Origin of the sequence: Nocardia halotolerans (genome assembly GCF_042650145.1) — a bacterium.
In the GTDB taxonomy this organism is placed as follows: Bacteria; Actinomycetota; Actinomycetes; order Mycobacteriales; family Mycobacteriaceae; genus Nocardia; species Nocardia halotolerans.
Genome location: NZ_JBHSDL010000013.1, coordinates 1 through 89,810, shown reverse-complemented (window position 1 = coordinate 89,810; position 89,810 = coordinate 1). Strand labels below are relative to the sequence as shown.

The following is an 89,810-nucleotide window of genomic DNA, read 5'->3' as shown; positions in this document are numbered from 1 at the left end:
TGGTGTCGCGACTCGTTACGACAAGCTGGCCTGCACCTACCGAGCCGGGATCGTCATGGCCCTTACGGTCGAATGGTTGAAGCTATTGGGAGACATGACCTAGGACATGAGGTACCTCGAGGCTACGTGGTATCACAAGTTCGCCGACGAGCCGATTCTCTGCTTTCACGAAGTCGGCGAGAACAATTGGGAGACACGCCGCGTACAACTCTATCGGGACGGTCATCGTGAGCGGGCCGATGAGAACCACGAGACTGCCCGTCAAGTGCATCCCTGTTCACGCGGTGCGGGTCTCATCGCCAAGATCGCGCGCCTCATTCTTCCTGGCAGCGACGCTTCTGCACATGATGATGGCCGAGCAACGGCAAGGCAGGCCGCAGACAGCGCATGCACCAGCTCGACGGCGGTCTGCTTGGCTTGTTTGCCTGCACGGACCAGTCCGATCGCGGGGGCACGGAACTCGGCAGGGTAGGGACGGGGCACGGTGTTCAGCCTTTCGTACAGGCTGTCAGTTAGCCACCGGAAGTGGAACCGAAGTCATGCTGTCGCTGATGCGTGCCAGCCTCGTGACGCCGTTGAACACCATCGCGTTCGGCCTGTACTTGCGGATGTGGCACCGAGCAGGACTGCCCGACCTGGATGGGCCAATCGAGGCTCTTGAGGGGCTGGCCGTAAGTGCGAATTCTGGCACCGTTTATCGGTGAATTTCGACATCACTCGGGCAGTTCCAGGGTGGGTGTATCCGTGAATTTTGACGCCACCCTTGTCGGGGTGTCCTGTCGCTGGGCGTGTCGGCCCTGGAGTCTTGGAGGTGCCAGGCAGTGCAAAAATCAGTCCTTCCCGATGCGGCGCACGACTCCCGAGTCAGTCGAGTTCGGCCATCAGCAGCGCGTATTCGGCGCCGGAGATAAGAGCCACGATCAAGCGAGTGCAACTCGGGGGTTGCGCATTAACGCACTCTGTGCAACCCTAAAGTTGCACATTAAACGGAGGCGAAGGAGAACGCCATGAATGTTGACCGGATCGAGCGGGAGATCGTGATTGCGGCCGCGCCGGAACGGGTCTGGCCGCTGGTGGCCGAGCCGGGGTTCTGGGCGACCGATGACGAGAGTGTGCGTGGCACGGTGGCCACGGAAGGCGAGTCCCTTGTGTCGCACCACTCCGAGCACGGTGCTTTCCCGATGCGGGTGGAGAAGGTCGACCCGCCGAAGTATCTGGCGTGCCGGTGGATGAGCGCGTTCCCCGGCGAGGAACTGCGTGAGGACAATTCCACTCTGGTGGAATTCACCCTCACGCCGGAAGGCGACGGTACCCGGCTGCGTGTGGTGGAAACCGGATTCGCCGCCCTGCCGACGTCGGAGGATAACCGCCGCAACGTAATCCGTGATCACACCGGTGGATGGGAGCAGTGCCTCGCCGCTCTCGCCGCCCGCGCCGAGTGATTGACAATGACGAACCAACGTCGCACCGACGCCGACACTGTCGACGACGTTCTGGCCGCCCTGGCCGATCCGACCCGCCGCACACTGCTGGACCTGCTGTCGGCGCGCGGCCAGGCCACCGCGACGACACTGGCTGGCGGGCTCCCGATCTCGCGGCAGGCGGTGGTCAAGCACCTGACGGTCTTGGAGGCAGCCGGGCTGGTCGGCAATGTGAAGGTCGGCCGCGAGGTCCGGTATTCGGTGCGCCCTGAGGCCCTGGACACCACGGCTCGCTGGATGGCCGCGCTCGCCGTCGATTGGGATCGCCGCCTAGCCAAGATCAAGCGCTTCGCGGAGGCCGCGGAGCGACTGGCCGCCTCGGACCCACAGTAACTATTTCCGCCCTGCCCAGACCAAGACCGAGGACCCGATCATGAACGCTCACAAAGACTCCTAGTAGGTGCTGGACGGGGTGAGTGGTGGGTGAACCGCAGGTCTGTTCCGCCGGTGGTGGGTGTGAGCTCGCACCCCATCGACAGTCGAGACTCGATCTCCCACCGATGCGGAGATCCTGACCCATCGAGATCTCTTCCGCGCACACCCGAGACTCCGACCGAAGAAGGAAACGACATGCTCGACACCACCCCACTCCGAGCCGCCTACCGCGCGCTGCTCGACGCGGCCGCCACCGTCACCAGCTCGGGTGACCGAGCGGCTGTCCCGCCACCCGGCGAATGGACCGCCGACCAGATCCTGGCGCACGTCGCACTCGTCAACGCTGCCACGATCACCGCTGTCTCCTCGGCCGCGTCGGGAGCAATCACCTCCTATGACAACCGCACTGCACTCGACACCTGGACCATCGACCGCGTCATCGCACTCGCCGGGGGCAACACCGGACTCCGCAACCGCATCCGCATCCAAGCGGAAGCCCTCTGCGAACTCGGCGGAGCGATGCTCAGCACCACCGAGCTCGACACACCGATACCAACCCTCCTCCTGTCGAACGGCATCGTCCTGGTAGACCAATCCATGCCGCTCAGGGATCTCATCACCGGCCTCGCCGAGGTGGAGATACCCGGCCACACCCAACAACTCCTCGCCCACTTACCCTGAACCGTCACGGGTTGAAGACCGCTTTGGGCTGTCCCGGCTTGATATCCGCCGGGTTGCGAGAGTCGGGACACCGATTGTAGGTATCGATTGGTCTTCTCGAATTCGGTCGGGGTGAGCCAGCCGAGGCTGGAGTGGCGGCGTTGCCGGTTGTGGAAGATCTCGATGTAGTCGAAGATCGCGTTGGCGAGTTCGGTGCGGGTCTTCCATTTCTTGCGGTCCAGCAGCTCGATCTGCATTCTGCCCCAAAAGGGTTCGATCATCGCATTGCCGTAGCCGTCGCCGATGGTGCCCATCGACCCGACCAGGCCCGCCTCGGTGATGCGTCGACTGAAGGCCCATGAGGTGAACTGAGCGCCGTGGTCGCTGTGGATGATCGTCGCATCGGGCGATCGCCCCGCGATGGCCATATCGAGCGCGCTGAGCACCAGAGACCCGGTTTGCCGAGAATCGATGGCCCAGTGCCGGGCGCCGCGCAGGGCAATGGCGAAGTCGCTGACTCGATAGCAGGAGCCGTTGTCGGTGACGATCCGTTCGAGGAACACAATGCCGTGAGCATTGGAGAACGCTCGGGCTCGTCCCATGAATTCAATTGCGGCGACCGTTTTTTCGTGGCTCTACGCTTCGGTGCAGGCAAGGCAGGAGTAGCCGTCGACCGCGGAGTGCAGGTAGACGTATCAGGCTTTCACACCGCGCTCCTTGGCAGCTCCGACCATCTTCGCTTGGGCGGAGTCGCGGCAGTGAGCGCGCCGGCCGGCGCCGTCGGAGATCCGTCCGACCTTCTTCACGTCGACATGGATCATGTGACCAGGCCGGCAAGCAACGATAGGTCGTGGGGTCCTGTTGTCTGCAAGGATCTTCCGCGTCCGATGCCGCGGGTGATCGCGTCTTTCAGTTGGCGGACTGCAGTGATGGTGGCGGTGCCGTCGACGTGTGGGGCTGCGTGGCGGATTGGGCTGGTGTTGCGGTCCTTTCGCTCTTCGATGCGGTCGAGCGCCGGGCACTCACCCGTGTCTCGTCAAGGTAGGAGTTTGTAGAGCCGCACCAGCTCGGTGCCGATCTGGGTCGCGAGGTCGCACCCGCCGTGCTCGAGGCTGACCCGGATCAACTCGATCATGCGAGCCGAGGAATCGTGTTCGCCGCGCCTTTTCTCGGGATCGGGGCGGACGGCATCGACACCGATCCAGAGCTGGCAGACGCCGGGATACCGGCGTGTGGTGCTGGGGATGACCCTAGCCGGGAATCCCCCGACCTCCGTGGCAATCTCACCTCTGGATATCGGGGCGATAAGGGTGTCCTCGCCGTGCAGGAACGAGACAGCGACCAGGCTGCCGGATTGGTAGTAGTCAGCCATCCACCCACAACCCCACGGCACACGAGTGAGGACCGCAGCCTTGTGAGCTTGCTCAGGCGCGACAAACGCTGCGATCGCCGCGCATCCGTCGAGCCGAGCCAACTTCGTGTCTACGTTCTTTGCGGTCGACCCGACACGCAACGGTCGGGTTTTCAATAGCGGGATCGACGCGGTCGCGATCTCGATCGTCTCAGAGCACAGGTCGACCGGCTCGCCGAGAACAGCCGAAAAGACGGACCAGCTGATCAGCTGACGTTCATCGAATCTCGTGGATGCCGTGCAGAATTCGCCACCGGCATCGTTGTAGGCCACGCTGGTACCAGCAATGTCGATCGTAGTTCCCCACCCCGGCGAGGGTGCGGCCCCGATCGACACTTCCACCTTCGAGATCCCCTGGCGGGCCGCATCGTTCGGGTAGCGTGCGATGCACGATTGGTACTCGCCGTCAGCGCCGACGTAGGAGACAGGGCCGAACGTCGCCAGGACCGCGCCGTCGAGGTAGCCACAGATGTCCAGCGCACGCAAGGTGTCGAGGTAGGCAAGGGTTTGGCGGGCTTCGTCGGGTAGGTACCCGGGGTAGTCCGGTGCTGGTACAGGCTGCGGCTGCCCCCGAGTGGCTGACGAACATCCCATCAGTGCCAGCAACACCGCTACCAGCAACACAGGAACAAAACGCTTACGCATGCCAGGCATCCCCCTGCTTCGAACATCACTGCGTGCCCGAACCCTACTGCAGGTCAACGCCGCGCCAGTGATGGCACCGACACCGCACCACAAAGCCAGGACAAGACATCAGTGCGAGATGGTCTAACCCGGGTCTCCTGGAATTTTGCAGCGCCGGTAGATCGCCAGGAGCGCCGGGCGGCGTCAAGTCATCACGATTTCGATACCCTCTGACCTCAAGGAACATGCATGCCCCCGCAGCAGGCCCAGATCGCTCGGGAACTCGCCGGTCGCATCCCAGGCAATCGATACTTTCTGCACCGCCAGAGCAAGGATTTCGGACTGCCGCCAAAGGTCTCTGGGGACTGCTGCACGATCCCGTGACAGCTTGACCTGCCCCACCAGTTAGGTTTCAGTCGCGGTGGCCAACTGACCGCGCGGATGGTGTCGTCGTGTGGCGGATGCTGCCGCCCTCGTTCGGGGTCACGGTCCCGACCTCCATCGCCGGTTCACGAACGGACCGAGTCGAGTTCATGGCGGCGACTGCAGTGCGCCGTGCTCGACGAACTCGGTCGCCAAGAGTTGCTCGGCGGTCGTGACCACCTCCGGATTAGCGGGGGGACCTCATCGGACCGGACCCGTCGCTGCTGGACCTGCGCATCGAACGGACGATGTGGGAACCCGGCTCGACCTGGTCGCCGGGTACGCTCGACGCCGGCGTGCACCTCGCGACGAACCCGCTGCCCCCGATCGGGCAGGCAGCCAAGACCAGCTCGATCGCCAAGCACCGCTGCGCCACCGCCGGCGGTGGTGGCGCGGTCACCTCCCGCCGCACCCGATAGGCCCCGCACTCACCGACCGCGGTCCAGGCCCCTCCCGATACCTCGTCCAGGGCTCTCCCGAGACCTGGACTTCCCCTGCTCAGGAGTACGTTCGCGCTCCAACTCCCGCTGCCGCTGCACCGCTTCCTGCTTGCGCTCGAGCTCCTCCCGCGACAACGCCGCGCCAGCAGGTGCGACTCGCGTCCGCGCGATCATCTGGTCCACATGCGTCTCACCCAGGTCCCTGCCGCGCTCGACTGACCGGATCTGACTGGCAAGGACCGCTTCCCGGCTGTCTCGGTCCACGTAGCAGGTGCGGTCTCCGACCTCGACGACAAGCGCCCGCCCCGACTCATCCCTGCGGACAGGAGAGTGTGCGAGAGCTTCCACCACTTGAGCGTCGATGCCCTTCTCAACGAGGCGGTCCGGGTCCAACCGCAGGGCTTGCGCCAATTCCTGTGATGCCCGTTCTCGGTGGAGGTCCTCCATGCGGTCGACACCACGGGCCTTACCTTGTTCCAACGCGAGGCGCTCCAGCTGTTTGTTGTGCGCCGCGGTCAGTCGGGCCATCCACTCCCGGTTCTCCCGCTCCCGAGCCTCTCGCGCTTCCACCTCACGCGCCTGCTGCTGCTCGCGTTCCTCTCGCGCCCGCACCGCACTCTCAGCCTCGACCACACGCTCAACCGTCACCGCCTTGTCCGGGTGATCGAGCTGTCGCGCCAACACCACCTCGGCCACAGCCCGATGCACCTCAGACGGCAATGCCAACCGGGCCAACGCGTCCCGCTGCCGGACCTCGACCTCCTTCCGAACTATCACCCGCGCCGACTCGGTCATAGACCGGTGGATCGCTGCCGCCGTCGGATCGAGGCCGGGCGGATCAGGTTGGCGCCCCGGTATTTTCACGGGCACCATGTCACGCGCTGTCGACACCGCCGCCACCACAATCTCGCGATCCACCGTCGCGAGCCTGTCCAGCAGTGCTCGCTGCCGGTCCTCGCGCTGCTGGGCTTGGACCCGCTCAACGATCTGCGACTCCCGCAGACGTAGCTGGGCGCCTTCGCGGGCGATCTTGTCGCGCTCTCGAGTGACTTGCTTGTCGACCTCCACCAGGTTCGCTAGCTCGAGCCGCGACCCGACGAGCACCTCCAACCCGATCGGGGCGCCACGCTCTTTCGCCTGCACGATCTCCTCAGCGAAACGCTCCAAAGCGCGCGGCGCGACCCGTAGCTCCGGTGCGCTCCGGATCTTCTCGATCAGGTGCCCCAGCCGCTCCACCGTCTTCGCTTCGACAATCGGGCGACCGGCCGCCACCGCCCGCTCGAAATCCCGCTCATTGAGCTCGACAACGACGAACCTGCCAGGGAAGTCCTTCTCGAGCTGCTTGGCTTCCTTCATCACCTCCGGGTGCGGTGGCCGGGCCGCCCGGATGACGTACTCGCTGCGGTCCTTCGTGCGCCCGCCTTTCAACAACAGGCGTTCTTTGTACAGCTGCTTCAGGCCGTCTTTCTGGCTGACCGAACCCGCTTTGAACTCGACGGTCGTACGAACGACCTTCTGGCCACCACGGTCACTGATCAGCGCAGCATCGTGTCGACGCAACCCCAACATGGTCTGCCGCTCGTGCTCGTGCCGCCACCCAGCAGCCTCAGTGCGGCCCTGTAGGTGCTGGTACCCGTAGGCGAGCATGTCGTGCAGGATCTTCTGGTCGCCGAATGCCTCGACCTGCCGCTGCCAATTCTGAGGTGCACGGATCTTGCTGATCTCGGTGGCGGCCTCGGCTAGCTTGGCCTGCACATACGCCCGGTGCCCAGCATCGCCGGCCTCGGTCAGGCCGCGGTCGGTGCGTGGGACAACATCACGTGCAGGATCGTCGCCACCTGCTGGGGTGCTCATCGTGCGGTCCCGTCATCGGAAGCGCACGGCGTGAAGTCACCCGATCTGGGATTGCTGGCGGGACAAGTCGATAAGGTGCCGCAGTTGCTCGGCGAGCCAGCCGCGTCGGCGGTCGAAGATGATGTCCCGGATCGACTCGCCCGGGTCGGTGTAGAACATGTCGCCAGGGACTTCGAGGGCGGGACCGATCGGGTTCTCCCGGTAAATCTGGACCCACACCCACTTGCCCACACCCAGGGCCCGCAGGTAGGTGTGGCCGATGCCGCGGGCGCACAGCGCCATGTACTGCATTTCCTCGTCCGTGGCGGATGGGCCAGGGTCGGGGAACCGGTCCATCGCGGCGTCCTCGATCGCGGTGAGACCAGGCACCGTCCACGGGTCGTCCAGCTCAGCCAGGGCGGGGACCAGGGTGATGAGCCGGGCAAGGTCCTCGGGCTCGCGTGCCAACCAGCTTTGGAATTCCGGCGACCGCTGCTGACGGGCGATGCGGCGCAGCTCGAGCTCGGTATACGGTCGGTCTTCGCCCACGATGAATACCCTTCGCGTGTAGTGGCGAGCGTGGTTCGTGCGTCATCGATCATCGTATCCACCAGGCCAGGTCAGGCGGAAGCGCTGGGCCACTGCTCGAGAGCGGCAAGCAGCCGCCGAAGAACTTCGGGACGACGTTCGACCCGCGGTGTGTGGCGCATCGGGAAGCACGCCGCAGCGATCGCTTGCAACCGCGGTGTCGTCCTGGTCGGCACGATCCCGCCGACATCGGACCATGACAGTGCCGGCACGTCGTTGGTGTAGAAGACCACCGACGGTTGGAAGGGGTTGCCGCCCAGTTCGGCGCGAACCATCTGCGCGCGAAGCCGCTTCGGTGTTCGTCGCGGCAAGGCGGGCAGCGGCGCGGGTAAACGAGCGTCGCTGACAGTCAACGGCCGGTCGGGCGCTTCGTGCGGCGGATTCAGCGGGTACACCGAGCGACTGAGCAGGCCGCCCTCGGCGGCGATGTGCGCCGCGACTTCTGGTGATGCGGACATAGGTCCCCCGGCAGACGGTAGCGGAGTTGATTCCCGCTGACGCCAGCGATTCGGGGTTCAGCTGGCGCCAGCGGGTCAGCTAAGACTCTGCTGCCGAGGTGTCCTGTGTCACTGCTGGTTTCGGTTTGTGTCGACCCGAACTAGTACTTTCGCTGCTACACCTCGAGTCGCACCATGTCGGCGAGCTCCCGCATGTCGTCGGTGAGGGTGCGCCGCCGCTCGACGATCCCGCCCATGATGTCGCGCGCATAGCGCTGCTGCACAACCCACTCGGGCGCACGGTCGGCGAGCTTGCGCAATTCGACCATCGAGTCGCCCCAGTTGCCCAGCTGTGCATGGGCGTTCGCCATGTCGAGCCGGTGCCGCAGACGACCCGCCGCTGTTGGCAGCAGCACCGGGGGCGGAGTGCGCTCGGCAAGGGCCAGCGCGAGGCCCGGCTGCTCGGACAGCGCCGCAGTTTCTACGGCGACGTGTTCGACCGTGGTCGGTCCGAACGTGCGCGTCGTCGCGGCCTCGGCGAGCACCTCGCCCCCGATGCGGGCAGCTGCCGCTCGGGCAAGGCCCAAGGCGTCCTCGTGCTCGTGTGGGCGGTTGTCCCGCACCGCGATCGTGGATACGTACATCCACAGTCGGCCCCAGGCGGCCAAGTTCGCGACGGTCGCACGGGAGAACTTTGGTTCGATCCGGTCGGCCCATTCGAGCGCGAGTAGGCGGGCATCAGCGAGGTTTCCTTGCCGGATCTCGCTCCACACCCGCGTGTTGATCGCACCAGCGGCGAGCACCTCGTCGTCGGCGGCATCGACTGCCTGCTCGAGCACGAGCTTGGCATCGTCCCACTGGCGATTCTGAACGAGCAACCACCCGACCATCCCCAACGCCGATGAGCGCAGCGACCGGTCACCGACGGCTGCCGAGTCCCGCAGTAGGGCGGGCACGGCCGCAGCCATCTCGGCGTATCGGTGCTCGGCCATCTCGCCCTGTAGCCGATGCAACTCCGCGCGCACCTCGGCGGCCGTGGGCGCGTCGTCCCCATCGAGTGCCGGCGGCGCGGCGAGCGCATGCCGCACCGGCTCCCACAGGTCCAGCGTCGCCTCGTCGGCCCCTTCGGCATCGCCCATGCCCGCGCCCTGCAGCACGCTCGTAGTCACGCCGAGAGCCTCGCCGATCTTGCGTAACGTCGGCACACGAGGCGTGAGGATCCCGCGCTCGATCTTGCTGATGCACGACAGCGACAGGCCGGTCGCCGTGGCGAGTTCGGGCTGTGAAAGGCTGCGGCGCTTGCGGATCGAGCGTAGTCGATCACCGAGGTCGCGGTCAGTATGATCGGTCATTGATTCCTCCATCTCAGGAGTCAGAGCCCCGGGCGGCTGGCACCGTGCCGGGGTCATTTCTGCTCAGGGTACGCGGCAGTTGCGTTGGGGGCTGTGGGCCTGATCTACGACAGGGGTGCCGCGGACCGAAGGGATGGACCGGGGCGCCACCGATCAGATTTTCAGGTCCGCTTGTAGGGTCTCAAAATTCGTGGCGTCTTCCGACTGACTGACCTGGGGTTTTCGGGTTTGTCTCACGCGGTGGCCAGCGGGTCTTGTCTCACGCGGTGGCATTTCTTCAGTGTTCAGGTGCAGAGATATCGGCGAAGCCCACCAGGCGTGGCCGGCACCCAGCCGCGCACATCCCCACCTGCCGCGCACGACACCACCACCCGGTCACGTGCCACCCGGTGTGTCTGTGCGCGGGAGGTGGATTCGTGCGCGAGGCGTGGTTGTGTACTCGGATTGGGGATACGGTGGCGGCGTGTACTGGGATCCCATGCCGACCGTCGCGGACTCCGCAACCCTGCCTGTTGCCAGCTTGGAAAACCTCAGAGTGCTGGGCCCGCCGGACGAATACTTCCGTGGTGAGTGGGAGCAACGGGATTGGCGAAATGTCCCGGGCCCGTTCTACGGCGCGAACACCGATTCCTGTTGGTGCGGACCGCTTATCGCACCGGATCACATCATCGTCGAGGACCGCTATGGCAGCGAAGTCGTCTTCCGTCAACCCAGCAATGCCCGCGAAACTCACCTGATTCTCTCGGCCGCCTGGAGTGATCCGTTCGGCGCTTACGCCTGCGATGGCAATGAGCGCTGGACCCCGGACCTCGTCCGAGCCTGGTGGGCCGACCGCGCCCGCCTAGTGGAGTGGATCGACACCACCGAGCGCGCCTGGTCGGCCAGTGACAGGGAAGGCGATCGGGTGAACGCCGAAGGGCTCCGCGCGTACCGCGGCTATCTCGGCAACGGCCTCGAAACCTACCTGCAGGAGTACATCTTCTGGCTCGAGAACAGGTAGAAAATACAGGGTCTCAAAATTCGTGGCATTCACCGGCTGATTGAACTGGGGTTTTCGGGTTTGTCGCACGAGGTGGCCAGAGGGCCCTGTCTCAGACCGATGGCATTTCTTCAGTGTTCAGGTGCGAGGTGTCGGCGAGGCCGACCAGGGTTCGGTTGCGCCAGTAGTCGTCGAACCGAAGGTGGGTGATCGCGCCTGGCGTTGTGGCAAAGGAGGCGAATCCCGTTGAACTGACGGGGATCTGCCTCCATGTGGTGACGACGAAGGACAACGCGTATCCGTGAGTGACTACGACATGGTCGTGACCGGTGTCGGCCATCAGCTCGCGAATGCATGCTCCGACCCGGGTTGCGACCTCGCGACGGGTCTCCGCGCCGCGGATGGGGCCGCGGTGGTCGAGCCTGTCTCTGTCGGGTGCGGGAACTTGCCGTTGCGCGAGCCAATCATTCGGCCGCCCTTCGGCTTCGCCGAAGCTGATCTCGCGAAGGCGAGAGTCGGCGGTGACACCGGCGCAGAGTGTGGCGGCCAGAATCGCGGCGGTCTCGGCGCATCGGGCCAGATCGGATGTCGTGATGCGGACCGGTCGCGCTGGGTTGCGCCGGCGCTTCAACTCCTCGGCAATCAGTTGGGTGTCGCGTTGGCCGCGCTCCGTCGGATGCGAATCATGCCATCCACCAACAAGGTTGCGCTGGGTGTGTTCTGCATGTGGGTGGCTCACCACGTAGATATCCTGCATGAACTAGTCCTGGTCAGATTGTTCGTCGCTGGGACAGATTTCGAGCGCCATCAGAACGTCATCGACATAGCGGTCGTCGAGTAGAAACTGACCGACCAATCGGCCTTCGATGCGGAAGCCGTGTGCGAGATAGATTGCCTGGGCGCGAGTATTGGTTCCGAGGACTCGGAGAGTGATGCGGCGGGCCCGGCGATTGATTGCTTCGTTCAAAGCGGCGTCGAGAAGCAGGTGCCCGATGCCGCGACCTTGGTGGTTCGGGCTGCGAAGCCGTTGATCTCTTGGACGTGTCCGGTGGATGCAGGCATGGGAGAAGGTCGGAGTTTCACGTATCCGAGGACGTGGTCGTCCTGGTAGGCGAGCAGCACGTTGTCTGGTGAGGTCCCCTCGTTGAAGTAGGGCGTCTCCGACGGCCATAGCGGAACGGGCGCCACCTGTGTTGACCAGGTGGTGTGGTCGATGGCGGCGAGTACTCGTTCGTCATGCTCCGTTGCGGTCCGGATGCTGATTGCAGGAAGGCCTTGCATTGGTGGAATCTTTGTTGGGTGCTGGACTGGCTGGCAAAAGATTTCGAGTGTCAGCGCCGTTGGTGGGCAGCGATTTCGATAGCGGAGAGAACCTTTTCGCCGAGGGAGGTGAGGTTCATCGAGCAGCCTACTTCGGCGCGGTCGAGGAGGGGCCCGCCTAGGCCGTGTTTAAGAAGTAGTTGATGTCGGCGCCCCCGACCCGTAGTCGATTGTACGCGTAGGGTTTTCGCGTGTCGTTGCCTGTAGATGGGCGAGGTCTCCGGTAGATGGTTTGTTTACCAAGACGAACCGAATACCGGAGACCTCGTGACCAGCGTAGCGGCATCGAGGCGTGCGGATCTCACTGATGAGCAGTGGGCGGCGATCGAGCCGCTGCTGCCCCGGAACACGAAACCGATTGCGTGACTGCTTTCTCGTCAGGCAAGGCTTCGGTGTAGGCCAGCCTCTAGTAGCCATCGAGGGCGGTGTGAAGGAACACATAACCAGGCCGGCAACGTTTGTTCGCCGCGCGTGCGGCTTTGTCCTGGGCCGATCCTCTGCCATGGACACGCCACCCACCGCCGTCGGGGATCCTTCCGACCTTCTTGATGTCGATATGGACCATGTATCCTGGTCGGCGGGCGATGATCCGGCGCGGGGTGCGGTTGGGTTCACCGTTGGGGTCCAGGAACCGGTGCCGGTTCAGCCCGAGCCGGACCAGGTGTCGGCCCGCTGTCCGCGCCGAGATCTGGGTGCCTTCGGCTGCCAGCTCGAGTGAAATCCGGCGAGCAGACCACTTCTTGGTCCGGCGCCATAGTTCGATGCGGGTGATGACCTGTACTGGCGTGGCTGACGGTGACTGATGCGGGCGCTGGACCGGTCGAGAAGCCCGAGCTCGCCGTGTTGTCGGAATCGGTTGACCCACTTCGAGGCACATTGGCGGGAGATACCCATCTCGGCGGCGACGTGAGCGATCGGGCGGGTCCGGCAGCGGGCAACGAGCCGGTGACGGCCCTCGAGGGTCAAAGGGGCATTACGGTGAGGCACGGCGGTTCTTTCGGTCGCGTGGCGGATGTGTGAGTTGGCGCTTCACATCCTGCCGCCGAAAGAACCGCCCCCTTCAGCTCACCCCATGCCCGGCGTCACCAACGTCATGACCCACAACAACTAGCATCCGAAAATGCTAGGTACGAGGGTCGTCGGTGAGCATCGGCACCACCTCGTCCAGTGGTGGCATCGTCGACCCGCACGCGCAGGTGTCGACGAGCACGGTGACCGACGGGGTGCCGCCGTGGATTCCGCCGGACGGCCGCGTGGCTGCCACGACCCGACGACGACGGCGCCGAGCCCGGCGCACATCACCGCCCGGTGCATCGCCGCGGCGTCGTCGAGTGCGTCGCGGGCCGGGCTGTCGAGGATGTCGGGTTCGGGCATCGAGTTGTCCTCGGTCGAGTAGTAGCAGCGGTCGACCCCCAGCTCGGTCGTCGCGGCGAGCTGCACCTGGGGCCCGGGTTGCACGGGGGCGGCCAGGATCTGGGGGAACACCGTGGGCGGGGCGATCATCAGGACCCTGGTCCAGGCGATGCCCTCGGACTCGTCGCACCCGCACCCGTAGGCGGGTGTCATGTTGCCGGGGTGGACCATCGCCGCGCACACCGCGCCGGCGCGGGTGTCGGCAACCTAGCTGTCAGCGGAGGCCTGCCGTTCGGCCCTGAGCGACGTTCCGCCGGAGCCTGATTCACTCGAGGCCAAGTCGCTTCTCACCGTGCCGATCTTCTGTATCAACCACACAGCGGCGGCACCCGGCCACTCGATCTCGCGTTGCCCATGATCGGCAGCCTCAGCCCCGGAATTGAACAAACCCACCGGCGACACATAGACCTCCGCCGCCTCGAACGCCTCAGGCCTGATCCGCGCGCGCACAAGCGCCAACCTCAACGCCAACAACTCACGACCACCATGACAACCCACCCACCCCGCACACATCCGACGAGCCGGCGAATCACCACCTGCCTGATGACACTGGAACACACCCGGCGGCTGCTCCCCCATCTCACCGTCATAGCCACGCAGCTTCTCGTACTCCGCGAAGTCCCACACACCACTGGCAACATCACGCGGATACGGGCAACTCACACACGGGTGCGGCGCAGGCGGCCCCATCTCGTCCAACACCCAACCATCATCCCGATAGATCAACTGTCGGACACACGAATCCGAACGGGGTGCCGCAGGGCTGGTGACAGCGGTTGAGCAGCCTGCCGGGCTGCTGGGGGCATGCTGGTTTCGAATTCGATCGGGGCCGAACTGCGTTCAACGCTGCGGTGCGATCCCGACATGGCAAGTGCCCCTCGGGTGCTCGCCGGCACACTCGCGAAGTTGACGGCGAAGTCCGGACACTGACGTCCCGCCCATCTACCTCGTATCAGCGAGCGGCATGGGTACCCGGCGACGGCCATGTCCCGTTCCAAGGACCGAGCACATGCCACGCTGGGCAGCAGCTCAGATGCGAGATTTCGGCCGGGGGCCGGCAGCTGGTCAAGGCCTGGTGATGCGGGCGAACAAAGCCCGCACCGAGGCACGGGTCGAACGGTACCTGTACAACATCAGCCGTCTGATGCATCGGCGCGCCAGATCGCTCCTACGGAGCACGAGGCGGGCGCCACGACGCTGAACGCGACCGGTCACACACACCAATAGCTGAGTGTGGATCTCACCAGGGATAGCTCAACATGCAAACTCAAGTGATTTGCATCACTCGCATCTCACATAGTGGACAAAGAGGGTCCCGCAAGCCGCGAACAGCCGGTCGGAACGCCCCAGAGGCACTCGACGGAGCAATTTATGTGCAATAAGTGTGTATATCGGGCCGAAAAACGTCAAATCTCCGACAATGCGAAACCCCCTCCGACCCAGGTCAGAGGGGGTTTTCACTGTCGGGCTGACAGGATTTGAACCTGCGACCACTTGACCCCCAGTCAAGTGCGCTACCAAGCTGCGCCACAGCCCGTTCCTTGCCCCCGTTGCCGGGTGCTCGAAAAGATTACCTCACCAGTCCGTGATGGTACTAATCGGCTGGTAGATGACTGTTTTGGCGCAACTGTCCGACACTCACGGCAGGTCGGAGAAGCGGACGTTGTGGGCGACCGAGGTGGTGTGGAGGCCGTTGTCGGTTGGTTGGATGGCTGTGAGTTGGGCGCCGAACGGGAGGCGTTGCAGGGGGACGACAAAGGTGAGGGTTCGGCGTAGGACGGACAGGGAGATGGTCGGGCCGCCGTTCGCGGGTTGTGCGGCTATCGGGGTGACCTCGATGCCGTCGGCGGTGGGGGCCACGGTGACGGTGATTGTCGCGGGGACGTCGAGGCCGGCTATCGGGAATGTTCCGGTGACGCGTAGGCCTTCGGGGCTGTTGGCGATCGTTTCCACACCTTCGGGGGCGAAGTCGCGCACGACGTCGTAGGGGACGAGTGCGGTTGCTGTCGCGGTGGCCGCGACCAGGTTGGCGGTGCGGTTGTCGATCAGGTCGGCCAGTGGTGCGGAGACGTCGGTCAGGGTGACGTCGAGGTCGGCGACGGTGATGGTGTCGTTGCTCCAGTCGCCGACGCCGATGTCGATGGTTCGGTAGGTGCCCGCGGCGGCCTGGGTGAGGAAGGGGAAGCCGGCGATCTCGACGCTGGGGCGCTGCGCCAAGTTGTACTCGGCGGCGATTTGGCGGCCGATCTGGTTCTGGGCGATCACGACCGCGACCCGGTCGCCCGCGATCAGCGCTATGGCCACTACGACCACCAGTATCAGGAGTGTGCGCATGCGATCACCTGTTCTGCCATCTCTCCATCATGCGGTGCGTCCGGTCGTGGCGGGCGGACGCGACACCGCGCGAGTTCAGCCGATCCCCGACCCGACCCGCACGCAGTACTGTTAATCGTTCACCTGTGGGAACGGATGTCGGCTGGACGAGGGAACTGACTGCGCATGAGCGACGAGCAACGAATCCTCATTCCCGGCGAGACGTGCTGGCAGATCGCGCGGGCTGATCGGCTGGCCTGCATCGTGGACGCAGCGGATTATTTTCGCCATGCCAAGTCGGCGATGTTGCGGGCACGCAAGCGCATCGTGCTGATCGGCTGGGACTTCGACACCCGGATCAAATTCGAACCGCACGGCAAGACGCTGGAGGGGCCCGACCGGCTGGGGAAGTTCCTGGCCTGGCTGCCGAAAGAACGACCCGATCTCGACATCTACCTGCTGAAATGGAATATCGGCGCGTTCACCGCGATCAGTCGGGGGATGACGCCGATCTTCGTGGTCAACTGGTTGACCGATCGGCGGTTGCGCTTCGAGATGGACGGTGCGCATCCGGTGGGGGCAGCGCATCATCAGAAGATCGTCGTGATCGACGACGCGCTCGCGTTCTGCGGCGGCATCGACATGACCGTGGATCGCTGGGACACCGGTGCGCACAGCGACGACAACCAGTTCCGGATCAAACCGAACGGCAACCCGTACGGGCCGTGGCACGATGCGACCACCGCGGTCGACGGTGCGGCGGCGCGGGCGATCGGTGAGCTGGCCCGGAGCAGGTGGGAGGCGGCCACGGGGCAGAAATTGGCGCCGGTCGACGATGCCGGGGAGACGCCGTGGCCGTCGGGGTTGGCGCCGACGATGCGGTCGGTCGACGTGGGTATCGCCCGCACCTCCCCCGAGCTCGCCGGGCGGGCCGAAGTCCGCGAGGTCGAGGCGCTGTATCTGGCGGCGATCGCGGGCGCCACCCGGTGGCTCTACATCGAAAGTCAATACCTCGCCTCACGCAAGCTCGCCGAGGCGATCGCGGCGCGGCTGCGGGAGCCGAACGGGCCGGAGATCGTGTTGGTGCTGCCGCGCCACGCCGACGGCTGGCTGGAGCAGCAGGCGATGGACGGGGCGCGGCGGCGCCTGCTGCACATGTTGTGGCAGGCCGACACCGAGCATCGGCTCGGCGTGTACTACCCGGTCACCGAGGCCGGGATCCCGATCTACGTGCATGCCAAGGTGCTGGTGATGGACGACAGGTTGCTGCGGGTGGGGTCGTCGAATCTGAACAATCGGTCGATGGGTTTCGACACCGAATGCGATCTGGCGGTGGAGGTGACCCCGGATACCGTGGACGCGGAGTCGCTGCGAGAGGCCGTCACCGGTATCCGGCGGCAGCTGCTCTGTGAGCACCTCGGCGTCGAATCGGCGAAGTTCGATGCCACGCTCGCCGAGACGTCGTCGCTGTTGCGCACGGTCGAGGCGTTGCGGGGCGAGGGGCGGAGTCTGGTGCGATTCGAACCGGAGACGGTGGCGGACGAGGACAGTCCGCTGGCCGAGAGCGACCTGATGGATCCCGAACGCACTCCCCCGAGTCTGTGGGGAAATCTCTCGCTGAACTGGAGCAGACGGACCCGTCGAACTCGTTGACGCCCAGCTTGCTTCCCCCTTTCACTTTATACACGATTCCGTGGCCTCATGAGGCGCCGATTCGTGGTTCATACTCGCTCGAAATCACCAGGTGAGGAGTAGCGGGATGGTGGATGTACTGGGCTTCGGGGAAATCGATCGGACGCAGGTGGCCCTGGTCGGCGGCAAGGGGGCGAACCTCGGTGAACTGTCGCGTATCGACGGCGTGGAGGTGCCCGCGGGATTCTGTGTGACGACGGAAGCGTTCGCGCGGACGATGGCGGCGGCGCCGTCGATAACCGACCTGGTGGCTGGGCTTTCGGAACTACCGGCGCACGACCGGGACGGGATCCGCGTGCTGAGCGCGCGGATTCGGCGTGCCATCGAGGAACTCGTCGTTCCCGAGGACGTGGCGGACGCGATCCGCGACGCGCATGCGCGGCTGGGGACCGAAGGCGCGTACGCGGTGCGGTCCAGCGCCACGGCCGAGGATCTGCCGACCGCGTCCTTCGCCGGCCAGCAGGACACCTACCTGAACGTGGTGGGGTCTGCGGCGATCCTCGAGCATGTCAGCCGGTGCTGGGCGTCGCTGTTCACCGAACGCGCCGTGACCTACCGGCTGCGAAACGGGTTCGGGCAGCAGCGGATCCGGATGGCGGTGGTCGTGCAGCGGATGGTGTTCCCGCGCGCGGCGGGTGTGCTGGTCACGGCCGATCCCGTGACCTCTGATCGAACGGTGGTGTCCATCGACGCCGGGTTCGGGCTCGGTGAGGCTTTGGTCTCCGGGATCGTGAACGCCGATGTCTACCGGGTGCGTGGAGACGACGTCATCAACACAACGATCGCCACCAAGAAGCTCGCGGTGGAGCCGGTAGCCGACGGTGGGACGCAGGTGGGTGCGATCGACCCGGAACGACAGAACCAACGGGTGCTCTCCGAGGCCGAGGTGCTGCGGCTCGCGCGGCTGGGACGGCGTATCGAGACGCACTTCGGCAGCCCGCAGGACATCGAATGGTGCCTGGACGGTGATGCGGTGCGTATCGTGCAGAGTCGGCCGATCACGACACTGTTTCCTGTTCCGCGGGCCGACGACTCGCGCAACCGCGTGTATGTGTCGGTCGGGCATCAGCAAATGATGACCGACGCGATGAAGCCGCTGGGAATCTCGTTCTGGCAGTTGACCAGTCCGGCGCCGATGCGCGACGCGGGCGGACGTTTGTTCGTCGACGCGACCGGCGCGTTGTCGGCAGCGGCGACTCGCGCCGGGATGGTGGAGGCACTCGGTAAGTCCGATCCGCTGATCGGTGATGCGTTGCGAACCGTACTCGATCGCGATGATTTCCTTGCGTTGGAACAGGGTTCGGCTCCCGCGCCAACGGGCGCCACTGCCCCGCTGCTCGAGGCCGATCCCGACCTCGTCACCGAACTGATCGCCGACAGCGAGGCCTCACTCGCCGTCCTGAAACGTGACATCGGAACCCGGTCGGGATCAGCGCTGCTCGATTTCATCCGGGCCGACATCGAAGAGTTGCGGCGGGTGCTGTTCGATCCGCGGAGCATGCAGGTGATCACGGCGGCGATGGCGGCGACCGAATGGCTCAACGATCGGCTGCGAGAGTGGTTGGGCGAGAAGAACGCCGCTGATGCGCTCCTGCAATCGGTGCCCCGGAACGTGACCTCGGAAATGGGATTGGCACTGCTCGACGTCGCCGATGCGATCCGGCCGTATCCGGCGGTGGTGGCTTGGTTGCGGCAGGTCGAGGAAACAGGACCGGCCGGTGGCGCGTTCCTCGACGAACTGGTCGAACACCCTGGCGGCCGGGCGGCGCGCGCCGCGATCGAGGAGTTTCTCGACAGGTACGGGATGCGTTGTGTGGGCGAAATCGACATCACCAGACCGCGCTGGAGTGAGAATCCCGCCACCCTGGTGCCGACGATCCTCGGCAATATCAAGAACTTCGAGCCCGGCGCCGGGCGGCGGCGATTCGAGGACGGACTGCGCGACGCCGAGCAGACCGAACAGCGGCTGCTGCGACGGTTGCGCGCGCTGCCGGACGGGCAGCGCAAGGCTGACGAGGCCGCCCGGATGATCGACCGGGTGCGCACCTTCTCCGGGTACCGCGAGTACCCGAAGTACGCGATGGTCAGTCGCTATCAGGTCTACAAGCAGGGTTTGTTGCGTGCGGCCGGACACCTTGTCGCGGCCGGGGTGCTCGACGAATCCGACGACATCTTCTACCTCAGTTTCGACGAACTCCGGCAGGTGATGCGGACGCGTTCGGCGAGCGCGGAGCTCATCGACGAGCGAAAGGACGCGTTCCGCGCCTATCAGTCGCTCACCGCGCCTCGGGTGCTCACCTCCGACGGCGAGGCGCTCACCGGGGCCTATCGACGCGAGGACCTGCCGACGGGAGCGCTACCGGGGATGGCGGTGTCCACCGGGACGGTCGAAGGTCGCGCCCGGGTGATTTCCGATATCGCCCAGGCCGATCTGGAGGCGGGCGACATTCTGGTCACCGCCTACACCGACCCCAGTTGGACTCCACTGTTCGTGGCCATCGCGGGCCTGGTGACCGAGGTCGGCGGACTCATGACCCACGGCGCGGTGATCGCCCGGGAGTACGGCCTCCCCGCCGTTGTCGGCGTGGAACATGCCACCGAACTGATCCGCGACGGGCAGCGCATCCGGGTGAACGGTACGGACGGATACGTCGAAATCCTCGCCTAGGGGCGGCCCGAGGTGGGCTCCGCTTCGTAGCGCGATCCCGGATGCGCCGGCGTTCTACGGTTGTGCGGGATCCAGGGTGGCGGTCAGGAAGTCGCGGGCCAGGCGGGTGAACTCGGCGGGCTGGTCGTAGGTGACGATGTGGCCGGCGTCGGGGATGGTCGCGAGGCGACTGTTCGGGGTGGCGGTGGCTGCGGCGGCGAGTTCGGGGTGGCCGACGAGGGGGTCTCGATCGCCGCGCAGCCACAGGGTGGGGACGGTCAGGGTGGGGAGGTCGGGAATGAGGTTCAGGCGCATGGCGCGGGGGCCGTAGGCGTGGACCATCCAGTCGTCGATCACTGGTTCGCCGTGCTCGGATTTCGCCTTCGCCTCCGCGGTGACCGTGTCGACGATGGTGTCGAAGTCGTGGGTGTGTTCGCCGGCTGTGAGGTTGGTGCGCACTGACTTTCGGATCATGGCCGGTCGGCGGGCCAGGTATCGGCTGGTCCAGGTCAGGAGCCCGGGTGTGCGCAGCAGCAGCCAGGTGAGCGACTGCGCCTTGCGAGTGGCGCCGAGACCGCCGGGGGCGGTGGCGATCAGCGCGGTGACCCGGTCGGGGTGGTCGAGGGCGTAGCCGGTGGCGATGCCGGCTCCCAGCGACAGCCCGATCAGGGCCACGCGGGGCAGGTCGAGGGTGTCGAGCAGGTCGTCGAGGAAGCGGCGGAAGAACTTGTCGTCGAGGACGCCGTGCCAGGGGCGGCTGCCGCCGTGGCGGGGTAGGTCGATGAGGTGGACGCGGTAGTCGGTGGCCAGGTCCGCGGCGACGTGGCGCCACACGCCCTGGGCGGTGTCGAGCATGCCGCCGTGCAGCAGGAGCAGCGGTGGGCCCGAGTCGCCCGCGCGGTAGAGGCGCACCGGGCCGCCGGAGACCGTCAGATCGGTGTGGGTGGCGAATGCGTCGGTCATGTCGGGTCCCTGAGTGACTCGAGGTGCGTGGACAGGCTTTGGAGCAGGACCAGTTGGGCCGATCGCGCCGCGTGCGGGTCGACGGGGAGGTCGGTCGCCAATCCCCGGCCGACGAGATCGGCGAACAGGGCCACCGTGGCCGACAAGGTTTCCGATGTGGTCGCGCCGAACGTGGCGGGCGCGTGGACCAGGCCGAGGGTGAAGACGCTGAGGACTCGGACGACGGTGTCGGGGTCGACCGCCGGGTCGATGACGCCGGCGTCGCGGAGTCGGTCGATGTAGTCGGCGAGCCAGCCGAGCCGCTGCCGGTAGCGGTCGTCGGTGACGGCGCGGACGTGGTCGCCCAGGACCGCCTGATCACCCAGATACAGCGCGCACATCAACGGATCGGCCAGCATCGCCTCGACGCCGAAGCGGTAGACGGTGGGCAGGTCGACCAGGTCCGGTGCGGTGAGGACTCGGCGGTGGACCTGCGCGGTCATCTCGCGCATCCGGTCGTCGAGGACGGCGGCGAGGACGGCGTTCTTGTTCGGAAACTCCAGGTACACCGCGCCTTTCCCGATGTGGGCGCGGGCGGCGATGTCGGTGACCGTGGTGCCGGGCCACCCCTTGTCGAGCATCAGCGCGTGTGCCGCGGCGAGGATGCGACCTCGGCGATCCGGCACGGTCGGACGCGGCATTCCACTCCCTCGCCGTAGTGACCGGAACTCGATTTCTGGTCATCAGCCTACAGCACGCCGTCGGCGAATGTGCGAGACTGAGAGGGTGAGCGATGCCGATGCGGGTGCGGGCAGCTACGTCGAACCGGGCGAGTTCCGCCGCGACACCAACTACATCACCACGCGGATCACCGCCGACGGCCGTGACGGTTACCCCGTCGAGCCCGGTCGTTACCGGTTGGTCGCGGCCAGAGCCTGCCCCTGGGCCAACCGCACGTTGATCGTGCGCAGGCTGCTCGGGCTCGAACCGGTGCTGTCACTGGGCCTGTGCGGGCCCACCCACGACAAACTCAGCTGGACCTTCGACCTGGACCCGGGCGAGGTCGATCCCGTGCTGGGCATCCACTACCTGCGTGACGCCTACCTGGCCCGTTTCCCGGACTACCCGCGCGGCATCACCGTGCCCGCGATGGTCGACATCGCGACCGGTGAGGTCGTCACCAACGACTACGCGCAGATGACCCTCGACTTCTCCACCGAATGGGTCCCCTACCACCGATCCGGCGCGCCGGAGCTGTACCCGGAAGCGCTGCGCGAGCAGATCGACGAGATCAACCGGGACGTCTTCCGCGACATCAACAACGGCGTGTACCGCTGCGGTTTCGCCGGCGACCAGGACGCCTACGACGCCGCCTACGAACGGCTCTTCGCCGCACTGGATCGGGTCAGCGATCGGCTGCGCACCCAGCGTTACCTCGTCGGCGACACCATCACCGAGGCCGATGTGCGGCTGTTCACCACCCTGGCCCGCTTCGATCCGGTGTATCACGGGCATTTCAAGTGCAACCGGAGCAAGCTCAGCGAGATGCCGGTGCTGTGGGCCTACGCCCGAGACCTGTTCCAGACGCCCGGTTTCGGCGACACCATCGACTTCGGCCAGATCAAAGAGCACTACTACGCGGTGCACCGCGACATCAACCCCACCGGGATCGTGCCGGTGGGGCCGGACCTGTCGAACTGGCTCACTCCGCACCACCGGGAGGAACTGGGCGGACAACCGTTCGGCGACGGCACCCCACCGCCCCCGCCGGTCGCCGCCGAGCAGGTGCCCGGGATCAGCTGAGACCGATCAGTTTCCGGCGGGTTGCAGCACCGACAGGATCGGGTCGTAGGCCCAGTCGAGCATGCGTGCCGCGTCGTCCTTGGCTGCGGCGCTGCTGTGGTCGGAGCTGTGGAGGACCACCCCAATCACGGGGATGCCCGCCCGGACCGTCTCGAACAGCAAGCAGTGTCCGGCGGCGTTGGTGTTGCCCGTCTTGATGCCGATGGCGCCGGGGTACTCCTGCAGCAGCCGGTTCGTGGTGCGCCAGTGGTGTTCCTGGTTGGCCGGGCCCGTCGGCACGTGGAAATTGTGGGCGCCGACGATCTCACGGAACACCGGCAGGGCCATCGCGCGCACCGCCAACGCGACCAGGGCGGCCGGGGTGGAGTGGGTGGAGTGGTCGGTGGGAGTAGGCAAGCCGCTGGGGTCGGCGAAATGGGTACCGCCCATGCCCATCACGCGCGCGGTGTCGTTCATGCGGGCCAGGAATCCGCCCTGGCCGGGGCCGAAGGATTCGGCCAGGGCGTAGGCGGCGTCGCAGCCAGAGGGCAGCAGCAGCCCGTAGAGGAGCTGACGTGCGGTGAGCACCTCCCCGGGCGCCAGGCCGGCGGTGCTGCCGTTGTGCTGGGCGCAATAGCCGATCGCCTCCTGGGGCACGGTGACCGGGCGTTCGAGGTCGCCGCTCGCGATGACGACCACCGCGGTCATCACCTTCGCGATGCTGGCGATCGGGACCGGGGTGTGGGCTTCGCGCGACCACAGGACCGTTCCGGTGAACCCGTCGGCCAGGGCGGCGCCCGCGGCCTGCAAACCGTCCGGGCCGTGCGCGGCCCATGGCAGGAGCGGATGGTCGGCGCTGCCCGTGGGCGCGGCAGCCGCAACGCCGTGACCAGCGGTGACGATCACAACCCCGGCGACAATGGCGTGCAACATCCTGGGAAATGTGCGCATCGCCACATTCTGTCCCACAACCACGGGAACCTGTGGGATTTGCGACCGTGCTGCTGCGTGGACGAACCGGTTCCAGCAAATACTTGACTGATTCAAGAAAGCGGGGAAGACTACGACCGTGCCCACCGACGCGGAGTTCCAGCAGATGCTGCGGGGAGTTTCGCTGCGCGTGACCGCACCGCGTGTGGCGGTGCTGAGCGCAGTCGAGGATCACCCGCACGCCGACACGGATTCGATCATCCGGGCCGTGCGCGCGCACCTGCCTGCGGTGTCGCACCAGGCGGTCTACGACTCCTTGCGCACCCTCACCGCGGCCGGTCTGCTGCGGTGCATCCAGCCGCGCGGCCTGGTGGCCCGCTACGAATCGCGGGTGGGCGACAACCATCATCACGTCATCTGCCGCGAATGCGGGTCGATCGGCGATGTCGACTGCCACGTCGGCGAAGCGCCCTGCCTGACCGCCTCCGACGACCTAGGCTTCGCAATCGACGAGGCCGAGATCATCTACTGGGGCCTGTGCCCCGACTGCGCGACCCCACCGTCCACCTGACACGACTCTGCTCGCACTTTTGCACCACCCCGTCCAGGAAGGAATATCGTGACCTCCGATAGCCGCCCACCCAATCCTGACACCGAGACCCAGAGCACCAGCGAGAGCGAGAACCCGGCGATCCCCTCGCCGCAGCCGCAGCCGCACCGCCCGTTGTCCAACCAGGACTGGTGGCCCGAGCAGATCGACGTGTCGGTACTGCACGCGCACTCGTCCAAATCCAACCCGCTCGGCGAGAACTTCGACTACGCCGCGGAATTCGCCCAGCTCGACGTCGAAGCGCTCAAGGCCGACGTCGCCGCGGTCCTGACCGATTCGCAGGACTGGTGGCCCGCCGACTACGGCAACTACGGCGGCCTGTTCATCCGGATGAGCTGGCACTCCGCGGGCACCTACCGGATCGCCGACGGACGCGGCGGCGGCGGGCAGGGCGCACAGCGTTTCGCCCCGCTCAACAGCTGGCCCGACAACGCCAATCTCGACAAGGCCCGTCGTCTGCTGTGGCCGGTGAAGCAGAAGTACGGCAACAAGATCTCCTGGGCCGACCTGCTGGTGTTCACCGGCAACGTGGCCCTCGAGTCGATGGGGTTCAAGACCTTCGGCTTCGGCTTCGGCCGCCCCGATGTCTGGGAGCCCGAGGAAGTCTTCTGGGGCCCGGAGGACACCTGGCTCGGCGACGAGCGCTACGGCGACAACCGCCAGCTGTCGGGTCCGCTGGGCGCGGTCCAGATGGGCCTGATCTATGTGAATCCCGAAGGCCCCAACGGCAGGCCCGATCCGGTGGCCGCCGCGCACGACATCCGCGAGACGTTCGGGCGCATGGCGATGAACGACGAGGAGACCGCGGCGCTGATCGTCGGCGGCCACAGCTTCGGCAAGACCCACGGTGCGGGCGACCCCAACCTGGTGGGCCCCGAACCCGAAGCCGCGCCGCTCGAGCAGCAGGGCCTGGGCTGGAAGAGCTCCCACGGCACCGGTAAGGGCAGGGACGCCATCACCAGCGGGCTCGAGGTGGTCTGGACGTCCACACCGACCCAGTGGAGCAACGGTTTCCTGAAGAACCTGTACGGGTTCGAGTGGGAACTCACCAAGAGCCCGGCCGGCGCCTGGCAGTGGAAGCCGAAAGACGGTGCGGGCGAAGGACTTGTCCCCGACCCGTTCGACGGCCCCGCCCGGACGCCGACGATGCTCACCACCGACCTGGCGCTGCGCGAGGACCCCGCCTACGGCAAGATCACCCGCCGCTGGCTCGATCACCCCGAGGAGCTGGCCGAGGCGTTCGCGAAGGCCTGGTACAAGCTGCTGCACCGCGACATGGGCCCGCTCAGCCGCTACCTGGGCCCGTGGGTGGCCGAGCCGCAGCTGTGGCAGGACCCGGTGCCCGAGGTCGATCACCCGCTGGTCGACGAGCAGGACATCGCCACGCTGAAGAGCACCGTGCTCGATTCGGGGCTGACGGTCGCGCAGCTGGTGAAGACCGCGTGGGCTTCGGCGGCGAGCTTCCGCAGCACCGACAAGCGCGGCGGCGCCAACGGTGCCCGGATCCGGCTCGAACCCCAGCGCAACTGGGAGGTCAACGAGCCGGGCGAACTGGCGAAGGTGCTCGAGGTGCTCGAGCGGATCCAGCAGGACTTCAACACCTCCGCCACCGGTGGCAAGCAGGTGTCGCTGGCCGACCTGATCATCCTCGCCGGCTCCGCGGCGGTCGAGAAGGCGGCCAAGGACGCCGGCCACGCCGTCACCGTGCCGTTCCACCCGGGCCGCACCGACGCTTCCCAGGACAGCACCGACGTCGACACCTTCGACGTGCTCGAGCCGCGCGCCGACGGGTTCCGCAACTACGTGCGCCCCGGGGAGAAGGCTCCGCTCGAGCGGCTGCTGCTCGACCGCGCGTACATGCTCGACGTGACCGCCCCGCAGATGACGGTGCTGATCGGCGGCATGCGCGCGCTCGGCGCCAACTACGGGGGCAGTGCGCACGGTGTGTTCACCGACCGGCCGGGCGTGCTGAGCAACGACTTCTTCGTCAACCTGCTCGACCAGAACACGCAGTGGCAGGCCGCGGAGTCGGCGGAGAACGTCTACGAGGGCCTCGACCGGAGCACCGGTGCGAAGCGGTGGACGGCCACCGCCAACGACCTGGTGTTCGGTTCGCACTCGGTGCTGCGTGCGGTGTCGGAGGTGTACGCCCAGAGCGACGCGGGCGAGAAGTTCGTGCGTGACTTCGTCGACGCCTGGGTCAAGGTGGTCGACAACGACCGGTTCGACCTGCGCTGATCCACCCGGAGCCCCGGCCGGCGCGACGCGTCGGCCGGGGCTCTTTCGTGTGGTTTCACGATGCGCTGATTGACGGTGTGGCGCCGGGGTATGTCGCTGTCGAGCGAGCGCCCGCGTGGGGTGCTCGCCTGCACCTGTGGATGATAGGAGAAGCCATGCTCGGTCTCGGTATCCTCGGCTGGATCATCATCGGCGGCATCGCCGGGTGGCTCGCCAGCAAGATCATGAAGACCGACGCCCAGCAAGGAATCCTGCTCAATGTCGTCGTCGGTGTGATCGGCGGTCTGCTGGGCGGATTCCTGCTCAAACTCCTGGGCGTCGACGTCGAAGGCGGTGGGCTGTGGTTCAGCTTCTTCACCTGCATCGTCGGCGCGGTGGTTCTGCTGTTCCTCGTCGGTCTGGTCACCGGCAAGCGCGGCGCTTCGCGATGATCTCGCGGTAACAGGTCCCGACTGCAACGGAGGATTCATGGTCTCGCACGACATCATCGCGCAACTGCGACAAGACATCACCACGGCCGGTGACGCCGGGGACGAGGAAACGGTTCAGCGGCTCCGTGCCGAACTGGCGAAGGCGCTGGAACAGAACGACGAGGACCGGAGCAAGGGCGAGTAGTAGGGCTCCGGACCCGAGACGACGGCGGCGACCGGGAATGTATCCCGGTCGCCGCCGTCGTTGTCACCGAGGCGTCCGGGCCGCACGTCGGGGCGGGCGATGTCGCCGTGGAACTCGATGAACTCCGCTGTGGCACACAGGTGCTCAGTCGCGCAGGGTCTGGCCCGGTGTGCGGCCGTAGTGGCGGCGGTAGGCGGTGGCGAAGCGGCCGGGGTGGGGGAAGCCCCAGCGCCGGGCGACGGCGGCGACGGTCTGGCCGTCGCCGGGCGCGGCGGCCCTGAGCTGTTCGTGGGCCGCGGCCAGGCGCAGACGCTGCAGGTACTCGAGCGGCGTGGTGTCGAGGTGCCGGCGGAACGCGAGTTGCAGGGCGCGGGGCGTGACGAAGGCGGCGGCCGCCACGTCGGTGATGGCGACCTTCTCGCTCAGGTGCGACTCCAGATAGGTGATGGCGCGGCGCACGGTCTCCGGATGCGCGTCGCGGCGGTCGGTGCCGGTGGGTTCGCTCGCGGCCGTGGTCGGGAGGGTGGCCAGGACCGTCGCGGCGAGGTAGTCCGCGGCCGAGGCGGCGGTGAGCGGACTGGTCGCGGTTTCGGGGTCGGCGGCGATCTGTTGCAGGTGGGTGAGCACCCGGCGCAGTCGCCGCCCGGCCGCGGGGCTGATGGGCCGGTGCCCGTTCACCCGCACCCGGCCGCCGCCCTCGGCGATGGTCAACCGGTCCAGGATCACCGGGTCGAACAGGGTGATGTCGTAGCGGCTGGTCCGGACGACACCGGAGAACGGGAGGTCGTGGGTGGTGAGTACGCCGGTCTGTCCCGGCGCGAAAGTGTCGGAGCCACCGGCGGACCGGTGCTGCTCGACCCGGCCGGAGTGCACGGTGACCAGGCACACCCGACCCAGCGGTTCGGCGTCGTAGGTCATGTCGAATCCCAGATCGAGCTGGTCGAAGTTCACCGTGCCCAGTGCCGCGCGGCGGATACGGGCACGCACCCGGCGCGCGCCGTGGTTGCCGATCCGCACTCGCGTGTAGGCGTCGTTGAGGAACGCTTCGGTCGCGGCCAGGTCGTCGCTGTCGAAAGGCGGGTTGCGCATGGCTGCTCCCTCCGCAGACTCGTAGTGAGAGCACGCCTCGGCGTCGGGCACTGCCGCGCCCGTGTGCTTGCTCGCTTCAGATTACCGGCTCACCGAAGCGCGACTCACCCGCCGCCATACCTCGGTCTCACGGCGTGTCGATTCCGTCCCCGGCGGGCGCGGGTCGTGCGGCAGTACGAAAAGCGAAACCACGACTGCCGCGGGGCGGGTCGGAAAGCGAACACCTCGGCGTCGGGCCGGTGACGATGCGGGCCAGTCGCCGGGCTCGTGCTGGAATGAGGCATCAGCCGATCTTGAGCGCACAGGACGGCTGGGCGGCGCCCTTGTCGTGCCGGTGGGCGAAGAATTGAGTTCGTGTGAACAGCCGTCCCGAGGAAACCCGCCGCTCCCCCGCGACGGCCGACACGCCAGAGGCGTGCCGTCGGCTGGGAGCTGTCATCGAATCCGCCGGATCGGTCGTGGTCCTCCACGCCAGCGGCGAGGTCGATGCCTACACACTGCCGCGCTGGCAGAACCTGCTCGGTACCGCCGCCGCGGACGTCGAGCCCGCCGGGCACCTTGTGCTCGACCTGGGTGAACTGGTGTTCCTGTCGATCCGCGCGATCCTGGATCTCGCCGAGTGCGCGCGCCGCCTGCGCGCACGCCGGGTCACCGTGCATCTGGCCGACCCCTACGCGCCGGCCACCGTCGCGCGCGTGCTCGCCGCGGCGCAGATGACCGAGTGGCTCCGCATCCACCGTGACCTGCCCACCGCGCTCGCGGCGACCGTCGGCGACAGCGAACCGGACGACACCGTGGCGCCCACCGGAACGGAGTTCCCCGATGTGCGATAGCCCCACGTCGTTCTACGGGCCCAGATGACCCCGATATCCGCGGACTCGGCGTTCGGCCACCCAGCGCTGTTCTACCGCGGCCCCCAGGACTACACCGCGCAGACCGTGGCGTTCCTGCGCGAGGGGCTGGCGGCCGGTGAGCCGATAGCCGTGGCGGTGCCGGGGCCCAACCTCGCACTCATCGAGGGCGGGCTGGGCGCCGCGGCCCGTGACATCCTGTTCCTCGACATGACCGAGGTCGGCCGCAATCCCGGGCGGATCATCCCGAAGGTGTTGCGCGGCTTCGCCGATGCCCATCCGCGCGGACGGGTGCGCATCATCGGCGAGCCGATCTGGGCCGAGCGCACCAGTGTGGAGTACCCGGCGTGTGCGCAGCACGAGGCGCTGATCAACGCCGCTTTCGCGGGCCGGGCGGTGACCATCCTGTGTCCCTATGACCAATCCCGCCTGGGCGCGACCGCCCTGGCCGACGCCCGGCTCACCCACCCCACCGTCATCAGCGGCGGACGCGAGCAGACCAGCGACGACTACGACTGGCAGGCCGTCGTGGCCCGCTACAACGAGCCGCTGCCGCCCGCGCCGAGCGCCGCGCGATTCGCTTTCGGCTCGAGCGAATTGCGTGCGGTGCGGCAGTTCGCCCGCGACCGGGCCACCGCGTGGGGCATCGAGGGGGCGCGACTCGCGGACGTCGAATTGGCCGTCGCCGAGTTGACGACCAACAGCGTGGTGCACGGTGGCGGCCGGGGCACCTTCGCGACCTGGACCGAGCCGGGGCAGGTCGTGTTCGAAGTCCGCGACAACGGGCGGCTGACCGACCCCCTGGCGGGGCGCCGACCCCCGGATCCGGGTCAGCTGGGCGGCCGGGGCCTGCTGCTGGTGCACTATCTGGCCGATCTCGTGCGCACCCACACCAGCCGGGACGGCACGACGATCCGCTGCTACCTCGACCGCTGAGTCAGGCCTCGTGCCCCGGCGGCAGATCGGCCACCGCGTGCAGACGCAGCACAGCGCCGGAATCGGCGCGCGGCGGCTCGCCCGCGGCCACCGGGTCGAGCAGTATCCCGAGGTGGTCGCCGAGATCGAGACGTTCGATGATGCGGGCGGCGAACCATCCGGTGGCAGCGCGCAGAATCGGCAACCCGTGCGGGCCGGTGTCCCAGTCGCAGTGGGCGAACTTGTCGGTCCGGTCACCGGTGGTGGTGGCGAACAGTCGCGCTACCGCGAAGTGCTGCTCGGTGAGCAGGTGCACCGCGAGATACTCTGCGGCATCGGCGATCTCGCGAGTGTTGTTGTTCTTCGACAGGCCGACCAGGAAACGGCGGGGGCCGATGCTCACCTGGGTGGCGAAGCCGATCAGGCACCCGGCGCGCTGCCCGCCGGCGACGGTGGTGACGACCCAGACCGGACCGTCGGCCGTGGCGATCACCGCGTCGAAGGACTCCTCGAGGTTGTCCGCGCCCATGTCAGCCGAGCGTCTCGGGTGAAGGTGCCGACGTGACGCCGGGTCGCGGCGCCTGCCGAGCCCGGGCATTCGGCTTCGCTGTCATGGGACCTCGATCCTGGCTTGGGTCTGGGCCGTCACATGGGCGTCATCAGGGGGTCGAACCTACCGCACCGGCATCGTTTGGCACCTGCGATGCCGGGTAAGCGGCCCACGATCGGGAGGAGTACCGGATGTCGGACAGTGTCGTGCAGCGTCGGCCCCTCACCCCGGATTGGTCACACGGGCCCTCGGTGCTGCGGGCGCGGTCGTGGTGGGGTGTGTTGCGCCGCACCGTCACCGAGTTCCGCGCCGACCACCTCACCGACTGGGCCGCCGCGCTCACCTATTACAGCGTGCTGTCGCTGTTTCCCGGCATCATCGTGCTCACCGCGCTGCTGGGGTTGCAGGGTACGGCGGCGACCGATTCGCTGATCCGCACCATCGAGCAGCTGGGCGCGGGAGCCGGGCCCGACCTGCTCGTCAACGCCATTCGCGAGTTACAGGGTTCGCGCTCGTTGGCCGGTCCGCTGGCGATCCTGGGTCTGGTGACCGCGCTGTGGACCGCGTCCAGTTATCTCGGGGCCTTCATCAGGGCGGCCAACGCCATCTACGACACCGATGAGGGCCGCCCGCTGTGGAAGACCCTGCCGCTGCGCGTCGCGCTGACCGCCACCATGGTGGTGCTGATCGCCGTGTGCGTGATCGGGGTGCTGTTCACCGGCCGGTTCGCCCACGGCGCGGGTCAATGGCTCGGGGTCGGCTCGACCGGTGTGCTGATCTGGGACATCGCCAAGTGGCCGGTGCTGGCCGTACTGATCAGCCTCGCGTTCGCCCTGCTGTACTGGGCCGCGCCCAACGCCCAGCAGCCGGGTTTCCGCTGGCTCACGCCGGGCAGTGCGCTGGCGGTACTGCTGTGGATCGCCGCCTCGGCCGGCTTCGCGGTGTACGCCGCCAATTTCGGTTCCTTCAACAAGGTGTACGGCTCGCTGGCCGGCGCCGTCATCTTCCTGGTGTGGTTGTGGTTCAGCAATATCGCGGTCCTGCTCGGCGCGGAGTTCGATGCCGAGCTGGCCCGCGGGCGCCGGATCGAACAGGGGCAGCCGCCCGAGCACGAGCCCGTCCTGCCGCACCGAGACACACCCGAATAAGGAGGTAATGCCATGGCGCACATGCGCAGTGCCGGACCCGAGCACACCCGGTCGGTGACCGAACTGGTCGATGACGCGACCCAGCAGATCAGCCGGCTGGTGCGCGACGAGATCGGTTTGGCCCGGGCCGAGATGCAGGGCCGCACGAAGGGAATCGCTCGCGGCGCCGGAATCGCCGGTGCCGGTGGGCTGCTCGCCTTCTACGGCGGCATCGCCCTGACCGCCGCCGCGGTTTTGGCGCTCGCGCTGGTGCTGCCGCACTGGGCGGCCGCGCTGATCGTGGGCGCGGCGCTGGTGGTGGTCGGTGGCGGGCTGGGGTTGCTCGGCAAGAAGAACGTCACCGAGTCCGCGCCGCCGGTGCCGCGTGAGGCGGCCCAGGGCGTCAAGGAAGACATCGACACGATCAAGGACGGGAGACAGCGATGAACGAGTCCAACGATCCGGAGGCGCTGCGCCGCGACCGTGACCAGGCCCGGCGCGAACTCGGTGAGACGGTCGCCGAACTCACCGACAAGCTGGACGTGCCCGCGCGCACGAAGGACAAGGTCACCGACGCGAAGTTCCAGGCGCTGGCCACCGCGGACCAGGCCCGGGAGAAGGCCGAACAGGCGCAGCTGGCAGCCAAGGAGAAGACCAGGCACGCGGCCGAGAAGGTCGAGTCCTCGGTGCCTCAGCCGGTGGCCGAAGGCGGTAGGCAGGTCGCCGAGGTTGCCCGCAGGCAGCCGGTGCCGGTCGCGGCCGTGGCGGCGGTGGCGGCCGGGGCGCTGGTCTGGCTGATCGCGCGACGGCGGCGGTCGTGACAACGCCGCACCAGCCCGGCGGCCGCTGCCCGGTGCGCTAGCCGGATTGAGCCCCGGCACGGCGGGTAAGGCCGGGTTACACCGGATCCGGGAGGAGAGATCGAATGACATATTCGGATGGAGAGCACGGTGCCGTGCGGCGCGACGCGTTCGGCGAGGGGCAGTCCTTCCCGCCCGACCCGGCTCGGACCACGCGCACTCACGCCGGCGAGGGTATCGAGGACGGCTACAACTTCCCCGGGATCATCCTGTGCGCGCTGGGCGTCATCGCGCTGGGACTGTGTCTGACGGCCACCGGGTACGGCTTCGCCGGCTGGGCGACGATCAGCGGTATCGCGGCCGTGGTGCTGGCCGGGGCTGGGGTGATCTGGCTGCTGCTCGAGCACCGGCGGGTCAAGGCCAAGGAAGGACTGGAGCTGACCGATCAGCGCGGACACTGATCCGCTGGTGGGGCGGCCGCCACCGCTTGCACTCTCCTGTGGAGAGTGCTAAAAATAATTTGTGCCTGCTGGCATAGATAACCTGACATCGCTACGAAGAAATGGAGTGTGTTGGAGGTGGCGACCATGCTGATGCGTACCGATCCTTTCCGCGATCTGGACCGTTTCACGCAGCAGGTGCTCGGCACTGCGGCCCGTCCGACGGTGATGCCGATGGACGCCTGGCGCGACGGTGATCAGTTCCTGGTCGAGCTGGATCTACCGGGCATCGACCCGAACTCGCTCGATCTCGATATCGAACGCAATGTGGTGACCGTGCGGGCTTCGCGCCCCGAGCTGGACTCCGGGCGGGAAATGCTCGCCGCCGAACGGCCACGCGGGGTGTTCAGCCGCCAGTTGTTCCTCGGCGAGAGCCTCGACACCGACCACATCCGCGCCGACTACACCGACGGCGTGCTGCGCCTGGCGATCCCGGTGGCCGAGAAGGCCAAGCCACGCAAGATCGAGATCGAACACGGCAACGGGCACCGACCACAGGCCATCAACGCCTGATCGCGTCGCTATTCCGTCCCCGGGGCGGGCCGCTGACCGGCCCGCCCACTCGTCACCGAGGAGGTCGATCATGTCCACGATTCCGACGCGCGACGTCGCCGACTTCGCCGAACAACTCGCTTTCGTCGACGACACCGACCACGAGGCCGGCGCCGACCTCGATGCGCTGGTGGCGCAGTCCGACCCGGTACGCACGGGGTTCGGCGCCGATCCCGCCGATCGGTTCGAGCAGTGCCTGACCGTCCCGATCCCCGATGACGACTATCCACTGGCCTACTGATCCCCGACACACTTCTGCCCCGCCCGAGATCTCGTGCGGGGCAGAAGTGTGTACGCCGAAGGTGGTCAGCTGGTGCGCACGCGCTGGTGCCCGGTCAGCAGCAGATGATCGAAACGAGTACGCGCGCCGGGGAGCTGGGGGTTGAGTGCGCGGACGTCTTCGACGAGCTGCGCGGCGAGCTCGCGCAGTTTGACGTTGCTGTCCTGGGAGCGCCACTGCAGCACCCGGAAAGCTTGTTCGGCGCTGATCCCGTACATGAGGATCAGCGCGCCCTTGGCCTGTTCGATCGTCGCCCTGGCCTCGATGAGTTCGGGCACGGTCTCGTCGAGGGTCTCGCGACGCTCGGCCTCGAGCCGCTCGGTGACGTCGATGTAGTAGCCGGTCGTGCCGATCACGGCGCCGTCGTCGTCGAGCAGGTGATCGCCGACGATGATCACCTCGTGGGTCTGCCCGGCGGTGTCCACGATCCGGTGCCGACCACACACCGGGTCACCGGCCTCGAGGGCGGTGTTGATCGCCGCGGCCAGGTCTTCCTGGTCGTCGGGATGTTTGTGGGACAGCAGCAACTCGGTGGTCGGCTCCACCTCACCGGGCTCGTAGCCGTACATCGCGGCGAGGTCGTCGGACCATTCCCACCGGTTGTCGGCGAACCGGAACCGGAACGAGCCGACGCCGGTACAGGCCTCCGTACCGATCACCGTGCTGATCGCGGTGATCGCCTCGGGGACCGGTTCTTCAGTCGGGTTCACTCCTCGAGTATCGTCGCCGCTCACCCGGTGAGCCCGTCGGGGTCGATCAGCAGACGTTTGAGCACCTTGCCGGTCTCACCACGTGGCAGCGCGGTGAGGAAGGTGACGTCACGGGGGACGGAGAACCGGCTGAGGCGATTGCGGACATAGGAACGCACCATCTCCGGATCCAGCCCCGAGCCCTCGTGTTTCACCAGGAAAGCGGCCAGCCGCTGGCCGAATTCCCGATCGGGCACCCCGACCACCGCCACATCGCTGACCTGCGGCAGATACGACAGTGCCTCCTCCACCGGGCGCGGGAACACGTTCTCGCCGCCGGAGATGATCATCTCGTCGTCGCGTCCGGCCACGAACAGCCTGCCACCGGCATCGAGATAGCCCAGATCACCGGTGTCGAGCATGCCGTCGGACTCCTCGGGCGGCGCGTCGCTGACGTAGCCGTCGAAGAGCATGTGGTTGCCGACGAAGATCCGCCCGATCACCCCGACCGGAACCGGGCGGCGCTCGGCGTTCAGGACCGCGATCCGGGTGCCGAGCGGTGGGCGACCGGCCGTGGTCGGCGCGGCGCGCAGATCCTCGGGCCCGGCCACGCTGGCCCAGGACACCTCGGTGGAGCCGTAGAGGTTGTAGAGGACATCGCCGTAGTCACCGAGGAACCGGTCCACCGTGGCGGCGGCCAGCGGCGCACCGCAGCTGACCACGTGCCGCAGACTGCTCAGGTCGTAACGGCCGCGCACCTCGGCGGGCAGGTCGACCAGGCGCTGCACCATGGTCGGTACCGCGATCAGTGTGTGCACCCGGTGCTCGGCGATGCGCGCCAAGCACTCCTGGGCGTCGAAGCCCTGGGTGAGGACCACGGTGGCCCGGACCGCGGTGCTCAGTTGCAGCGCCGACAGACCCCAGGTGTGGAACAGCGGCGCCGGAATCATCATCGTGGACCCCACGTGGATGGGGATGCGCGACAGCAGCGCGACGAGGGTGTCGAAACCCTTGGCATGTGGTCGCCGCGCGCCCTTGGGAACGCCGTTGGTGCCCGAGGTGAGCACGATCTGACGGCCGGCCACCGTGGGCACCGGGAAGTCCGTGCGGCCCATCGCGATGAGGTCGTCGATCGTGATCCGCGACGGGTCGGCGGGCAGGTCGTCGGTGACGAAGCGCGGCAGATCGCGGTGCAGGTACTGCACCAGGTGCGCCAGCGCGGTGTCGACGAACAGCGCCGAGAGCCGGTGCCGCTGCACGATCTCCTCGATCCGCCGCCCGGACAGTCCGGCGTTGAGCAGCGCGACATCCACCCCGAGTTTGCCCGCGGCGACCATGGTTTCGACCATGCCGCAGTGGTTGGCGGCCAGCAGACCGATGGCGTCGCCCGAGCGCAAGCCCACCTCGTACATGGCGGCGGCCAGCGCGGTGGTGCGTTTGTCGGTTTCGGCGAAGGTCGCGGTGCTGCCGTCGTCGATCAGCGCGAGCTGATCGGGGCTGTGCGCGGCACCGGCGGCGTAGCCACCCGCCAGGTTGAAGCCCCACCGGTACAGCGAGCGGAGTTGCCGGGCCGAGGTCAGTGGTGGGGCCACCAGCCCCGACTGGACCGCCCATTTCACGAGTTCGGACTTGCGCCGCACCGGCGCCCGGTGTCCGTTGGCCACCAACGACGTGCGCGCGCCGCGCACCACGTCGGCCGCGCGGCGCAGCCCGTCCCCGACCCAGCCACTGATCGCCGAGTCGGTGGCGCCCGCGAGCGCGGGGTGCAGGCGGGGCGCGGCGCAGACCGTCACGCTCGCCCTGGTGCGTTCCTCGTCGCCGGTGAGCCGGATCAGGGCGAAGCCGGCGGATTCGGGGTTGCGCAGTTCGAAACTCTCGTACCACCGCCCGACGGTCACCACGAGCGCGCAACTGCGCACACCGACGGCCGGGTCCCCGATACGCACCTGCCACACGGTGGCGCCGTCGGGGTCGCGTAGCGGTTCACAGCCACCGATGCCGGTCCACAGTCGCGGGTAGCTCTGCGGTTCCAGCAACACATCCCACAGCGCCCGGCGCGGGACGGAGAAATCCACGGTCACATCGACGACATCACTGGGCACTTGTGCGCGCTTCCCTCTGCCCGGCCACACTGCCGGGTAGTGCCTGTTCGCCGCGGCCTCCGTGCCGCGACGGTGCCCGTTCCGCAGGCACTGCACCAGGAGTCATCGTCACCCACCGGGCCCGTGGCCGAACGAAGATTCTGAGTATTTCGGCGACAGAACGAAACAAGTCGGCCACCGATGTGAGCTCCACCAAACTTCCACCACCGCGCCACGCCCGGTCCGGTGCCCGATCGGGCACCGCGAATCGACCCCTGTACTGCGCGAATCTTGTACTGTCGCAAACAGATCAGATGCTGTACCGCAAATTTCGCAGAGGAGCGAGGCACATGTCCGACGTGCACACCCCGGTGATCCGGACCGATATCCCGCATTCGGCGCGGATCTGGAACTACTGGATGGGCGGCAAGGACCATTACGAGATCGACAAGGTCGCCGGCGACGCGGGCCTGGCCGTCGATCCCGACATCTCCACCATGGCGGTGCAGTCACGCCAGTTTCTGATCAGGGCGGTCCGGCACGTGGCGCGCGAGCACGGCATCCGCCAGTTCCTCGACATCGGCACCGGACTGCCGACGATGCAGAACACCCACGAGGTCGCCCAGGGCGTGACCCCGGATGCCCGCGTGGTCTACGTCGACAACGACCCACTGGTACTCACCCACGCCAGGGCGCTGCTCACCAGCACCACCGACGAGGGCGTCACCACCTACATCGATTCCGATTTCCACGATCCCGAGCAGATCGTCGCCGACGCCCGCAACGTGCTGAACTTCAACGAGCCGATCGCGGTGATGTTCATGGGCGTGCTCGGTCACGCCAAGACCTACGACGACCTGCTGCGCATCGTGCGCACCGTCCTCGCCGCGGTGCCCTCGGGCAGCTACCTGATCATGTGGGACGGCACCGACGACAGCCAGGCCTACGTCACCCTGTGTGAGAACTACACCGGTACCGGCGGCACGCCGTATGTACCGCGGCCCCAAGCCCAGATCCGCGCCGTGTTCGACGGCATGGAGATGGTGGATCCGGGCTTCGTCTCGATCACCCAGTGGCGTCCCGAAGGTGTCGAGGTGGGCGAGGTCCGCCCGATCTCGGCCTACGGCGCGGTGGCCCGCAAGCCCTGATCCTCCAGATAGTCGCCTGCCCGGGTCTCGGCGCCCGGGTAGGTGATCGCCGTCGGGATCTTGGGCAGCGCGTACGAGTGATTGCGGCGGATCCAGGTGAGCAGTTCCTCGCGAACCGCGCAGCGCAGGCTCCACGCGTCGTCGGCATCGGCGGCCGACATCGTCGCGCGCACCACGATATTGGTCGGCGTGCTGTCGGTGACCAGCAGATTCCAGTTTCGGCCGTCCCATTCCGGGCAGCCGAGCAGGTAGGCGTGCAGGTGTTCGCGCAGCGCCGGGATCGGGGTGCTGTGATCGAGGTGCAGAAACACCGAGCCGGTGACCTCTGAACCGCCGCGCGACCAGTTCTCGTACGGCTGGCTGTTGAAGTACGACACCGGCATGGTGAGCCGGCGGTCGTCCCAGATCCGCACCGTCAAGAAGGCCAGTGTGATCTCCTCGACGGTCCCCCACTCGCCTTCCACCACCACGGTGTCACCGATCTTGACCGAGTCACCGAAGGCGATCTGCAGTCCCGCCATGAGATTGCTCAGGGTGGACTGGGCGGCGACACCGGCGATGATGCCGATCACACCGGCCGAAGCCAGCATCGAGGTGCCCAGGGTCCGCAGGCTCGGGAACAGCAGCAGAATGGCCACCGCGGCGGTGGTCACCACCAGCACCGAGGTGACGATGCGGCGCACCAGACCCAGCTGGGTACGCAGTTGCCGGACCCGCGAAATCTGCCGGGTGCGCTGGGCGTAGCGGCGCAGCAGGCTCTCGGCCACCACATCGGTGGCCCGAATCACCAGCCACACCGCGGCGATGATCGCCACCGTCGCCAGGAAGTTGCGGATCACCGCGTCCTGGTGCAGATCCAGTTCGGCCAGCGGATACACCGCGTGCAGGGTGACCATGCCGATCATCACCTGCAGCGGCAGTTGCAGTCGCCGCAGCGACGGCAGGTCGAATCCGGGCTTGCGCCGCGCGCCATAGCGCAGCAGCCGGTCGATCAGCAGACCCACCGATACCGTGACCGCGACGGTCCCCAGTACCACGATGATCGGCCGTAATATTTCCTCCACGAGATCGAACTCCTCTCGTTATCGCCCATCTCCGTCCCCGAGGCTACCCACCGGTGGGCGCACCGAACACCACGGCCGTCGGCGCAATGATTTGTACAAAATGGGATCCGATCGCCCATTCCCCTGTGACCTGTCCTCAGTCCGCCGATCCCACCCGCGGGCGGTGTCTGCCCGGCTTAACCTCGCCGTCAGGCATTACCGGTAGTGGGAAGGTGGCAGCGAGCGTGGCGAGTACCCGGGCGAAGCTGGACGAACTGGTCGAGATCCTGGCGGTCGCGACAGAGCCGGCCGGTGCGGCCGGGGTGGCCAAGCGGGCGAAGAAGGGCATCCCGAGTGTCCGCGAGCGGCTGCGCATGCTGCTCGACCCCGGCACCTTCCTCGAGACCGGCGCCCTGGCCCGCCAGCCGGATCAGCCCGACGCACTCTACGGCGACGGACTTGTCACGGGCCGAGGAACGATCGGCGGCCGCCCCGTGGTGGTGATCGCCCACGATCAGACCGTTTACGGCGGGTCGGTGGGCGTCACCTCGGCCCGCAAGTTCATGCGCGCGCTCAAACTCGCCTTCGACACCGGTTGCCCGGTGGTGACGATCAACGACTCCGGCGGGGCACGCATCCAGGACGCGGTCGGTTCGATCGCCTCCTTCGGTGACATCTCGCGGGTGCTCGAGCGACTGTCGGGGTACGTGCCGCAGGTGTCGATCATTCTCGGCAAGTGCGCGGCCGGTTCGGTGTACGGGCCGATCAACACCGATGTGCTCATCGGCACCAAGGATTCCTACATGTTCGTCACCGGGCCGGAGGTGATCAAAGCCGTCAACGGTGAGGACATCACCGCCGAGGAACTCGGTGGCGCCGCGGTACAGGCCGCGCGCGGCACGCTGCACCATGTGGCCGACACCGAACAGCAGGCCTACCAGTGGGCCCGCGACTACCTGAGCTATCTGCCGTCGAGCTGCCTGGAGCAACCGCCGGTCGTGAATCCAGGTTTGGAACCGGAGGTGACGGCGTCGGACCGGGAGCTGGAAACGATCATCCCGGACTCCGATCGCACCGGCTACGACATGCACGAGATCCTGCTGCGCATCTTCGACGACGGCGAGTTCCACGAGATCCGGGCCGCCTTCGCCCCGAACCTGATCACCGGCTTCGCCCGCGTCGACGGATATCCGGTGGGCGTGATCGCCAACCAGCCGCTGGTCCTCGGTGGTTCCATCGATGCCGCCTGCTCGGACAAGTCGACATACTTCATCCGGCTCTGCGACGCGTTCAACATTCCGCTCGTGTTCGTGGTCGACACCCCCGGCGTGCTGCCCGGTCTCGAGCAGGAAGCCAACGGCGTGATCATCCGCGGTGGCCGGGTGCCGCGCGCGATCATCGAGGCCACGGTGCCGATCATCAACCTGGTGGTGCGCAAGTCCTACGGCGGGGCGTACGGGATGATGGCGGCCCGGCAGGTCGGTGCCGATGTCAGCTTCGCCTGGCCCACGGCGCGGATCGCGGTGATCGGCGCCGAGAGCGCGGTCGACCTGATCGGTAAACGGCAACTGGCCGCGGTACCGCAGGAGCACCGCGCCGCGGCCCGCGAGTTCATGGTCAACCAGTACAACGAGACCGTCGCCACCCCGTGGATCGCGGCCGAGCGCGGCTACATCGACGCGGTCATCGAACCGTCGCGGACCCGGCTCGAGATCCGCCACGCCCTGCGACTACTGCGTGACAAACCGCCGATGGCCCCGGAGTTCAATCCGCGCAAGCATTCGGTGTATCCGATGTGATCAGCGCCCGATCGGGTTGGTCAGCGCGGCGACCAGGCGACCGGCTGCCGGGGCGCGCACAGCGCAGAGTTGCGCGCACAGCCCCGCATAGCACGGCGTACCGTCGCGGACCAGCTCGCGCAGCCTCGGTTCGGCGAGCAACCGCGCCGAAGCGTGATAGAGCACAGGCAGTTTCGACAGGATCAGGCCGTAGTCGAGCAGCCGTGCGGTGCGCCCCTCCCCCGCGAGCACCGTATCGATCGACACCCCGGTCAGCGGGTAGCGGCGTGGGAACACGTTGTGCAGGTCGAGGAAGACCCCGACCGACCCCCGGCGCGGGTCGGCGGCGTGGCGCAGCGCAGGCCCCACACACCGGCCGCCAGCATCGGCCGCTGGACGAGCAGGTGGGCGAACAGTACGCGCGCGAGGGTCACGTTCATCATCAACCGTTCGGCCGCCGGTTCGCTACGGGCGAGGTGTTCGTGCTCGAGGTATCCGGCGACGATGCTGTGATTGTGGGCCAGATACCAGTTCGACGCCGACGGTGCGGCCAGGAATCGCTGCCAGTGCCGCGACGACGGCGACAGCGTGCGCGACGCGCTCGCGCCGAGGCCGGCCTCCATCTTGTCGGTGAGCAGCCGGTCGTTGAGCGCACGCCACCACGGGCTGCCGGTGTCGGGATGCAGCACGCCACGGTCGATCTCCCAGCCGAGGAAGGTCAGTTCGGCACGGGCGTAGTGGGCCAGGCCGCGCGGATAGAACTCCGCGGCCACCGCCAGGCGCGCGTGGTCTTCCCGGTCGGCGGCGGCCAGCCGTCGTCCGAGCACGGTGTGGGCCGCACCCCGGTGGCCCGCGCCTGCCCGCGATCGGGTGTCGTCGAAGCGTTGCTCGGTCATCGGCGGGCGGGGAATCGCAGGATCCGGTCGTCGCCCTCGTGCGGGTCGCCGCGGCCGTCGGTATTGGAGGTCGTGAGCCACAGGGCGCCGTCGGGGGCGACGGTGACGGTGCGCAGGCGGCCGTGGGTTCCGCGCAGACGGTCACGGGGCTCGGTCAGACGCCCATCGGAAACCGTTGCGGTCCAGAGCCTTTCCCCCCGCAGTGCGGCCACGTAGAGTGTGTCCGCGGCGATGGCGATGCCCGACGGTGAGGCCTGCGCGGTGGTCCAGGTGAGCAGCGGGTCGGTGAAACCGCCGTCCGCGCCACCTTCACCTTCGACAGCGGGCCAGCCGTAGTTGTGTCCCGGTTCGATCAGATTGACCTCGTCGTAACGGTTCTGGCCGAATTCGGCGGCGTAGAGCCTGCCGTCGCGATGCCAGGCCAGACCCTGCACATTGCGGTGCCCCAGGCTCCACACCGGCGAACCGGCGGTCGGATTGCCCGGTGCGGGGGTGCCGTCGGGAGCCAGGCGCAGGATCTTGCCGTTGGGGCTGGCGGGGTCCTGCGACAACGATTCCTCGCCCGCGTCACCCGTGCCGACGTAGAGCATGCCGTCGGGTCCGAAGGCGATCCGGCCGCCGTTGTGGTTGCCCGCCTTGGCAATTCCGTCGAAGACGACCTCGGGTTGTGCACCCGGACGCAACCGGACGATGCGGTTGTCGTCGGCAGCGGTGAAATAGGCGTAGACATAACCTGTTTCGGCATGGTCCGGGGCGACGGCGAGCCCGAGCAACCCACCTTCGCCACGCGCGTGGACACCGGGCACTTCCGCGAACAGTTCCGGTGCCCGGCCGGGGGCGACCCGCAGGATGCGCCCGGTCTCCCGCTCGGCCACCAGCGCCGTGCCGTCGGGCAGGAACGACAGGCCCCACGGGACCTCCAGACCCTGTGCCACCTCTTCCGGTGCGGCCAGGTCCGGGGTTCCGGCGGGCACGCTCGGCGCGGTCGCGGTGACGGTCGGCGCCGCAGGGACCGGCTCGCGGTGCTGCTCGCCCGCGCAGGCCGACAACAACACGACCAGCGCGGCACCGACGGCCGTCACCGGCCTGAGCTCGATCGAGATCGGCATGGTCGCACTCCTTGTCCGGCGGCGCCCTGGGCACCACGTTGTTCGCCTCGACTCGTCACACACAGACCGACCGCCCGGTCAGGGTTTGCGGGCTCGGCGGCGCTGTTCGACCACCCGGCGACGCTCCTGCTCGCGGTAACCGTAGGTGACATTGCGAACGGTGTTGTCGTCTTCGAGGCCCGACCCCACCGCGCCGGCCAGAATGCCCAAGATTGTCGCCATCAGGGCGATCGTCGGATAGTCCAGCAGGGCGGCCGGGCGGCCCAGAGTGAGCGCCAGATACTCGGGGGAGATGACCAGTGCCACCGCACCGAGCGAGATCAGATACAGGGCCAGGAAGAACACCACCGTGCCGACGGCCACGGTGGTGAGGGTGCCCGCGTTGCGCAGCGCCAGGTGGCGGTCCGGGCCGATGCCGTCGCCGGGATCGCGACGTTCCCACAGGCCGTGCCCCGCGATGAGCCAGGTCGACAGCGCGACGAGCGCCGCCACCGTGACACCCGCCAGCCGCACCGGCCCCATCGAGGTGGCCAGCGACCAGATGTTGGAGTAGAGCACCCCGAACGCCGTGCCCGCCATCGCCCCGGCCAGCGCGGTCGAGAGCCCGACGACCAACTGCCACGGCCGATTCGCCCGGACCATGCCTGCCAGCAGGTAGGCCGTCCCCAGTGGCCGCGACCGCACCAGGCGCAGTTCACCGTCGGTCTCGACACTGCGCAGTCCGCGCACCCGCATCGGCAGCGCGGGCGAGCCGGACTCAGGGCGTCGCGACCGCAACCCGCCCACGACCGCCACCGCGATCTCGCGCAGGCGGCGCCGCAGCCTGACGGCCCCCACCGCAGGCAGTGAGATCAGCGCCACCTGGTGCGCCGGATCGATCTCGACCACCACCACCTCGCCGTTGCGATGCAGCGGCAGGTCGGTCACGCACAGTGCCAGGTCCCAGGAGGTGTCGCGGATATAGTCGCGGGCCTTGTCGATCAGGTGCCCCTTGTCGGGGTACATCGCTTCGAACGGGTCGTCGTTGACCTCCACCCGCCAGTGCACCGGTTCGTCGAGCGCCCGAGCCAGGTCCGCGGACAGGTCGGCGCGCACTCGGTGGGCCACGCGTGCGGGCAGGTCCGGGTCGGCCAGCACCCCGATCGTCACATTCTCGACACGTTCGTCTGCCACCGTCAGCCCACTTTCTCCGTCGACCCCGCTGATCTCAGCACGCTCGACGCGGTACATCGCTCATTTCTCACCTGTCGCGCGTTCCCCGAACCGGCGCACGGAAACGACCCCCAATTGCAAGGTCGAGCGCTGTTTCGGTCGGCCCGATGGGGCAAGACCACAGAGATGACGAAGAATGTTTTTGTTCCCGGCCTGACCGAGCTCCAGCGCGGCGAGATCGAAACCGTCGATATCGCGGGTGGTCTGCGGTTGCACTCACTGCTGGACTACGACGCGCTGATCAGCGCCGAGGAATTCGACTTCGAGGAGTTGCTCGACCGGGCTCGCGCGCAACTGCGGGCCTTCGACGGCCCGGTGGACGCCATCATCGCGCACTGGGACTTCCCGACCAGCGTGATCGCGCCGATCCTGGCCGCGGAATGGGGTCTGCCCTCGCCGAGCCTGGAAAGTGTGCTGCGCTCCGAGCACAAGCTGTGGAGCCGGGTGCTGCAGCGCGAATCGGTGCCCGAATGCGTGCCCGAGTTCCGTGCGTTCGACCCGTTCGATCCCGCCGCCCTCGACGGCATCGACCTGCCGTTCCCGTTCTGGGTGAAGCCGGTGAAGGCGCACTCGTCGCAGTTGGGTTTCGAGGTGCACGACGCCGAGGAGTTCGCCGCGGCGACCGCGACCATCCGGGCGGAGATCGGCCGGATCGCCGACCCGTTCGACCAGGTCCTGGCCCGGGTGCAGGTTCCGGCGGAGGTACAGATGGCCGGCGGGCGGACCTGTCTGGCCGAACAGATCGTCACCGGCACCCAGGCCGCGCCGGAGGGCTCGATGGCCGACGGCCGGTACCGGGTGCACGGTGTGTTCGACATGCGCAAGGACGCCACCGGCCACAGCTTCGCCCACCTCGACTACCCGGCGCGCACGGTGCCCGAATCGGTGCAGCAGCGCATGATCGAGGTGAGCGAGCGCTACCTGCGCCACGTCGGCTACGACAACGGTTGCTTCAACTCCGAGTTCATGTGGGACGAGGACACCGGCAAACTGTGGCTGATCGAGGTCAACACCCGCATCTCGCAATCGCACAGCGACCTGTTCGTGAAGGTCGACGGCACCTCCAACCACGCGGTGGCCATCGATGTCGCGCTGGGCCGCGAACCCGAGATGCCCTACCGCCAGGGTGAGTTCGCGGTCGCGGCGCAATGCATGGTGCCCCACTTCCGCGACGGCATCGTCACCCGGGTGCCCACCGCTGAGGAGATCACGGCACTACAGCGCACGTTCCCCCGCACGGTGGTCCGCATCGAAGTGGAGCCGGGACAGCGGCTCTCGGAGCTGCACAACCAGGACCCCTACCGCTACAAGCTCGCCACGCTCTACCTCGGCGCTGCCGACCACGCCGCCCTGGAGCGGTGCTATCAGGACTGTCTCGAGGCACTGCCGTTCGAATTCGAGGAGGTCGACTGAGTGCAGATCGTCGAGTCGTTCCCGTACGAGGTGCGCGTCACCGAGAACGTCTTCATCCCGATGCGCGACGGTGCGCGGCTGGCGGCCCGCATCTGGCGCCCGGTGACCGACGAACCGTTGCCCGCGGTGCTCGAGTACATCCCATATCGCAAACGCGACATGAGCAGGGGACGCGATGCCCTCAACCACCCGTTCCTGGCCGGGCACGGTTACGTGTCGGTGCGCGTGGATCTGCGCGGCAGCGGCGATTCCGACGGCGTGCTCTGCGATGAGTACCTCGTCGCCGAACACGACGACGCCTGCGATGTGATCGCCTGGCTCGCCGAGCAGCCCTGGTGTGACGGCAATGTGGGCATGATGGGCATCTCCTGGGGCGGTTTCAACAGCTTGCAGGTCGCCGCGCACCGGCCGCCGGCGCTCAAGGCGATCGTGAGCGCCTCGGCCACCGAGGATCTCTACGTCGACAACATGCACTACATGGGCGGTTGCCTGCTCTCGGACAACCTGTCCGAGGCGACGGTGATGTTCGCGTTCAACAGCCTGCCGCCCGATCCGGCGATCGTCGGGGACCGCTGGCGCGAGATGTGGCACGAACGCCTGGCCGGCAGCGGGCTGTGGATCGAGCAGTGGCTCGAACACCAGCACCGCGACGACTACTGGAAACGGGCCTCGGTCAACGAGGACTACGGCGCCGTGCAGTGCCCGGTGCTGGCCGTCGGTGGCTGGGCCGACGGCTACACCAACGCCATCTTCCGGCTGCTCGAGCGGCTCGAGGTGCCGCGGCTCGGCCTGATCGGCCCGTGGGGGCACAAGTATCCGCATCTGGGCGTGCCCGGCCCGGCCATCGGTTTCCTGCAGGAGACCGTGCGCTGGTGGGATCACTGGCTCAAGGGCCGCGACACCGGGATCATGGACGAGCCGATGCTGCGGGTGTGGATGCAGGACAGCGTCTCCCCGCACCCTTCCTACGAGGACCGGCCGGGCCGGTGGGTGGGCGAACCGAGCTGGCCGTCACCGAACATCGAGCCCCGCTCGCTCACGCTCGGCCGCTACTCGCTGAGCGAGCAGCCGTCGCCGCCGCACACCCTCGATCTGCAGTCACCGCTCAGTGTCGGGATGTTCGCGGGCAAGTGGGCCTCCTATGCCGCGACCCCCGATCTGCCCTCCGACCAGCGCGACGAGGACGGCGGCTCACTCGTCTTCGAGACCGAGGCCCTCGACTGCACCTGCGAGGTATTGGGACAGCCGGTGCTCGAACTCGAGGTGTCCGCGGACCGGCCCCAGGCGATGATCGCGGCCCGCCTCTCCGATGTCGCGCCCAACGGGGAGGCCACCCGGGTCACCTACGGTCTGCTCAACCTCACCCACCGTGACGGCAGCGCCGAACCGGAACCGCTCGAGCCCGGCCGTGCCTACCGGGTCCGATTGCCGCTCAACGGGATAGCGCACTCCTTCCCGCCGGGGCACCGGATCCGGCTGTCGCTGTCCTCGTCGTACTGGCCGCTGGCCTGGCCGTCCCCGGAGCCGGTGATGCTGACCGTCACCACCGGGCACAGCAGCCTGACGCTGCCGCAGCGGGCCCCGCGCGCCGACGATGACCGGCTGCGCCCGTTCGGGCCGCCGCAGGCCGCGCCCGAGGCGCCCGCCACTCACATCGAGCCGAGTGCCCACCACTGGCGGGTCGAACGCGACCTGGAGACCGGCATCTCGACCCTCGAGATCGAGAACGACCAGGGCACCATCGTCCTCGACGACACCGACACCTCGATCCGGCGCGCGACCACCGAATGGTTCAGCTTCCAGGACAACGACGTCACCTCGGTGCGCGGCGAGACCCGCACCCTGCGCCGCCTCGAGCGCGAGGACTGGCGCACCGAGGTGAGCACCCACACCGTATTGCGCTGTACCGCCTCGGAATTCGTGATCGACGCGCAGCTCGACGCCTACGAGTTCGATGATCCCCGCTCGGTTCCGCGGCCGCTGCGCAGGCGGGTGTACTCGCAGAACTGGCGCCGCCGGATTCCCAGGGATCTCGTGTGAGCACCGCTCAGTCCAGGCAGAACTCGTTGCCCTCCGGGTCGGCCAGCACGATGTGACCCGCGCTCATCGGCGGTTGGGGTTCGAAGCGGCTCAACCGGGTGGCGCCCAGGGCGACCAGCCGCGCGCACTCGGCTTCCAGGGCGGCCATGCGCTGTTCGCCCTGGAGTCCGGGCGCCGCGCGGACATCGAGGTGCACGCGATTCTTGGCGACCTTGTCCTCGGGGACCTGCTGGAAGAACACCCGTGGGCCCTGCCCGTCGGGGTCCTCGATGGCCGAGCGCGTGTTGCGCTGCTCCGGTGGCACCCCGAGACGGGCGAGGAACTCGTCCCACGCGGCCAACGGGTCGGCCCCGGCGAGCAGGTCGACGCCGGGTGGCCCGGGATGCACGTAACCGAGCACCTCCCGCCAGAAGATCGACAGGGCGCGCGGGTCGCGGGCATCGACGGTGATCTGGACTCGGCGGCTCATCGGCGCTGCTCCTTTTCCGGTTTTCGGGTCATGGGCATCCTTGCAGAGTCGCGCGCGCCGATTCGGTGATCACGTCAGCGATTTCGTGCCGTGCGCGCAGGGCACGCAGTTGCCGCCGCGCACCGTTGCCGCGGGCGAGCACCACGGCGATCGTGTCGGTGACGAAACCGTGGTCGCCTGCCTCGCGCAGCGCGGGACCGATCCGGTCGACGAGTGCGGCCAGCAGTTCGCGGTGTGGAAGCACCCGGCCACGCACGGGATCGAGCCCGGCACCGTCCATCCCCGAGTGCGCCGCGTTCCAGTAGGCCGCGCGCAGCACCTCGCCGGGCACGGCCGGGGCCGGTTCCCCGCGGTCGACGGCGGCGCGGCCGGTGCTGACGATGCCTCTGATCAGCGCGGCCAGCAGCGCGGATTCCTCGGCGGTGGCGGGCACATCGCTGACCCGCACCTCGACGGTCGGAAACGATTCCGACGGGCGGACGTCCCAATAGACCATCTCGAGGTCGAGGATGCTGCCGCTGGCCCGCATCATCGCCACAATCGACTCGTACTCCGACAGCGACGCGAAATACGGTGGTGGGCCAGCGCTGGGCCAGCGCCGCCACAGGATGCTGCGCCAGCTCGCGTACCCGGTCTCACTACCGCGGTAGATCGCCGAGTTCGCGGTCAGCGCGAGCAGTATCGGCAGCCACGGGCGCACATGATTGCCCACCTGCACCGCGGTTTCGCGGTCGGGCACCGCCACGTGCACGTGGCCGCCACACAGGCCCTGTTCGTGGGCGATCATGCCGAAGGCGTGGCCGATGCGCTGATAGCGCGGGGTGTCGGTGACCGGGTACCCCGCCGGCACCGTCGGCGGCACCCCGACCGCCAGCAACCGGGTGTCGTGCGCGGCCGCGCACTCGGCGACCCGGCGCCGGGAGGTACGCAGCTCGGCCAGCAGGGCACCGATGTCGGAGTGCACCGCGCTGCTGGTTTCGACCTGACAGCTCGTCAGCTCGAGTTGCAGGTCTAGGCCGGTGTCGCGCGCGGTGGCCGCCACCTCGGTGTTTCGGGGTGCCGGTGCGCCGGTCGCGGGGTCGGTCAGCAGGAACTCCTCTTCGACGCCGACCGTCGGTACGTGTGCCTTCGGACCCACGACGTCCCTCCTCCTCCAGCAGCAGGCGCGTGCTCGGACCGTACCCGCGCAGGTGGCGCCGAAACAGCCGCCACGATTAGTTTGCGCACGAATCATTCGCCCATTAATGTTGTGGCGAGCAGGAGGTGCCCGATGACCGAACTCGACGACCCGTTGCGACTGGACCGGCAGGTGTGTTTCGCCCTGGCCGTGGCCAACCGCTCCGTCCTGGCCGTCTACCGGCCGCTGCTCGAGCCGCTGGGCCTCACCCACCCGCAGTACCTGGTGATGCTCGCGCTGTGGGGCGAGACACCGATGTCGGTGAAGTCCGTCGCCGAGGCGATCCAGCTCGACTCGCCCACCCTGTCGCCACTGCTCAAACGGCTGGAATCGGCCGGTCTCATCACCCGCCGCCGCGACCCGCACGACGAGCGCACCCTGCTGATCGACCTCACCGTGGCCGGTCGCGACCTACGCCGCCGAGCCGAGCAGATCCCGCCGGCGGTCGTGGACCGGCTCGGGGTGAGCCCGGCCGACCTGGAAGAGCTGCGCGATGTCCTGGGCCGGGTCAACACGGCCGCCCTGCGCGCCGCGGAAACGAGGGAAAAATCATGACCAGCCCGAACCTGTGGCAGCGGCTGCGCTACATCACCGGCGCGACACTGCCGCCGTCGATGTCGGACTGGGTGCTGGCCGACCTGACCGGCCCCGGCGCCACCCGCCGCTACCTCGCACGTTTTCTGCTGCCGGTACTGCCACTGCTGTGCTTGTTCCTGCTGGTGCCCGGGCCGCTGTGGATCGGTTTGTCGATGATGGCGCTGCTGTACCTGCCGCTGATCTACTTCACCGTCGCCCTGGTCTACGTCTACCGTCGCCACCGCCTGGTGAGCCACGGCTTCGCCCCCGAACTGGCCTTCGCGGCCGAACAACGTCGCGCCGACGCCGACCGGGCCGCCTACGAACAACGCCACCCCCGCGGCTGAACCCCGCACGCGCCGACGAGGCCAGGGCGCCCAGCCCTGACCGAAGCACGAACGTCGGTGCTTCACCTCGCCGGCGCGGTACGGCTACTTCGGAACCAGCGCCCCGGTCAGGTCCGCCTCGCGGATCGGCGTGTCCGGGTTCGCCTGCGCCCCGCACATCAGATCGATGGCCGCGATCGACAGGTCCACAGTGTTCTGGTCCAACTGCGCGTCGCTACCGCGTTCCTGTTCGAGGAACTTCGTCACCGTGGTGCGCTTCTTGTCCGCGTCCTGCGCGGTGTACTCGCTACAGGGCGTGTCACCACCCTTGTTGATCGCCTTCTCGGCCTCACTGCATCCGACGCCGGCCAACCCGATCGCACCCACGGCGAGCAGTGCGGCGGCGGTCTTGTTCATACGTGACATCGAGCTCCTCCTGACAGGCCCGACTACCTCGGGTCCTCGTAGCGGTGCTACCCCATTTCCCGGTGCCGAACACGGCGGGCTGTTTGTCCCGTGGTAGCGCGGGTAGGCGGTCGTTGGGTCCCACAGATGGCCCACCGGCCCCGTGTGGCCGAGCGATCTGTCCGGAAGGAAAGTCATGAGTCTGGCAGACAAGGCGAAGAACAAGGCCGAAGAGATGGCCGGCAAGGCCAAGGAAGCCACCGGCAGGGCCACCGAGGATCGCGACCTGGAGAACGAAGGCCGCGGTGAGCAGGCCAAGTCCAACATCAAGGACGCCGGCGAGAAGGTCAAGGACGCGTTCCGCGGCGACTGATCAGCTCCCGCTTTCGACAGTGGGCCATCGGCAGCTGGTGCCGGTGGCCCACTTTTATATTCCTTGACAGGAATATTCCAAATAGCGAATACTTACACCATGAATGAGATCGCAGCGGCACTCGGCGACAGCACACGCTGGCGCCTGGCCGAGCTGCTGGCCGAGCGGCCACGGTCGGTCGGCGAACTGGCCGAATCGACCGGTCTGCGGCAGCCGCAGACCACCAAGCACCTCCAAACTCTCGCCAGAGCCGGGCTGGTCACGGTGTTCCCACTGGGCCAGCGTCGCGTCTACGCACTCGAACCGGCGCCGCTGAGATCACTCGGGGACCGGCTGCGCACACTGAGCGAGACCATCGAGGCACATCAGGACGAACGCGGTGTGATCGAACGCTATCTCGCCGCCATCGAGGAGGAATCCGTTGCCGCCCAGCAGGATCGATGGGCCGATGGGCGCGGATTCGCGTTCGAGCGGATACTCACCGCGACGCCCGCACGCATCTGGCAGCACTGGGTGGATCCCGATCTGCTCGCGCCGTGGTGGGTTCCGCCGTCGATGGCGATCACCGACTGCCTGATCGAGGCAGCACCGGATGGGCGCGTAGTACTCGACTACCGCGATGCCGAGGGGCGGCGCTACCGCTCCCAGGGCCGCGTCACCGAAGCGGACGCACCTCGGCGCCTGACCTTCGACCTCTCGGTGCTCGACGCCGCCGGCGCCGTTTCGTTCACCGGCCACTACGCCCTCGTCCTCGACGCCGTCCCCGACGGCACCCGGCTCCGGCTCGATCTGATCATCACCGAAACGACCGTCGCCGCCGCGCCTTTCATCGCCGGAATCGAAACCGGCTGGAACCAAGTACTCGACAACCTGGCAAGGGAAGTGCAGTCATGACCGAACGCAGAGTCACCACCAACATCAGCCTCACCCTCGACGGCCGCTACCACGGTCCGGGCGGGCCGGCCGACCTGGGCGCCATCGTCGGGTACGCGAGCACCGAGGTCGCCCGCGACTACCTCACCGGCATCTTCGACGGCGCGACCACCGCGGTCCTCGGCCGCGTCAACGCCGAAGGATTCCTGAGTTTCTGGCCCAGCGTCGCCACGGACGAGAACGCCGACCCGCGCGATCGCGCCTACGCGCAATGGCTGGTCGACGTGGACAAGGTCGTCCTGTCGCGCACTCTCACCGAAGCACCCTGGGAGCGCACGCGCCTTGTCGACGCGCCCGCCGCCGAGGTCATCACCGAACTGAGATCCACCGGCAGCGGCGACATCCTGGTCAACAGCAGCCCGAGCACGGTCACCCAGCTCCTCGCCGCCGACCTGATCGACCGCCTGCACCTGATGATCGTTCCCGAGATCGCCGGCGACGGCGCCCGCTTCTTCACCGACGGGGTGCCGGGCTCGCAGTGGCAGCTGGTCCGGCACACCGCGGGCGAACTCGGTGAACTCGCCCTCGTCTACGACCGGGTGCGCTGAGGGTTCACACGCCGAGGTCCCCCAGCGCGGCGAGCAGGAATTCGTCGACGGCGGCGGTGCGTTCGAGATGTACCAGATGGCCCGCGTCCGGAACCCGCACCACCGCACGCAGATCGGGCACGTTCGCGCGCAGCGTGGCGAGCGGGTCACGACCGCTGAAACCCTCCATGTCCGGGTCGTTCTCGCCGTAGAGGAAGTAGGCGGGCACCGCAACGGTGCGACCGGCCAACGATTCGGTCAGCTCCCAGTTGCGATCGAGATTGCGATACCAGTTGAGCCCGCCGGTGAATCCGGTGCGGGTGAATTCCGCTACGAGGGTGTCGAATTCGGCCGTACTGAGCCAGGACCACGGCAGCGGTGGCGCCTCGGGCAGTACGTCGAGATAACCCAGGCCCGGTGGATTCTTCCAGGTGTCGAGGTAGTGGTAGTCGCCGGAGAGCGAGTAGTACACCCGCGCCAGGAATTCCGCCGGTCGGGCGGCGAGTTCGGCATCGGCCACACCTGGTTCCTGGAAGTAGGACAGGTGCAGGAAGTGCCGCTGCGCGGCCTTGGTCCAGAATTCCGAGGGCGCCCGCGGCGGGCGCGGCGCGAACGGATTGTTCAGCACGACCGCCCCCGCCACCCGCTCCGGGGCGCGCAGCGACAACTCCCACACGAGCTGGGCGCCGAAGTCCAAGCCAACGAAAACCGCCCGCTCGGCACCCATGTCGTCGAGCAGGGCCAGTAGGTCGCCGATCACCGCCGCGTTGGTGTACGCCTCGATCTGCGCGGGGGCCTCGGTCCGGCCGTATCCGCGCAGATCGGGAGCGACGGCTCGGTACCCCGCCGTGGCCACCGCGTGCAGCTGACGGTGCCAGATGTAGGAGGTGTGCGGGAAGCCGTGGCAGAACACCACCGGATACCCCTGCCCCTGTTCGGCGACGTGCATCCGCGTGCCGTCGATGTCGAGATACCTGTGTCGAAGTTCCACCGACGCCTCCAAAATCTAGAACGTGTTCTTATTTTCACGGTAGTGTGCGACGACCATGAGCGGAACACCCAAGATTCTCGACGGCCGGGTAGCGGTCGTGACCGGAGCCAGTCGCGGCATCGGCAAAGGCATTGCCCAGGAACTGGGCGCGGCGGGCGCGACGGTGTACATCACCGGCCGCACCACCACGGCGGGCAAGTTGCCCGGCACCGTGCACGACACCGCCGCCGAGATCACCGAACTCGGCGGACACGGCGTGGCGGTGCTCTGCGATCACCGCGACGACGCGGCGGTCGAGCAGCTGTTCGCGCGGGTGCGCGCCGAGCAGGGGCGCCTGGATGTGCTGGTCAACAACGTCTACAACTCCCCTGCCGCCGCGCGCTGGCTCGGCCGAAAGTTCTGGGATGTACCGGCCAGGGCCTGGGACGAGACCTTCGACATCGGCGTGCGATCCCATTACGTGGCCGCCGTTCTCGCCGCCCCGCTGCTGATCGAGTCGGCGGGCCTGATCGTCAACATCTCCTCCCCCGGCGCCCAGCGCTATACGCACAACGCGGTGTACGGCGTCGCCAAAACGGCCCTGGACCGGCTCACCGCCGACCTGGCCCACGATCTGGACGGCACCGGCGCCACCGCGGTGTCGTTGTGGCCGGGCATCGTGAACACCGAACTGCTGCAACTCGTCCCGGCCGACGAACAGGGTCGCCGCCTGGTGACACTCCCCGGCGAGGGCACCTTCGACCTCGACGCCGCCGAAACGCCACGCTTCCCCGGTCGCGCCGTCGTCGCGCTGGCCGCCGATGCGGACCGCTCGGCCCGCACCGGCCGGGCCTGGCGCGTCGCCGACTTGGCCGAGGCCTACGGCTTCACCGATCTCGACGGCCGCGTGCCCCGCAGCGACCCCTAGAAGTATCCGAGACAGTGCGTTACATTTATCTTGTGTGGACGGCCTGCTCGGTGGCTGTCCAGGTGACATCGGAGAGTAACAATGACGTTCTCGAAATCCGCCGCTGTCGAGTCGGAGTACGCCGACGCGCTGCGCACACTCTCGGAGGGCTCGGTCCATCGCCGATTCGACCCCTACCTCGATATCGACTGGGACGCACCCGAACTCGCGGTCGACCGCAACGACCCACGCTGGGTGCTCTCACCGGAGCTCGATCCACTCGGTGCCACCGGCTGGTATCAGAACCTGCCCCTGGAGCGGCGCATCGAGATCGGGCGCTGGCGTCAGGCCAACGCCGCCAAAGTGGGACTGGCCTTCGAGTCCATCCTCATCCGCGGCATGATGCAGTACGCGATGACGCTGCCCAACGGCTCGCCCGAGTTCCGGTACTGCCTCCACGAGATGACCGAGGAGTGCAACCACATCCAGATGTTCCAGGAGCTGGTGAACCGGATCGGCGACGACGTTCCGGGGATGCGTCCGGCATTCCGGGTCGCCTCGCCGTTCATCGGTGTCGCGGGCGGCTACTTCTGGGCCATCCTGTTCATCGGCATCCTCGGCGGTGAGGAGCCGATCGACCACTACCAGAAGGCGCTGATCCGCTCCGGCAACGCCACCCAGCCCACGCTGCTGCGGATCATGCAGATCCACATCGCCGAAGAAGCCCGCCACATCTCCTTCGCCAACGAGTTCCTGCGCGCGCACGTGGCCCGGATGAACCCGGTGAGCACCGCGGTGTGCGCGGTCGCCTTCCCGATCGCGATGCGCTGGCTGGCCGACGAACTGGTCAAACCACCCAAGTCCTTCGCCAGGAAGTTCGACATCCCCGACCAGGTGTTCGCCGACGCCTTCTGGCGCAGCCCCACCTCCCGCCAGATCCTGAGCGGCTTCTTCGGCGACATGCGCACCCTCGCCGACGAACTGGGTCTGATGAACCCGGTGACCAAGCGACTGTGGAAGGTACTGAAGGTCGACGGCGACCACTCGCGCTACCGCAGCGAACCGGAACGCCGCCTCACCTCCGTCCGCTGAGGGAAGGTCGATCACCTTGCGCCAGTGGTGATGTGAACCGCTCGAGGTAGAGTTCGCCTCGCCATCGGACGGGGTGCGAGCGGTTCTCGGGGGGACCACTGTGAACGAAGTGTTGTTGCTGATCGGCACGGGTGGACTGGTTCCGACCCTGATCGCCGCGCTGTCGGCGTGGGTTTCGACGGTGTTCAGCCGCCGGGCCGGCACACGCGCCGACACGAGCCCCGAACCACCGGAGCCCGCCGATGCGACCGGCCCCGGATGCGCCACCCCGGGCGGTCATCGCACCGCCGAATACCTGCGGCAGATGCGCGGTGCGATGGCGCAGAGCACCGCGTTCTTCTGGGCCTATGTGATCAGCGGCTGCTGCGGCGTGGTCGTGGTGCTCGCCGCCGCCTCCATGGCGGCCTTCGGCAACAGTGACGCCGCCGCCGCGACCTCGATCATGGGCGCGGTCCCCGTCGGCATCACCGCGCTGTTCTACAAGCGCTCCACCGACCTGGACAAAATCGTGCGCGAGAACCTCGAACGTCTGAGCCGGGCCGACGAACTCGCCGCGGCCAACCGCGCAGCCCACGAGGTGGTGACGCGCATGGGCGCCGGCACCGACCAGGACCGCCTGCTCGCCATGATCGGTGTGCGCCAACTGTTCCCGGCCGCCACCCCCACCGAAGTCGCCGAACTGCTCCGCACCGTACCGGCTCCGATCGCCGAGCCCGCCGAGCTGTAGCCGGTCCCGATCGGTCAGCGCTCGAGCAGGGCCCGGATGGCCGCGGTGACGGTGGCCGGGTCCTCCTCGGCCATGAAGTGGCCCGCGTCGACGGTGCGGTGTTCCAGTTTCGGCGCCCAGCTCGACCACAGGGCGGTGGCCTCGTACCCGAGGGCGGCGCCCCAGTCCTGCTGCAGAACTGTCACCGGCATCGTCAGGCGGTTGCCCGCCGCACGGTCGGTGCGATCGTGGTCGACGTCGATGCCCGCCGAGGCCCGGTAGTCGGCCACGATCGAGGGCACGGCGGCGCGGGCGGCGGCCAGGTAGGCGGTGCGCACCTCGCCGGGGATGGCGGCCGGATCCTTGATCCACAGGTCGAGGAAGTGGCCGAAGAAGGCGTCGGCGCTCGCCGAGATCAGCTGCTCGGGGAGCCCGGCGGGTTGCGCCATCAGGTAGAGGTGAAAGCCGACGGCGGCGGCGGTGCCGTGCAGTACGTCCCACATGTCCAGGGTGGGAAGCACGTCGAGGCAGGCGAGTTGGCTGATCGCACCTGGGTGATCGAGCCCGGCACGGAAGGCGACCAGCGCACCTCGGTCGTGACCGGCCAGCGCGAAGCGCGAGTGCCCGAAATGCTGTGCGAGAGCGACGATGTCAGCGGCCATCGTCCGCTTGGAGTAGGTGTCGGCCCCCGTTTCCGCCGGTTTGTCGCTGTCGCCGTAGCCCCGCAGATCCGGGACGAGCACGGTGTGGTCGGTGGACAGCTCGGCGGCGACGTGGCGCCACATCAGGTGGGTCTGCGGAAATCCGTGCAGCAGCACGATCGGGCTGCCCGAGCCGGCGACGGCGACGCTGAGCGCGACATCGTCGGTGACACGAACACGGTGGTAGTCGAATCCGGGGAGGCGAATCATCGGGGTGGCTGCTTTCGTTCGACGGCGTCGCGCCCGGTCGGCGCGTGACGATTCCGAGCCTGCGACGCGGCGATGAGCATTCGATGAACGCGCACTACATTGGCCTGATGCGGTTGCAGGTACTCGGCCCGGTCACCGCCCACGACGACCGGGGCGGACCGGTCGCCCTGCGCGGTCCGCGGCACCGGGCGGTGCTGGCACGGCTGATCCTGGCGCGCGGTCGGGCGGTTCCGGTCGACCGGCTGGTCGAGGATCTGTGGGCCGACCCGCCCGCCGACGCGATCGGCGCGATCCGCACCTTCGTCGCCGGCTTGCGCCGCGCGCTCGAACCCGACCGCGCGCCCCGCACACCGGCGCGACTGCTGGTCACCGAAGGCCGCGGCTACGCACTGCGGGCCGACCCCGGCGCCGTCGACGCGTGGCGCTTCGACGATGCGGTGCGTGCGGCGGGCGAGCTCGGTGCCGAGCAGGCCTTCTCGCTGCTCACCACCGCATTGAGCTGGTGGCGTGGCCCCGCCTACGCCGACTTCGCTGATGAACCCTGGGCCCGGGCCGAGCGCGCCCGACTCACCGAACAGCGACTACTGGCCGTCGAAAGCCGCGCCGCCGCGCAACTGTCCCTCGGAGCGGCCGCGGCGGCAGTCCCCGACCTCGACGCACACGTCGCCGCACATCCGTGGCGTGAGGACGCCTGGGGCCTGTTGGCGACCGCGCTATACCGCGCGGGCAGGCAAGCCGATGCTCTGGCGGTACTCGCGCGGGCGCGGCGGCTGCTGGCCGAGGACCTCGGCATCGACCCAGGCCCGAAACTGCGGCGCCTCGAAAACGACCTCCTGCGCCAGGCCGACCACCTCGATCCCGCAGCCGCCGATCCGGTCGCACAGGTGTGGGAACGGGCACGCGCCGCCTACGACAGCGCGGTCCCGCCGAGAACCAGGACCCGGCTGGAATCGGCGGCCGGTCTCATGCGCGATCTCGCCGTGACCGGCGGCGGTGGACTCGAAGCGGCACGCGCGCACCGGTTGTCCGCGGTAGCGGCCGCCGACCAGCTGGGTGACCCCGAGCTCACCGCCCGCGTGATCGGCATCTACGACGTACCCGCCGTCTGGACCCGCGCCGACGACCCGGCACAGGCCCGCCGGCTCGTGCACATCGCCGAGCGCACCCTGCGCCGGCTGGGCGACCACGACGACGCCGACCGGGCCGGACTGCTCGCCACCATCGCCGTCGAATCCCGCGGCAGCCTGCCCGTGGACGAGCCGACCGAGGCCGGGTTGCGGCCGCTGCGAGCCGCCCGCCGGGCCGAGGACATCGCGCGCCGGCTGGGCGACCCGTCACTGCTGGCGTTCGCCCTCAACGGCGTGTTCATGCAGAGCTTCCAGCGGGCGGGCCTGGCCCCGCGCCGCGAGGCCATCGGCACGGAGATACTCGCCATCGCGACCACCGGGAAACTGGTCACCCACCAGGTGCTCGGCCACCTCATCTGCATCCAGACCCGCTGCGCGCTGGGCGATTACGCCGGCGCCGAACAGCATGCCGAGGCCGCCGACGCGCTCGCCCAGCGCTACGAACTGCCCCTGGTCACGGTGTTCACCACCTGGTATCGCGCACTGCGTGCCACGGTCACCACGGACCTGGCGACCGCCGAGTCGGCCTACGAGTCCGCGGCCACCACCCTCGTCGGGGCGGGAATGCCCGGACTCGAACACGGACTGTTACCGCTGGCCCGCTCCAGCCTGTATCTGCGCAGCCACGCAGTCGACCGAATCGCGGCCATCGATGCCGACACGGACTGGGGTCCGTACGAACCCTGGGTGCGGCCGGTGCTGCTGGTGTCCCGCGGCGCGATCGACAGTGCGCGAACAGCTCTGCGCCGTCTGCCGTCGCCACCGCGCGACCTGCTCTTCGAAGCACTGTGGGCGATCACCGCGCACGCGGCCATCGCCGCCGACGAGGTGTCGACCATGCGCCGGGCCCGCCTCCACCTCGCGCCCGCCGCGGCCGAGACCACCGCGCAGAGCGGCCTGCTCGACGTGGGCCCGGTACGTGCCCACCTCGACGCCCTCGATGCCGCCCTGTCCGCGCACGGCTCGACAGACCTGGAGTCCGATGACCCCTCGGCCTGACGGTCGGAACCCGGCCGCGACGGCCCACGACGAAGGCGCGCAACGGCTACCGTGAGCACTGTGCTGACAGCTGGGCTCCGCGCCGCATTCGATGTCGAGGTCACCGCGCGCGACACCGCCGCCGCCCTGGGCAGTGGCGACGTCGAAGTGCTCGGGACGCCGCGGGTGGTCGCACTGGTGGAGGAGGCCACGGTGTGCACTGTGGCCGGACAGCTGCCGGACGGGCACACCACGGTCGGCACCGAGGTGTCGATCAGGCATCGCCGCTCGAGCGCCCCGGGCACCACATTGACCGTCACGGCCCGGCTGATCGAGGTCGACGGCCTGCGCCTGACCTTCGATGTGGCGGTGCACGACGACGGGTTCCTCGTCGCCGACGGCACGGTGCGCCGCGTGATCGTCGACCGCGCGAGCTTCCCGCCTGCTACCCCACGCCGCGGCTGACTCGGGCCCGGTTCACCCGCCCGTCCGCGGCGGCGCCGCGGCCCGGCTCCGGCCGACAGCCATGTCGGCGAGGCGGACGAGGGATTCGCGGTTGCGTGGTACGAGCACGAGCTTCTGCACGGCGTGCGGGAGGATCCGCCCGGGCCCTCCGACCGCTCGCTCCCCCATCACGACCTCGGTCGTGCGCGGGCCGACTTCGCGCAGATCCAGCCGCACCACGGCCGCCCCGGCTGGCCACAGCCGGGCATCGAGTTCCAGACTGTACGGCGGGTCGGCCGCTCGCACCTCCGTGCTGTCGTCGACGGTCAACGGCCACGGCCCCACACTGTGGTGGATCCGCGTACCCACCTGCGGCCAGCCGCTGTCGACCGCCCGGATGTGGGAGGCGCCCACGACCCAGCCGGTATAGCTCCAGCCGTCGGCCAGCACGGCGAACACATCCTGCACCGGGGCGGGCACCGTGAGCCGCACCCGCACCAATCCGTCCTCGTCCACCGTTCTGCCCTCCGTACGACGTCGCGCTCTGTGCGGATCATCCGGTCCGGTCGGCGTTTACCCCGTCCCGCCGGGTCGAATCGGGCAGCGGAATCAGCGTTTCCCGTTGCGGTAGAGCAGCGGTTGCACCCACCACACGCTCACGAAAAGCAGGGCCGCGACGACGCCCGCGATCACGCCCGCCGTCGTGCCGACGACCATGTCGAAGATCAGGACCGCCATCCCGGTCAACGCGATCCCGAGCAGGGCGATACCGGCCAGCGCGAGCCGGTGCGCGCCGCTGACGAGCACATCGAGGCGGTGCCGGCGAAACAGCAGGCGATGGATGGCGACCGGGGCCACCAGCAGGGCGGTCGCCGCGATCGCCGCGGTGACCACGACCAGATACACCACGCGCAGCGAGGTGCTCAACGTGTCGAAGCGCGACTGGAACGGCAGTGTCAGCAGGAAACCGGTCAGGACTTGCACGCCGGTTTGCAGCACCCGCAGTTCCTGCAGCAGCGAGGCCCAGTTGCGGTCCAGCCGCTGGATGACGGTCTCACCACGCATCCGCTGGTTCCACGCGGCGTCGTCCTCGTCCATCGCCGCTCCTCACCTCAGGCTCTTTTCCGCGCTCGTGCGGCGCATACCCGGCGTCGCGCGGTTGAACCCGTGCGGGGTGAGCACCACCCCGCACGGGGCGCCGGCGGCTCAGTTCACCGCGTAGGGGTAAACGTCGGCACGACCCTGGAACGACAGGATCCGCGGGTTCTGGACGCGCCCGCCGCGAATCTCGATGGCGCGCCGGATGGTCTCGCTGCCGTCCCACGCGCCCGGCCCGGCCAGCACCACCGGCAGGTACTCGAGCAGAGCTTCGGAGTTCTCCCAGGTGGCCGAGTCCCACAGGAACGAGGGGCTGTGGTCCACACCGTAGTTGTGCAGTCCTTCGCCGATGCCGAACATCGGGTCGGCGAACGAGGTCGGCCGCGACCATTCGAAGCCCATCCCCTCGTCACAGGAGACGTCGATGAACAGGGTGCCCCGGGCGAACAGCTCGAGATCGTCGTTGGTGACGAAGGTCAACGGCGCCTCGGTGTCCTGGAACATGCAATTGACGATCACGTCGTAGTTGGCCAGCATCTCCGCCAGCGGCCCCGGTTCGGGCGCCTTCAGCGCCAGCGTGCGACCGGGTGCGTCGGGGTCGCGCTGGAAGTGCTGCATCCGCACCGAGGCGAACGGTGAGGCCACCGCCGACACGCTGCGCTGCGTCAGCACCGTCACGTCGCTGATGCCCAGCGCCGACAACGCCCGCACCGCACCGCGCGCGGTGGCGCCGAAACTGATCACCGCGGCGCGCATCCGGCGACCGTAATCGCCTGTCACGCCGCGCAGTTGCAGCGCGTGCAGGACTGAGCAGTAACCGGCCAGCTCGTTGTTCTTGTGGAAGACGTGCACACTGAACGCACCCGAACTCGTCCAGTGGTTCATCGCCTCCCAGGCGATCAACGTCAGCTCCCGGTCGATGGCGAGCTGGGTGATCCGGGTGTCCTGCACACAGTGCGGCCAGCCCCACACGATGGTGCCGGGACGCATCTGCTCGAGGTCGGCGGCCAGCGGCTTGGCCAGTACCAGTACATCGCATTCGGCGAACAGTTCTTCGCGGGTGCGCAGACCGGCCACCAGTGGGGCCAGCGCGGCATCGGAGTAGCCGAAGCGCTCACCGTAGCCGTGTTCGAGAAATATCTGGCCACGCAAGCCGGGATCGATCCGATCGAGATGGGCCGGATGGATGGCCAGCCGGTGTTCGTTTTCCTTGCGGGAGGTCGCGACGACGCCGACGATCAGGTCTTTCACAGTTGCTTCACCAGCTGAGCTTACCCGCCGCCGCCCACCCGCCGACCGGCCGAGATCGGTCGAACGCGCCGCTCAGCTCTCCGCGACCGTGGTGATCTGGTCCAGGGCGCCCGGAAAGCGGCCAATCGAGGTGGTCGATGAATTACCGGGAAAACATCATTCACTCGATCAGGCCGCCACTCCGGGTTCGCACCGATTACGCCCATATCCATTTGCCCGAACCTTGAATACCGGAGTAACTGTTCAGCGCTGCCCGTGTTGGAATCAGTTGACCACGCGCCGTCGCCTGCCTCAACGCCGGTGCAGCGACCAGACGGTGGTCCCACCCCAGAGCACCAACCTGGCGGTGGCGGCCATATAGAGGACGTAGGCGAGAACCACCAGGACAGAGCCATAATTGCCCGCCCAGTCGCCCAATCGCAGCAGCGCGGCGAGCCCGAGCCCGAGCAGGACCACACCGAGGATCAGCCCGGGCGTGGCCAGGGGCGCGATCGAGGAATCGGCGAGTGCCGAACTACGGCGGTCACGATCGGTAACTGTCAGATTGCTGTTCGATTCGAAGTAGACACTGCTCATAATCATGAGCTCCCTTCCGGTGGCCGCTCCGACACGGTCGACGGATTCGCGTGCGGTGCGGCATTCATTCCGGCAAGATCCGCATCGACCCGGACCGGTGGTCACAAACGGTTAACGTTCAGCAATTACGAGCGTGCCAGGCGAGACAATCGAATAACAGGCGGTGTGATCTGCATCACATCGAACATCAGTGCGATACGAATTCGTAACGTCGCCGCACTTCATGCAGAACACGCGCCGGAACTGCCGATCCCCAGCGTAACTGGACATTCGCCCAATATTTGTACACGCGTGTCATTTATCGAACTGTTATAGCCACTGAGGTGCGAAAACGTTGCGCGTTCCACACCGTGACCCAGTCGGGGCCGAGCAGTCACCCCCGCGGCGCGCGAGACCGGTTCGTCCGACTCGCCGGAACCGGCAAATTTTCGGCGGCGACATCTCGGCGTCGTGTCGTTTGAATGCGGCACGTTCGGCTATCGTCCATCCAGCTCATTTTCGATGTCTTCTCGATGCTGCTGGATCGTTCGTTTCGCTTCGCCGCCATCGCGTGCCGCGTGAGATCCACGCCTCGCGATTCGGCGACCCCCTCAGACGAAGGACGCCGGTCACCATGCCCGCACCCGTTATGCTCCACGGCCGCATCGTACGGCTGGAACCCCTGGCACCGCACCACGTCCCCGGCCTGGCCGGCGCGGCCGCCGCGCTACGCGGACCGGCGGAGTTCACCGTGGTCCCGCACGGTGAACAGGAGGCGCGCACCTACGTCTTCCAGGCCGAGGCCGCCCAGCTGGCCGGCACAGCACTGGCCTTCGCGATCGTCACGATCGAGGAGGAATGCGTGGTCGGGGCGACCCGTTTCACCCACCTCGACTACTGGCGGGGTCCGCTGACCTGGCCGCTGTCGGCCGAACCGGTCGCCGCGGGCCCCAGCGGCGCGATTCCGGACGCCGTCGAGATCGGCAACACCTGGCTCACCCCCACGGTGCGCGGCGGGCCGGTGAATCTCGACTCCAAGCTGCTGCTGCTCACTCACGCCTTCGACAGCTGGGGTGTACGCCGGGTGACCCTGCGCGCCGATGCCCGCAACCGGCGCTCACGCGCGGCGATCGAACGCCTCGGTGCGGTGAGCGACGGCGTTCGCCGGGCACATTCGCGCGGGCTCGACGGGGCGGTACGCGACACCGCGTTCTATTCGATCCTGCACGACGAATGGCCGGGCGTGCGTGAGCGGATCAGCGAACAACTGGCCGCCCGCGCGGCACTGCGCCGCGCACCGCTGATCCCGACCACCGCCGATGCGTGGCGCGCCCTGGCCGCCCCCATCGGCTGAGCGGGATCAGACCGCCACCGACTCGACCCGTTCGGCGATCAGGTCGGCGAGCTCGGCCGGGCGTTCCTCGGGCAGCCAGTGCGACGCGCCGTCGAGTACGACCAGGCGGTACTGCCCGGTGACGTACTGCCCGGCCAGCTCGGCACCGCGACGGCTCAGCGCGGTGTCACCGGAACCCCACACGTGGGTCACCGGCACCCCCACCCGCGCGGTGGCCGTGCGCGGTGAGCCGGCCACCAGTGCGCGATACCAGTTCAACGCGCCGGTGAGGGCGCCGGCGTCGATGATCTCGCTGTGCACCCGGGCGATGGCCGCCGCCGACATGCCCGACCGGGCGAGCATCCGGTCCAGCAGCTCGGGCCTGGCCCGCAACAACCGCTCGGGCAGCACCGGCAGCTGGAACAACCCCATGTAGTAGGAGCGCAACAGCTGATCACTGCTGACCAGCGACCGCACGAACGCGCCGGGGTGCGGCACCGACAGCGTCACCAGTGTGCGCACCCGTTCCGGCCGGGTGGCCGCCATCGACCAGGCGACCATCGCGCCCCAGTCGTGACCCACCAGATGCACCGGACCACGGTCGAGCTCGTCGACCAGGGCGAGCACGTCGGCGACGAGTTCACTCATCCGGTAGGCGAGCCGACCGCGCGGCCGCGCACCCGGTGCGTAGCCGCGCTGATTCGGGGCGAGGGTCCGGTAACCGCGGGCGTTGAGCAGCGCGGTGAGTTCGGCCAGCGATGTGGCGGTCTGCGGGAAACCGTGCAGGACGACGACGACCGGGCCGTCGAGCGGGCCGGCATCGACCACGTCGAACTCGAGTCCGGCCCTGACGAAGGTGGTCAACCGTGCACGCATCGTGGTCTCCGCTCGAATCGGGAATCACTTCATCATGCCCGACGGGTTCACCGGCCGGTGCCACCGTGCACGACGGCCACCTCCACGCCGCCGAGATCGAAGGCGCGGTGCAGGATCTGCACCGCTTCGTCGAGATCGGTGTCGCGCACCAGCACCGAGATGCGGATTTCGGAAGTGGCGATCAGGTCCAGGTTGATGCCCGCCGTGGCCAGTGCCTCACAGAAGGTCGCGGTGACGCCGGGCTGGTTGCGCATGCCCGCACCGATCAGCGACACCTTGCCCACCCGATCGTCGTAGCGCAGGTCGGTGAAGCCGATCTCGGCGCGCCGCGAGCGCAACAGGGCCACCGCGCGGTCGCCGTCGGCGGTGGGCAGGGTGAAAGTGATGTCGGTGCGGCCGGTGCCGGTGTTCTGCACGACCATGTCGATACCGACCTCGGCGTCGGCCACCGCACGGAACACCCTGGCCGCGTAGCCGGGTTCGTCCGGCACACCGACCACGGTCACCTTGGCCTCGTTGCGGTCGTGCGCGACCCCGGTGAGCACGGCCTGCGCGGCCGGGATGTCGGCCATCGACCCGAAGACCGTGGTGCCGACCGTGTCGGTATAGGACGAGCGCACGTGCACCGGTACGTGGTAGCGGCGCGCGTATTCCACACAGCGCAGCATCAGCACCTTCGAGCCGCACGCCGCCATCTCCAGCATCTCCTCATAGGAGATCTCGTCGAGTTTCTGCGCGTCGGCCACGATTCGCGGGTCGGCGGTGAACACGCCGTCGACATCGGTGTAGATCTCGCAGACATCGGCTTTCAGCGCCGCGGCCAGCGCGACGGCGGTGGTGTCGGAACCGCCCCGGCCGAGGGTGGTGACATCGCGACTGTCCTGGCTCACGCCCTGGAAGCCGGCCACCAGCACGATCTCCCCGTCGTCGAGAGCCCGGCGCACCCGGCCCGGATCGACCGCGATGATCTTGGCGTTGCCGTGGGCGCCGGTGGTGATCACCCCGGCCTGGGAACCGGTGAGCGAACGGGCTTGCGCGCCCAGTGCGTGAATGGCCATGGCCACCAGCGCGTTCGAGATGCGTTCACCCGAGGTGAGCAGCATGTCCATCTCCCGCGGTGACGGCGCGGGCGCCACCTGAGCGGCCAGATCCAGCAGTTCATCGGTGGTGTCGCCCATCGCCGAGCACACGACCACCACATCGTGGCCCTGCTTCTTCGTCTCGACGATCCGCTCGGCGACCCGGCGGATCCGCTCCGCGGTCGCGACCGAAGAGCCGCCGAATTTCTGTACAACCAGGGCCATAGTGGGTGTCCTCTCCCCTGCTCGCCCGCGTGGTACTCGCGGGTAACTCCAGTCGAGTATCCCGGCAAAGCGGGCGAGCCCGGGTGGTTTGTGACACGAAAAGTGGTGCCGCCGTGCCGTTCTTGCCGCGATACTGGCTCGATGGGGGGTGGCGTTCGGCGTCGGCTCCCGGTTCGACAGCTCCCGGCGTTAAGGCGAATTCCTATGGTCAGTCAGCACTTTCGTGCCCGCTCGTTGTGTGTCGCCGTGCTCGGCGCCGGTCCACTCGCCGCGGAGGTGGTGCGTGTCGTTCGCGAATCCGGGCCGGAGTTGAGCGCGCGGGCCGGGGCCCGGCTGAGTCTCGGTGCGCCCGCGGACGCCGATCTCGTCATCGATGCCGGTGACACGGTGGATGCGCTGGACACGGTGCGCGATGCCCTGCGCGACGGCCGATCGGTGATCACCGCCGGCACCGCGCTGATCGCCCGGCACGGACCCGAATTGGCCGCCGTCGCCGAGGAATCCGGTGCGGATCTGTGTTTCGAGGCCGCAGTGGCCGGCGGGGTGCCCGTGGTGCGGCCGCTGACGCAGTCGCTCGCCGGTGACGCGGTGCGCCAGGTGCTCGGCGTCTTCGCCACCCACAGCCCGCACGCGGCCGCCCAGGCCGCGATCCTGGCGACCCTGGCGTTCCACACCCGGGTGGCGGTGACCGACGTGCACGTCGAGGAGTTCGGTACGCCCAGCGCCCATGATCTGGCAGCGGCCGCGGCGTTGTCGTTGCGGCTGCGCCCGCTCACCGTCTGCACCAGGATCTGTGAGCCCGAAGACGGTGGCAAGGAATGGGTCTCGGTACGCGTGCACCCCGCGCTGCTACCGGCGACCCATCCGCTGGCGCGGGTACAGGCGCCGATGCGAGCGGTGACGGTGCAAGCAGAGGGCGCCGGGCGGTTGATGTTCTCCGGTCACGACGCCACCGCCGCCACCGCCTCGGCACTACTCGGCGACCTGATCATGGCCGCCCGCAACCGCGTCCACAACGGCCGCGCCCCACGCGCGTCCTACTATGCCGAACTCCCCGTAGCACCCCTGGGCGACACCCCCACCCGCTACTACCTGAACCTGCGCGTCACCGACCACGCGGGCGCACTTGCCCAGGTCGCGGCGACCTTCGCCGAACACGGGGTGAGCATCGCCCGCGTCCGGCAGGAACACCACGACAACGCCGCCCACCTGATCGTGCTCACCCACCGCGCCCGCGAATCCGCCCTCGCCGACACCGTCGACGCCCTCGCCGACGCCTCCTGCGTCCGCGCGGTCCTGACCCGCTGGCGGGTGGAAGGGGTCGAGGAGCCCCCTACAAGCTGAACGCCACCGCGCGCAGTATCAGGACGGCGATGAACACCACGGTGAAGGCCAGATCGATCGAGACCTCCCCCAACCGGACCGGCTTGAGCACCCCGCGCACCGGCGCGATCACCGGTTCGGTGGCGGCGTGGGTCACCGACCGCACCTTGTCCACCCACGGCGACCGATTACCCAGCGTGCCGAGCCAATCCACCACCATGCGCGCGATCAACAGCACCAAGAACACGGTCAACGCGTAACCGAGCAGGGTTCCGATGAGACTCATGACGAACTCCTTCCCGGAGGCCGCACGGGACCTCTTACCGAGACAACGCCCCAACCGGCGCCAAGGTGTCCACTATGCACGGTTCTCAGCGGATTATCAGCGCCCCGCACCCCTCATTCGGCGTGGCGCGCGTCTGTCGGTTCGTAGCGACGGGTGAAGTCGAGGATGCGGGCCGTCACCAGGTCGGGTATCTGGTAGAAGAGGCCGTGCCCGGCGTTCGGGAAGATCTCGGTTTCACAGGTGGCGATGTTGTCGCGCAGACGTCGGGCGGCGAGCTCAGGATCGACGATCAGCGACTCCGCGCCGAACAGCCCCAGGGTCGGGGCCGTGATCGAGGCCAATCTCTCGTCGGCGAACATGCGCGGATAGCCGATGGTCGGGACATATTTCAGCGCCGCCTTCACACCGGCGAATTCCGCGTCGGTCAAGGTGACTCCAGGATTGAGCCAGGCGTTCATCTTGCGCAGGTTCTTGTCGGTGGGCCGAGCACCTACCTTGATCATCGTCCACAGCACGCTCCATTTGAGCTTGGTCAAGGTGCCGCCCGGCTCGGCGATCGTCAGACTCGCCAACCGCCGCCGCTCCCCCGCGGCGATCGCCATGGCCAGCCAACCGCCCTGCGAGTACCCGACCAGATGCACCTGCTCGACTCCGAGCCCGTCGAGCACTTCACCGAGCCAGGTACCGAACTTCGACTCGTCGATCGGTGCGGTCTGCACGCTGAGTCCCGGGGCGCCGATCATCTCCGGCGCGTACACCACCCGCTCCCGCGCGAAGTCCTCGACCATGTGGCTCCACATGAGACTGTTGCCACCGAGCGAGTGCATCAGCACCATCGGAACGCCTTCGCCCGCACCGGATTTGCGCACTTTCGTCGTGCCGAAGGAGGTGGGGATGTCGAGCATGGTGCACGGAACCGGCCACTGCTTCTCCAGTTCACGGTAAGCCCGCAGGTACTCCTCGCGCGCCTTGTCGTTCTTGAATCGCCCGATCTTGGCCATGACCACCCCTGTTGTCTCGTTGGTGATATAACCGTACCACAACAGTGGTATGGGCGTACCATGAAACCTCGTCGCGCAGCCGGGAACAGAAGGAGGCAGGGTGCCACGCTTGGCCGATCACGAAGAACGCCGCAAGGTCATCACCGGAGCGGCACGCCGGGTCATCGCCAGGGGTGGACTCGATACGGCAACCTTCCAATCCGTCGCGGCGGAGGCCGGAATCTCGGTGCGGTCGGTGCAGTACTACTTCGGCACCAAGCGGGAGTTCCTGCTGGCCACCCACCGCGCGGTCGTCGAGGATTCCGGTGCCCGGCTGGCTACCGGGCTCGCGACCCTCGGGCCCGACGCCGGTCCACGCGAGGTCGTCCGCACGATCCTGCTGGCGCTGCTCCCCCTCGACGAACCCAGCCGGCACAACGCCGTCATCCTCGGCATCTTTCACGCCGCGGCGCTCACCGGCCCGGACGTGGAATCCGCCGATACCGTCGGCGCGCCGAACTACATCGTCGACGCGGTCGCCGAACAACTCGAGCGACTACGCGGGCCCGATGCCGATCACGAGCTGATCCGGGCCGACGCCGAAGTGATCCTGCTCGCCCTCGGCGGGCTGGCACAGGGCATGCTCACCAACAACGACTACGCCGCGCGCGCAACACAACTGGTCGACCATCTCCTCGATCGAGTGTTCGACGCCTGACCAGCGAAAGGCCCCGGCGAGTCTCTCGGAAACCAAGACGCGCCGGGGCCTTTCCGGTCGAACTACCTCTTGCGTTCCTTCTTCTCGCGCACGCGCACCGAGATGCGCACCGGCGAACCGTCGAAGCCGAACTCCTCACGCAGGCGCCGTTCCAGGAAGCGGCGGTAGCCCGCCTCGAGGAAACCGGTGGTGAACAGGACGAACGTCGGCGGGCGGGTGCCCGCCTGGGTGGCGAACATGACGCGGGGCTGGCGGCCACCGCGCATCGGCGGCGGGGTGGCCGCGATGACTTCCTTGAGCCAGGTGTTCAGGCGGCCGGTGGAGATGCGCTTGTCCCAGGACTCGAGCGCGGTCTCCATCTGCGGCACCAGTTTCGCCACGGCGCGACCGGTGTGGGCGGAGATGTTGACCCGCTGGGCCCACGGCACCCGCACCAGATCGCGATCGATCTCGCGCTCGAGCATGTACCGGCGGTCCTCGTCGACCAGGTCCCACTTGTTGAACGCCAGCACCAGCGCGCGACCGGAGTCGGCGACCAGGCTGATCACCCGCAGATCCTGTTCGGTCATCGGCACCGAGGCGTCGATCAGCATGATCGCGACCTCGGAGGCCTCCAACGCCGACTTCGTCCGCAGCGAGGCGTAGAACTCGGTACCCGTGGCATTGGACACCTTGCGGCGCAACCCGGCGGTGTCGACGAACTTCCAGGGCTTACCGCCCAACTCGACCAGCGAGTCGACCGGGTCCACGGTGGTGCCCGCGACATCGTGGACCACCGACCGCTCATCGCCGGCCAGCTTGTTCAGCAGGCTGGACTTGCCCACGTTCGGCTTGCCGACCAACGCCACACGACGCGGCCCGGCGACACCGGTGCCTTCGCGCGGGGTCTCGGGCAGAGCGGCGAGCACGTCGTCGAGCAGGTCGCCGGTGCCACGGCCGTGCGCGGCCGAAACCATGCGCGGCTCACCGAGACCCAGCGACCACAATGTCGCCGCCTCGATCTCGACCTTCTGATCGTCGACCTTGTTGGCCACCAGGATCACCGGGATCTTGGAACGGCGCAGCTTGCGCACCGCGGCCTCGTCGGTCGCGGTGGCGCCGACGGTGGCGTCGACGACGAGCAGGATCGCGTCGGCGGTCTCCATCGCCACCTCGGCCTGCCGGGCTACGTGCTGCTGCAGCCCCTTGGCGTCGGGTTCCCAGCCACCGGTGTCCTGTACCAGGAAACGGCGCCCGGACCAGTTCGCCTCATAGGAGATGCGGTCACGGGTCACACCGGGAACGTCCTCGACAACGGCTTCACGCCGCCCGAGAATACGGTTGACCAGGGTCGACTTGCCCACGTTCGGGCGCCCGACCACGGCCACCGTCGGCATCGCCAGGTGCGTCTCGCCCTCGGCGTCACCGTCGAGCTCGGTGAGCTCCCATTCGGACTCGTCGGTCCAGATACCGTCGCCTGCGAGAATCTCCTCGGTCATCGCGACCCTCCTGTCGTGGCCGAAAGCTGCTGGGCCACCACGCGATACAGCTCGTCGATGGTCTGTGCCATCGTCAGTTCGCTGGTGTCGACGAGCACCGCGTCGGCGGCGGGGCGCAACGGAGAGACCTTGCGGGTGGAGTCGAGGGTGTCGCGACGCTGCACGTCGGCCAGTACGGCCTGGTAGTCGTCGCCGCGGCCCTCGCGGATGTTCTGTGCGTTGCGCCGTTGGGCGCGTGCCTCCGCGGAGGCGGTCAGATAGATCTTGGCATCGGCGCCGGTGAGCACGACGGTGCCGATGTCGCGGCCTTCCACCACGATCCGCCCGGCCACCGCGGCGATCTCACGCTGCAGGGCGACGAGCTGATCGCGCACCGACGCCACCGCCGACACGGCGGACACGGCCTTGGTGACGGCCGCACCGCGGATCTGGCCCGACACGTCGTCACCGTCGAGTTCGATCACCTCGTGTCCGGGGTCGGTGCCGATCGACAACGGCAGTGCCGCGACGGTCTCGGCGATCGCCACCGGATCGGTCAGGTCGACGCCGGCGCGCAGCACCTGCAGTGTCGCCACCCGGTACATGGCACCGGTGTCGAGGTAGCGGGCGTTCAGGCGCGCCGCCAACTCGCGCGACACGCTGGACTTGCCGGTGCCGGACGGGCCGTCCATGGCGACGACGAGGGTGCCGTCACCGGTCAGTCGCTCCTCGGCGAGTTCCACCGAGAAATCCACGCTGCTCACAGTTGCACCGCCTCATAGAGTTTGCCGATTTCGTCACGGCCGAGCACCCGCAACGTGCCGGGACGCTGTTCACCCAGCGCCACCGGGCCCAGGTGGGTGCGGACCAGCCGGATCACCGGGTGGCCGACCTCGTCGAGCAGCCTACGCACGATGTGTTTGCGGCCCTCGTGCAACACCAGCTTCACCAGCGAGCGGCCCTCGTGGGCCTCGAGCAGCATGAACTTGTCGACCTTGGCCGGCCCGTCCTCGAGCTCGACGCCCTCACGCAGGCGCTTGGCGACGAGCCGGTAGTTCACCTCGCCGTACACGGTGGCCAAGTAGGTCTTGGGCACCTCGAAGGAGGGGTGCATCAGCCGGTGCGCCATCTCCCCGTCGTTGGTGAGCAGCAGCAGGCCCTCTGTGTCGGCATCGAGACGACCGACATGGAACAGGCGCTGACCGGCGGCGATGCGCTCGGCGACGATATCGCCGACGCAGGGACGACCCAGATCGTCGGACATGGTGGACTGCCAGCCCTTGGGCTTGTTCAGCACCAGGTGCACCAGTTCCTCGCGCACCACGACACGGGTGCCGTCCACCCGCACCACCGCGTTCTCGGAGTCGATGCGCAGACCCTGCTCGCGCACGATCTTGCCGTCGACCTCGACACGCCCCTGGGCGATCATCTCCTCGGCGGCGCGGCGCGAGGCCACCCCGGCCTTGGCGAGGACCTTCTGCAGGCGTTCGCCTTCGCCCCACGGGAGCTTCTTGGGGCCCTCGGTGGTGTCGGCGTGCTGGTGGCGGGCCGGCTTGGCGTTGTTCAGGATCGTCGGAGCGACGACCTTGCGCTGCGGCTTGGCGGTCTTCTTGCGCGCGGCGGGCGTCTGGGCGCCTGCCGGACGGGCCGCGGAGCCGGTGCGCGGTGCGCCGGTACGCGGAGCACCCGTGCCCCGCTGTCCGCGGTCGGCGTCCTCGCGCTGGTAGCCACCGGCGGCAGGCCCGCGGCGGTCATCACGCTGACCACCGGCAGAACCACCACGACGGTCGTCACGCTGGTAACCCGCACCCGAGCCACGGCGGTCGTCACGCTGACCGCCAGCGGAACCACCACGACGATCGTCACGCTGGTAACCACCACCGGTGGCCGGGCCGCGACGATCGGTGCGCTGACCACCGGTCGGCGCCCCACGACGGTCGTCACGCTGGTAGCCGCCGGCGGAGCCGCCACGGCGAACGCCGGACTCCCCGTCACGCTGGTATCGGCCGGTCGAATCATTGCCGCGCTGGAAGCCACCCGCGCCGGTGCCGCGGCGGCCGGGGGCCTCGCCACGGGAACCCGCCTGACCGCTGCGCGCACTGCCACCGCGGGGGGCCGCGGCTCGGCTCGCGCCACTACGGGGCTGGTCGCTACGTTTTCTTCGGTCCGGTGTGCCATCTCGGCGAGCGGAATTATTCATCTGTCCTGTCAATCGTCAGTGCCGAGATCCATGTCGGACTCGGCGGATTTCTTCAGCCTGGTGAACCGGGGATCGGTGTCCAGGCTCTCGCTGATCTCGTCGATCAGATCGACGCCGGGAAGCAGCGGCGCCAGCGGTGGCAGGTCGCCCAAGGAGGCGAGCCCGATCCGTTCGAGGAACAACTCGGTGGTGCGGTAGAGCGTGCCGTTGGTTTCGGGGTCCTGACCCGCTTCCGCGATCAGGCCTCTGGCCAGCAGCGTGCGCATCACTCCGTCGACGTTCACCCCGCGAACCGCACTGACCCTGGTTCGGGTCACCGGCTGGCGGTAGGCGACCACCGCCAAGGTTTCCAAGGCGGCCCGGGTGAGTTTCGTCCGGGCTCCATCGAGCAGTACCCGCTCGACATAGGGCGCGTACTCCTGTCGAGTATAGAAGCGCCAACCGTCACCGACGAAACGCAGGTCGATGCCGCTGCCGCGCGCCGACAGTTCCGCCGACATCGCGCGCAGGGTGTCCTCGACCCGTTCGCTGGTGTCGTCCAGGGCCGCTGCCAGCTGTTCTACCGGCGCCGGAGCGTCCACAACGAGCAGCATCGCCTCGAGCGCGGAGCGCAGTTCGGGGTCGCCGAGCGGCTCGGGAGTGAACTCCACCACTGTCTCGGTCATGGGTGTGCCCTCATCCGTAGTCCTCTTCGAATGTCAGTGCGGCCGCCTCGGCATCGGGGTCCAGTTCACCGAGCCAGCTCACGGCCAACGGGCCGAGCGGATCGGGTTGGTCGAAGGCGATGGTCTTGCCGCGGTACAACTCGAGCAACGCCAGGAACCGCGCCACGATTTCCACCGGCACCGTGCAATCCTCGACCAGTTCGGCGAAGGTCGTCCACCCGCCGGGTCCGCGTTCCTTGAGCCGGGCCAGCACCAGCTCGGCCTGCTCGGCCACCGAGATGGCGTGCATGTGCAGGTGGCCCAGCCCCACCTCGGCGATCGGGCGCGGCCGGAACGCCGCCGCCGCGATCTGGGCGAAGGCGGCGATGTCGACCCCCAGGGTGACCTCGGGCAGCAGTCCCTCGAACTGCTCCTCCAGCGCCACCGAACGCGGGTACCGGCGCAGCGCGGCGGCCTCCAGTTCGGCGAACAGTTCGGCCACCTGCTTGAACGCGCGGTACTGCAGCAGGCGGGCGAACAGCAGGTCACGCGCGTCGAGCAGTTCGAGGTCCTCGGCGTCGGTCATCTCACCGGCCGGGAGCAGCCGCGCCGCCTTGAGATCGAGCAGGGTCGCGGCCACCACGAGGAATTCGGTGGTCTGATCGAGGATCTTGTCCGCGCGCAGTTTCGTGTTCTCGGCCAGTTCGGCGGTCAATGCCTTGGTGTAGGCGATGAATTCGTCGGTGACCTGATGCAACGCGATTTCGGTGACATCGAGTTTGCGCGAGCTGATCAAGGTGAGCAGCAGGTCGAACGGTCCCTCGAAATTGGTCAACCGCAGATGGAAACCGGTCTTCTCGGGCTCGGGCGCCGGTTCTTCGGGTACTGCTCGCACCGCAGGTGTAGCTCCGATCACCGGCCCGACCGGTGGATGACCTCACGTGCCATCGCCCGATACGACTCGGCGCCACCGGACTTCGGCGACCAGGTGGTGATCGGCTCGCCCGCGACGCTGGCGTCGGGGAAGCGCACCGTGCGCGAGATCGCGGTGTCGTAGACCAGGTCACCGAACACCTCGACCACGCGCGACATCACCTGACGCGAATGCAGCAGGCGGGCATCGAACATGGTGACCACGATGCCGTAGAGGCTCAGTCGCGGATTGAGGCGATCACGCACCTTCTCGACGGTGTCGTTGAGCAGCGCGAGGCCACGCAGCGAGAAGTACTCGCATTCCATCGGGATGATCACCCCGTCCGAACACGCCAGCGCGTTGACGGTGAGCAGACCGAGGGAGGGCTGGCAGTCGATGAGGATGTAGTCGTAGCGGTCGCGCACCCCGGCCAGCGCCCGGCCCAGCGACTGTTCGCGGCCCACCTCGTTGACCAGCTGGATCTCGGCCGCGGAGAGATCGATATTGCTGGGTAACAGGTCCATACCGTCGACCTTGGTGGTCTGCAGCACGTCGTCGACCTTGGCCTTCCCGCCGATCAGCAGGTCGTGCACGGTGAGATCGAGGTCGTGGTGGGCCACCCCGAGCCCGGCCGAGAGCGCGCCCTGCGGATCGAGGTCGACGAGCAGCACGCGCCGGCCGTATTCGGCCAGTGCGGCACCGAGATTGATGGTCGAGGTGGTCTTACCGACCCCGCCCTTCTGGTTGCACATGGCCACGACGAGGGCGTCACCGTGTTCCTTGACCTGTGGTGGGTCGGGTACCAGACGCAGCGGGCGGCCGGTCGGGCCCATCTCGACGGGCTCGGCGACCTGTTCCGGTCCACCGTCCCACGGTGTTTCCGCTGACGTCACGATCCGCTGCTCCTTATACGTTTCCTGCCGGTAACCCCTGTCGAGGGTAGCGAGCCCGGTTCGGCGACCGACTCGCTTTCATACGGTCCAGCTCTGGGTAGACGCTACCGCTCGGACCGGTGAGGTACGGCATGGCAACGCCGGGCGTGTTCGCACGATACCGCTTCCTACGGAACCGGGTGTTCACTCAGCGGGCCCGCGGGTGCGCGGTGGCCCACACCTCGCGCAGCGTGCTCACCGTCACCAGGGTGTAGATCTGGGTCGTGGTCACCGACGCGTGGCCGAGCAGTTCCTGCACCACGCGCACGTCGGCGCCGCCGTCGAGCAGGTGGGTCGCGAAGGAATGGCGCAGCGTGTGCGGTGACACCGCGGCCCCGATCCCCGCGCGCTCGGCGGCGGTCTGCAACACCTGCCAGGCGCTCTGCCGCGACAGCCGACCGCCCCGGTGATTGAGGAAAAGCGCACCACCGCACCCTTTTCCGCGCGCGGCCAGAGCGGGCCGACCGCGCACCAGGTAGGCGTCGAGCGCCGCGAGCGCGGGTCGGCCGATCGGGACGAGCCGCTGTTTTCCGCCTTTGCCGTGCAGCACCACGCAGCGTTGTCCGGTGTCGATGTCGTCGACGTCGAGCCCGACCATTTCCGAGATGCGGGCGCCGGTGGAATACAGCAGTTCCAGCAGTGCCCGGTCGCGCAGGCCGCGCGGACCACCGTCGGCACCGCCCGGTTCGGCCGCACCACCCGCGGCTTCGAGCAACCGCAGCACCTGGTCGAAGGGCAGCGCTTTGGGTAGCCGGCGAGCGGGCGCGGGCGGTTTCACCGCGTGCGCCACGTCGGTGTCGGTGATCCCTTCGGCCGCGGCGAAGCGATGCAGCCCGCGAACCGCGATCAGTGCCCTGGCCACCGACCCGGCGGCCAGCGGCGGACGATCTTCGCCACCGGCGCGCAAGGCCATGGTGAACTCCGCGACATCGCCCTGAGCCACCGCGTCCAAACTGTCGACGCCGCGTTCGGTGAGGAACTCCCGGTACCGGGTCAGGTCACGCCGATAGGCGCCGAGGGTGTTGCGCGCGGCGCCCCGCTCGACCGTCAGATGGTCGAGGTAGGCGTCGATTTCGCGCGCGAGTGCGCCGCGTTGCGTGGCCGAGCCGTCGGCCACCGTCCTCACGCCTCGGTATCGCGCGCCGACTTCGCCTCGGCCGCTTTGCGTCGCAGGAAAGCCGTCGGCTGCCCCGGCCACGGTGCGTCGGCCGGACGCAGAGCCACCTGACCCGCCTGCGCCGCCGCGTACGCGAGAAGCCCGGCGACGGCGGTCGCGTTCACGATCTCCCCGGCGAGTGCGGCCCGCACCGCGTCACCGAGGGGCATCCGCACCAGTTCCAGATCGGCTTCCTCGTGCTCGGGTTCGGGCTGATCGGTGGCACTGAGACCGGTCGCGCAGAACACCCGCAGGGCCTCGTCGGTGAACCCGGGCGACAACGCCACGTCCACGAGCACCGACCACTGCGCGGCGGCCAGCCCCGTCTCCTCGGCCAGCTCACGCTTGGCCGCGGTGAGCGGGTCCTCACCCTCGATGTCGAGCAACCCGGCGGGCAGTTCCAGCAGCCGGGTACCCAGCGGGTGCCGGTACTGGCGGATCAGCACCACCCGGCCGTCGTCATCGAGCGCGAGCACCGCGACGGCACCGTGATGCTCGATGACCTCACGCTCGACGATCCGGCCACCGGGCATCACGACCTGATCCTGGCGCAGCGCCACGATCGCACCGCTGTAGCGCACCCGGCTCGAGACCGTGTCGAAATCGTGCTGACCGGGTTCGCTCATAGACTGCTGACCGCCTCGCTCGAACTCAGAGTTCCGCGGCCTGCTCCGCGAGCTCTTCCTCCGGGAAGTCTACGGGAAGCCGTTCGGCCAGTTTGTACTTCAACGCGGCAAGGATGAGCGCGGCGAACAGCGGATGCGGGCGGGTGGGCCGGCTCTTGAGCTCCGGATGCGCCTGGGTGGCGACGAAGAACGGATGCACCGAAGCCGGGTACTCGACGAACTCCACCAGATGCCCGTCGGGCGAGGTACCCGAGAACTGCAGGCCGCTCTTGGCGATCACGTCACGGTAGGCGTTGTTCACCTCGAAACGATGCCGGTGGCGCTCGGACACGTGCTCGCTGCCGTAGGCCTGCGCGACGACCGAGCCCTTCTGCAGGGTGGCCGGGTAGGCGCCCAGGCGCATGGTGCCGCCCAGATCGGCCGCACCGGCGACCACGTCTTCCTGATCGGCCATCGTCGAGATCACCGGGTTCTTCGTCTCGGACTCGAACTCCGCGGAATTCGCGTCCTCGATCCCCACCGAACGCGCCGCCTCGATCACCACGCACTGCAGACCCAGGCACAGGCCGAGCAGCGGAATCCCGCGGCGACGGGCGTAACCGATCGCACCGAGCTTGCCCTCGATGCCACGGATACCGAACCCACCGGGGATCAGCACCGCGTCCACGTCACGCAACGCCGCCTGGGCACCGGCCTCGGTCTCGCACTCGTCCGACGGCACCCAGCGGATCTGCACCTTCGCCCGGTGCGCGAAACCACCCGCACGCAGCGCCTCGGTCACCGACAGGTAGGCATCGGGCAGGTCGACGTACTTGCCGACCAACGCCACCTCGACGGTCTCGCGCGGGGAGTGCACGCGCTCGAGCAGATCGCCCCACACCGTCCAGTCCACATCGCGGAACGGCAACCCGAGCTTGCGCACCACATACGCGTCGAGACCCTCGCTGTGCAGCACCTTCGGAATGTCGTAGATCGACGGCGCGTCCGGAGTGGAGATGCACGCCTCCACGTCCACGTCACACATGAGCGCGATCTTGTTCTTGAGCCCCTGGGGTACCTCACGGTCGCAGCGCAGGATCAGCGCGTCGGGCTGGATGCCGATATTGCGCAACGCCGCCACCGAATGCTGCGTCGGCTTGGTCTTGAGCTCACCCGAGGGCGCCAGATACGGCACCAGCGACACATGCAGGAAGAACACATTGTCGCGGCCCACATCGTGGCGGATCTGACGCGCCGCTTCCAGGAACGGCTGCGACTCGATGTCACCGACGGTGCCACCGATCTCGGTGATCACCACATCCGGCACATGCCCCTCGAGATCGGGACCCTGCATCGCCAGGATGCGGTTCTTGATCTCGTCGGTGATGTGCGGGATCACCTGCACGGTGTCGCCCAGATACTCGCCCCGGCGCTCCTTGGCGATCACCGTCGAATAGATCTGACCGGTGGTCACGTTCGCGTCCTTGGTCAGATCGCGATCGAGGAAACGCTCGTAGTGCCCGACGTCCAGATCGGTCTCGGCACCGTCCTCGGTGACGAACACCTCGCCGTGCTGGAACGGATTCATGGTGCCCGGATCGACGTTCAGATACGGGTCGAGCTTCTGCATCGTCACCCGCATGCCACGCGCGGTCAGCAACTGACCGAGGCTGGATGCGGTGAGACCCTTACCCAAAGAGGAGGCGACGCCACCGCTCACGAAGATGTGCTTGGTGGCAGTTCGAGCCTGATTCCGTTGATGACCCACGGACCACCACTGTACCGCTAGTCCGCCTCTCCGCGAACTTTGCCGGTCGTTTGCGGGATGCGTGTTGAGTTCCCGGGCAGGCGGAGCGGCGCCGGACGGCCGCTGGGCGTACCCGGTGAGTTACCCATGTACTGGCGAAACCAGTCGTTCTGCTGGCATCGCTGCGCGGAATCTTTCCTTCGGGAGGGTGGTGAGGTTCTCAGTCAGCGGGGCATGGCTACGAGTGTCAGGGAGGTCGCCGCGGGGCCGGTGCCGTACCTGCCCGCGCCGCCGGTCAGTTGTTCGGTGAGGGCGAGAGCTGTTGTCACGCGGCCTGTTTCGCGATCGATGTTGTCCACGGTGGTGACCGTGGTCGCGAGTGGGGCCTGGGCGCGGACGTGGGCGATGGGGCCGTCGGCCTCGGCGGCGCCGGGGCGGCCGGACAGGACGGTGCCCGCGGCGCGGGCGCGCAGGGCGCCGGTGAAGCGGGCGATGGTCGCGCCCTGGCCGGTGTCGGATTCGACACCGTTGCCGGTGACCACGACGGCGAGTTGCGCCGGTCGCACCGGAGTGTCGCCGTAGGCGAGGAAACCGCCGCCGCGCAGGGTCTCCAGGGCCAGCGCGAGCTCGGGGCCGGTGCTACGCGGCTCGTTGGTGGCCGGGTCCAGCAGCAGCGTGAGACCGAGCAGATCACCGGCCATGCTGCCCTGGTCGACGGCCCCGGTACGCAGCTGCGCGCCCGCCGGGACGATATTGGTCAGCGCCGAACGCATCCGGTCGCCCTCGCCCGCGTCGACGAAGGCATCGGTGAGCGCGACCCGGCCGGTCACCGTGGCACCCGCGGCGCCCAGCGCGTTGCTCACCCCGTCGACATCGGCGGGATCGGCGTCGGGGGTGGTGAACACCAGCACGCTGCGCTCGGCCAGCGTGCCACCCAGGATGCGGTCTGCCGATCCGGCGACGAACGCGTCGGCGGCATCGAGCTGGGCGGTGAGCTGATCGTTGCGCGCGCTGAGCTCCGCCACCTCGACACTGAGCTCATCGGAATCCGAACGCAGGCCCGAAACCATGTCCGCGGCCAAGGTCTGCGAGCCCAGCACCACCCCGATCGCGAGCGCCAGGAAGATCGCCGCGATCGAGATGGCGTGTTGACGCAGCGAGATCACAGTCGGCCCCGCACCCATTCGACACACCGATTCCAGTACTCGACCGCCAGATCCAGCACCTCCGAACCGTTGCGCGAGGCCAGGATCACCACCACCACCGCCACCAGCGCGGCCAGCACCACCAGCGCCAGCGCCGCACCGGTGGAGCGGTGCCGGTACAGCGTCGAGACCGCGTTGGCGTCGACCAGCTTCGCGCCGACCTTCAACCGGGTCAGGAAGGTCGCCGGATTGCTGTCGCGACGACCACGATCGAAGAAATCCTCCAGCGATGCGGGGGCACCGGCCAGCACGATCAGCGACGCACCGTGATGGTCGGCCAGCATCAGCGCCAGATCGGTCGGCGAACCCGACGACGGGAACGTGGTGGCGCCGATACCGAGGTCCTGGATGCGCTCCAAACCGCGCGCGTGCCCGTCGGTATCGGCGGGCAGGATCATCTCCGCCCCCGAACGCAGCGTCGCGGTGCTGATCTCCTCCGGGTCGCCCACGATCAGATCCGGGGTGTACTTGAGCTTGCGCAACGTGTCGGCACCGCGCCCGACCCCGATCAGAATCGGTGCGTACTCCTTGATGAACGGCTTGAGCCGCTGCAGCTCCTCGAGATGACCCGACCCGTCGGCAATCACCACCACATGCCGGTTGCGCAGCTCCAGATCGATGTCGGGCACCCCGATGCCGTCGATCAGCAGCGCACTCTCGGTGCGAACGAACTCGGTGGTGTTGCCCGCGAACGCGTCGAGATGATCAGCCAGCCCGTTGCGGGCCTCGATCATCTTGTCGGCGATGGCCGACTCGTCGAATTCGATGCCCTCGACCAGCACCTCGGGCTCTTTCTTGGTCAGCCTGTCGGCGTAGACGATGCCCTCGTCGATCCGGATCTTGGCGCCGTCCTTGATCTTGCCGAACGCATCGGAAGACACCGTGTCCATCAGCACGATCCCGTTGGCCACCAGTACCTCCGGGCCCAGATTGGGATAGCGGCCCGAAATGGAGGGCGAAGTGTTGATCACCGCGAGCACACCGGCCTCGACCAAGCGGTCGGCGGTGTGGCGGTCCAGATCGGTCTCGTCGAGGACCACGACGTCCCCCGGACCGACGCGCCCCAGCAATCGCCGGGTGTTGCGGTCCACCCGGGCGATTCCTGCGACACCGGGCAGCGTTTCCGTACTCCTCGACAACAGCGCCGGCATCTTCATGTGGCCGATGATGCGGGCAAACCCTCAACCATTGGTGGAGGCGCGCCGAATCACCCGCCGCACGACTACCCGTATGCTGCGGGTCACAGATATTTCGGACAGGAGACACATTCATGCCCAGCAGCACCGTCGAGACGGTTATCGACGCACCGCGCGACATCGTCTACCGCCTCTTCACCGAGCGTGAGGCCGTCAGCCCGCACCTGCCGATCCAGGTCAAGCTGGTCAGGCCCGGCGATGCCACCACCGGTGTCGGCGCCCAGCACCTGTTCGGCTTCGGCAAGGTAGGCGTCACCGAGGAGATCACCGCGCTGGTCCCCAACGAGCGGATGGAATACAAGATCGTGAAGGGCGCCCCCGTGAAGCGCCACATCGGCATCGTCACCTTCGCCGACACTGCGGAAGGCGGCACCCGCGTGGTCTATGCGATGGAATCGCAGCCGTCGCTGCCGGCCCCCGCCCCCGTCGTCGAGTTCACCCTGCGCCAGCTCACCAACCAGCTGATCGGCGGCGTCCGCAAAGCTCTGCGCTAACCCCCTGAGCCAACGCGCAGGAATTCGCGCCAAACGGCCACAAAACCCCCAGCGCACACCACAAATACCCACCTACCGCACTCCCAGCCCCGCACGACCCGACCTCGAGGAGGGTCCGCCGCGAAGCGGCGGTTCGCGGCCGGGCCGCCGGTCAGCGCTCGAAGCGCAGCGCGAAGCGCCAGTCTCGAGCGCTGACCGGCGGCCCGTGGGGGCCGCGAACTAGAGCGCGCCAGCGCTCCAACAAACACAGCCCAAACCGTCCCCCAACACCACACCTCAAATATCTCTAAAGCCCACCACCCCCAGCATCTCTAAAAGCCGCCACCACCAGCATCTCTAAAGCCCACCACCACCAGTGAACAACCCACCCCGCTGCTACCGGTCGCGCCGATCAACCCCGCACCCCCAGCACACCACCCTCAAATAGCCACACCCCGCTCAGCCCGAGCAGTCTCCAAAAGCTCCTCAGCATGCGCCCGCCCGGTCTCGGTATCATCGAGCCCCGCCAACATCCGAGCCAGCTCCACCACCCGCTCCTCATCGGTCAGCGTGCGAACCCCGCTGTCCACCTTGCCTTTCCCGTCATCGGACTTGTTCACCACCAGATGCGTGTCAGCGAAGGCCGCCACCTGCGGCAGGTGGGTCACCACAATCACCTGATGCGTACGGGCCAGGCGCGCGAGCCGTTTGCCGATCTCCACCGCCGCTCGCCCGCCGACACCCGCGTCGACCTCGTCGAACACCATCGTCGCGCCGTGGTCCGAGCCCGACAGCACCACCTCGAGCGCGAGCATCACCCGGGAGAGCTCACCACCGGAGGCGCTCTTGCTCAACGGCAGTGACTGCGCGCCCGAGTGCGCCGAGAGCCGGAATTCCACTTCGTCGACCCCGTGGGAACCCGCGTGCAGTGACGCACCGTCCACCTCGAGTGGCGCGGAGTCCTGGGCGCCGGCCGGGATCGGCCGGACCTGAACTTCCAGGCGCGCCTTGCCCATCGCCAGGCCGCCGAGTTCGGTGCTCACCGCGGTGGCCAGTTTGCTCGCCGCCTTGGTTCGGGCCGCGCTCAGTTTTCGGGCCGCCTCGCGCACTTTGCCCGCGGCGGTGTCGACTTCCCCGGCGAGTTTGGCGAGTGCGTCCTCGGACACGTCGAGGGAGTCGAGCCGGGCGCGCGACTCGTCGGACCAGGCGATCACACCGTCGATGTCGGAGGCGTACTTGCGGGTCAGTGACTTCAGTTCCGCCTGGCGGTTGAGCATCGTGTCCAGGGCGCTGGGGTCCGAGGGCAGTTCCGACAGGTAGCCGCTGAGTTCGGTGGTCACGTCGACCACCACCGCGATCGCCTCACCGAGCCGCGGCGCCAGCCCGGTGAGACCCGGGTCGTCGGCGGAGTCGAGCCGGGCGCGGGCGCCACCGAGCAGGTCGAGCACGCCACCGCCGTCGGCGGGAGCGTCACCCTGGCCCGACAGTGCCTCGTGGGCCGCGACCGCCGCTTCCCGCAGTGAATCCAGGTCGCTGAGTCTGCGGATCTCGGCGACCAGCCGGGTGTCCTCGCCGGGTTCGGGTGCGATGCCGTCGATTTCGGCGAGTGAGTGCTTGAGCCGGTCGGCTTCCAGCGCAAGTTCCCGGCTGCGCGCGGTGCGCTCGAGCAGTTCGGTGCGCGCATCCAGCCACGACCGGCGGTGCACCTGGTATTTGCGCAGCAGCGAGGCGACGCCGTCACCGGCGAACTGATCCAGTGCCGCGAGTTGCTGTTCGGGTCGCTGCAACCGCAGCTGGTCGTTCTGGCCGTGCACGGTCAGCAGCCGGGAGGTGAACTCACCGAGCACCGCCGCGGGCACCCCACGCCCACCCAGGTGCGCACGCGAACGTCCGTCGCTGTTGACGGTGCGGACCGCGATCACGCTGCCGTCCTCGTCGGCCTCGGCCCCCGCCGATTCGAGCACCTGGCCGACGGCCGCCCGGGCCGCGTCGTTGACGTCGTCGACGACGAATCGGCCCTCCACCACCGCCTTGCTCGCGCCGAGCCGCACCCGGCCGGCGTCGGCGCGCGCACCGCTGAGCAGGTGCAGGCTGGTCACCACCATCGTCTTGCCCGCACCGGTCTCACCGGTGAGCACGGTCAGGCCCGCATGGAACTGCGCGGTGGCCGTCGAGATGACGCCGAGTCCGTCAATTCTGATCTCTGTCAGCATCGGTGTCCTTCCCCGTTCGCTGTCTTCCCCGCCAGCCGGTCACCGGCAGCTGGAACTTGCGCACCATCCGGTCGGCGAAGGGTGCCGAGTCCAACCGCACCCAGCGCACCGGCTGTTCACCACGCACCACTTCGACCCGCGCACCGCGTGGCAGCGCCAGGGTGCGCCGGCCGTCGAGGAACACGATCGCATCGTGTCCGGTCGCCACCGTTTCCACGGCGATCCGCGAGGTCGGGCTGGTCACCAGCGGCCGGGCGAACAGGGCGTGCGCGTTGCTGGGTATCACCAGCATCGCCTCGAGTTCGGGCCACACCACAGGCCCGCCCGCGGAGAACGCGTAGGCCGTCGAGCCCGTGGGGGTGGCCACGAGAATGCCGTCGCAGCCGAACGCGGACACCGGGCGCCCGTCGACTTCGAGCACCACTTCCAGCACCCCCATCCGCTGGGCGTTCTCGATGCTGGCCTCGTTGAGCGCCCAGCCGTGTTCGACGACGGTGTCCTCGATGCGGACCGAGACGTCGATGGTCAGCCGGTTCTCCACCCGGTAGTCGCGGTCCACGACCTGGGCCAGCGCCTCGTCGAGGTGTTCGGCTTCGGCTTCGGTGAGAAAACCGATGCGACCCAGGTTGATCCCGAGCACCGGGACACCGCAGGGCCTGCCGAGTTCGGCGGCCCGCAGAAATGTTCCGTCGCCGCCCAGGGCGAGCACCATCTCACAGCCCTGGGCCGCGGACGGGCTGTGCGGCACCACACGCACCGGGTACCCGGCCTCGTCCTCGAACCGGGTGCTGTCGGCCTCGTCGGCCAGTACCCGCAGGCAGATGCCCGCTCCGGCGAAGATCTTGGCCACCCGGTGCGCGGTTTCGATGATCTCCGCACGCCCCGGATGGGCGACGAGCAGGATCTCCCTGCCGCCGGCGCCCGGGCTCACTGCGGACCCGCCTCGACGGCTTCGGCGACCAGTGCCCGCACCTGTTCGGCGTCGTAGTCGAATGGGCCGACCTTGCGCAGCCACAGGAAGTACTCCACGTTTCCGGACGGACCGGGCAGCGGGCTCGCGACCACCCCCCGGGTGCGCAGCCCGAGCGCCGCGGCCTTGGCCGCCACATCGCACACCACTTCGGTGCGCAGAGCCGGATCGCGCACCACACCGCCGGAACCGACCCGATCCTTGCCGACCTCGAACTGCGGCTTCACCATCGGCAGCAGATCCGCGCCGTCACTCGCGCAGGCTGCCAGGGCCGGCAGCACCAGACCCAAGGAGATGAACGACAGGTCACCGACCACGGCTTCGACTGGGCCACCGATACTTTCGGGCGTGATGTTACGCACGTTCGTCCGGTCGAACACCCGCACCCGGTCGTCGTTCTGCAGCCGCCAGATCAACTGCCCGTAGCCGACATCGACCGCGACCACCTCGCGGGCGTCCCTGGCGAGCAGCACATCGGTGAACCCGCCGGTCGAGGCGCCCGCGTCCAAACAGCGCTTACCCGCCACGCTGAGCCCCTGCGGCTCGAACGTCTCGAGCGCGCCGAGCAGCTTGTGCGCACCCCGCGATGCCCACGACACCTCGTCGGGCTGGTCCCGCACGATCAGCGGAGTCCCCGTTTCCACGGCCGTGGCCGGTTTCACCGCGACAGTGCCTGCGATCAGGACACGGCCCGCGCCGATCAGTTCGACCGCGTGTTCTCGCGATCTCGCCAATCCGCGCCGAACCAGTTCGGCGTCCACCCGCGCTCGTCTGGCCACCTCAGATCTTGTCCACTGTGGCCAGCGCGTCCACCAGCACGTCATGTGCCTGCTCGAGGATGCGCGCGCGGCGGGTGATGTCGGCGCCCACCTCGGTGCTCTCCGCGGGGCCTGCCGCCCGTGGAGCGCCGAGTTCGGCGAGCAGTTCGTCGACCTGGGCCTTGATCCGGTTCGGGTCGGCCGGTTCCGGAGACGCCTGAGCACCGGGCAGGTGACTGCCCGGCATCGGGATCCCAGGGCGGGCTGGCTGTGACGCGCCGGTCGACGGCGAACTCGGAGTACTCATCGTGACGTCAACGCTATCGGATTTCGGAATCGGCCGCGCGCACCCGTACCGCCCGGCCCGGGTGCTGCGCCAACAGTTCCGCGACGCCGGCGGGCGCGACGACGCCGGGCACCACCTCGTCGTTGAGGGCGTCCAGGGAGGTCGCGACGAAGGTGGGCACCTGGGTGGGCGGTGCGGTGACCATCTCGTCGAGGGTGCTGACGCCGGTCAGCACCAGCAGCGAGTCCAGGCCGAGGCCGTTGGCGCCCTCGATGTCGGTGTCGAGCCGGTCGCCCACCACCAGTCCGCTGCGGGTGTCCGCCCGCACCAGCGCGTCTTCCATGAGCGGTGCGTAGGGCTTGCCTGCCACCAGCGGCTCCCGGTCCGAGGCGGTGCGCAGCGCGGCGACCATCGACCCGTTGCCGGGCGCGAGACCACGCTCGTTGGGCAGGGTGCGGTCGGTGTTCGTGGCGATCCACAGCGCGCCCGCGCGCAGGGCGTAGGCGGCTTCGGCGAGGTCAGGCCAGGCGGTGGCGGGCGAATGCCCCTGCACAACGGCCGCGGGCGGTGCGTCGTCGAAACGCCGGACGGGTAGCAGGCCGACGGCCGCGACCTCGGCGGCGAGATCGTCGGTCCCCACCACGAGTACCCGATCCCCCGGCGACAGCCGCTGGGCCAGCATCCCCGCCGCGGCTTGCGCGCTGGTCACCACATCATCAGCCGAAGCCGGGTACCCCAGTTCCAGTAGATGCTCGGCCACCGCGCCGGCGCTGCGCGCCGCGTTGTTGGTGACATACACCAGCCGCTGCGCCGCAACCCCTTCCGGGACAAGCGCTTTGGGCGCACCGTCGATCACCTCGGGTCCGCGGTACAGCGTCCCGTCCAGATCGAGCAGCAATGCCTCATAGTGATCGCGTAGCCGGTTCACACACCCTCACTCCGTTGTAACAGCCGGGCCGAGTACTTCTCCGACCCTAGGCGAGGCCACCGACAGCCTTCAGCACGCCGAATCAGCTTCGCCTTCTTCATGATCAGGGATGCCACCCCGTTCCGGGCGCGTTGTGCCCCGGTTCTGCCTGCCGACCGGCGCGTCGCAGACCTCGCTGGGCCATCGGGCCGACAGCCCGAATCGCCATCGGGGCGGCCGATACGCCGGATGCCGGTGCACGGCGGTGCGATGTTCGACCGCGCGATGGTCGCGAGAACCCGCACGCGGCACCGCAACAATGCGCTGTACGCACAACGGCCGTCGGCCGGAACCCTGGGCAGGATTCCGGCCGATGGCCGTGTGGTGGAGCTACTGCGCGTCGCCGCCGGTGAGTTCCGTGGCGCGTTCTTCGGCGTCGGTCTCGCCCTCGTCGTCGGCGGCCGCGGCGTTGAGGAACCACTGCAGGCCCTCGTCGGTCCGCCCCGCAGCCACCAGAGCATCGGCGTAGGCGTAGAACAGGCGCGCGGCGGGCGAACCGGTTCGGGACGGGTCCAGATCGGAGGACTGCAGTGTCACCACGGCCTGGTCGAACTGTCCCAGATCCATCCGGGCGCCCGCCACCACGATCCGCAGTTCAGCTGCCTCGTCACCGGTGAGCTGCTGGGCTTCCTCGCTGCGGCCGAGCTCGATGGCGCGTTCGGGCCGGCCGAGACCGCGTTCGCAGTCGGCCATCACCGCGAGCAGTCCGGCACCACCGGCCATGCGCCGAGCGGTCCGCAACTCCGACAGCGCTTCGGCCCATTCCTCGGCGTGGTAGGCCACCACACCGGCGGTTTCCCGCACCACAGCGATCCGGCCCGCCCGCTGCCGAGCCGCCCTGGCGTGCGCCAGCGCCAGACGTGGGTCGTCGTCGAGCAGTTCCACGGCCATCACCATGTGCCGCGCCACCGTCTCGGCGTTGCTCTTGTCCAGGCTCAGCAGATCGCGGCGCACCGCCGGATCGAGGTCGGAGGGCTGCACGTCCTCCGGGATGTCGGGCTCTTCCGGCCGAGCCGCCCGACGATCCGTCGGCCGTCCACCCGCGGCACGGGCCCCCTCGCCACCACGTCGGCGATCATCGTGCTCGGAACCGCAGGCACGCGACGCAACGCCGGAGTCGCCACGGTTCCGGTCGTCACGAGCCGCACCACGATCATCACGCTCAGAACTCTGAGCGCGGTCATCACGAGCGGAGGCACCCGGCGCGCGGTCGTCGCGATCCGAGCCACGGGCGCGATCATCACGGCTCGCGCCGCGGTCGTCGCGATACGGCGCGCTCGCGGCGCGGTCGTCGCGATCCGATGCACTCTCGGCACGATTCGAGCTGTTCGCAAGTTCGGCCGACGGCGCACCGCCGGACTGCTCAGTGGACGCTGCCGAATCGGCGGCCGGGTAATCGACGCCGGGCGCGGCGGAGTCGATATCGGACTGCGGCGCTGCGACGGCGCTGTCCGCCGCAGCGTCGACGTTCTCGGCGTCTGCCGAGGAGATCACACCGAGCACATCGCCTTCACGTTCGCGGCGCTTCTCCCGATAGGTGCCGTTGAGCGGCGCTCCGTCTTCACCGACGAACTTGCCACCGCCGCCACCGGAATCGCCACCACGTTTGAACCCGCCACGCCCACGGTCGTCATCGCGCCGCGCGCCACGGTCGCTGTCGTCGCGACGCTGGTACCCGCCGCGTTCCGAGCTGCCACCACGCGAACGATCATCACTGCCCGCCCGGCGGAACCCGCCCCGATCGGCACCACGATCAGCGCCGCCACGGGGACGGTCACCGCCGCTCTCGGTCTTGCCGAAGCCACCACTACCGCCACGCGAACGATCATCACCTTCGTTGCGACGGAAACCGCCACCCGAACGATCATCGCTCGCACCGCGGCGGAACCCACCACGGTCAGAACCACCGCGGTCAGAACTGCTGCCGCGCGAACGGTCGTCGCCCTCGTTGCCGTGGAACCCGCCACGATCGCCACTGCCGCCGCGCGAGCGGTCGTCGCCTTCACCGCGCCGGAAACCACCACGGTCACCGCCGCCGGAGCGTTCGCCCTCATGGCGCCGGAACCCGCCCCGATCGCCACCGCCGGAGCGGCTGTCGTCATCACGCCGGAACCCGCCGCGGTCGCCACTGCCACCGCGTGCGCGGTCGTCGCCTTCGCTGCGCCGGAAACCACCACGATCGGAGCTACCGCGCGAACGGTCGTCATTGTCGTTGCGGCGGAAGCCACCCCGATCGCCACCGCTGTGCGGGCGATCGCTGCCGCTTTCGTTCCTGCGGAAGCCACCGCGATCGGGGCTGGCGCCGCGTGCGCGGTCGTCGCCCTCGTTGCGCCGGAAACCACCGCGGTCACCGCTGCTACGGGGACGGTCGTCGTCGTTGCGGCGGTATCCGCCCCGGTCGCCGCCACGGTCGGAACCGCCGGCCGGACGGTCGGATTCGTCACGGCGACGGTAGCCACCACGGTCGCCGGAGCCACCGCGGGCCGCATCGTCGCGACGCTGGTAACCACCGCGGTCGCCGCCGCTGCTGTCGTTACGCCGGGAGCCACCGCGATCGTTGTCGTCGCGACGCTGGTAACCGCCCTTGCCGCTGTCGTCACGGCGCTGGTAGCCACCGCGGTCGGAGCCGCCGCCAGCGCGTCCACCGGCCGGGCGCTCGCCCGAACGGTTCGCGTCATCGCGACGGGGGTAGCCGCCGCGGTCGCCCGAGTTGCCGCGGTCGTCGCGGTTGAAGCCGCCACGCCGGTCGTCGGAGCGATCGGAGCCTCGGCTGTCGTCGTTGCGGCGGAAGCCACCGCGATCGGAGCTGCCTCGACCGGCGTCATCGCGGCGGAATCCGCCGCCTTCGCCACGGCCCGCGCCCCGATTGTCACCCTGACCGCCGTGCGGGCGATCGGTCGGTTCGCCGCGCCGGCCGAAACCGCGGGCGTCTCCGTCCCGGCGGAAAGGCTTCCGTCCGTCGTTGTGTTCCGACACGGCGATCCCTTTCTAGGTTCCCCGTCCTCCGGGGAGTGTTGTCGTGGCCCCGTCTGCAAAGAATTCAACCACGGGCGGACGACGGGGCATCGTCCGCCCGGCGCGCCGGGCACATTTCGGGCCCACAAACGCCGATAGGGGACCCAAATAAGGGTCCCCTATCGCGAAGGATGTTCCGGCGGTGTCCTACTCTCCCACACCCTGTCGAGTGCAGTACCATCGGCGCAGGTGGCCTTAGCTTCCGGGTTCGGAATGGGACCGGGCGTTTCCCCACCGCTATAACCGCCGT

Annotated in this window: 95 protein-coding genes, 1 tRNA gene, 1 rRNA gene and 3 pseudogenes; 41 read left to right on the top strand and 59 right to left on the bottom strand. The window is 68.2% G+C overall.

The features are described from left to right. Positions 1-106 precede the first annotated feature (106 nt). The 5 genes from ACFO5K_RS10605 to ACFO5K_RS10585 all read left to right on the top strand — a co-directional run bounded on the left by ACFO5K_RS10605 (position 107) and on the right by ACFO5K_RS10585 (position 2,537). Entirely contained in the window at positions 107-472 is a 366-nt protein-coding gene (locus ACFO5K_RS10605) for a DUF6881 domain-containing protein (RefSeq protein ID WP_378559776.1), read from the top strand. A 67-nt stretch (positions 473-539) separates the two neighbouring features. Then, complete coding sequence (locus ACFO5K_RS10600) at positions 540-704, top strand: hypothetical protein (protein ID WP_378559773.1); 165 nt, start codon at positions 540-542, stop codon at positions 702-704. Between the two features lie 303 nt (positions 705-1,007). After that, positions 1,008-1,442 (top strand): SRPBCC domain-containing protein, encoded by a 435-nt coding sequence (locus tag ACFO5K_RS10595; protein WP_378559770.1) that lies wholly within the window; start codon positions 1,008-1,010, stop codon positions 1,440-1,442. A 6-nt stretch (positions 1,443-1,448) separates the two neighbouring features. Continuing rightward, positions 1,449-1,814, top strand: coding sequence for an ArsR/SmtB family transcription factor (locus tag ACFO5K_RS10590; protein ID WP_378559767.1), 366 nt, complete (start codon positions 1,449-1,451; stop codon positions 1,812-1,814). A gap of 237 nt (positions 1,815-2,051) precedes the next feature. Further along, entirely contained in the window at positions 2,052-2,537 is a 486-nt protein-coding gene (locus tag ACFO5K_RS10585) for a hypothetical protein (protein ID WP_378559791.1), read from the top strand. Positions 2,538-2,641: 104 nt separating this feature from the next. On the opposite strand, the pseudogene ACFO5K_RS10580 reads toward ACFO5K_RS10585, so the two are convergent. The 3 genes and pseudogenes from ACFO5K_RS10580 to ACFO5K_RS10570 all read right to left on the bottom strand — a co-directional run. Beyond that, positions 2,642-2,830, bottom strand: a pseudogene (locus ACFO5K_RS10580) (IS3 family transposase); the annotation flags it as partial. 156 nt (positions 2,831-2,986) lie between these two features. Next, positions 2,987-3,382: pseudogene (locus tag ACFO5K_RS10575) on the bottom strand (IS481 family transposase); the annotation flags it as partial. A 170-nt stretch (positions 3,383-3,552) separates the two neighbouring features. Continuing rightward, positions 3,553-4,572 (bottom strand): hypothetical protein, encoded by a 1,020-nt coding sequence (locus tag ACFO5K_RS10570; protein ID WP_378559764.1) that lies wholly within the window; start codon positions 4,570-4,572, stop codon positions 3,553-3,555. 650 nt (positions 4,573-5,222) lie between these two features. Here ACFO5K_RS10570 and ACFO5K_RS10565 point away from each other — a divergent pair. Then, positions 5,223-5,393 carry a hypothetical protein gene (locus tag ACFO5K_RS10565; protein ID WP_378559761.1) on the top strand — a complete coding sequence of 57 codons (171 nt, stop codon included), beginning with the start codon at positions 5,223-5,225 and terminating at the stop codon, positions 5,391-5,393. Between the two features lie 9 nt (positions 5,394-5,402). Here ACFO5K_RS10565 and ACFO5K_RS10560 read toward each other — a convergent pair whose 3' ends face one another. From ACFO5K_RS10560 to ACFO5K_RS10545, 4 genes are all read right to left on the bottom strand, one after another. After that, positions 5,403-7,268, bottom strand: coding sequence for a hypothetical protein (locus tag ACFO5K_RS10560; RefSeq protein ID WP_378559758.1), 1,866 nt, complete (start codon positions 7,266-7,268; stop codon positions 5,403-5,405). A gap of 36 nt (positions 7,269-7,304) precedes the next feature. Then, on the bottom strand, positions 7,305-7,796 hold the full coding sequence (locus tag ACFO5K_RS10555; RefSeq protein ID WP_378559755.1) for a hypothetical protein: 492 nt from the start codon (positions 7,794-7,796) through the stop codon (positions 7,305-7,307). Between the two features lie 71 nt (positions 7,797-7,867). Further along, entirely contained in the window at positions 7,868-8,293 is a 426-nt protein-coding gene (locus ACFO5K_RS10550; protein ID WP_378559752.1) for a hypothetical protein, read from the bottom strand. A 155-nt stretch (positions 8,294-8,448) separates the two neighbouring features. After that, complete coding sequence (locus ACFO5K_RS10545) at positions 8,449-9,624, bottom strand: helix-turn-helix domain-containing protein (RefSeq protein WP_378559749.1); 1,176 nt, start codon at positions 9,622-9,624, stop codon at positions 8,449-8,451. 463 nt (positions 9,625-10,087) lie between these two features. Here ACFO5K_RS10545 and ACFO5K_RS10540 point away from each other — a divergent pair, with 463 nt between their 5' ends. Next, positions 10,088-10,624: a ferredoxin gene (locus ACFO5K_RS10540; RefSeq protein WP_378559746.1), complete on the top strand. Its 537-nt coding sequence runs from the start codon at positions 10,088-10,090 to the stop codon at positions 10,622-10,624. A gap of 91 nt (positions 10,625-10,715) precedes the next feature. On the opposite strand, the gene ACFO5K_RS10535 is transcribed toward ACFO5K_RS10540, so the two are convergent. The 8 genes and pseudogenes from ACFO5K_RS10535 to ACFO5K_RS10500 form a co-directional block, all read right to left on the bottom strand. Next, complete coding sequence (locus tag ACFO5K_RS10535; RefSeq protein ID WP_378559743.1) at positions 10,716-11,360, bottom strand: histidine phosphatase family protein; 645 nt, start codon at positions 11,358-11,360, stop codon at positions 10,716-10,718. A 3-nt stretch (positions 11,361-11,363) separates the two neighbouring features. Beyond that, positions 11,364-11,570: a GNAT family N-acetyltransferase gene (locus tag ACFO5K_RS10530; protein ID WP_378559740.1), complete on the bottom strand. Its 207-nt coding sequence runs from the start codon at positions 11,568-11,570 to the stop codon at positions 11,364-11,366. Continuing rightward, the gene (locus tag ACFO5K_RS10525; protein WP_378559737.1) at positions 11,567-11,884 is read right to left on the bottom strand and encodes a hypothetical protein; all 318 of its coding nucleotides are present in this window, start codon (positions 11,882-11,884) and stop codon (positions 11,567-11,569) included. Before ACFO5K_RS10525 ends, ACFO5K_RS10530 begins: the two co-directional genes overlap by 4 nt. A 353-nt stretch (positions 11,885-12,237) precedes the next feature. Then, positions 12,238-12,910: pseudogene (locus ACFO5K_RS10520) on the bottom strand (helix-turn-helix domain-containing protein); the annotation flags it as partial. A 120-nt stretch (positions 12,911-13,030) separates the two neighbouring features. Next, a complete protein-coding gene (locus ACFO5K_RS10515; RefSeq protein WP_378559734.1) occupies positions 13,031-13,507 on the bottom strand; it encodes a hypothetical protein in 477 nt (158 codons plus the stop codon). Positions 13,508-13,543: 36 nt separating this feature from the next. Beyond that, positions 13,544-14,038 carry a DUF6283 family protein gene (locus ACFO5K_RS10510; protein WP_378559731.1) on the bottom strand — a complete coding sequence of 165 codons (495 nt, stop codon included), beginning with the start codon at positions 14,036-14,038 and terminating at the stop codon, positions 13,544-13,546. 761 nt (positions 14,039-14,799) lie between these two features. After that, a tRNA-Pro gene (locus ACFO5K_RS10505) sits at positions 14,800-14,873 on the bottom strand. 101 nt (positions 14,874-14,974) lie between these two features. Continuing rightward, positions 14,975-15,670: an LmeA family phospholipid-binding protein gene (locus ACFO5K_RS10500; protein ID WP_378559728.1), complete on the bottom strand. Its 696-nt coding sequence runs from the start codon at positions 15,668-15,670 to the stop codon at positions 14,975-14,977. 165 nt (positions 15,671-15,835) lie between these two features. On the opposite strand from ACFO5K_RS10500, the gene ACFO5K_RS10495 reads away from it, so the two are divergent. Both ACFO5K_RS10495 and rph read left to right on the top strand, forming a co-directional pair. Then, positions 15,836-17,302 (top strand): phospholipase D-like domain-containing protein, encoded by a 1,467-nt coding sequence (locus ACFO5K_RS10495; RefSeq protein ID WP_378559725.1) that lies wholly within the window; start codon positions 15,836-15,838, stop codon positions 17,300-17,302. Positions 17,303-17,408: 106 nt separating this feature from the next. Next, positions 17,409-20,009 (top strand): rifamycin-inactivating phosphotransferase, encoded by a 2,601-nt coding sequence (gene rph, locus ACFO5K_RS10490; RefSeq protein ID WP_378559722.1) that lies wholly within the window; start codon positions 17,409-17,411, stop codon positions 20,007-20,009. 54 nt (positions 20,010-20,063) lie between these two features. On the opposite strand, the gene ACFO5K_RS10485 is transcribed toward rph, so the two are convergent. Together ACFO5K_RS10485 and ACFO5K_RS10480 are read right to left on the bottom strand one after the other, a co-directional pair. Next, entirely contained in the window at positions 20,064-20,951 is an 888-nt protein-coding gene (locus tag ACFO5K_RS10485) for an alpha/beta fold hydrolase (RefSeq protein WP_378559719.1), read from the bottom strand. Then, positions 20,948-21,631: a TetR/AcrR family transcriptional regulator gene (locus tag ACFO5K_RS10480; protein ID WP_378559716.1), complete on the bottom strand. Its 684-nt coding sequence runs from the start codon at positions 21,629-21,631 to the stop codon at positions 20,948-20,950. The genes ACFO5K_RS10485 and ACFO5K_RS10480 overlap by 4 nt, the downstream gene beginning before the upstream one ends. Before the next feature lie 85 nt (positions 21,632-21,716). Here ACFO5K_RS10480 and ACFO5K_RS10475 point away from each other — a divergent pair, with 85 nt between their 5' ends. Continuing rightward, complete coding sequence (locus ACFO5K_RS10475; protein ID WP_378559713.1) at positions 21,717-22,733, top strand: glutathione S-transferase family protein; 1,017 nt, start codon at positions 21,717-21,719, stop codon at positions 22,731-22,733. A gap of 6 nt (positions 22,734-22,739) precedes the next feature. On the opposite strand, the gene ACFO5K_RS10470 is transcribed toward ACFO5K_RS10475, so the two are convergent. Continuing rightward, entirely contained in the window at positions 22,740-23,663 is a 924-nt protein-coding gene (locus ACFO5K_RS10470) for a D-alanyl-D-alanine carboxypeptidase family protein (protein WP_378559710.1), read from the bottom strand. A 145-nt stretch (positions 23,664-23,808) separates the two neighbouring features. Here ACFO5K_RS10470 and ACFO5K_RS10465 point away from each other — a divergent pair, with 145 nt between their 5' ends. From ACFO5K_RS10465 to ACFO5K_RS10450, 4 genes are all read left to right on the top strand, one after another. Then, entirely contained in the window at positions 23,809-24,213 is a 405-nt protein-coding gene (locus tag ACFO5K_RS10465) for a Fur family transcriptional regulator (RefSeq protein WP_378559788.1), read from the top strand. A 48-nt stretch (positions 24,214-24,261) separates the two neighbouring features. Next, positions 24,262-26,490 carry a catalase/peroxidase HPI gene (katG, locus tag ACFO5K_RS10460; protein WP_378559707.1) on the top strand — a complete coding sequence of 743 codons (2,229 nt, stop codon included), beginning with the start codon at positions 24,262-24,264 and terminating at the stop codon, positions 26,488-26,490. A gap of 155 nt (positions 26,491-26,645) precedes the next feature. Next, a complete protein-coding gene (locus ACFO5K_RS10455) occupies positions 26,646-26,921 on the top strand; it encodes a GlsB/YeaQ/YmgE family stress response membrane protein (RefSeq protein WP_378559704.1) in 276 nt (91 codons plus the stop codon). A gap of 37 nt (positions 26,922-26,958) precedes the next feature. Then, positions 26,959-27,105: a hypothetical protein gene (locus tag ACFO5K_RS10450; protein WP_378559701.1), complete on the top strand. Its 147-nt coding sequence runs from the start codon at positions 26,959-26,961 to the stop codon at positions 27,103-27,105. Between the two features lie 144 nt (positions 27,106-27,249). On the opposite strand, the gene ACFO5K_RS10445 is transcribed toward ACFO5K_RS10450, so the two are convergent. Continuing rightward, on the bottom strand, positions 27,250-28,194 hold the full coding sequence (locus ACFO5K_RS10445; protein WP_378559698.1) for a helix-turn-helix transcriptional regulator: 945 nt from the start codon (positions 28,192-28,194) through the stop codon (positions 27,250-27,252). 356 nt (positions 28,195-28,550) lie between these two features. On the opposite strand from ACFO5K_RS10445, the gene ACFO5K_RS10440 reads away from it, so the two are divergent. Then, complete coding sequence (locus ACFO5K_RS10440) at positions 28,551-29,027, top strand: STAS domain-containing protein (RefSeq protein ID WP_378559695.1); 477 nt, start codon at positions 28,551-28,553, stop codon at positions 29,025-29,027. A 24-nt stretch (positions 29,028-29,051) separates the two neighbouring features. Continuing rightward, the gene (locus ACFO5K_RS10435; protein ID WP_378559692.1) at positions 29,052-29,981 is read left to right on the top strand and encodes an anti-sigma factor RsbA family regulatory protein; all 930 of its coding nucleotides are present in this window, start codon (positions 29,052-29,054) and stop codon (positions 29,979-29,981) included. A 1-nt stretch (position 29,982) separates the two neighbouring features. Here the strand turns inward: ACFO5K_RS10435 and ACFO5K_RS10430 are convergent, their stop codons facing one another. Beyond that, on the bottom strand, positions 29,983-30,489 hold the full coding sequence (locus tag ACFO5K_RS10430) for a flavin reductase family protein (RefSeq protein WP_378559689.1): 507 nt from the start codon (positions 30,487-30,489) through the stop codon (positions 29,983-29,985). Positions 30,490-30,701: 212 nt separating this feature from the next. On the opposite strand from ACFO5K_RS10430, the gene ACFO5K_RS10425 reads away from it, so the two are divergent. From ACFO5K_RS10425 to ACFO5K_RS10400, 6 genes are all read left to right on the top strand, one after another. Further along, positions 30,702-31,658: a YihY/virulence factor BrkB family protein gene (locus ACFO5K_RS10425; RefSeq protein WP_378559686.1), complete on the top strand. Its 957-nt coding sequence runs from the start codon at positions 30,702-30,704 to the stop codon at positions 31,656-31,658. Positions 31,659-31,670: 12 nt separating this feature from the next. Further along, positions 31,671-32,084: a phage holin family protein gene (locus ACFO5K_RS10420; protein ID WP_378559683.1), complete on the top strand. Its 414-nt coding sequence runs from the start codon at positions 31,671-31,673 to the stop codon at positions 32,082-32,084. After that, complete coding sequence (locus ACFO5K_RS10415) at positions 32,081-32,458, top strand: DUF3618 domain-containing protein (RefSeq protein ID WP_378559680.1); 378 nt, start codon at positions 32,081-32,083, stop codon at positions 32,456-32,458. Before ACFO5K_RS10420 ends, ACFO5K_RS10415 begins: the two co-directional genes overlap by 4 nt. Before the next feature lie 104 nt (positions 32,459-32,562). After that, on the top strand, positions 32,563-32,898 hold the full coding sequence (locus ACFO5K_RS10410; protein ID WP_378559677.1) for a hypothetical protein: 336 nt from the start codon (positions 32,563-32,565) through the stop codon (positions 32,896-32,898). Positions 32,899-33,024: 126 nt separating this feature from the next. After that, positions 33,025-33,450 carry an Hsp20/alpha crystallin family protein gene (locus ACFO5K_RS10405; RefSeq protein ID WP_378559674.1) on the top strand — a complete coding sequence of 142 codons (426 nt, stop codon included), beginning with the start codon at positions 33,025-33,027 and terminating at the stop codon, positions 33,448-33,450. A 70-nt stretch (positions 33,451-33,520) separates the two neighbouring features. Further along, complete coding sequence (locus ACFO5K_RS10400) at positions 33,521-33,730, top strand: hypothetical protein (RefSeq protein ID WP_378559671.1); 210 nt, start codon at positions 33,521-33,523, stop codon at positions 33,728-33,730. 65 nt (positions 33,731-33,795) lie between these two features. Here the strand turns inward: ACFO5K_RS10400 and ACFO5K_RS10395 are convergent, their stop codons facing one another. Next, on the bottom strand, positions 33,796-34,479 hold the full coding sequence (locus ACFO5K_RS10395) for a PAS and ANTAR domain-containing protein (RefSeq protein ID WP_378559668.1): 684 nt from the start codon (positions 34,477-34,479) through the stop codon (positions 33,796-33,798). Between the two features lie 20 nt (positions 34,480-34,499). Continuing rightward, entirely contained in the window at positions 34,500-36,560 is a 2,061-nt protein-coding gene (locus tag ACFO5K_RS10390) for an AMP-binding protein (RefSeq protein ID WP_378559665.1), read from the bottom strand. Between the two features lie 329 nt (positions 36,561-36,889). On the opposite strand from ACFO5K_RS10390, the gene ACFO5K_RS10385 reads away from it, so the two are divergent. After that, positions 36,890-37,687, top strand: coding sequence for an SAM-dependent methyltransferase (locus ACFO5K_RS10385; protein WP_378559663.1), 798 nt, complete (start codon positions 36,890-36,892; stop codon positions 37,685-37,687). Here ACFO5K_RS10385 and ACFO5K_RS10380 read toward each other — a convergent pair. Then, positions 37,660-38,751, bottom strand: a complete 1,092-nt coding sequence (locus ACFO5K_RS10380; protein ID WP_378559660.1) for a mechanosensitive ion channel family protein — start codon at positions 38,749-38,751, stop codon at positions 37,660-37,662. The genes ACFO5K_RS10385 and ACFO5K_RS10380 overlap by 28 nt on opposite strands. A 224-nt stretch (positions 38,752-38,975) precedes the next feature. On the opposite strand from ACFO5K_RS10380, the gene ACFO5K_RS10375 reads away from it, so the two are divergent. Next, a complete protein-coding gene (locus tag ACFO5K_RS10375; protein ID WP_378559657.1) occupies positions 38,976-40,529 on the top strand; it encodes an acyl-CoA carboxylase subunit beta in 1,554 nt (517 codons plus the stop codon). On the opposite strand, the gene ACFO5K_RS10370 is transcribed toward ACFO5K_RS10375, so the two are convergent. The 4 genes from ACFO5K_RS10370 to ACFO5K_RS10355 all read right to left on the bottom strand — a co-directional run bounded on the left by ACFO5K_RS10370 (position 40,530) and on the right by ACFO5K_RS10355 (position 43,686). After that, positions 40,530-40,775, bottom strand: a complete 246-nt coding sequence (locus ACFO5K_RS10370; RefSeq protein WP_378559654.1) for a hypothetical protein — start codon at positions 40,773-40,775, stop codon at positions 40,530-40,532. Positions 40,776-40,780: 5 nt separating this feature from the next. Further along, complete coding sequence (locus tag ACFO5K_RS10365; RefSeq protein ID WP_378559651.1) at positions 40,781-41,404, bottom strand: hypothetical protein; 624 nt, start codon at positions 41,402-41,404, stop codon at positions 40,781-40,783. Beyond that, on the bottom strand, positions 41,401-42,513 hold the full coding sequence (locus tag ACFO5K_RS10360; protein ID WP_378559648.1) for a PQQ-dependent sugar dehydrogenase: 1,113 nt from the start codon (positions 42,511-42,513) through the stop codon (positions 41,401-41,403). The genes ACFO5K_RS10365 and ACFO5K_RS10360 overlap by 4 nt, the downstream gene beginning before the upstream one ends. A 78-nt stretch (positions 42,514-42,591) precedes the next feature. Beyond that, positions 42,592-43,686: a hypothetical protein gene (locus ACFO5K_RS10355; protein ID WP_378559646.1), complete on the bottom strand. Its 1,095-nt coding sequence runs from the start codon at positions 43,684-43,686 to the stop codon at positions 42,592-42,594. Between the two features lie 165 nt (positions 43,687-43,851). Between ACFO5K_RS10355 and ACFO5K_RS10350 the strand changes: the two genes are divergently transcribed. After that, entirely contained in the window at positions 43,852-45,138 is a 1,287-nt protein-coding gene (locus ACFO5K_RS10350; RefSeq protein ID WP_378559644.1) for an ATP-grasp domain-containing protein, read from the top strand. Next, the gene (locus ACFO5K_RS10345) at positions 45,139-47,178 is read left to right on the top strand and encodes a CocE/NonD family hydrolase (protein WP_378559642.1); all 2,040 of its coding nucleotides are present in this window, start codon (positions 45,139-45,141) and stop codon (positions 47,176-47,178) included. Between the two features lie 7 nt (positions 47,179-47,185). Here the strand turns inward: ACFO5K_RS10345 and ACFO5K_RS10340 are convergent, their stop codons facing one another. Then, positions 47,186-47,647: a VOC family protein gene (locus ACFO5K_RS10340; RefSeq protein WP_378559639.1), complete on the bottom strand. Its 462-nt coding sequence runs from the start codon at positions 47,645-47,647 to the stop codon at positions 47,186-47,188. 28 nt (positions 47,648-47,675) lie between these two features. Beyond that, positions 47,676-48,785: a glutamate--cysteine ligase 2 gene (locus ACFO5K_RS10335; RefSeq protein ID WP_378559636.1), complete on the bottom strand. Its 1,110-nt coding sequence runs from the start codon at positions 48,783-48,785 to the stop codon at positions 47,676-47,678. 132 nt (positions 48,786-48,917) lie between these two features. Between ACFO5K_RS10335 and ACFO5K_RS10330 the strand changes: the two genes are divergently transcribed. Beyond that, the gene (locus ACFO5K_RS10330) at positions 48,918-49,379 is read left to right on the top strand and encodes a MarR family winged helix-turn-helix transcriptional regulator (protein ID WP_378559633.1); all 462 of its coding nucleotides are present in this window, start codon (positions 48,918-48,920) and stop codon (positions 49,377-49,379) included. Then, positions 49,376-49,747: a DUF5313 family protein gene (locus ACFO5K_RS10325; protein WP_378559630.1), complete on the top strand. Its 372-nt coding sequence runs from the start codon at positions 49,376-49,378 to the stop codon at positions 49,745-49,747. The genes ACFO5K_RS10330 and ACFO5K_RS10325 overlap by 4 nt, the downstream gene beginning before the upstream one ends. Positions 49,748-49,831: 84 nt before the next feature. On the opposite strand, the gene ACFO5K_RS10320 is transcribed toward ACFO5K_RS10325, so the two are convergent. Continuing rightward, on the bottom strand, positions 49,832-50,152 hold the full coding sequence (locus ACFO5K_RS10320; RefSeq protein ID WP_378559627.1) for a hypothetical protein: 321 nt from the start codon (positions 50,150-50,152) through the stop codon (positions 49,832-49,834). A 175-nt stretch (positions 50,153-50,327) separates the two neighbouring features. On the opposite strand from ACFO5K_RS10320, the gene ACFO5K_RS10315 reads away from it, so the two are divergent. The 3 genes from ACFO5K_RS10315 to ACFO5K_RS10305 all read left to right on the top strand — a co-directional run bounded on the left by ACFO5K_RS10315 (position 50,328) and on the right by ACFO5K_RS10305 (position 51,985). Then, positions 50,328-50,504 carry a CsbD family protein gene (locus tag ACFO5K_RS10315; protein WP_378559624.1) on the top strand — a complete coding sequence of 59 codons (177 nt, stop codon included), beginning with the start codon at positions 50,328-50,330 and terminating at the stop codon, positions 50,502-50,504. Positions 50,505-50,603: 99 nt separating this feature from the next. Further along, a complete protein-coding gene (locus ACFO5K_RS10310) occupies positions 50,604-51,398 on the top strand; it encodes a metalloregulator ArsR/SmtB family transcription factor (protein ID WP_378559621.1) in 795 nt (264 codons plus the stop codon). Next, positions 51,395-51,985, top strand: a complete 591-nt coding sequence (locus tag ACFO5K_RS10305) for a dihydrofolate reductase family protein (protein ID WP_378559618.1) — start codon at positions 51,395-51,397, stop codon at positions 51,983-51,985. Before ACFO5K_RS10310 ends, ACFO5K_RS10305 begins: the two co-directional genes overlap by 4 nt. 4 nt (positions 51,986-51,989) lie before the next feature. On the opposite strand, the gene ACFO5K_RS10300 is transcribed toward ACFO5K_RS10305, so the two are convergent. Continuing rightward, positions 51,990-52,955: an alpha/beta fold hydrolase gene (locus ACFO5K_RS10300; RefSeq protein WP_378559615.1), complete on the bottom strand. Its 966-nt coding sequence runs from the start codon at positions 52,953-52,955 to the stop codon at positions 51,990-51,992. A 55-nt stretch (positions 52,956-53,010) separates the two neighbouring features. On the opposite strand from ACFO5K_RS10300, the gene ACFO5K_RS10295 reads away from it, so the two are divergent. The 3 genes from ACFO5K_RS10295 (at position 53,011) to ACFO5K_RS10285 (ending at position 55,660) form a co-directional block, all read left to right on the top strand. Further along, positions 53,011-53,862, top strand: a complete 852-nt coding sequence (locus ACFO5K_RS10295; protein WP_378559612.1) for an SDR family NAD(P)-dependent oxidoreductase — start codon at positions 53,011-53,013, stop codon at positions 53,860-53,862. A gap of 81 nt (positions 53,863-53,943) precedes the next feature. Beyond that, positions 53,944-54,933, top strand: coding sequence for an AurF N-oxygenase family protein (locus tag ACFO5K_RS10290; protein WP_378559609.1), 990 nt, complete (start codon positions 53,944-53,946; stop codon positions 54,931-54,933). A gap of 100 nt (positions 54,934-55,033) precedes the next feature. Then, positions 55,034-55,660 carry a TRADD-N-associated membrane domain-containing protein gene (locus ACFO5K_RS10285; protein ID WP_378559606.1) on the top strand — a complete coding sequence of 209 codons (627 nt, stop codon included), beginning with the start codon at positions 55,034-55,036 and terminating at the stop codon, positions 55,658-55,660. Between the two features lie 14 nt (positions 55,661-55,674). Here ACFO5K_RS10285 and ACFO5K_RS10280 read toward each other — a convergent pair whose 3' ends face one another. After that, on the bottom strand, positions 55,675-56,550 hold the full coding sequence (locus ACFO5K_RS10280) for an alpha/beta fold hydrolase (protein ID WP_378559603.1): 876 nt from the start codon (positions 56,548-56,550) through the stop codon (positions 55,675-55,677). 107 nt (positions 56,551-56,657) lie between these two features. On the opposite strand from ACFO5K_RS10280, the gene ACFO5K_RS10275 reads away from it, so the two are divergent. Together ACFO5K_RS10275 and ACFO5K_RS10270 are read left to right on the top strand one after the other, a co-directional pair. Next, positions 56,658-58,676 (top strand): BTAD domain-containing putative transcriptional regulator, encoded by a 2,019-nt coding sequence (locus tag ACFO5K_RS10275; protein WP_378559600.1) that lies wholly within the window; start codon positions 56,658-56,660, stop codon positions 58,674-58,676. Positions 58,677-58,736: 60 nt separating this feature from the next. After that, positions 58,737-59,120, top strand: a complete 384-nt coding sequence (locus ACFO5K_RS10270) for a thioesterase family protein (protein ID WP_378559597.1) — start codon at positions 58,737-58,739, stop codon at positions 59,118-59,120. Positions 59,121-59,132: 12 nt separating this feature from the next. Here the strand turns inward: ACFO5K_RS10270 and ACFO5K_RS10265 are convergent, their stop codons facing one another. The 4 genes from ACFO5K_RS10265 to ACFO5K_RS10250 all read right to left on the bottom strand — a co-directional run bounded on the left by ACFO5K_RS10265 (position 59,133) and on the right by ACFO5K_RS10250 (position 62,024). Then, positions 59,133-59,615: an SRPBCC family protein gene (locus ACFO5K_RS10265; protein WP_378559594.1), complete on the bottom strand. Its 483-nt coding sequence runs from the start codon at positions 59,613-59,615 to the stop codon at positions 59,133-59,135. A gap of 93 nt (positions 59,616-59,708) precedes the next feature. Beyond that, positions 59,709-60,197, bottom strand: a complete 489-nt coding sequence (locus ACFO5K_RS10260) for a DUF6328 family protein (RefSeq protein ID WP_378559591.1) — start codon at positions 60,195-60,197, stop codon at positions 59,709-59,711. 108 nt (positions 60,198-60,305) lie between these two features. Then, a complete protein-coding gene (locus ACFO5K_RS10255; RefSeq protein ID WP_378559589.1) occupies positions 60,306-61,448 on the bottom strand; it encodes a N(5)-(carboxyethyl)ornithine synthase in 1,143 nt (380 codons plus the stop codon). Positions 61,449-61,739: 291 nt separating this feature from the next. Then, entirely contained in the window at positions 61,740-62,024 is a 285-nt protein-coding gene (locus ACFO5K_RS10250; protein WP_378559587.1) for a hypothetical protein, read from the bottom strand. Positions 62,025-62,637: 613 nt separating this feature from the next. On the opposite strand from ACFO5K_RS10250, the gene ACFO5K_RS10245 reads away from it, so the two are divergent. After that, positions 62,638-63,357 carry a GNAT family N-acetyltransferase gene (locus ACFO5K_RS10245; protein WP_378559584.1) on the top strand — a complete coding sequence of 240 codons (720 nt, stop codon included), beginning with the start codon at positions 62,638-62,640 and terminating at the stop codon, positions 63,355-63,357. A gap of 6 nt (positions 63,358-63,363) precedes the next feature. Here the strand turns inward: ACFO5K_RS10245 and ACFO5K_RS10240 are convergent, their stop codons facing one another. Further along, positions 63,364-64,212 (bottom strand): alpha/beta fold hydrolase, encoded by an 849-nt coding sequence (locus ACFO5K_RS10240; RefSeq protein ID WP_378559581.1) that lies wholly within the window; start codon positions 64,210-64,212, stop codon positions 63,364-63,366. Between the two features lie 47 nt (positions 64,213-64,259). Then, positions 64,260-65,516: an aspartate kinase gene (locus ACFO5K_RS10235; protein ID WP_378559578.1), complete on the bottom strand. Its 1,257-nt coding sequence runs from the start codon at positions 65,514-65,516 to the stop codon at positions 64,260-64,262. A 204-nt stretch (positions 65,517-65,720) separates the two neighbouring features. Between ACFO5K_RS10235 and ACFO5K_RS10230 the strand changes: the two genes are divergently transcribed. After that, positions 65,721-66,860: an ACT domain-containing protein gene (locus tag ACFO5K_RS10230; protein ID WP_378559575.1), complete on the top strand. Its 1,140-nt coding sequence runs from the start codon at positions 65,721-65,723 to the stop codon at positions 66,858-66,860. On the opposite strand, the gene ACFO5K_RS10225 is transcribed toward ACFO5K_RS10230, so the two are convergent. Both ACFO5K_RS10225 and ACFO5K_RS10220 read right to left on the bottom strand, forming a co-directional pair. Next, on the bottom strand, positions 66,850-67,125 hold the full coding sequence (locus tag ACFO5K_RS10225) for a YggT family protein (RefSeq protein ID WP_378559572.1): 276 nt from the start codon (positions 67,123-67,125) through the stop codon (positions 66,850-66,852). The two genes, ACFO5K_RS10230 and ACFO5K_RS10225, sit on opposite strands and share 11 nt — an antisense overlap. 113 nt (positions 67,126-67,238) lie before the next feature. Then, complete coding sequence (locus ACFO5K_RS10220) at positions 67,239-68,126, bottom strand: alpha/beta fold hydrolase (RefSeq protein WP_378559569.1); 888 nt, start codon at positions 68,124-68,126, stop codon at positions 67,239-67,241. 100 nt (positions 68,127-68,226) lie between these two features. Here ACFO5K_RS10220 and ACFO5K_RS10215 point away from each other — a divergent pair, with 100 nt between their 5' ends. Beyond that, complete coding sequence (locus ACFO5K_RS10215; protein ID WP_378559567.1) at positions 68,227-68,823, top strand: TetR/AcrR family transcriptional regulator; 597 nt, start codon at positions 68,227-68,229, stop codon at positions 68,821-68,823. A 62-nt stretch (positions 68,824-68,885) separates the two neighbouring features. On the opposite strand, the gene der is transcribed toward ACFO5K_RS10215, so the two are convergent. The 11 genes from der to steA form a co-directional block, all read right to left on the bottom strand. Continuing rightward, positions 68,886-70,301, bottom strand: a complete 1,416-nt coding sequence (gene der / locus ACFO5K_RS10210; RefSeq protein WP_378559564.1) for a ribosome biogenesis GTPase Der — start codon at positions 70,299-70,301, stop codon at positions 68,886-68,888. Further along, positions 70,298-70,972, bottom strand: coding sequence for a (d)CMP kinase (gene cmk, locus ACFO5K_RS10205; RefSeq protein ID WP_378559785.1), 675 nt, complete (start codon positions 70,970-70,972; stop codon positions 70,298-70,300). Before cmk ends, der begins: the two co-directional genes overlap by 4 nt. 68 nt (positions 70,973-71,040) lie before the next feature. Continuing rightward, entirely contained in the window at positions 71,041-72,480 is a 1,440-nt protein-coding gene (locus tag ACFO5K_RS10200; protein ID WP_378559561.1) for a pseudouridine synthase, read from the bottom strand. An 8-nt stretch (positions 72,481-72,488) separates the two neighbouring features. Next, a complete protein-coding gene (gene scpB, locus ACFO5K_RS10195; RefSeq protein WP_378559558.1) occupies positions 72,489-73,145 on the bottom strand; it encodes an SMC-Scp complex subunit ScpB in 657 nt (218 codons plus the stop codon). A gap of 10 nt (positions 73,146-73,155) precedes the next feature. Next, positions 73,156-74,040, bottom strand: coding sequence for a segregation and condensation protein A (locus tag ACFO5K_RS10190; RefSeq protein ID WP_378559555.1), 885 nt, complete (start codon positions 74,038-74,040; stop codon positions 73,156-73,158). After that, positions 74,037-74,870, bottom strand: a complete 834-nt coding sequence (locus ACFO5K_RS10185; protein ID WP_378559782.1) for a ParA family protein — start codon at positions 74,868-74,870, stop codon at positions 74,037-74,039. The genes ACFO5K_RS10190 and ACFO5K_RS10185 overlap by 4 nt, the downstream gene beginning before the upstream one ends. A gap of 247 nt (positions 74,871-75,117) precedes the next feature. After that, a complete protein-coding gene (gene xerD / locus ACFO5K_RS10180) occupies positions 75,118-76,086 on the bottom strand; it encodes a site-specific tyrosine recombinase XerD (RefSeq protein WP_378559552.1) in 969 nt (322 codons plus the stop codon). 5 nt (positions 76,087-76,091) lie between these two features. Further along, positions 76,092-76,751 (bottom strand): NUDIX domain-containing protein, encoded by a 660-nt coding sequence (locus ACFO5K_RS10175; protein ID WP_378559549.1) that lies wholly within the window; start codon positions 76,749-76,751, stop codon positions 76,092-76,094. 25 nt (positions 76,752-76,776) lie between these two features. Beyond that, positions 76,777-78,498 (bottom strand): CTP synthase, encoded by a 1,722-nt coding sequence (locus ACFO5K_RS10170; protein WP_378559546.1) that lies wholly within the window; start codon positions 78,496-78,498, stop codon positions 76,777-76,779. A 203-nt stretch (positions 78,499-78,701) separates the two neighbouring features. Further along, entirely contained in the window at positions 78,702-79,643 is a 942-nt protein-coding gene (locus tag ACFO5K_RS10165; protein ID WP_378559543.1) for a copper transporter, read from the bottom strand. Further along, a complete protein-coding gene (gene steA / locus ACFO5K_RS10160; protein WP_378559540.1) occupies positions 79,640-80,839 on the bottom strand; it encodes a putative cytokinetic ring protein SteA in 1,200 nt (399 codons plus the stop codon). Before steA ends, ACFO5K_RS10165 begins: the two co-directional genes overlap by 4 nt. Before the next feature lie 113 nt (positions 80,840-80,952). On the opposite strand from steA, the gene ACFO5K_RS10155 reads away from it, so the two are divergent. Beyond that, a complete protein-coding gene (locus ACFO5K_RS10155; RefSeq protein ID WP_378559537.1) occupies positions 80,953-81,372 on the top strand; it encodes an SRPBCC family protein in 420 nt (139 codons plus the stop codon). Between the two features lie 419 nt (positions 81,373-81,791). On the opposite strand, the gene recN is transcribed toward ACFO5K_RS10155, so the two are convergent. The 7 genes from recN to ACFO5K_RS10120 form a co-directional block, all read right to left on the bottom strand. Continuing rightward, positions 81,792-83,564: a DNA repair protein RecN gene (gene recN / locus ACFO5K_RS10150; protein ID WP_378559534.1), complete on the bottom strand. Its 1,773-nt coding sequence runs from the start codon at positions 83,562-83,564 to the stop codon at positions 81,792-81,794. Continuing rightward, complete coding sequence (locus ACFO5K_RS10145; protein ID WP_378559531.1) at positions 83,542-84,495, bottom strand: NAD kinase; 954 nt, start codon at positions 84,493-84,495, stop codon at positions 83,542-83,544. Before ACFO5K_RS10145 ends, recN begins: the two co-directional genes overlap by 23 nt. After that, the gene (locus ACFO5K_RS10140) at positions 84,492-85,313 is read right to left on the bottom strand and encodes a TlyA family RNA methyltransferase (protein WP_378559528.1); all 822 of its coding nucleotides are present in this window, start codon (positions 85,311-85,313) and stop codon (positions 84,492-84,494) included. Before ACFO5K_RS10140 ends, ACFO5K_RS10145 begins: the two co-directional genes overlap by 4 nt. A gap of 1 nt (position 85,314) precedes the next feature. Continuing rightward, positions 85,315-85,539: a hypothetical protein gene (locus ACFO5K_RS10135; protein ID WP_378559525.1), complete on the bottom strand. Its 225-nt coding sequence runs from the start codon at positions 85,537-85,539 to the stop codon at positions 85,315-85,317. 73 nt (positions 85,540-85,612) lie between these two features. Next, entirely contained in the window at positions 85,613-86,506 is an 894-nt protein-coding gene (locus ACFO5K_RS10130) for an HAD-IIA family hydrolase (protein WP_378559522.1), read from the bottom strand. Between the two features lie 369 nt (positions 86,507-86,875). Continuing rightward, positions 86,876-87,967 carry a hypothetical protein gene (locus tag ACFO5K_RS10125; protein ID WP_378559779.1) on the bottom strand — a complete coding sequence of 364 codons (1,092 nt, stop codon included), beginning with the start codon at positions 87,965-87,967 and terminating at the stop codon, positions 86,876-86,878. A 68-nt stretch (positions 87,968-88,035) separates the two neighbouring features. Next, a complete protein-coding gene (locus tag ACFO5K_RS10120; RefSeq protein ID WP_378559519.1) occupies positions 88,036-88,722 on the bottom strand; it encodes a hypothetical protein in 687 nt (228 codons plus the stop codon). A 67-nt stretch (positions 88,723-88,789) separates the two neighbouring features. On the opposite strand from ACFO5K_RS10120, the gene ACFO5K_RS10115 reads away from it, so the two are divergent. After that, on the top strand, positions 88,790-89,659 hold the full coding sequence (locus tag ACFO5K_RS10115; RefSeq protein WP_378559516.1) for a hypothetical protein: 870 nt from the start codon (positions 88,790-88,792) through the stop codon (positions 89,657-89,659). A gap of 35 nt (positions 89,660-89,694) precedes the next feature. On the opposite strand, the gene rrf is transcribed toward ACFO5K_RS10115, so the two are convergent. Next, a 5S ribosomal RNA gene (rrf, locus tag ACFO5K_RS10110) occupies positions 89,695-89,810 on the bottom strand.

Coding starts and splice junctions, on each gene's coding strand:
- ACFO5K_RS10155 (WP_378559537.1), top strand. CDS start 80,953: ATGCCCAGCAGCACCGTCGAGACGGTTATCGACGCACCGCGCGACATC.
- scpB (WP_378559558.1), bottom strand. CDS start 73,145: ATGACCGAGACAGTGGTGGAGTTCACTCCCGAGCCGCTCGGCGACCCC.
- ACFO5K_RS10415 (WP_378559680.1), top strand. CDS start 32,081: ATGAACGAGTCCAACGATCCGGAGGCGCTGCGCCGCGACCGTGACCAG.
- ACFO5K_RS10605 (WP_378559776.1), top strand. CDS start 107: ATGAGGTACCTCGAGGCTACGTGGTATCACAAGTTCGCCGACGAGCCG.
- der (WP_378559564.1), bottom strand. CDS start 70,301: ATGACCGAGGAGATTCTCGCAGGCGACGGTATCTGGACCGACGAGTCC.
- ACFO5K_RS10290 (WP_378559609.1), top strand. CDS start 53,944: ATGACGTTCTCGAAATCCGCCGCTGTCGAGTCGGAGTACGCCGACGCG.
- ACFO5K_RS10260 (WP_378559591.1), bottom strand. CDS start 60,197: ATGGACGAGGACGACGCCGCGTGGAACCAGCGGATGCGTGGTGAGACC.
- ACFO5K_RS10435 (WP_378559692.1), top strand. CDS start 29,052: ATGACCCCGATATCCGCGGACTCGGCGTTCGGCCACCCAGCGCTGTTC.
- ACFO5K_RS10350 (WP_378559644.1), top strand. CDS start 43,852: ATGACGAAGAATGTTTTTGTTCCCGGCCTGACCGAGCTCCAGCGCGGC.
- ACFO5K_RS10225 (WP_378559572.1), bottom strand. CDS start 67,125: ATGAGTCTCATCGGAACCCTGCTCGGTTACGCGTTGACCGTGTTCTTG.
- ACFO5K_RS10515 (WP_378559734.1), bottom strand. CDS start 13,507: ATGGTCCACCCCGGCAACATGACACCCGCCTACGGGTGCGGGTGCGAC.
- ACFO5K_RS10450 (WP_378559701.1), top strand. CDS start 26,959: ATGGTCTCGCACGACATCATCGCGCAACTGCGACAAGACATCACCACG.
- ACFO5K_RS10410 (WP_378559677.1), top strand. CDS start 32,563: ATGACATATTCGGATGGAGAGCACGGTGCCGTGCGGCGCGACGCGTTC.
- ACFO5K_RS10455 (WP_378559704.1), top strand. CDS start 26,646: ATGCTCGGTCTCGGTATCCTCGGCTGGATCATCATCGGCGGCATCGCC.
- rph (WP_378559722.1), top strand. CDS start 17,409: ATGGTGGATGTACTGGGCTTCGGGGAAATCGATCGGACGCAGGTGGCC.
- ACFO5K_RS10400 (WP_378559671.1), top strand. CDS start 33,521: ATGTCCACGATTCCGACGCGCGACGTCGCCGACTTCGCCGAACAACTC.
- ACFO5K_RS10465 (WP_378559788.1), top strand. CDS start 23,809: ATGCTGCGGGGAGTTTCGCTGCGCGTGACCGCACCGCGTGTGGCGGTG.
- ACFO5K_RS10470 (WP_378559710.1), bottom strand. CDS start 23,663: ATGCGCACATTTCCCAGGATGTTGCACGCCATTGTCGCCGGGGTTGTG.
- ACFO5K_RS10325 (WP_378559630.1), top strand. CDS start 49,376: ATGACCAGCCCGAACCTGTGGCAGCGGCTGCGCTACATCACCGGCGCG.
- ACFO5K_RS10175 (WP_378559549.1), bottom strand. CDS start 76,751: ATGAGCGAACCCGGTCAGCACGATTTCGACACGGTCTCGAGCCGGGTG.
- ACFO5K_RS10495 (WP_378559725.1), top strand. CDS start 15,836: ATGAGCGACGAGCAACGAATCCTCATTCCCGGCGAGACGTGCTGGCAG.
- ACFO5K_RS10595 (WP_378559770.1), top strand. CDS start 1,008: ATGAATGTTGACCGGATCGAGCGGGAGATCGTGATTGCGGCCGCGCCG.
- ACFO5K_RS10200 (WP_378559561.1), bottom strand. CDS start 72,480: ATGAATAATTCCGCTCGCCGAGATGGCACACCGGACCGAAGAAAACGT.
- ACFO5K_RS10535 (WP_378559743.1), bottom strand. CDS start 11,360: ATGCAGGATATCTACGTGGTGAGCCACCCACATGCAGAACACACCCAG.
- ACFO5K_RS10315 (WP_378559624.1), top strand. CDS start 50,328: ATGAGTCTGGCAGACAAGGCGAAGAACAAGGCCGAAGAGATGGCCGGC.
- ACFO5K_RS10240 (WP_378559581.1), bottom strand. CDS start 64,212: ATGCGTGCACGGTTGACCACCTTCGTCAGGGCCGGACTCGAGTTCGAC.
- ACFO5K_RS10280 (WP_378559603.1), bottom strand. CDS start 56,550: ATGATTCGCCTCCCCGGATTCGACTACCACCGTGTTCGTGTCACCGAC.
- ACFO5K_RS10245 (WP_378559584.1), top strand. CDS start 62,638: ATGCCCGCACCCGTTATGCTCCACGGCCGCATCGTACGGCTGGAACCC.
- ACFO5K_RS10310 (WP_378559621.1), top strand. CDS start 50,604: ATGAATGAGATCGCAGCGGCACTCGGCGACAGCACACGCTGGCGCCTG.
- ACFO5K_RS10250 (WP_378559587.1), bottom strand. CDS start 62,024: ATGAGCAGTGTCTACTTCGAATCGAACAGCAATCTGACAGTTACCGAT.
- ACFO5K_RS10275 (WP_378559600.1), top strand. CDS start 56,658: ATGCGGTTGCAGGTACTCGGCCCGGTCACCGCCCACGACGACCGGGGC.
- ACFO5K_RS10220 (WP_378559569.1), bottom strand. CDS start 68,126: ATGGCCAAGATCGGGCGATTCAAGAACGACAAGGCGCGCGAGGAGTAC.
- ACFO5K_RS10365 (WP_378559651.1), bottom strand. CDS start 41,404: ATGACCGAGCAACGCTTCGACGACACCCGATCGCGGGCAGGCGCGGGC.
- ACFO5K_RS10235 (WP_378559578.1), bottom strand. CDS start 65,516: ATGGCCCTGGTTGTACAGAAATTCGGCGGCTCTTCGGTCGCGACCGCG.
- ACFO5K_RS10330 (WP_378559633.1), top strand. CDS start 48,918: ATGACCGAACTCGACGACCCGTTGCGACTGGACCGGCAGGTGTGTTTC.
- ACFO5K_RS10405 (WP_378559674.1), top strand. CDS start 33,025: ATGCTGATGCGTACCGATCCTTTCCGCGATCTGGACCGTTTCACGCAG.
- ACFO5K_RS10185 (WP_378559782.1), bottom strand. CDS start 74,870: ATGGGCCCGACCGGCCGCCCGCTGCGTCTGGTACCCGACCCACCACAG.
- ACFO5K_RS10420 (WP_378559683.1), top strand. CDS start 31,671: ATGGCGCACATGCGCAGTGCCGGACCCGAGCACACCCGGTCGGTGACC.
- ACFO5K_RS10320 (WP_378559627.1), bottom strand. CDS start 50,152: ATGTCACGTATGAACAAGACCGCCGCCGCACTGCTCGCCGTGGGTGCG.
- ACFO5K_RS10565 (WP_378559761.1), top strand. CDS start 5,223: ATGTGGGAACCCGGCTCGACCTGGTCGCCGGGTACGCTCGACGCCGGC.
- ACFO5K_RS10340 (WP_378559639.1), bottom strand. CDS start 47,647: ATGAGCCGCCGAGTCCAGATCACCGTCGATGCCCGCGACCCGCGCGCC.
- ACFO5K_RS10600 (WP_378559773.1), top strand. CDS start 540: ATGCTGTCGCTGATGCGTGCCAGCCTCGTGACGCCGTTGAACACCATC.
- ACFO5K_RS10385 (WP_378559663.1), top strand. CDS start 36,890: ATGTCCGACGTGCACACCCCGGTGATCCGGACCGATATCCCGCATTCG.
- steA (WP_378559540.1), bottom strand. CDS start 80,839: ATGAAGATGCCGGCGCTGTTGTCGAGGAGTACGGAAACGCTGCCCGGT.
- ACFO5K_RS10570 (WP_378559764.1), bottom strand. CDS start 4,572: ATGCGTAAGCGTTTTGTTCCTGTGTTGCTGGTAGCGGTGTTGCTGGCA.
- ACFO5K_RS10230 (WP_378559575.1), top strand. CDS start 65,721: ATGGTCAGTCAGCACTTTCGTGCCCGCTCGTTGTGTGTCGCCGTGCTC.
- ACFO5K_RS10425 (WP_378559686.1), top strand. CDS start 30,702: ATGTCGGACAGTGTCGTGCAGCGTCGGCCCCTCACCCCGGATTGGTCA.
- ACFO5K_RS10525 (WP_378559737.1), bottom strand. CDS start 11,884: ATGCAAGGCCTTCCTGCAATCAGCATCCGGACCGCAACGGAGCATGAC.
- ACFO5K_RS10135 (WP_378559525.1), bottom strand. CDS start 85,539: ATGCCGGGCAGTCACCTGCCCGGTGCTCAGGCGTCTCCGGAACCGGCC.
- ACFO5K_RS10545 (WP_378559749.1), bottom strand. CDS start 9,624: ATGACCGATCATACTGACCGCGACCTCGGTGATCGACTACGCTCGATC.
- ACFO5K_RS10590 (WP_378559767.1), top strand. CDS start 1,449: ATGACGAACCAACGTCGCACCGACGCCGACACTGTCGACGACGTTCTG.
- ACFO5K_RS10445 (WP_378559698.1), bottom strand. CDS start 28,194: ATGCGCAACCCGCCTTTCGACAGCGACGACCTGGCCGCGACCGAAGCG.
- recN (WP_378559534.1), bottom strand. CDS start 83,564: ATGCTGACAGAGATCAGAATTGACGGACTCGGCGTCATCTCGACGGCC.
- ACFO5K_RS10550 (WP_378559752.1), bottom strand. CDS start 8,293: ATGTCCGCATCACCAGAAGTCGCGGCGCACATCGCCGCCGAGGGCGGC.
- ACFO5K_RS10500 (WP_378559728.1), bottom strand. CDS start 15,670: ATGCGCACACTCCTGATACTGGTGGTCGTAGTGGCCATAGCGCTGATC.
- ACFO5K_RS10360 (WP_378559648.1), bottom strand. CDS start 42,513: ATGCCGATCTCGATCGAGCTCAGGCCGGTGACGGCCGTCGGTGCCGCG.
- ACFO5K_RS10585 (WP_378559791.1), top strand. CDS start 2,052: ATGCTCGACACCACCCCACTCCGAGCCGCCTACCGCGCGCTGCTCGAC.
- ACFO5K_RS10305 (WP_378559618.1), top strand. CDS start 51,395: ATGACCGAACGCAGAGTCACCACCAACATCAGCCTCACCCTCGACGGC.
- ACFO5K_RS10480 (WP_378559716.1), bottom strand. CDS start 21,631: ATGCCGCGTCCGACCGTGCCGGATCGCCGAGGTCGCATCCTCGCCGCG.
- ACFO5K_RS10295 (WP_378559612.1), top strand. CDS start 53,011: ATGAGCGGAACACCCAAGATTCTCGACGGCCGGGTAGCGGTCGTGACC.
- cmk (WP_378559785.1), bottom strand. CDS start 70,972: ATGGACGGCCCGTCCGGCACCGGCAAGTCCAGCGTGTCGCGCGAGTTG.
- ACFO5K_RS10485 (WP_378559719.1), bottom strand. CDS start 20,951: ATGACCGACGCATTCGCCACCCACACCGATCTGACGGTCTCCGGCGGC.
- ACFO5K_RS10430 (WP_378559689.1), bottom strand. CDS start 30,489: ATGGGCGCGGACAACCTCGAGGAGTCCTTCGACGCGGTGATCGCCACG.
- ACFO5K_RS10560 (WP_378559758.1), bottom strand. CDS start 7,268: ATGAGCACCCCAGCAGGTGGCGACGATCCTGCACGTGATGTTGTCCCA.